Origin of the sequence: Pyxidicoccus trucidator, from assembly GCF_010894435.1 — a bacterium.
GTDB classification, from domain to species: Bacteria; Myxococcota; Myxococcia; order Myxococcales; family Myxococcaceae; genus Myxococcus; species Myxococcus trucidator.
The window spans coordinates 1-88,631 of record NZ_JAAIXZ010000032.1 but is presented as its reverse complement, the minus strand read 5'-3'; the positions used below and the strand labels follow the sequence as shown (position 1 = coordinate 88,631).

General features: G+C 70.0%; 73 protein-coding genes and 1 pseudogene. 31 read left to right on the top strand and 43 right to left on the bottom strand.

All coding sequences use genetic code 11. The features are described from left to right. Window positions 1-362: 362 nt before the first annotated feature. The 6 genes from ccoG to G4D85_RS46835 are packed head-to-tail and all read right to left on the bottom strand — an operon-like array spanning window position 363 to window position 7,476. Window positions 363-1,775: a cytochrome c oxidase accessory protein CcoG gene (ccoG, locus tag G4D85_RS46860; protein WP_164021344.1), complete on the bottom strand. Its 1,413-nt coding sequence runs from the start codon at window positions 1,773-1,775 to the stop codon at window positions 363-365. A gap of 25 nt (window positions 1,776-1,800) precedes the next feature. After that, window positions 1,801-2,349, bottom strand: a complete 549-nt coding sequence (locus G4D85_RS46855; protein ID WP_164021342.1) for a c-type cytochrome — start codon at window positions 2,347-2,349, stop codon at window positions 1,801-1,803. Then, window positions 2,342-2,518, bottom strand: coding sequence for a cbb3-type cytochrome oxidase subunit 3 (locus tag G4D85_RS46850; protein WP_164021341.1), 177 nt, complete (start codon window positions 2,516-2,518; stop codon window positions 2,342-2,344). The genes G4D85_RS46855 and G4D85_RS46850 overlap by 8 nt, the downstream gene beginning before the upstream one ends. Further along, complete coding sequence (gene ccoN / locus G4D85_RS46845) at window positions 2,518-4,872, bottom strand: cytochrome-c oxidase, cbb3-type subunit I (protein WP_164021338.1); 2,355 nt, start codon at window positions 4,870-4,872, stop codon at window positions 2,518-2,520. The genes G4D85_RS46850 and ccoN overlap by 1 nt, the downstream gene beginning before the upstream one ends. Before the next feature lie 4 nt (window positions 4,873-4,876). Further along, window positions 4,877-5,059 (bottom strand): cytochrome oxidase, encoded by a 183-nt coding sequence (locus G4D85_RS46840; RefSeq protein ID WP_164021336.1) that lies wholly within the window; start codon window positions 5,057-5,059, stop codon window positions 4,877-4,879. Continuing rightward, window positions 5,056-7,476 (bottom strand): heavy metal translocating P-type ATPase, encoded by a 2,421-nt coding sequence (locus G4D85_RS46835; protein ID WP_164021334.1) that lies wholly within the window; start codon window positions 7,474-7,476, stop codon window positions 5,056-5,058. The genes G4D85_RS46840 and G4D85_RS46835 overlap by 4 nt, the downstream gene beginning before the upstream one ends. Before the next feature lie 48 nt (window positions 7,477-7,524). Between G4D85_RS46835 and G4D85_RS46830 the strand changes: the two genes are divergently transcribed. The 5 genes from G4D85_RS46830 to G4D85_RS46810 all read left to right on the top strand — a co-directional run bounded on the left by G4D85_RS46830 (window position 7,525) and on the right by G4D85_RS46810 (window position 14,922). After that, window positions 7,525-8,232 carry a sulfite exporter TauE/SafE family protein gene (locus tag G4D85_RS46830; protein WP_164021355.1) on the top strand — a complete coding sequence of 236 codons (708 nt, stop codon included), beginning with the start codon at window positions 7,525-7,527 and terminating at the stop codon, window positions 8,230-8,232. Between the two features lie 47 nt (window positions 8,233-8,279). Then, on the top strand, window positions 8,280-9,308 hold the full coding sequence (locus G4D85_RS46825) for a hypothetical protein (RefSeq protein WP_164021332.1): 1,029 nt from the start codon (window positions 8,280-8,282) through the stop codon (window positions 9,306-9,308). Between the two features lie 186 nt (window positions 9,309-9,494). After that, window positions 9,495-12,602 (top strand): tetratricopeptide repeat protein, encoded by a 3,108-nt coding sequence (locus G4D85_RS46820; RefSeq protein ID WP_164021330.1) that lies wholly within the window; start codon window positions 9,495-9,497, stop codon window positions 12,600-12,602. A gap of 59 nt (window positions 12,603-12,661) precedes the next feature. After that, window positions 12,662-13,543: a sigma-70 family RNA polymerase sigma factor gene (locus tag G4D85_RS46815; RefSeq protein ID WP_164021328.1), complete on the top strand. Its 882-nt coding sequence runs from the start codon at window positions 12,662-12,664 to the stop codon at window positions 13,541-13,543. Window positions 13,544-13,635: 92 nt separating this feature from the next. Then, window positions 13,636-14,922, top strand: a complete 1,287-nt coding sequence (locus tag G4D85_RS46810; RefSeq protein WP_164021326.1) for a matrixin family metalloprotease — start codon at window positions 13,636-13,638, stop codon at window positions 14,920-14,922. 34 nt (window positions 14,923-14,956) lie between these two features. Here the strand turns inward: G4D85_RS46810 and G4D85_RS46805 are convergent, their stop codons facing one another. The 3 genes and pseudogenes from G4D85_RS46805 to G4D85_RS46795 all read right to left on the bottom strand — a co-directional run bounded on the left by G4D85_RS46805 (window position 14,957) and on the right by G4D85_RS46795 (window position 16,472). Further along, window positions 14,957-15,307 (bottom strand): DUF2019 domain-containing protein, encoded by a 351-nt coding sequence (locus G4D85_RS46805; protein WP_164021324.1) that lies wholly within the window; start codon window positions 15,305-15,307, stop codon window positions 14,957-14,959. After that, window positions 15,307-16,263 (bottom strand): annotated as a pseudogene (locus G4D85_RS51035) (hypothetical protein). The gene G4D85_RS46805 and the pseudogene G4D85_RS51035 overlap by 1 nt, the downstream one beginning before the upstream one ends. Before the next feature lie 44 nt (window positions 16,264-16,307). Beyond that, complete coding sequence (locus G4D85_RS46795; protein WP_164021322.1) at window positions 16,308-16,472, bottom strand: hypothetical protein; 165 nt, start codon at window positions 16,470-16,472, stop codon at window positions 16,308-16,310. Between the two features lie 1,103 nt (window positions 16,473-17,575). Between G4D85_RS46795 and G4D85_RS46790 the strand changes: the two genes are divergently transcribed. Genes G4D85_RS46790 through G4D85_RS46780 form a run of 3 tightly spaced genes read left to right on the top strand, consistent with a single transcriptional unit; the run spans window position 17,576 to window position 21,254 of the window. Continuing rightward, entirely contained in the window at window positions 17,576-18,919 is a 1,344-nt protein-coding gene (locus G4D85_RS46790; RefSeq protein WP_164021320.1) for a hypothetical protein, read from the top strand. After that, the gene (locus tag G4D85_RS46785; RefSeq protein WP_275900414.1) at window positions 18,909-20,513 is read left to right on the top strand and encodes a Tox-REase-5 domain-containing protein; all 1,605 of its coding nucleotides are present in this window, start codon (window positions 18,909-18,911) and stop codon (window positions 20,511-20,513) included. The genes G4D85_RS46790 and G4D85_RS46785 overlap by 11 nt, the downstream gene beginning before the upstream one ends. Before the next feature lie 12 nt (window positions 20,514-20,525). Beyond that, a complete protein-coding gene (locus G4D85_RS46780) occupies window positions 20,526-21,254 on the top strand; it encodes an immunity 52 family protein (protein ID WP_164021318.1) in 729 nt (242 codons plus the stop codon). 76 nt (window positions 21,255-21,330) lie between these two features. Here the strand turns inward: G4D85_RS46780 and G4D85_RS46775 are convergent, their stop codons facing one another. Next, complete coding sequence (locus G4D85_RS46775; RefSeq protein WP_164021316.1) at window positions 21,331-22,251, bottom strand: DUF2381 family protein; 921 nt, start codon at window positions 22,249-22,251, stop codon at window positions 21,331-21,333. 107 nt (window positions 22,252-22,358) lie between these two features. Further along, on the bottom strand, window positions 22,359-24,302 hold the full coding sequence (locus tag G4D85_RS46770; protein ID WP_164021314.1) for a serine/threonine protein kinase: 1,944 nt from the start codon (window positions 24,300-24,302) through the stop codon (window positions 22,359-22,361). Window positions 24,303-24,567: 265 nt separating this feature from the next. Here G4D85_RS46770 and G4D85_RS46765 point away from each other — a divergent pair, with 265 nt between their 5' ends. Then, entirely contained in the window at window positions 24,568-26,391 is a 1,824-nt protein-coding gene (locus G4D85_RS46765) for a DUF885 domain-containing protein (protein WP_240359928.1), read from the top strand. Window positions 26,392-26,451: 60 nt separating this feature from the next. Here the strand turns inward: G4D85_RS46765 and G4D85_RS46760 are convergent, their stop codons facing one another. Further along, entirely contained in the window at window positions 26,452-28,038 is a 1,587-nt protein-coding gene (locus G4D85_RS46760; protein ID WP_240359927.1) for a LamG domain-containing protein, read from the bottom strand. Between the two features lie 202 nt (window positions 28,039-28,240). On the opposite strand from G4D85_RS46760, the gene G4D85_RS46755 reads away from it, so the two are divergent. Next, window positions 28,241-29,839 (top strand): sigma 54-interacting transcriptional regulator, encoded by a 1,599-nt coding sequence (locus G4D85_RS46755; protein WP_164021310.1) that lies wholly within the window; start codon window positions 28,241-28,243, stop codon window positions 29,837-29,839. A gap of 218 nt (window positions 29,840-30,057) precedes the next feature. Further along, window positions 30,058-30,639: a hypothetical protein gene (locus tag G4D85_RS46750; protein WP_164021309.1), complete on the top strand. Its 582-nt coding sequence runs from the start codon at window positions 30,058-30,060 to the stop codon at window positions 30,637-30,639. A gap of 7 nt (window positions 30,640-30,646) precedes the next feature. Here G4D85_RS46750 and G4D85_RS46745 read toward each other — a convergent pair whose 3' ends face one another. Next, the gene (locus G4D85_RS46745; RefSeq protein ID WP_164021307.1) at window positions 30,647-34,258 is read right to left on the bottom strand and encodes a serine/threonine-protein kinase; all 3,612 of its coding nucleotides are present in this window, start codon (window positions 34,256-34,258) and stop codon (window positions 30,647-30,649) included. 133 nt (window positions 34,259-34,391) lie between these two features. On the opposite strand from G4D85_RS46745, the gene G4D85_RS46740 reads away from it, so the two are divergent. Together G4D85_RS46740 and G4D85_RS46735 are read left to right on the top strand one after the other, a co-directional pair. Next, on the top strand, window positions 34,392-35,012 hold the full coding sequence (locus G4D85_RS46740; RefSeq protein WP_164021305.1) for a TetR/AcrR family transcriptional regulator: 621 nt from the start codon (window positions 34,392-34,394) through the stop codon (window positions 35,010-35,012). After that, window positions 35,009-35,920 (top strand): alpha/beta hydrolase family protein, encoded by a 912-nt coding sequence (locus tag G4D85_RS46735; RefSeq protein ID WP_164021303.1) that lies wholly within the window; start codon window positions 35,009-35,011, stop codon window positions 35,918-35,920. The genes G4D85_RS46740 and G4D85_RS46735 overlap by 4 nt, the downstream gene beginning before the upstream one ends. A gap of 5 nt (window positions 35,921-35,925) precedes the next feature. Here the strand turns inward: G4D85_RS46735 and G4D85_RS46730 are convergent, their stop codons facing one another. Together G4D85_RS46730 and G4D85_RS46725 are read right to left on the bottom strand one after the other, a co-directional pair. Then, on the bottom strand, window positions 35,926-36,534 hold the full coding sequence (locus G4D85_RS46730; protein ID WP_164021301.1) for a 2-hydroxychromene-2-carboxylate isomerase: 609 nt from the start codon (window positions 36,532-36,534) through the stop codon (window positions 35,926-35,928). 24 nt (window positions 36,535-36,558) lie between these two features. Then, window positions 36,559-36,678, bottom strand: a complete 120-nt coding sequence (locus G4D85_RS46725) for a hypothetical protein (RefSeq protein ID WP_164021299.1) — start codon at window positions 36,676-36,678, stop codon at window positions 36,559-36,561. Between the two features lie 482 nt (window positions 36,679-37,160). Here G4D85_RS46725 and G4D85_RS46720 point away from each other — a divergent pair, with 482 nt between their 5' ends. Then, entirely contained in the window at window positions 37,161-37,541 is a 381-nt protein-coding gene (locus G4D85_RS46720) for a DUSAM domain-containing protein (protein WP_164021297.1), read from the top strand. 3 nt (window positions 37,542-37,544) lie between these two features. Here the strand turns inward: G4D85_RS46720 and G4D85_RS46715 are convergent, their stop codons facing one another. Continuing rightward, a complete protein-coding gene (locus tag G4D85_RS46715) occupies window positions 37,545-38,777 on the bottom strand; it encodes an acetyl-CoA C-acyltransferase (RefSeq protein WP_164021295.1) in 1,233 nt (410 codons plus the stop codon). Window positions 38,778-38,973: 196 nt separating this feature from the next. Here G4D85_RS46715 and G4D85_RS46710 point away from each other — a divergent pair, with 196 nt between their 5' ends. The 3 genes from G4D85_RS46710 (at window position 38,974) to G4D85_RS46700 (ending at window position 42,050) form a co-directional block, all read left to right on the top strand. After that, the gene (locus tag G4D85_RS46710) at window positions 38,974-39,570 is read left to right on the top strand and encodes a TetR/AcrR family transcriptional regulator (RefSeq protein WP_164021293.1); all 597 of its coding nucleotides are present in this window, start codon (window positions 38,974-38,976) and stop codon (window positions 39,568-39,570) included. Window positions 39,571-39,747: 177 nt separating this feature from the next. Further along, complete coding sequence (locus G4D85_RS46705; RefSeq protein WP_164021291.1) at window positions 39,748-40,569, top strand: hypothetical protein; 822 nt, start codon at window positions 39,748-39,750, stop codon at window positions 40,567-40,569. A gap of 89 nt (window positions 40,570-40,658) precedes the next feature. After that, window positions 40,659-42,050, top strand: coding sequence for a di-heme oxidoreductase family protein (locus tag G4D85_RS46700; RefSeq protein WP_164021288.1), 1,392 nt, complete (start codon window positions 40,659-40,661; stop codon window positions 42,048-42,050). Between the two features lie 22 nt (window positions 42,051-42,072). Here G4D85_RS46700 and G4D85_RS46695 read toward each other — a convergent pair whose 3' ends face one another. Continuing rightward, window positions 42,073-43,866 carry an AMP-dependent synthetase/ligase gene (locus G4D85_RS46695; protein ID WP_164021286.1) on the bottom strand — a complete coding sequence of 598 codons (1,794 nt, stop codon included), beginning with the start codon at window positions 43,864-43,866 and terminating at the stop codon, window positions 42,073-42,075. A 94-nt stretch (window positions 43,867-43,960) separates the two neighbouring features. Between G4D85_RS46695 and G4D85_RS46690 the strand changes: the two genes are divergently transcribed. Next, the gene (locus G4D85_RS46690) at window positions 43,961-44,107 is read left to right on the top strand and encodes a hypothetical protein (protein WP_164021284.1); all 147 of its coding nucleotides are present in this window, start codon (window positions 43,961-43,963) and stop codon (window positions 44,105-44,107) included. A gap of 2 nt (window positions 44,108-44,109) precedes the next feature. Here G4D85_RS46690 and G4D85_RS46685 read toward each other — a convergent pair whose 3' ends face one another. The 4 genes from G4D85_RS46685 to G4D85_RS46670 form a co-directional block, all read right to left on the bottom strand. Next, complete coding sequence (locus G4D85_RS46685; RefSeq protein ID WP_164021282.1) at window positions 44,110-45,405, bottom strand: YecA family protein; 1,296 nt, start codon at window positions 45,403-45,405, stop codon at window positions 44,110-44,112. Between the two features lie 134 nt (window positions 45,406-45,539). Next, on the bottom strand, window positions 45,540-46,619 hold the full coding sequence (locus G4D85_RS46680) for an oxidoreductase (protein WP_240359926.1): 1,080 nt from the start codon (window positions 46,617-46,619) through the stop codon (window positions 45,540-45,542). 107 nt (window positions 46,620-46,726) lie between these two features. Then, window positions 46,727-47,035 carry a hypothetical protein gene (locus tag G4D85_RS46675; RefSeq protein ID WP_205526014.1) on the bottom strand — a complete coding sequence of 103 codons (309 nt, stop codon included), beginning with the start codon at window positions 47,033-47,035 and terminating at the stop codon, window positions 46,727-46,729. A 96-nt stretch (window positions 47,036-47,131) separates the two neighbouring features. Further along, window positions 47,132-51,880, bottom strand: coding sequence for a translocation/assembly module TamB domain-containing protein (locus tag G4D85_RS46670; protein WP_164021280.1), 4,749 nt, complete (start codon window positions 51,878-51,880; stop codon window positions 47,132-47,134). A 429-nt stretch (window positions 51,881-52,309) separates the two neighbouring features. Here G4D85_RS46670 and G4D85_RS46665 point away from each other — a divergent pair, with 429 nt between their 5' ends. Next, window positions 52,310-52,699 (top strand): hypothetical protein, encoded by a 390-nt coding sequence (locus G4D85_RS46665; protein WP_164021278.1) that lies wholly within the window; start codon window positions 52,310-52,312, stop codon window positions 52,697-52,699. Between the two features lie 143 nt (window positions 52,700-52,842). Here G4D85_RS46665 and amaB read toward each other — a convergent pair whose 3' ends face one another. Further along, window positions 52,843-54,375 carry an L-piperidine-6-carboxylate dehydrogenase gene (gene amaB / locus G4D85_RS46660; RefSeq protein ID WP_164021347.1) on the bottom strand — a complete coding sequence of 511 codons (1,533 nt, stop codon included), beginning with the start codon at window positions 54,373-54,375 and terminating at the stop codon, window positions 52,843-52,845. Window positions 54,376-54,573: 198 nt separating this feature from the next. Here amaB and G4D85_RS46655 point away from each other — a divergent pair, with 198 nt between their 5' ends. Together G4D85_RS46655 and G4D85_RS46650 are read left to right on the top strand one after the other, a co-directional pair. Continuing rightward, window positions 54,574-56,571, top strand: a complete 1,998-nt coding sequence (locus tag G4D85_RS46655) for a S8 family serine peptidase (protein ID WP_205526013.1) — start codon at window positions 54,574-54,576, stop codon at window positions 56,569-56,571. A 70-nt stretch (window positions 56,572-56,641) separates the two neighbouring features. Further along, entirely contained in the window at window positions 56,642-57,724 is a 1,083-nt protein-coding gene (locus G4D85_RS46650; protein WP_164021276.1) for a hypothetical protein, read from the top strand. Window positions 57,725-57,749: 25 nt separating this feature from the next. Here the strand turns inward: G4D85_RS46650 and G4D85_RS46645 are convergent, their stop codons facing one another. The 15 genes from G4D85_RS46645 to G4D85_RS46575 all read right to left on the bottom strand — a co-directional run bounded on the left by G4D85_RS46645 (window position 57,750) and on the right by G4D85_RS46575 (window position 74,180). After that, entirely contained in the window at window positions 57,750-58,220 is a 471-nt protein-coding gene (locus tag G4D85_RS46645; RefSeq protein WP_164021274.1) for a hypothetical protein, read from the bottom strand. Window positions 58,221-58,400: 180 nt separating this feature from the next. Further along, window positions 58,401-59,594 (bottom strand): LbetaH domain-containing protein, encoded by a 1,194-nt coding sequence (locus G4D85_RS46640; protein ID WP_164021272.1) that lies wholly within the window; start codon window positions 59,592-59,594, stop codon window positions 58,401-58,403. An 820-nt stretch (window positions 59,595-60,414) separates the two neighbouring features. Beyond that, window positions 60,415-61,170 carry a DUF5953 family protein gene (locus tag G4D85_RS46635; protein ID WP_164021270.1) on the bottom strand — a complete coding sequence of 252 codons (756 nt, stop codon included), beginning with the start codon at window positions 61,168-61,170 and terminating at the stop codon, window positions 60,415-60,417. Continuing rightward, entirely contained in the window at window positions 61,167-61,748 is a 582-nt protein-coding gene (locus G4D85_RS46630; protein WP_338052954.1) for a DUF6310 domain-containing protein, read from the bottom strand. Before G4D85_RS46630 ends, G4D85_RS46635 begins: the two co-directional genes overlap by 4 nt. A gap of 700 nt (window positions 61,749-62,448) precedes the next feature. After that, window positions 62,449-63,645: a hypothetical protein gene (locus G4D85_RS46625; protein WP_164021266.1), complete on the bottom strand. Its 1,197-nt coding sequence runs from the start codon at window positions 63,643-63,645 to the stop codon at window positions 62,449-62,451. Continuing rightward, the gene (locus G4D85_RS46620) at window positions 63,642-64,211 is read right to left on the bottom strand and encodes a c-type cytochrome (protein ID WP_164021264.1); all 570 of its coding nucleotides are present in this window, start codon (window positions 64,209-64,211) and stop codon (window positions 63,642-63,644) included. Before G4D85_RS46620 ends, G4D85_RS46625 begins: the two co-directional genes overlap by 4 nt. Continuing rightward, window positions 64,208-64,720 carry a DUF3341 domain-containing protein gene (locus G4D85_RS46615; RefSeq protein ID WP_164021262.1) on the bottom strand — a complete coding sequence of 171 codons (513 nt, stop codon included), beginning with the start codon at window positions 64,718-64,720 and terminating at the stop codon, window positions 64,208-64,210. Before G4D85_RS46615 ends, G4D85_RS46620 begins: the two co-directional genes overlap by 4 nt. Continuing rightward, entirely contained in the window at window positions 64,717-66,189 is a 1,473-nt protein-coding gene (nrfD, locus tag G4D85_RS46610; RefSeq protein ID WP_240359925.1) for an NrfD/PsrC family molybdoenzyme membrane anchor subunit, read from the bottom strand. The genes G4D85_RS46615 and nrfD overlap by 4 nt, the downstream gene beginning before the upstream one ends. Next, the gene (locus G4D85_RS46605) at window positions 66,186-69,161 is read right to left on the bottom strand and encodes a TAT-variant-translocated molybdopterin oxidoreductase (protein ID WP_164021260.1); all 2,976 of its coding nucleotides are present in this window, start codon (window positions 69,159-69,161) and stop codon (window positions 66,186-66,188) included. The genes nrfD and G4D85_RS46605 overlap by 4 nt, the downstream gene beginning before the upstream one ends. Before the next feature lie 11 nt (window positions 69,162-69,172). Further along, window positions 69,173-69,805 carry a cytochrome c3 family protein gene (locus G4D85_RS46600; RefSeq protein ID WP_164021258.1) on the bottom strand — a complete coding sequence of 211 codons (633 nt, stop codon included), beginning with the start codon at window positions 69,803-69,805 and terminating at the stop codon, window positions 69,173-69,175. 17 nt (window positions 69,806-69,822) lie between these two features. Next, window positions 69,823-70,464: a respiratory nitrate reductase subunit gamma gene (locus tag G4D85_RS46595; RefSeq protein ID WP_164021255.1), complete on the bottom strand. Its 642-nt coding sequence runs from the start codon at window positions 70,462-70,464 to the stop codon at window positions 69,823-69,825. Window positions 70,465-70,489: 25 nt separating this feature from the next. Further along, window positions 70,490-71,329, bottom strand: a complete 840-nt coding sequence (locus tag G4D85_RS46590; protein WP_164021253.1) for a c-type cytochrome — start codon at window positions 71,327-71,329, stop codon at window positions 70,490-70,492. Window positions 71,330-71,532: 203 nt separating this feature from the next. After that, window positions 71,533-71,931: a hypothetical protein gene (locus tag G4D85_RS46585; RefSeq protein WP_164021251.1), complete on the bottom strand. Its 399-nt coding sequence runs from the start codon at window positions 71,929-71,931 to the stop codon at window positions 71,533-71,535. A 63-nt stretch (window positions 71,932-71,994) separates the two neighbouring features. Next, window positions 71,995-73,128 carry a cytochrome-c peroxidase gene (locus tag G4D85_RS46580; RefSeq protein ID WP_164021249.1) on the bottom strand — a complete coding sequence of 378 codons (1,134 nt, stop codon included), beginning with the start codon at window positions 73,126-73,128 and terminating at the stop codon, window positions 71,995-71,997. A 251-nt stretch (window positions 73,129-73,379) separates the two neighbouring features. After that, window positions 73,380-74,180 (bottom strand): YfiM family protein, encoded by an 801-nt coding sequence (locus G4D85_RS46575; RefSeq protein WP_164021247.1) that lies wholly within the window; start codon window positions 74,178-74,180, stop codon window positions 73,380-73,382. 119 nt (window positions 74,181-74,299) lie between these two features. Here G4D85_RS46575 and G4D85_RS46570 point away from each other — a divergent pair, with 119 nt between their 5' ends. Further along, on the top strand, window positions 74,300-75,403 hold the full coding sequence (locus G4D85_RS46570) for an acyltransferase family protein (RefSeq protein WP_338052953.1): 1,104 nt from the start codon (window positions 74,300-74,302) through the stop codon (window positions 75,401-75,403). 18 nt (window positions 75,404-75,421) lie between these two features. On the opposite strand, the gene G4D85_RS46565 is transcribed toward G4D85_RS46570, so the two are convergent. Beyond that, on the bottom strand, window positions 75,422-76,054 hold the full coding sequence (locus G4D85_RS46565; protein WP_164021243.1) for a response regulator: 633 nt from the start codon (window positions 76,052-76,054) through the stop codon (window positions 75,422-75,424). Window positions 76,055-76,380: 326 nt separating this feature from the next. Here G4D85_RS46565 and G4D85_RS46560 point away from each other — a divergent pair, with 326 nt between their 5' ends. The 5 genes from G4D85_RS46560 (at window position 76,381) to G4D85_RS46540 (ending at window position 81,008) form a co-directional block, all read left to right on the top strand. Then, on the top strand, window positions 76,381-77,037 hold the full coding sequence (locus G4D85_RS46560; protein ID WP_164021241.1) for a hydrolase: 657 nt from the start codon (window positions 76,381-76,383) through the stop codon (window positions 77,035-77,037). 93 nt (window positions 77,038-77,130) lie between these two features. Then, the gene (locus tag G4D85_RS46555) at window positions 77,131-78,987 is read left to right on the top strand and encodes an amidohydrolase (RefSeq protein WP_164021239.1); all 1,857 of its coding nucleotides are present in this window, start codon (window positions 77,131-77,133) and stop codon (window positions 78,985-78,987) included. Continuing rightward, a complete protein-coding gene (locus G4D85_RS46550) occupies window positions 78,977-80,629 on the top strand; it encodes an MFS transporter (RefSeq protein WP_164021237.1) in 1,653 nt (550 codons plus the stop codon). The genes G4D85_RS46555 and G4D85_RS46550 overlap by 11 nt, the downstream gene beginning before the upstream one ends. Next, entirely contained in the window at window positions 80,626-80,853 is a 228-nt protein-coding gene (locus G4D85_RS46545; protein WP_164021235.1) for a DUF1427 family protein, read from the top strand. Before G4D85_RS46550 ends, G4D85_RS46545 begins: the two co-directional genes overlap by 4 nt. After that, complete coding sequence (locus tag G4D85_RS46540) at window positions 80,850-81,008, top strand: DUF1427 family protein (RefSeq protein WP_164021233.1); 159 nt, start codon at window positions 80,850-80,852, stop codon at window positions 81,006-81,008. Before G4D85_RS46545 ends, G4D85_RS46540 begins: the two co-directional genes overlap by 4 nt. Before the next feature lie 27 nt (window positions 81,009-81,035). On the opposite strand, the gene G4D85_RS46535 is transcribed toward G4D85_RS46540, so the two are convergent. Together G4D85_RS46535 and G4D85_RS46530 are read right to left on the bottom strand one after the other, a co-directional pair. After that, a complete protein-coding gene (locus G4D85_RS46535) occupies window positions 81,036-81,590 on the bottom strand; it encodes an FxsA family protein (protein WP_164021231.1) in 555 nt (184 codons plus the stop codon). Window positions 81,591-81,645: 55 nt separating this feature from the next. Beyond that, complete coding sequence (locus tag G4D85_RS46530; RefSeq protein ID WP_240359924.1) at window positions 81,646-82,164, bottom strand: hypothetical protein; 519 nt, start codon at window positions 82,162-82,164, stop codon at window positions 81,646-81,648. A gap of 41 nt (window positions 82,165-82,205) precedes the next feature. On the opposite strand from G4D85_RS46530, the gene G4D85_RS46525 reads away from it, so the two are divergent. The 4 genes from G4D85_RS46525 (at window position 82,206) to G4D85_RS46510 (ending at window position 85,822) form a co-directional block, all read left to right on the top strand. Beyond that, complete coding sequence (locus G4D85_RS46525) at window positions 82,206-83,534, top strand: class I SAM-dependent rRNA methyltransferase (protein ID WP_164021227.1); 1,329 nt, start codon at window positions 82,206-82,208, stop codon at window positions 83,532-83,534. Window positions 83,535-83,583: 49 nt separating this feature from the next. Further along, the gene (locus G4D85_RS46520; RefSeq protein ID WP_164021224.1) at window positions 83,584-84,078 is read left to right on the top strand and encodes a YkgJ family cysteine cluster protein; all 495 of its coding nucleotides are present in this window, start codon (window positions 83,584-83,586) and stop codon (window positions 84,076-84,078) included. A 242-nt stretch (window positions 84,079-84,320) separates the two neighbouring features. Continuing rightward, window positions 84,321-84,704, top strand: a complete 384-nt coding sequence (locus tag G4D85_RS46515; protein WP_164021223.1) for a hypothetical protein — start codon at window positions 84,321-84,323, stop codon at window positions 84,702-84,704. Beyond that, the gene (locus G4D85_RS46510) at window positions 84,701-85,822 is read left to right on the top strand and encodes a glycerate kinase (RefSeq protein ID WP_164021221.1); all 1,122 of its coding nucleotides are present in this window, start codon (window positions 84,701-84,703) and stop codon (window positions 85,820-85,822) included. Before G4D85_RS46515 ends, G4D85_RS46510 begins: the two co-directional genes overlap by 4 nt. 9 nt (window positions 85,823-85,831) lie before the next feature. On the opposite strand, the gene G4D85_RS46505 is transcribed toward G4D85_RS46510, so the two are convergent. The 3 genes from G4D85_RS46505 to G4D85_RS46495 all read right to left on the bottom strand — a co-directional run. Beyond that, the gene (locus G4D85_RS46505; protein WP_164021219.1) at window positions 85,832-86,158 is read right to left on the bottom strand and encodes a hypothetical protein; all 327 of its coding nucleotides are present in this window, start codon (window positions 86,156-86,158) and stop codon (window positions 85,832-85,834) included. A gap of 338 nt (window positions 86,159-86,496) precedes the next feature. Continuing rightward, entirely contained in the window at window positions 86,497-87,339 is an 843-nt protein-coding gene (locus G4D85_RS46500; RefSeq protein ID WP_164021218.1) for a hypothetical protein, read from the bottom strand. Window positions 87,340-87,450: 111 nt separating this feature from the next. After that, window positions 87,451-88,631 (bottom strand): bacteriophage T4 gp5 trimerisation domain-containing protein (locus G4D85_RS46495; RefSeq protein ID WP_420821758.1); only part of this gene is annotated, 1,181 nt, incomplete at its 5' end.

The window sequence follows — 88,631 nt, the reverse complement described above, 5'->3', positions numbered from 1 at the left end:
ACCCGGAAGAACACCTTCGACCTTCGCAGGCTCTGCGCGCTCCAGAACCTGGAGACCCTCCACCGCCGCATCGACGAGAAGCGGCGGCTTGCGGCCTGAGGTTCCACGAACCTGTTCGGCGCTCTAGCGCGGCGAATCGCCGCGCATGACGCGGTCCGCCATTGTCACTATTCTAGCGACGTGGCGCGCGGTGCAACAACGCTGCGGAGTCAGCTCGGCCGGACGGCTCGCTGGCGGGCCCCGCCCAAAAAGTCCCCCAAAGGCATCATATCCGACTGTTGCGCAGCTCCGGGAAGCGGAGCCTGCATCGAGGAGTGCCCAGACCCGCTGCTCCCGGACTCCATCCAGCACCCGCTCCGTAATCACCCGCCCGCCGGCCCCAGGAAGCGCGCCTCCATCCGCTTCACCTCCCCGGAAGCCGAGTCCGCCACCTCCACGGTAAAGACAAAGGGCCCCGAGCCACGGTCCAACGGAACAGTGATGAACAAGGGCACGCGGAAGCTCTCCAAGGAGGCCAACCGAACCTCCGTCTGAGGCACCACCACCTGCGCGGGCACAGGGCTGTCCACGCGAATGGAGAACGTCGTCTCGCCCGGGTTCTTGTTCACCAGGTGCAGCTCGAACTGATTCCGCACGGTGCCGTTCTCCACGAGGTACGGAGTCCCCTGGAAGCGCAGCAGGTTGGCCTCGAACGGCACCCGCCCCACGAGGCTCAGCACCAGCCCCGCCACGGCCGCCACCATCAGCGCCCCATACAGCACCAACCGGGGCCGAAAGACACGCCGCGTCTCCCCCGCCAATCCATTCAGCGAGTCATAACGAATCAACCCCCGAGGCCGCCCCACCTTGTCCATGACCTCGTCGCACGCGTCCACGCACTGCGCACAAGCCAGACAATCCATCTGCAAGCCATTGCGGATGTCGATACCCGTGGGGCACACCACCACGCACCTGCGACAGTCCACGCAGTCCCCGCGAGGAGGAGCCACCTCGCCACTCTTCACCTTCAGCATCCGCCCCCGAGGCTCTCCCCGCTTCGTGTCGTAGCCGATGATGAGGGAGTTCCGGTCCTGCATGACGGACTGGAGCCGCCCGTAGGGGCACACCACCACGCAGAGCTGCTCGCGGAACCAAGCGAAGTTGAAGTACAGCGCGCCAGTAACAGCCATGGCCCACCCGAAGGCCACGGGCGACACGGTAGGCCCCTCGGCCACCATGGACACCAGCCCGCCCGCGGACACGAACAAGCTCAGCGCCGCATGCGAGATGAGCAGCGACACGACAGCGTACGCCCCGTGCTTCAGCCCCGCCCGCCCCACGCGAGCAAAGGTCCACGGCAAACCCGCCACCTTCAGCCGCCGCTCGCGAGGCCCATCGAAGAACCGCTCAATCGGCCGATAAGCGCCCTCCAGGAACACAGTCTGTGGGCACGCCCAGCCGCACCAGACGCGGCCCAGCCAGGCGGTGAAGAACAGCAGGCTGAAGCCCACGGAGGTGAGCAGGAACAAGACGCGCCAGAAGTCCTGCGCGTTATAGGTGCCGCCGAACAGGTAGAAGCGGCGCGCCGCGACATCCAGATGCACGGCGGGGTGGCCGCCCACCTCCACCAGTGGCAAGGCCACATAGATGGCAATCAGCACCGCGAACACCACGCGCCGCCGGGTGATGAACCGTCCCCGCACGTCCGCCGGGTGGATGGCCAACCGCGAGCCATCCGCGCGGATGGAGCTGAGCTGTTCGATGCGCGGGCTGTCCTGCCCTGGAGCCGTCCCCATATGTCACGCCTCTTCCCGTCCGGACCTACGGCTGCTCGGGCTCACCCTGCGGCTCCTTGCCGCTGGGCGCATTCGTCCCCTTGAGCGTCAGCACATACGCGGTGACGGCCTTGACGCGCTCGGCACCCAGGGTGCGCTCCCACGCGGGCATGCCCTTGGACACCACGCCCTCGGCCACCACCTTGTGAATCGCCACCGGCTTGCCGCCGTGCATCCAGAACGGGTCCGTCAGGTTGGGACCGATGAGCCCCTGCCCCTGCGCACCGTGGCAGGACGCGCAGTTCGTCTGGAACACGGCCTTGCCGCCGCCCACCGTCGTCGGGTCCTGCATCAGCGCGAGCAAGGTCTCATCGGACGCGGGCTTGTTGCTCCCGGCGCGCTTCGCCACCTCCGCGGCCTCGGCGCGGTACTCACCGAGCTGCCCCGGGGACACCTCCGCCACGTGGTACCAGAACCAATATCCCGCGGCGAAGATGAGCGTCGTCCAGAGGAGGAACAACCACCAGTTGGGCAGGTTGTTGTCGTGCTCCTCGATGCCGTCATAGATGTAGTGCAGCGGCGCCTTGTCACTCATGGCCGCCCTCCCGCTCCGCCAGCGGCATGTTCGCGAGCGCGTCGAAGTCCTTGCCGCGCCGCACGCCGAACACCCAGGCGCAGACGCCGAGGAACACCATGATGAACAGGACGAGCGCGAAGAGCGGCAGCTCGGTCAAATCCATCCCCGAATAGAATTGCTTGTACATCAGCGGCTCCCTCCATGGCTGCCATTGACGGCGGCGGTGGGCGGCCCGCCCGGCTCGGCGGGGGCGTCTTGCGGCCCACGGCCCAGGCGCTGCAGGTAGGCAATGAGGGCCACCATCTCCGAGTCCCACGCCACCTTCACCCCCTGCGTGGCCAGGTCAGCGGTGATGGCCTCGGCCTGGACCTTCTGCCGAGCCTCAGCCGCGTCGACGTCCGCGTTGGAGTACGGCACGCCCAGCTTCTGCATCAGCGCCAGCTTCTTCGGCGCCTCCTTCGTCTTGAGCCGGCGCTCCGCCAGCCACGGGTACGGCGGCATGTTGGAGCCGGGGCTGGTGGCGCGCGGGTCCATCATGTGCGTGTAGTGCCAGAGGTTCGGGTACTTGCCGCCCAGCCGGTGCAGGTCCGGGCCGGTGCGCTTGCTCCCCCACTGGAAGGGGTGGTCGTAGATGAACTCCTCCGCGCGGGACACGTCGCCGTAGCGCTGCGTCTCCGCCACGAAGGGGCGAATCATCTGCGAGTGGCACGTGTAGCAGCCCTCGCGCACGTACAGGTCCCGCCCTTGCAGCTCCAGCGCCGAGTACGGCTGCTGTGCCACGCCGTGGGCGGGCACGGCCTGCTTGATCATGATGGTGGGCAGCAGCTCCGCGACGCCGCCGATGAGCACGGCCACCAGCGTCAGCACGGTGAAGGCCAGGGGCCGGCCCTCGATGAGCCCGAACCAGGACGGCTTGCCCGCGGCGCGCTCGCGCCGGGTGACAATCCAGGCGAACTCACCCAGGGCGATGATGGCGCCCATCAGCACCAGCGCGCGCACGGGCTTCGCCCAGCCCAGGAACATCGTCGCGGCCAGAATGGCGATGGCGAACACCAGCGGGCGCCCTGTGACGACCTGCACCCAGCCGGGCACGGGGGCTCCGGCGGGCACGGGGGCGGGCGACTCCACCACCACGGTGGCCTCGCCATTGACGGGCTGGCCGGCGCGGGCCGTCTTCCACAGGTTCCACGCCATCAGGATGAAGCCCACCAGGTACATGGAGCCGCCGACGAAGCGGACGATGTACATGGGGCGGATGGCGAGCAGTGTCTCCACGAAGTTCGGGTAGAGCAGCGTGCCGTCGGGGTTGGTGGCCTGCCACATCAGCCCCTGGGTGACGCCGCTGATCCACATGGAGACCATGTAGAGGAGGATGCCCACCGTCCCGAGCCAGAAGTGGACGTCCGCCGCCTTGGAGGAGTGCAGCTTCGTCCCGTACAGCCTGGGCACGAGCCAGTAGAACATGCCGGCGGCCATGAAGCCGTTCCAGCCGAGCGCCCCGCTGTGCACGTGGCCGACAATCCAGTCGGTGTAGTGGCCCAGCGCGCTCACGGACTTGATGGACAGCAGCGGCCCCTCGAAGGTGGCCATGCCGTAGAAGGTGACGCCGGCGATGAGGAACTTGAGGACGGGGTCCTCGCGCAGCTTGTGCCACGCGCCCTTGAGGGTGAGCAGGCCGTTGAGCATGCCGCCCCACGACGGGGCCCAGAGCATGACGCTGAAAATCATGCCCAGCGACTGCGCCCAGTCGGGCAGCGCGGTGTAGAGCAGGTGGTGCGGGCCGGCCCAGATGTAGATGAAGACGAGGGCCCAGAAGTGGATGATGGAGAGCCGGTACGAGTAGACGGGCCGCTCCGCCGCCTTGGGCAGGAAGTAGTACATGATGCCCAGGATGGGCGTGGTGAGGAAGAAGGCGACGGCGTTGTGGCCGTACCACCACTGCACCAGCGCGTCCTGCACGCCCGCGTAGACGGAGTAGCTCTTCAGCGGAGAGAACGGCAGGGCCAGGCTGTTGACGATGTGGAGCACCGCCACGGTGACGATGGTGGCGATGTAGAACCAGATGGCGACGTAGAGGTTCTTCTCGTTCCGCTTCTTCAGGGTCCAGAAGAAGTTGATGGCGAAGACGACCCAGATGACCGTAATCGCCAAATCAATCGGCCACTCCAGCTCGGCGTACTCCTTGGAGGTGGTGATGCCCAGCGGCAGCGTGACTGCGGCGGCGACGATGATGAGCTGCCAGCCCCAGAAGTGGATTTGGGAGAGCACGTCCGACGCCATGCGAGTCTTCAGCAGGCGCTGGGTGGAGTAGTAGATGCCGGCGAACATCATGTTGCCGACGAAGGCGAAGATGACGGCGTTGGTGTGGAGCGGGCGGAGGCGCGAGTAGGTGGTGTAGGGGATGCCCAGGTTGGCCTGCCACCACGCGAGCTGGCTGGCCACCAGCGCCCCGACGGCCATGCCCACGATGCCGAACACGACTGACGCCATGATGAAGCGGCGGACGGTGGTGTCGTCGTAGATGATTCGCTGCTGTTGCACGGAATCACTCCTGGGAAGCGGAAGGCGGAGGCTCGGCGGGCGACTGCGCGCTGTCGTCCTCGAGCGGGAAGAGGGAGAGCCGGTCGGCGTGCTCGTGGTCTCGGTGGCGCACGCTGTAGGCGAACAGCAGCACCGAGCTGGCGACGAGCATCAGGCTGACGAAGACCTGGAGGACGAGGACATTCATACGGGCACCTCCCGCAACCGCGTGGCTGGAGGCACCGGGCGCTCGCGAGCGGAGGACAGGCTCCACACGGTGAAGAGCACGGTGGCCAGGCTGGTGGCAGGCATGGCCACGGCGGCGCGAAGCGGCGTCATCCACCCGGCCAGGCACACGGTGACGGCGACGACGTTGTAGCCAATGGCAAGCACCAGCAGCCGGCGCACCACGGCACGCAGCCGCAGCGACAACCGGAGCGCCTCGCGGATGGAAGCCAATCCCTCCCCCAGCAGGAAGAAGTCGCTCTTGCCAGGCATCACCGGCCGGTCAATGGCGGGAGTGCCCGCGCACAGCGCCCGCTCGAACGCGAGGCTGTCATTGACGCCGTCGCCCAGGTACAGCGTGTCGGCCGAGTCCAGCGAGGCCACGGTGGCGGCCTTGTCCTCGGGCCGCTGGCCGCCCAGCGCCTGCGAGGTGGGAATCCCCAGCGCCTCGGCCAGCTCCCGGACGCGCGCTGGAGCATCTCCGGAGATGAGCCACACCGCCCGGCCCTCCGCCTGGAGCGCCTGCACCTCACGTCGCGCATCCGAGCGCACCGACTCGCGCAGCGCGAAGGACGCCACGAGCAAGCCCTCCCGCGACAGCACGGGGCCCGACACCGGAGGAGCAACGCCCTGCCCCGCCAAGGCCCACGGAGCGCGCCCCAGTCGCCAGCACACGCCCTCGCGGGTGAGCTCCACGCCCTGCCCCGGGTGCTCCGTCACACGAGCCTCCGGAGCAAACCGCGCCCCCACGCGAGCCAGCGCCGCGCTGAGACACCGGCTCGCCGGGTGGTTGCTCCGGGACGTCAGGTCGAAGGCCACGTCGCGAGCCTCCGGCGCCAGCGCCTCCACGGAAGCGCGGTCCACCAGCTCCAGCCGGCCCAGCGTCAGCGTGCCCGTCTTGTCGAACAGCACCTGCCGCACGCGAGGCAGCCTGTCCATCAGGTCCGGGCTCCGGACGAAGAACCCACCGCGCCGCAGCCGTGCCTGCACCAGCTCATACGCCAGCGACGTGGCAATCCCGATGGCGCAGGGGCACGTCACCACCAGCAGCGCCACCGCCACCTCCAGCGCCTTGTCGGGCCCGGCGGGCCACCACAGCGCGAGCCCCAGCGCTGACACGCCCAGCACGGTGACGACCCAGCGGCGCGACACCTTCTCCCAGAACCGCGTATGAACCGCGGCGCCACCCGCCCCCGGAGGCGCCCGCCGCAGCAGCGCCACCAGCGGCGAGTCCGTGAAGGCCTGCGCCGCCCGCACGCGCACCGCCTCCCGCCCGGCATTGAACGCGCCAGCAGGCAGCTCACCGCCCACGGCCACCGAGCGCTCCCCGGGCTCGCCGGTAATCCAATCGGTGGAGACCCGAGCATCCGAGTCGAGCAGCACCGCGTCCACGGGCACGAGGTCGCCCGGGGCAATCACCAGCACCTCCCCCTCACGTACTTCAGAGGCGCGCACGGTGGCGAGCCGCGCGCCCTCCTCCCGCCGGACGAAGAGTCCATCAGCGCCGTCATCATCCAGGAGGAAGCGGCGGTTGCGCTCCAGCACGCGCTGCTGGAGCCAGCGCCCCACCAGCATCAGGGTGACGAAGGTGTTGAGGGTGTCGAAGTACGCCAGGTCGCCGCGCCCACCCCGGGCCTGAACCAGCGAGGTGCCGAATACGAGAAGGATGCCCAGGGCAATGGGCAGGTCCAGGTGCGGCACGCCGCGCCGCAGTCCCTGCACGGCGGAGCGGAAGAAGGGCCAGCCGCCGACCAGGACGACGCCGGTGGACAGCGCCAGGCTCAGCCGCGTGAACAGGCGGAACACCTCAGCGTCGTCGGGGGTGAGCCCGACATAGAAGCTGATGGAGAACAGCATCACATTCATCGCCAGGGCGGCGCAGATGCCCAGGCGGATGGGCAGGTCCAGGCTGGCGGCCTCGGGGTACTTGCGGCTGGGGCCGAACAGGTAGCCGAAGCCCTCCACCGAGCGCAGGAAGCCGCCCACGTCGAAGGCGCCGCGCCGCCACTGCATGTGCACCTTGCCCAGGGCGGGGTCCACGGTGAGTCCCGCGCCGCCCTGCTGCCTTCGGAACAGCTCGTTCATCAGCCAGACGCAGGCAGCGCAGTGGATGCCCTGCACGTCCAGCTCCAGCGCGCACACCGGGCCCGGAGTGGCCTCGGCGCGAGCCACCAGGGGCTCCAGCCACGCGAAGCCGCGGTCCTTGCGCGGCTCCGGTGCGGGGGCGTCCTTGCCCTGGGTGAGCTGGTAGTAGCGGGTGAGCCCCTGCTCCCGCAGCAGCCCATACACGGCCTCGCAGCCCGCGCAGCAGAAGCCGCGAGCCACGGCGCCCACGGGCACGGAGCTGCCGCAGTGGAGGCAGGAGTCCGGCGCGTGCACCGTATGCGGGGAGGCAGGCATGCACGGTGTCACCTTGCGAACGGCATGCCTGTTGCGAAGCGCGGGGCCATGCCGCTCGAAACGCTCCTCCTCGCCGCGCTTCCGTCCTCACCCGCCGTGGTGGCCGGCGCACTCGGTGCGCTGACGGTGGGGCTGACGGGGAGCGTGCACTGCCTCCTCATGTGCGGGCCGCTCGCCTGCGCGGGGCTGCCCGCCGTGCCGGGCCCCGAGCGGCGACGCGCGGTGCTCGCCTATCAAGGGGCGCGAGTGGCGGCGTACACCCTCATGGGAGGAGCCCTCGGAGCGCTCGGAGGAGGCGTGACGCAGGTGCTGTCGGTCTCCACGCGCCCCTATCTACCCTGGCTGATGGCGGCGGCGCTGGTGGCCTCGGCGCTGGAGGTAGGCAAGCGGCTCCGCCCGCTACCGGGCCTCGCGCACGTCGCGAAGTCTATCGCGCGCTGGGGCGCAAACTTTTCGTGGACGGGCCGAGCGGGCGCAATGGGTGCGGTAACACCGCTGCTGCCCTGCGGCCTGCTGTACGGCGTGTTCGCGGCGGCGCTGGCAAGCGGCTCGTTCGCGGGCGGAGCGCTGCTGCTCGGAGCCTTCGCGCTGGGTGGGCTGCCCGCGCTGCTGGGCGCACAGCTCCAGGCGGGGCTGTGGAAGCACCGGCCGAAAGCCGTGTCCTTCCTGCTTCAACGGGCGGTGCCACTGCTCGCGGCGGCGGTGCTCATCTACCGCGCGGTGGGCACGACGAGCGGCCAGCCGGGCTGCCACTGATAGACTCCCGAGGCAGAGCGTGTCTGTCTGCTTGTCGGAGACTTGCCATGGAGCCAATCCCCGGTGCGCCGTCCTCGGTCAGCAACACGGACGACCTGGCCCGCAAGCTCGAGGAGACGGAGGGGACGGTGAACGCCTTCCTCGCCAATCCCTGGAAGGTGCCGTGGGTCAAGAAGAAGGACCCGGAGCTCGTGAAGGCGTTCTCACGGATCTCCTCGCGCCTCGTCGAGCTCCGGGTGTATCGGGAGCTCGGAGCCGCCGTGACCAGGCCGCCACTGCCAGTCCAGGCGCTCGCCTCCGTCCTCCGACGCATCACCGACAAGCTGGGCCGCGACGCGGCCTGGGATGCCGCCGAGGACTTGAAGATCACCTTGCTCTACTTCGCGCCGGACGCGCACCTGTCCTCGCTGCTCGAAGGGGAAGCGTCGCTGAAGGAGTTCCGAGAGCAGCGCGCGGCGGCCGAAAAGACGGACCAGGCACTCTCAGAGAGCTGGCGTGAGGCGGTCATCGACCGGCTCGCCACGCTCTACCAGCAGAGGATGGACTCCTGGCGACATGACCGCGCGAATGCTCAGCTCCGCGCGAACTACTTCTTCGCGGTGACGGCCGTGCTCGGCGGGGTGCTCGCCCTGGCTGGAGTGATGACACTCTGGGAGGGGAATCCCTTTGTCGGCGCCGTGAACACCTTTCTCCTGACGGCGATGGCGGCCGGAGCCCTGGGGTCGGTCCTGGGAGGCGTCTACACGCTGCGGGACGAAGTCCTGGGCATCCGGCAGCTCCGCGCCTTCTGGCCCGTGCTGACCGCGCAGCCGTTCGTTGGCGCGACCGCCGCGATGCTGCTCTTCGCCGTGCTGACGAGTGGTCTCATCCAGGTGGCGAACCTCGAAGTGGATTCCCTCACGTGGCAGCACCACACCGTCTTCGGCTTCCTCGCGGGCTTCTCCGAGCCGTTCTTCCTCGGCGTCGTGAAGCGGGTCGCCGGGTCGGTGGACGAGAAGAAGGCGCCTCCCGAAGCGCCCCGTCCCCCGAAGGAAACCCCCACGACCGGGAGCCCCGCGGCAAAGCCCGTCCTGTAGACCCTTCGAGGCGTGACCGGACTGTCACCCCACGAACAGTCGTGATTGAAGCCCGAGGTCCGAGGTCTCCCCTGCGGGCTCCTCCACCTGCCGCGCGTGGGCGTAGGGGTCAAGGGCGCCCCGCATATCAGCGAGGTCTTCCGCTGAAGTATCTTCCTCGGACGATGCGCTCCCAGGCTTGTTTCCATGCCCCCGTGTCCTGACGAGAACGAGCTGCTGGAGTGGGAGCAGGGGCACATGTCCGCGGAAGCCGTGGCCCGGCTCGAGGCCCACCTGGACCGGTGCGCGGAGTGCAGCGCGGTGGTGGCGGGACTCAAGGGACAGGGAGCCCTGGCCGAGGAGTCCCTGTCGCCACCCGGGCCGGACGCGCCTCCCCAGGCGGGAGCGCGCGTGGGGCGCTACGTGCTGCTGCGCCGCGTGGGCGAGGGCGGCATGGGGGTGGTCTTCGCCGCGTATGACCCGGACCTGGACCGGGAGGTGGCGCTCAAGCTGCTCAAGCCCGGCGCGGTAACGGACGCGGAGGCGCGCGGGAGGCTGGTGCGTGAGGCCCAGGCGCTGGCCCGGCTCTCCCACCCCAACGTCGTCACCGTCCATGACGTGGGCTTGGACGGCGACACCGTCTTCCTCGCCATGGAGCTGGTGCGGGGGCGGACGCTGCGCCACTGGCTGGCGGAAGCGCCGAGGCCGTGGCGCGAGGTGCTCGCGCGCTTCCTCCAGGCGGGCCAGGGGCTGGCGGCGGCGCACGCGGTGGGGCTGGTGCACCGCGACTTCAAGCCGGACAACGTGCTGCTGGGAGACGACGGCCAGGTGCGAGTCACCGACTTCGGCCTCGCGCGCCTGGCCCCCGCCGAGCCGGGGACGGAGCACGGCCCCACCCCGGAGGCCCCACCAGGGGAAGGCGACACCCTCGCTGGCGTACGGCAGGGAACCCCCGCGTACATGTCCCCGGAGCAGTGGCGGGGCCAGCGCGCGGACGCACGCGGCGACCAGTTCAGCTTCTGCGTCGCGCTGTACGAGGCCCTCTTCGGCCAGCGGCCCTTCGCGGGTGACACGGCGGGAGCGCGCCTCCAGGCCCTGCGCGACGGGCGGGTGACGCCGCCGCCGCGAGGCTCGCGAGTGCCCCGCGCCGTGCGCGACGCCGTGCTGCGCGGCCTGGCCACGGAGCCGGCCGCGCGCCACCCCTCCCTGGACGCACTGCTGTCCCGGCTCGAGTCCGCCCCGCGCGCGCGCCGCTGGCGCCAGGCAGCCGCGGCGCTGGCCCTGGGCGTGTCTGCCAGCGCCGCGGTGGGCTTCGCGCTGGCCCGAGGTAACACCGCGCGGATGTGCACCGGCCTGGAGGCCCGGCTGGAGGGCACCTGGGACGCGGCGCACCGGGCCCGGTTGGAACAGCGCTTCCGGCAGGGCGCGCTGCCGTCGCCCGGGGACGCCTTCGAGTCCACCGCGCGCGCGCTGGACGCCTATGCCCAGGCGCTGGTGGCCCAGGAGCGCCAGTCCTGCGAGGACACGCGCGTGCGGCACGCGCAGTCCGAGCGGCTGATGGACCTGCGCGCCGCGTGCCTGGATGGCCGCCGCCAGGCGCTGCGTGTCCTGGTGGAGCTGCTGGCGACGGGCGAGCAGGAGGCGCTCACCCGGGCGCCCGAGGCCGCGCGGCAGCTCCCCTCCCTGGCCGCGTGCGCGGACCGCGACGCGCTCGCCCGCGTGGAGCCGCTGCCCCAGGCCCCGGAGGCCCGGGGGCGGCTGGCGGCGCTGGGCCAGGAGCTGGACGGCCTGCGCGTGCAGGGTGCCGCCGGCTTCCATGCGCGAGCACTGCCCCCACTGGAGGCGGTGGTGGAGGAACTGCGGGGGCTGGAGCACCGGCCCACGCTGGCGCGAGCGCTGCTGCTGCTGGGCGAGCTGAGAGGCACCGCCGGGAGCTTCGCGTCGGCGCGCGAGGTGCTGGAAGAGGCGGTGCGCGTCGCGGAGGCCGGGCACGACGACGAGACGGCCGCGCACGCGTGGAACCGCCTCCTCTACACGGAAGCCGAGGGCCTGGGCCTGGCGAAGGAGGCCGAGCGCACCGCGCGCATGGCGGAAGCGGCCGTGGAGCGGCTGGGGTCCGAGGCCTCCCTGGAGGTGGCCGCGGAGCTGCACCGCGTCCTCGGCAGCCTCAGCTACCGGCAGGGCGAGTACGCGCGGGCGCTCGCCGAGTCCAGTCAGTCCCTCGCGCTGCTGGAGCAGGCGCGCGGGCCGCGCGACGTGGCGCTCGCCGACGTGCTCATCGGCATGGGCCAGGCGCTCAACGCGCTGGGACGCTACGCCGAGGCGGAGCAGCACCATGCGCGCGCCCTGGCGCTGGTGGAGGCGGTGTACGGCCTCGAGCACCCGCTGCGCGCCGCGCACCTCAACAACGTGGCCACCGCGCTGCGGCTCCAGGGCAAGGTGGCCGAGGCGGTGGCGCGCTACGGCGAAGCCCTCGCGCTGGGCGAGCGCCACCTCGGGGCGGAGCACGCCAGCACCAGCATGATACGGGTGAACCTCGGCGACGCGCTCTCGCGGCAGGGCCAGCTCGCACAGGCGCTGCCCCACTATGAGCGAGCCCTGGCGAGCCTGCGCAGGCAAGGGGACGCGGGGCGGTTGCGGGTGGCCAACGTGCTGCTGAGCCTGGGCAATGCCCGGATGGACCTGGGACAGCTCGTCCAGGCGGAGGCGGCCTACCGCGAGGCGCTCACGCTCCAGGAGGCGCAGCTCGGCCCCCGGCACCCGGACGTGGCCCTGTCGCGCAACAACCTGGGCTGGGTGGCGATGGATGCGGGCCGCCTGAAGGAGGCGCGCGCCCACTTCGAGGCGGCACACGCGCTGTGGGAGACGACGCTCGGCTCCAGCCACCCGAAGGTGGCCAGCGCGCTGTACAGCCTGGGGCACGTGGAGCTGCGCTTGCGCAGGGTGGGCCCGGCGCTCGTCCACCTGCGGCGGGCGCTGGAGGTGCGCGAGCAGGCGCTCGGGCCGGAGCACCCCCGGGTGGCGCAGACGCTCGGGCTGCTGGGCGAGGCGCTGGTGGAGGACGGCCAGTTGCGCGAGGCCCGCGAGCCACTGGAGCGGGCGGTGGCGCTCTCCGCGAAGGTGGAGCTGGCTCCGCCCGAGCGGGCCCGGGCGCTCTTCGCGCTCGCCCGCGTCCTCTGGCCGTCGCGCGGGGAGCGGCCCCGGGCGCTCGCCCTGGCGCGGGAGGCCCTCGAGGCCTATGCCAGCGGCGCGCCCGTCTACGCGCCCCGTGCGCGCGAGGTACAGGCCTGGCTGTCCGCGCACGGCCCCTCCTGAGCCGCAGCGCCGTGTCTCACTCCCGCCAGCGTGGGCGGGCTCATCGGTGGAGGTGCTTCGTGGCGTCCGAGCAGACCGAGTCCTTCCTGTCGCGGGCGCCGCGCGCGCTCGTCCCGACGTTGCGGGCGCATGCGGGCCTGGAGGAAGCACTCGCGGGCCTGGTGCGACAGGCGCGCGAGGCGTGGCCTCGGGTGGACATGGACGCGGGGGCCTTCCTGGCGCACGTGGCCGAGCGGCTTCCCGCCACGGGCGAGGCCGGCGAGGTGCTCGCGAGCCTGCGCGCGGGGGAGCTCTTCCTCGCCTTCGCCTGCGCGCGGGGGGACGCGCGGGCGCTCGAGGCGCTCGACGCGCACGTGCTGTCGCAGGTGGGCACGTGGCTGCCACGCGAGTCACCCTCCCTCGTGGACGAGCTGCGGCAGGTGCTGAGCCAGCGGCTGCTCGTCCCGGTGGACGGGGCGCCGCCGAAGCTGGCCTCGTATTCCGGGCGCGGTCCGCTGGGACAGTGGGTGCGGGCGGTGGCGCTGCGGCTCCACATCGACCAGCAGCGCGCCGCGCCGCGCGAGCAGCCCGTGGGGCAGGCCCCGGCGGAGCTGGCGGAGCGGCTGGGCGCGGACCCCGAGCTGGCCTTCATCCGCGAGCGGCACCAGGAGGACTTCCGCGTGGCCTTCCGCGCCGCGCTGGGCCGGCTGGAGTCCCGCGAGCGCAACCTGCTGCGGCTGCACCACGTGCACGGCCTGTCCATGGACTCGGTGGGCGCCACCTACCAGGCGCCCCGCTCCACCGTCGCGCGCTGGATTGCCCGCGCCCGCGAGCGGCTGCTGGCGCTCACCCGCGAGGAGCTGACGGCGCGGCTGGGCCTCACCCCCGACGAGCTGGACAGCATGCTGCGCCTCGTGTCCAGCCAGCTCGACGTCAGCCTGCGTCAACTCATGACGGACTGACGGACCTCGAAATCGTGCTTCGCCGGGTGGGACGAAATTCCCCATTTCTCGTCCAAGGGGAAGTACCGCGGTGTTCCCCCTCGGAGACATTCATGACGAAGAGCTATGCGCGTTCCTGGGTCGTGCCGTTGGCGCTCCTGGGTGTGGTGGGCTGTGCGAAGACCGGTGGCGACGAAGCGCTCCCCGTCCCCCCGGCGGACGCGGAGGTGACGGCGTGGGTGCCCGGGACGCCGGTGCCCGCCGACGCGCACGCCGAGGGAACGGCCCACACGCTCATGGTCGACTGGATTCTCGAAGAGGACTCCGTCGATGAGCTGACGGACCACTCCGCCCTGGTCATCCACGGCCAGGTGGAGTCCACGCGCTTCGACGTCATCCGCGCCTGGGCGCAGTCCAAGCTGGAGGGGCAACCCTCTGGCGAGGCGAGCGGCGTCTACAACGACCTTCCCGTGACAATCGCAACCGTGAGGATTGGCGACCTCGCGCGCTCCTCGCAGGGGCTCAAGAGCGCCTCGGGCGGCGCGCTCGCGCAGGGCACCACCGTGGACGTGGTGTTCCCCGGCGGCCTGCTCGCCGACGGCTGCACGCTCGCGCCGGAGGACAGCCCGCTGCCGAAGGTGGGCGAGCAGTCGGTCCTCTTCCTCACGCCGCAGGGAGGCACGAAGCCCCTGGCCGCGAGCTCCATGACGGGCCTCTACGCGGTGACTGGCGGCCCGAGGGGTCGAGTCCTGGTGCAGGGCGGCCTCGTCCAGGGCGCGAGCGAGTCGCGTCACGCCACCGCGGTGGGAGCGCACGTGGGCCAGCCGGTCGACTCGCTGCTCGCCCAGGTCGAGGCCCGCGCACGGACTGTCGCGTACGTGAGCCCCGAGTCGCGCCCGGTGCGCAGGGTGGAGCAGGCGCCGCACGGGGGTCCGACGGCCCAGAGTTGGTGCGGGCTTGCCCGCTTCGGCTACAAGTGGTGCCGGAAGCCCACGAACGTCACCTTCACGGACTACACGGGCACGCGCTGGCCCGTCGGTGACGCCATGAACGCGTGGATGTACACGAGCTACTCGAACAGCCTGTATCTCTACTGGCGGGGCAGCGGCGCCTCCGACGTCACGGTCTACGAGGCGTTCTACGGCTACACCGGCTGGTACGGGTACGCTGGGAACAACTGGTCGGGCAGCTGCATGACCCGGAGCACCCTCCAGCTGAACAACACGTACTACTCGGGCGCGCACTACGCGAAGACAGTCGCCATCCACGAAGTCGGGCACAGCCTCGGCTTCTTCCACCACGGCAACTGCAACTCCATCATGTACACGGACCCCACCGTGTGTGCGGCGGCGGTGACGTCCTGCGACGCGCAAGCGGCGTCGGAGCTCTATCCGTACTGAGGAACCTGTCCACGAACCCGGCTCTCCCACAGGGTCATGCCGGGTCCAAGGCCCAGGTACCTTCCTCCCACCGCTTCAATGCCTGCTGTGCCTCGAAGGGGACCAATCCCTTGCCTTTCGCGGCCTCTTCCAGAACTGACCTGGCCTCTTCCGTACGATGGCGGAGCAGGAACGCCGCCGCTGCAACGCGGACATCCATGCGTGGATGTTTGAAAAGAGCGGCTAGCGCATCGCGTCCTGCATCTCCAAGGGCGCGAAGTTCATCGAAGACTGAGAGGTACTGATCGACATGCCTGTTCGCGGCTTGAGCGTCTCCCTGCCAGCCAGCCTCTGTCTCTGCCTGCACGTGCTGGGCGAATTGCTCAACCAGTTCTTCGAGCTTCATCACCAGACTCCGATCTGGATGTTCTCAATGGCCTGTAACCCGAATGCGCGCTGGGCCTCGTAAGACTGTGTGCGCAGCCATTGCCTCACGGTGAGATCTCGCGAGCCGGTGATCCTCAGGATCTTCCGTCTTCCAGGGGGATGACGTTCTCTGTGTTGTGAAGCGCATGGGGCCTGAACCGCTCCACGTTGCCTGGCGTCTGCTCGACGATGTGATGCCACTGCTTCCCCTGGCCCGCTGAGCCCAAGGCACTCTTGAGGCCGCCGAACGAGCCCCAGGACCTGAAGCCGGCAGGACTGACTCCCGCTGCGGCTCCTCTCAAGCCCTGGGCCGTCATGGCGACCGCCGTGGCGGGCAGGGAGATGACGACGGTGCTTCCTTCAACGGCTACCCGCACTCACCTGCCCCACGTTCTCCAGGCGGAGGCCTACCCGTGAGGCCCCGGCCATCGCGGCCTCCGTGAAGCTGGGCAGCATCGGCACGCGTGAGGCCAGCCACGCGGCGCCCCCAGTCATGCCATGACTCACCACCACGGTGACCGCGAGGACGAGGACGCGCGCCACCTCCGGCCCCACCCGGTTGGCGAAGCGCTGGCTGGCCTGCTCCAACTCAATCCACGTCGTGGCTCGGTCGGTGGCCCTCTTCAACTCCCGGCAGAGGCCGCCGAAGCTCTTGCGCATCAGGCGCTGCCATCGGGTGTCAGCACTGTTCCCCGGGTGGGAAGCGCGCACCAGCAAACCTTGTTGAGGCGCACGGAGCGTCAGGGGCGCCTCCAGCACCAGCCGCGCCAGCGCCTCCTCGAATGCCTCCTCGTCCACCTTCACGGACTTGTTCGAGGAGGACGGCCTGTACTCCAGGGGCGAGCCCTGCCCCGTGTCGAGGCGGACGACACGCGGGGAGGCGCACGCATTGAGCAGGGCGAGGAGCAGGACCGCAACGGTCAGACGGGTTGCCATGGGACGCTTTCCGGATCAAGGAGAGCCCCCTGTCTAGAGGAAGGTCACCCCAAGACGATAGCGCTCCAGTTCAACGCGTACACCTTGATGTCCTGCTCGACCTTGAAGACGCGGCCAGGCCCGCCAGCCCCCAGCACATCCAGAATCTTGAAGGGGCCCACGGTGTCGCCGGGGAGCAGGGTGTCCGGATGGAGGATGTCGCTCGTCATGGGGCGTGCCTCGCGCGGTGCGCTCTTGAGGGCGGGGCCACCGGATTGGAGCACTGCGAGTCACATCTCAACCGAGGGCCGTCTCCGGGGCGCAACCTAGCAGGTACGGAGGGAGCCATGGAGGCCCGTGGGTCCTGCCGGGCACGGGGGAACAGGCGAGCCCCGAGCGCGGAAGCCAACGCCTCCAGCGCGGCCCCAGGGAGGTGGCGAGCCCCCTGAGCGCGCTTGTCGGCCCCTGCCCCATGGGCGAGGCTCGCGGGGCTCCATGCGTCCCTTCCCCCGAGGCTTCATGACCGCGCTGCGTCCCACGAGCGTCCTCGCCGCACTTGCGTTTTCCGGGCCAAGGTGAGCGGCGATTCCGGGGATGCCGAGCAGGCATTCCGGGCATGTCGAGCACCGATTCCGGGGATGCCGAGCAGGCATTCCGGGGATGCCGAGCACCCGCGGTGAGGGGTGGTGGTCGACAGGAGCGTTGACGACGCCGGGCAGCACCAGGCCACTCCGCCCTCCCGACTTGGAGGCGGGGACGGGCGCCAGCAGCTGCGCCCCGCTCACCTCGACGAACCCGTCGCACTTCTCCACCGCGCGGGCCTTGCTGCCCCGAGGGGGCGCGGCCAGCGTCCGGGCCTTCAGCGCGGCATGGCCCACGCCCAACGCGCGCGCGACATGGGACACGCCGTAGCGCCGCGCTGCCCAGACCGCCGCCTCCCACAGTTCCTCCGGCATCTGCCCCTGCCGGGGGCGAGTCAGCCGCCACTGCTCAATGCGCCCTCGCAACTCCTCGACCTCTTCAGCCGCTACAGCTCGTCGCGCCACCGTGTCTCTCCGGGTCCAATCAAATGGGCCGAACACGGTACTGGCGGGCGCCAGTGCGGCTCACGCACGCCTGCCGAAAGGACACGGATGACCACGGGCGTCCCCCCGGCCCGTCGGCATCCCGAGCCAGACACTCCGAAGCAAGCCTCCGAGTCGTACGACTCGGGGGCTTCTTTGTTTTCCACAGGCCGCTGCGCACATGCTGCCGTTCCGGCGTATCTGTCGGACTGGGCAGGTATTACCTGGTTCCACTTCCCGCTTGGGAGCACATCCAGGAGGCGCGAGCGATGGGGAGACGCCGGTGGGTGGGGGTTCTGTTGCTGTGGCTCTGGCCGGGGCTGGGAGGAGCCGCCGAGCCTTCCACGGAGGATGGCGCGGCACCTGCTCTGGCTTCTCAGCCCCGGCCGTGGCACGTCCTGACGCGCCTGGAGACGGCGACGCTAGCGCTGCTTCCCCGGGAGGGGGCGGGTGAGGGGGAGGGCTTCGCGCAGGTAGAGCCGACCGTCATTCTCGATGGAGGCCCGGGCTTCGGCGTCAGCGTGGGCGCACCCGTGCGGCTGCGGCTGTGGGGCGGCGGCGGGGGCGCGGGGCTCATGCGGCGCGAGGACTGGGACAGCCTCTCGGACTGGGGCCAGCTCGTGCGCGCCCTCAAGCTGGGCAGTGACGCGTCCTCCGTGGCACTGTGGATGGGGCCTCTGGAGGGCTTCCACCTGCTCTCCGGCCACCTCGTGCGACGCTACTCCAACCGGAGCAATCCCGACTACCACCCGGCGGGCGCGCTCCTCACCGCGAAGCTGGCGCCGCTCTACGTGGAGGCGTTCGCGTCGGATGTGCTGGGGGCTCGCCTCGTGGGCGCGGAAGTCGAGCTGGACGTGCAGCACGTCCTCTTCGGCCCGCCTCGCCAGAAGGGGCGCTACACGTTGGCGCTCTCCGCCGTGCATGACTGGGGCCGGGCTGGAGGACGAGCGCCGTCGATGACGCTGGCGCACCTGGACGCGACGGCGGTGGTGCTGGTGCGGCGCGGCTTCGAACTGCACGTGCTGGCGGGCTGGGGTGGACGGCCGGGCGCGGGCGGAGCATGGGGCGCAGTGGCGGGTCTTGGCGCGGATGCGGTCACCCCCACGCTGGACGTGCTGGCGCGGCTGGAGGTGCGCAGGCAGCACGGCGGCTTCCGGCAGGGGTACTTCGGCCCGGACTACGAGCTGGCGCGCTTCCAGGCCGCGGGCTCCGAGGGTGTGCCGCTCGCTGAGTCGCCCTTCCCAGGTGGCTTCTCTGTCTACGGGGAGGCGGTGGTGGGCTGGGATGAGGTGTGGCTGGGCGACGTACCGCAACGTCACCTGCGGCTCTCGCTGGGCGCGGAGGCATTTGGCTGGGGGCGCGTGGATGTGGACGGACGGCTCGCGGTGCAGCTCGCCCACCGCAACGTCGAGCTGGGCGTGAAGGGGCTCGTGGTGGGCCTGGGCCAGCCCGGTGCGCGCTACCTGGTTTCAGCTGAGGCGCGCTGGCGCTTCACTGGGGGGAGGCTCTACGCCACCGGACAGGGCGGCACGTTGCTGTTCCCCACGGTGGACGGGGCACTGCGGCCGGGGGCCTTCGCATCCGTGGGCTTGGGGGTGGACCATGCGCGCTGAGCTGCTGGGGAGGTGGCTGGCCATGGCGGCCGCCGCGTGGCTTTGCGCCGGGTGCGCCACGCTGGCGCCGCTGCGCGGCTCGGGCGGCCCATTGGAGCCGGCGTCGCATGTGCCCCGCGCCACCACGTTGCAGCGCGGCTCGGGTGGGTTGCAACCGCTGGCAGGTGAAGACGAGCGGCTGCGCCGTCGCCGTTCGGTGCGAATGCCAGCGGGCACGGCGGTGGACGTGGGCGACATGGGCGTGCTCGCGGCGGAAGCCGGCCTGCTGGAGGTGGACTCCTTCGAGAAGCTGCTGGTGTACGCGGGTCTGGACCCCACCGAGGACCTGCCCCCTCGCGTCAACCCGCTCACGCCGGAGGAAGCGGCCCGGGTGCTGGCGCTGCTGCTCCAGAAGCCCGTGACGCTGGGCAACTTCCCCGCGCGCATGGCTGCGGCCCACCTGATGCGCGAGGTGCTGGAGGACGGCGAGGTGTCGCGCGAGGCGCTGCTGCGCCGGGTGGAGCGCTTCGCGCGTGTCGCGGTGCTGCGGCCCGACGGCTACCTGGCGTGGGCGCGCAACGGACGCACGCAGCAGCGGGTGGCCCCGGTGGAGTGGAGGGACGGCGTGTTTCGTGCGGGCCTCTTCGAGCTGGGGCGCTTCTACGTGAGCAACGGCTCCGTCTTCCGGCTCGCGAACGAGCGGCTGGAGCCGGTGGACAGCGCGGTGTTCGTGGAGGTGTACGACGACGCGGATGTCATCAGCCGCACGCTGGACGGAGCGGAGGAGGTGTTCGTCGAGCTGTACCACGCTCTGGGCCAACTCTTGACGCATCCGGTGGACAGCATCACGGCGCTGCGCAACCTCCCGGCGGGAGTGGCGGCCCTCATTGCCTCCTCGCCCGAATACTGGGAGCGCTTCCGGTACATGACGGCAGGTGAGCAGATGAAGACCGTCGCCAGGCTGACGACGAACCTCATCGCGACCTGGGGTGCGGCTTCGGCCACGACGCGAACGCTGCGGGGACTGATGGCCGGTGCCGAAGCCACCGTGCCGGTACTGTCGCTCTCGGCCGAGGGAGCGCTGGTCATTGAACGCATCGCCGTGCCGGTGGGACAGGCCGCCTCGGGGCTCAGCGGCGGCCCCGGAGCGGCAATCATCCTCCACCGCGCCAACATGGCGACGCAGGGACCGGCACCTGCTGACGGGCCGGGGCAGTGGGGATTGGCACAGGAATCGATGTCCCCGCGTGCGCGTCACTACCAGGAACAGATCACGAGACACTCGGCGGACGATGCATATTGGATCGGCGGTGTGGGCAGGAACAGCGGAGGCGTGAAGTTCGATGGATTCGAAAACGGCGTACTGCTGGAGGCGAAGGGGCCGGGCTATGCCAACAAGTTCCTCGACGACCTGCGGCCAAAGGTATGGTTCGAGAAGTCAGGAGCGAAGGCCCTTGTTGAGCAGGCTCGGCGACAGCTCAGGGCTTCTCATGGCACGGGGGCCTCCATCCGGTGGCATATCGCCGAGCAGAAGACGGCCGAGGCAATCAGGGAGTTATTCAGGGCCAACGACATTGAGGGCATTGAGGTTGCTTTTACCCCTCCACTCAATTGAGCAAGGCGGACCATGAACGAGACCTACTACGCGGGGACTTATTGGGGGCCACGGAAAGAGTCGCCGGAGGAGTGCGCCCGACGGATGGAGATTTTTCTTGCCAACCTGCGTGATGTCGATCCGGCATTCGCTAGCTGGTGCCAGCCGGGCAAGTCGCGGAAGGATGCATTGAAGCGTCCTATTGAGCCCAATCGCGCCGGGTTGGCGAAGCTCATGCTCCGAGGCAAGGATCGTGTCTTCGAGGACCTTGGGTTCAGATTCAGTGCCTGGAATGGCGTGGACGACGATTACGATGCAACCGGCTTCGACGTCCATTGCGGTGGTTACACGGACGCGGTGCGTAACACATGCGTATTCACTCTGCCGGGTCGAGGGCCGCTTGCGGACCGGGTGTTGACCGCATCCGTGTTGGCTGGGCTGCTGCGTGCGTCTGCTGTTGCGTGGGAGCCGCACTGGGGCGTTGCTGCATCACACGCTCATGGCAAATTGATAGATGCACGCAGTGTCAAGGGCGCTCCCCGCATCGGATGGGTGATGTATCTTGCAAATCATTGCGGGGCAGTGCCGCCGCTTCCTGCTCCCGTGCGCATTGAGCCAGTCGCGGACAGGGGGACGCTTATCGTTCTGACCTCTGAGCGCTTCACGGCAACCAACCCGGAGCATGCAGCGCTGGCCGAGCGAGTGTGGGAGCTGCTTGACCGAGCCGGGCTGCTGAAGCCGGTCCAGCCCGTTACCTCCTGAACGCCAACGGTGGCCCTGCGAATCACTGCGCGGGGACACCATGTTGCACGTATGTCGCAGGAGGCCCGATGCGCACTCAAGGAAACGTCGCGCCGCGGAGGGTCACGACCCTGGCCCCGCTCGCATCCCAGAGCTTGAGCGTGTAGGGGCCGCTCACCGCGTCCGCTGGGGCTTCCGCTTCGACGAACACGCGTCCGCCCTTCTGCCCCGGCGCGATGGGCTCTGGCGGCCAGAGCTTGAGCACCTTCAGCTCAACCCCCTTCTTGCCTTGGAGCAGCAAGCTCGCGCCCTCGGGCACCCAGGCTGGCGCGTCTTCAGGCACCCTCAACCGCACTTCCACGGCGACGCGCTGGGCAGAGCGGTACACCACGATTTCCTCCACCCTGAGCACGTCCGTCGGGGTCAGGGAGACGCTACTGAAGATGTCGCGGGAAGTGACTCCGCTGGCCTCCATGAGTCCCGCCGCGCGCAGGCCCACGAGGCCGCCCGGCCCATGCTTCTCGCCGCGCAGCCGGGCATTCTCCTCGCGGCACTGGCGGGCCTCCGCCTCCTGCTCCGCCAACTCCTGCTGATAGGACTCCACCGTGCGCGCCTGCCGGTAGACGTTCACCAGCGGGTCTGCCTGGGCCGCCTGCACGGCGAGCACGAACACCGCGCTTCTCGGGGCAGCGCCGTCCTTGAAGCCCACCCTCACCTGCCGCCGCGCACCAGCGTTCAGCTTCTCCGAGGGAATCAGCTTGAGGGTGCTCGGGCCCACTTCGACCAGGGAGAAGTCGTCGCTCCCCTCCAGGCTCAAGGACCCCGCCAGCAGCTCCGCGTCGAAGCTGAACAGCGTGGGCCGGCCTGGGCTGATGCAGGCCATGAGCAGCTCACCCGCGGGCACCGCTGGCAACTCGATGTGCCGCACGCCTTCACGACAGGTGACGGCCTCCGGTACCGCGGCAACAGGCCCGGAGAGAACGAGCGCCAGGAGGACGGCGGGTGGCAAGGCGAGCACGGGAGGAACCCCTCAGGGTGGCGAGCAAGATACAGACCTGCCACGTCGCCTCTATCACGCCTCGCGCCGCTCCTGCGCGGGGTTCACGCCATGTCACCCTGGCTGCCTCACTCGAACCTGCTGACCGCCTTCACCCAGACGCCAAAAAAGACCCTGGCTGTGTCGGGGCCTCCGTCGGGCTCGCGGACGACTCCCCGGACTCTCTCGTCGTAGTCCAACAGCTCCATGCAGATGGGGAAGGTCTCCTTGCCGTCTCGGGTCTGCGCCTGCGTGAGCCGCCCATGGACGCGCTCGCCAAGGATGAGGCGCCCGGTCAGGTCGTAGTCGGGCATGCTCCCCCAGTCTTCGCGAGAGACGGAAAGCGAGGTCGGCCCCTCTTTCACCGTGATGATGCGAATTGAGGGGTTCATTCGACGGCTCGCGGTAAAGACCGCGGAGTGCACATCGCCCACGTTGATGCCCCACTGCTTCATGGCCTCCACCGCTCCGGGCGGGCACTCCTCGGACGGAGGCGCGGGGCGGACCTGGGCACCCGTGCAAGCCAGTCCCGTGCAGGTGAGGGTCAGGGCAAGAGCCTTGCCCACCGTCCCGGCACTCTTGGGCTGCATCTTCAGGGGCGGAGCCTTCTTGGGCATCTTCACGGAAGCATCGTCCTTCTGTGGCATCGCCGGGGTTGCGGCGGCCGCGGGGGTGGAGACCGCCACGGGCGGAGCTGCGGCCCGGTCAGCTTCCGGCGGGTTTTCCGGGGGCGCCACTTCCTGACGTGCCGCTGTCCCGTCCGCCAGCGCGGTGGGGCGAACCGCTACGACAGGCGGTGTGTCGCGGCGAAGGGCGCCCCACCCCACGAGCGCCCCGAGGCCGACGACCAGCGCGCACGACAGCGCCCCTACCAGCGGGCGGCGTACGCGCATCCAGGTGAGGCGTTGCTGCCTGCTCCGCGCGGCGCCAGCTCGCATCGGCGCGAACAGCTCCTCGACCGGGGGAGCCACCTCCACGTACTGCGCTGGCGGCGCCTGCCCCTCTTGCTGAACCCGGTCCTCCGGGGCACCGCGTGCCCGATCCTCGTCCAGCTTGCGCTCCTGCCACTCCTCTTCCGTCATGGGGGCGGGCCCACTCTCGGGCAGGTCCAGCGGCACCTTCCAGGCGCGGGAGGTCCGTTGCTTGTTCGCCTCCCAGAGCGCTTGATACAGCGCGTGCGCGCTCTCGTACCGGTCCTCGGGCCGCTTCGCCAGCAGCCGCATGGCGATGGCGCCGAGGCTCGGTGGCACCTTGGGATTGACCCGGTGTGGAGGACGCGGCATGCGCAACCGGATGGCAGCGGCCAGCCGCTCTGGCGGAAGCTCCATGTTGATGGGATGGCCGTCCGTCAGGGCGCTGTAGAGCAGCACGCCGAGCGCGTAGAGGTCCACCGCGGGTCCACCCTCGAAGCGTGCTTCGTCTCCGTGCTGCATTGCCTGCTCCAGCGCCTCCGGGGGGATGATGGTGAGGTTGATGGGAGGCATGCCCTGCGTGAGCGTCCGGGCTCCGGGCATGGACACGCTGCCCAGGTCCAGCAGGAACGGCCACGAGTCCTCCTTGCGGATGAGGACATTGCCGGCATGCAGGTCGCGGTGGTGCATGCCCCGGCGGTGCATCTCGTCCAGCGTGCGCACCAGGGGCAGCAGCACGTCCACGAGCTGGGCGGCGCTGGGGTGCTTCTCGTAGCGCCACTCGTGGAAGGGCCAGCCGTCCACGTACTCCATGACGACAAAGAGGAAGCCCGCCTCCGGGTCCGGCCACCTGCCCACGTGGAAGACTCGGGGGAAGTGGGGGTCGGGCATGCGTGCCAGCATGGCCGAGGCTTCCCGTTGGCACCGGCCGTCCACGTCCTCCTCGCCAGGAGCCCGCTGGCCCGGCAGGCGCGTGGCCATCTTCAGCGCGTATACCTTGCTGTCCTGCTCGACCTTGAAGACGCGGCCAAGCCCGCCTGCCCCCAGCACGTCCAGAATCTTGAAGGGGCCCACGGTGTCGCCGGGGAGCAGGGTGTCCGGATGGAGGATGTCGCTCGTCATGGGGCGTGCCTCGCGCGGTGCGCTCTTGAGGGCGGGGCCACCGGACTGGCGCACTGCGAGTCACATCTCAACCGAGGGCCGCCTCCAGGGGCGCAACCTAGCAGGTACGGAGGGAACCATGTAGGCCCGCAGGTCCTGCCGGGCACAGAGGAGCAGGCGAGCTCCGAGCGCGGAAGCCCGTGCCTCCAGCGCGGAACCAGGGAGGTAGCGAGCCCCTGAGCGCGCTTGTCGGCCCCTGCCCCATGGGCGAGGCTCGCGGAGCCCCATGCGTCCCTTCCTCCGAGGCTTCATGACCGCGCTGCGTCCCACGAGCGTCCTCGCCGCACTGCTGCTGCTGTCCCCAGGCTGCACCCCCTCGCGCCCGTCGGCCCAGGCGGAGTCCGCCCTCGGCTCCCAGGCCGCGGCCCTCACGCTGTCCCCGGCCCAGGTGGCGCTGCGCGCCTTCGTGGACGCGCACTTCGAGGAGCACTTCCGCCGCTCGCCGATGGCGGCCACGTCGGCGGGTGTGCACACCTACGACGGAGAGCTGCGCAACTTCCGTCCCGAGGAGCGCGCCACGCACCTGGCGTACCTGAAGGACCGGCTCGCGGCGCTGCCGACGGCGGTGGACCGCGCCGCGCTGCCGCCGCTGGACAAGGCGGACTACGACATCCTGGAGAACCACTTCCGCTCGCGCATCCTGGAGCTGGAGGAGGTGCGCTCGTGGGAGCGCAACCCGAACACGTACCTGGGCTTCGCCTCGGGAGCGGTGTTCCAGCTCATCAACCGCGACTTCGCGCCGCTGGAGCAGCGGATGGGCTCGGCGGTGAAGCGCATGGCGGTGGTGCCCGAGGTCTTCGCGGCGGCGCAGGCGAGCCTGAAGAACCCGCCGAAGCTCTGGACGGAAATCGCGCTGGAGCAGGTGAAGGGCACGCGGGCGCTCTACGCGCAGACGCTGCCCCAGGCCTTCGCGCCGGTGAAGGACGCCGCGCTGCAAGCAGCCTTCAAGAAGGAGCAGGCCCGCTGCCTGGAGGCCATCGACGGGTACACGAAGTTCCTGAAGGAAGATTTGCTGCCGCGCTCGCAGGGTGAGTTCGCCATCGGCGAGGAGACGTACCGGAAGAAGCTCCAGTACGAGGAGGGCGTGACGGAGAGCATCGACTCGCTGCTGGCGTGGGGCCGGTCGGAAATCCAATTCACCCAGCAGCAGTTCCGCGAGGTGGCGGGGCGGCTCGGGCCGGGCAAGGCGCCGATGGACGTGTACCGGGAGCTGGGCAAGGACCACCCGGCCCCGGCGGAGCTGGTGGCGACGACGACGGCGACGCTGGAGGAGATCCGCCAGTTCCTCATCGACAAGCGCATCATCACCGTGCCCAGCGAAGTCCGCGCGCGAGTGGCGGAGACGCCGTCCTTCAACCGGGCGCTGTCCTTCGCGAGCATGAGCACGCCGGGCCCGTTCGAGAAGAAGGCGACGGAGGCGTACTACTACGTGACACCGCCGGACCCGGCGTGGAGCGCCGAGCAGACGACGCAGCACATGAGCTTCTACAACCGCTATGCGCTGCACCTCGTCTCCATCCACGAAGCGTACCCGGGCCACTACGTGCAGTTCCTGTGGACGAACCGCGTGGAGTCGAAGGTGCGCAAGCTGATGGGCTCGGGCTCCTTCAGCGAGGGCTGGGGCCTGTACACGGAGCAGATGATGCTGGACGAGGGCTACGGCGGCACGGGGGTGCAGGCGGACCGGCTGCGGCTGAACCAGCTCGCGCTCTACCTCCAGCGGCTGGCGCGCTACGTGGTGGGCCTGTCGCTGCACACGCGGGGCATGACGTACGAGCAGGCGGTGCGCCTCTTCGAGGAGGAGGCGTTCATGACGCGCATCAACGCGGAGCGCGAGGCCCGCCGTGGCACGTCGGACCCCACGTACCTCGTCTACGCGCTGGGCAAGAAGCTGCTGATGGAGCTGCGCGAGGAGGCGAGGGCGAAGTGGGGCAAGGACTTCACCCTGCGGCGCTTCCACGACGAGGTGGTCTCCTACGGCTACCCGCCCGTGCCCATCGTCCGCCGGCTGCTGCTCGGCGAGGACAGCGCGCCCCCGGCCTCTCATTGAGGAGAGGACCGCGGCGTCACCGGGCCGGCGAGGAGCCCCCCGCCGGCCCGGCGTCATCGCCTACTTGCCCTTGGCCATGATGGCCCCAAGGCTGGAGTCGGCCCAGACGACGCGGCTGGGCCCCACGGCCAGGCGGGTGATGCTGCCCCACCGGACGACGACCGCCGGCGCCCACTGGCCCCCCCCTACGGGAAGCTGGAGGATGTCGTAGGGGCTCGTGTTCTCCGCGATGTAGAGGTGCTGCCCATCACTGGCGAGGCCCGTGGTGCTGAGCGACGCGTTCCAGAGTGACGCCGTCGGGCCACCGGTCTTGAGGGCCTTCACGATGTAGCCTCCCGGCGCCATCCAGTAGAGGTGGCCGCCATCGACGGTCATCGGCCCGACCAGCTCCTCGGCGAGAAGCGAGGTGGGCGTGCCGCCCTGCACGGGCATCCGGTAGATCCACCCGTTGATGCCCTGCTGCCAGCGGAGCTGGAAGTAGAGGAAGGCGCCATCCGTGACCAGGCTCTCGGGGGCCGGAAGTCCCGAGGCCATCAGGGTGATGGCCCCGCCGTTGACGGGCAGCTTGAAGATGCTCCCTCCGGCTTCGGCCCAGTAGACGTACAGGCCATCCGTGGCCACGGCAATCGGGTGGGAGCGGCCGGAGGCGAGCACCTGCGCGCTGCCGGTGGAGAGCGAAGCCTTCATCACCAGCCCCGAGGGCCGGTTCTCGACCCAGTACACGCTCGTGGTGTCCGCCGCCACGCCCGCGACATCGAGTCGCCCGTCGGTGACCACGTAGGCCTCACTGGGGGCCATCGCGGCGTCCGGACCGGCGTTGTAGCTGTCGGTGATGCGGGTCGGCGACAGCGCCGCGCCGTAGACGCGGAACTCGGAGAACGTACCCTTGAAGAAGGGGTCGGCCGGATGGAGGGAGCGGCCCAGCCAGCTGTTCACGGGGGTGCCCAGGCTCGCCGGGGTGAGCGTCGTGGACGCCTTCTCCGCCACCAGCCCGCCGTTGACGTACAGGCGGGTGAGCCCCGTCACGCTGTCCAGCGTCACCGCCACGTGCGCGAGCACGCCCACGGGAAACCCGCTCGCGCTCGTGGCCTGTTGCTCTCCGCCCATGGCGGTGGTGGTGATGCTGAAGCGCGGCGTGCCGGTCGCTGGCCCCGAGTCGAAGCGGCCGTTCATCGGGGTGAGGAACAGGGTCTTGTTCCACACGCCATCGTTGAAGTCGAAGATGCGTGCCCACGTCTGTCCCACGGCGGAATCCCACTTCACCCAGGCCTCGAAGGTCGCATCCTGGAGGCTGGCGATCGTCCCGCCGATGGGCAGGCTCACATAGCCACCCCCACCGTTGAGCGTCACCTCGCCATTGACGACGACGGAGGCCCCTCCCAGCAGCGCTCCGTTCGCCCCGCTCACCGAGTCGCGCCCGTCGGTGTCGAAGCTGTAGCGATGGAGCAGCCCCGAGCCGCTCTGCGTGAGTCCCAGGCTGGCGCCGCGCGCCGTCTCCGGCTCGGCCTCGACTGCCTGCTCGGGTGAGCACCCCACCAGGCCCAGGACTCCGGCCAGCACGGCGGAGACCTTCGTGGCCCGGCGGAGCGCGCCCCACCCTTCGTGCTGCCTGGAAGCTCGCGAGCTGAAATCAGACATCGTCTTCATTGCTTTCACCTGAGTAGGTTTTCGGGGTTTGACGTCCAGCCCCGGCGGCGCCACCGGGCTGGACGTCTGCGATTGCATCCACCGTGCCCAATCGAAAAGACACTTCCTGGCCGGGTCGGCTCACACCCGGCGACGTGGTGGGCGGCCGCAACGTCGGTCGAAGTAGAGTCGCCGCCATTCACGCGGTCCCCGCTGGAGCCTCATGCGCGAGCCCCCCCTTGAGGACTTCTCCACGGCCAACGTTCGCGAGTCGGGCGAGGAGCCTCATCCTCACGACGCGCCCCTGCTCCCGGCGCTGACCGTCGTCTCGCATCCCCTGCCCCACCGCGTGGGAGACCGCCTGCTGCTGGAGGGGCTCGCCGCGGGCCGCGACGTGGCGCTCTCGCGCAATGCCCCGGCCTTCGTCCCTCCCGGGGGCGCCCTGGGCACGCACCTGGCCGACCCGTTCATCAGTCGCAAGCCGCTGGTCCTCGCGCCCGGCCCGGATGGCAGCCTCCGCCTGACGCCCGCCGCGGACACCCGGGTCTCCCTCGGTGGCGAGCCACTCCAGGGCCCCTGGGAGCTGTCCTCCCAGGAGGTGGCCGCCGGAGTGCCTCTGGTGCTGGCCGGCCGCGTGGTGCTGCTGCTCCACCTGGCGGACCCCGCGCCGCTACGGGCCGGGGACCCGCTGGGCATGGTGGGCGCCAGCGCGGGCATCCAGCGGGTCCGCCGCCACGTCGAGCAGGTGGCGGACCTGGGGGTGCCCGTGCTCATCCGGGGCGAGACGGGCTCCGGCAAGGAGCTCATCGCCCGCGCCATCCACCAGCGCAGCCCCCGGAGGGTGCGGCCCTTCGTCAGCGTCAACCTGGGCGCCATCCCCCGGGAGCTGGCCGCCTCCGAGCTGTTCGGCGCGCGCAAGGGGGCCTTCACCGGCGCGGTGAAGGACCAGGACGGCTTCTTCCAGGCGGCCCACGGCGGGACGCTCTTCCTCGACGAGGTGGGCGAGGCGCCCCCCGAGGTCCAGGTCATGCTGCTGCGCGTGCTGGAGACGGGGGAGCTGTACCCGGTCGGCTCGCGCACGCCCATCGCCGTGGACGTGCGGCTGGTGGCCGCCACGGACGCTCACCTGGAAGAGCGGATTCGCGACGGCCGCTTCAAGGCGCCGCTGCTGCACCGGCTGGCCGGCTACTCCATCCGAGTCCCCGCCCTGCGCGAGCGGCCCGAGGACGTGGGCCCGCTCTTCCACCACTTCGCCCGCGAGGAGCTGGAGGCGCTGGGCGAGGCGCACCGGCTGAGCCCCGAGGACCCCTTCACCGAGCCTTGGCTCCCGGCGCCGCTGGCGGTGCGACTGGTGCGTCACGGCTGGCCGGGCAACATCCGGCAGCTCCGCAACGTGGCGCGGCAGCTCGTCATCGGCAACCGCGGCCAGCCGCGCCTGAGGCTCGACGCCCAGCTCGAACAGGAGCTCTCGGCGGACGGGGCCCCGTCGCCTGGCCGCCCCGCCACCACCGCCGTGCCCGGCCCCGCGCCCGCCGTGCCCCGCCGCAAGCCCTCGGACATCTCCCCGGAGGCGCTGCTCACCGCGCTACGAGAGGGAGGCTGGGACTTCCAGGCCGCCGCGGACCGGCTCGGCATCCACCGCACCTCCGTCTACGACCTCATCGAGCGCATTCCCTCCCTGCGCACCGCTGGGGATTTGAGCGTGGAGGAGCTCACCCGCTGCTTCCACGCCTGCCAGGGTGATTTGGACGCCATGGTGCGCCAGCTCGAGGTCTCCCGGCGCGCGCTGGGCCGCCGCCTCAAGGAGCTGGGGCTGGGCTGAAGCGCTCGCAGCGTGGCACCGACGCACGGCGCCACGCGTGGAAGCCCACGGCTCCACGCGTGGAAGGGGTGTCCCGCCCCCGCCCCACGCCGGCGGCCCCCGTGCCATGCGCTGGTACGTTCATTGCGAGTGCATCGCCACGGGAGGATTGGACAGACATGAGCAGAAACGAGTCGAGGATGTCGGACGGTTCGAGGGCGCGGAGTACTCCTTGGGCGATGGCGGTGCTGCTGCTGGGGCTGGTGGGGTGTGCCTCCACACAGCACTCCGCGCCCCCAGCGAAGCACCCGGGCACGGTCGGAACCACCAGGAATGACCTGGTCAATTCGACCCTGCGGTGCAAGAGCAGCCAGGGTTCCACTATCAGCGTCCAGTCTATCCTCGAACTGGATGACACCCCGTTGAAGCCCAAAGGTGAAACCGGTTGCGTCGCCCCTGGCGGGACGGTGCGTTTCGCCTCGAAATGCACCCACGGTCCCGTTGTCTACATTGTCAAGACCGATGGAGCGTTCTTCTCCTCTGCCCAGAAGCCTCATTGCGGCCCCGAACACGCGTCTCACGACAGCTGGGTAACGTTCAGTGAAAAGACAAAAACCTATGCCATCATCCTCCGAGCGAAGGATGACTATTGCGATCTGCCCATCGCCTCTCAGGCCGGTAGCAAGACAACCGACTATTCGATGTTCAGCGCCTGCAGTCTCCCCCGTGTCCCCAAGGAGGGCGACGCCATCGAGGAGGTCCTCACCGGCAAGCTGGAGGTGGCCACGACAGTAGGGGGAGATCCCCCAGCGGTCAGGTAGACCCACCTCAAGGCGCTGCCAGGCCCCCCGAGGCCTCCTGCCGCGCCCACACGTGCATCAGGTGGGGGTTTCGCGCGAGCGCCGCATCCGCGTCCTTCCGCATGCGGTGCCCGCCGACCCCCAACGCACCGGAAGCGGGCGCCCCTAGGTCCTTCACCCTCAGCAGGCTCGCACGCAGCAGCAGCGCCTCCGCCCACTCCGGGCGCGCGGCGAGCAGCGTGTCCGCCACGCCCAGCCCCCGCTCCAGCCATGGCCCTGGAGCCTCCGCCGAGGCCTCCGCCCAGAGGGCGCGTTCACGGCAGAACTGACCGAAGGCGACCTGGTAGTCCTGGCGCCCGGGCTTGAGCTGGAGCGCCTTCTCGAAGGCCCGTGCCGCCTCCTCGAAGGCGTCGCCCGCGCGCGCCTGCTGTCCGCGTGAGGCCAGCCAGCGGGCACGCACCTCGTGGACCCGGCCCTGGAACAGCCAGGCCTGGGCCTCCTCGGGATTGCGGGCGAAGACCTCACGAAGGGCCGCGTCGGCCTTCGCCAGCGCCGGAGCCGTGTCGCGCCCATGCTCCAGTGCGAAGGCGGCGCGCAGGTGGTGCACCTTCGCCAGGTTGGCCCAGGGGTGGGCCATGCCGGGCAACAGCGCGACCGCCTCGCGGTAGGCCGCCTCGGCCGCGCGGACGTCGGACTCCGGGTCCTCGCCCAGCCTCCAGCGGTACAGCGCGCGCGCGGCATGCACCTCGCCCAGGTTGTTCTGTCCATAGCCCTGCCTGGGGGCCACGGCGATGGCCTGCACGCACATGGCCCGGGCCCGCTCCAGCAGGGAGAACGGGTCCCCTCCCCGGTCCCAGGCCTCGCGCGCCAGGTCCAGCAACACCGCGCTCCCCCCATGGTGGAACTGGGGAATGCGCGCGTTGATGGCGATGCCACGCTGGTACAGGTCCAGGGCCGTCTCCAGGTCCGGCCGGGCGTCTCCCCCCTGGCGCATGCGACGCCCGGCCAGCTCCTGGTGGAGTTGGCCTCCCAGGAAGTACGTCACGAAGTTCCCCGGGTTGAGCGCCCGCGCCTTCTCCAGCGCGACGCGGGCCCCTTCCAGGTCCCCCTCGGCGTCCGGCGCGCTCGGGAGTGTGGCCCGCGACAGATGGTTCGTCCCCAGGTTGAGCCAGGCGTCCGGCAGCTGCTCGTTCAGGCGGATGGCCTCGCGGTAGGCGTTGATGGCCCGCCCGCGAGCGGGCAGCGGGTCTCCTCCCGTGGCCTCGGCGCGGTCGGCCTGGATGCTGAAGACCAGGCCGAGCGTGGCGTGCAGCTCGTAGTCCCGCGCCTTCTCGGGGACTCCCTCCAGCGCTTCAATCGCCAGCCGCAGCGGCTCGCTGGGGTCCAGCCCCCGGGCCTCCAGGGCGCGGGCCTGGCGCCGCAGGCTCTGCCCCAGCTCCTTGCGCGCCTTGACGGGCTCGGAACGCAGGGCCAGCGCCTCCCTCGCGGCGGCCATCGCCTTCTGGAGGAGCGCCTCGACATCCTCGCCCCGCATCATCCCGTGCTCCGCCAGCCGGTTGTGGAAGCGCGCCTCCAGCACCTTCGCCCACGCGGAGCCGGCATCGACCGCGAGCGCCCGCGCCACCGCCTCCAGGCCCCGCGTGTAGGGCGGAAGGACGTCCCCCCGGCCATACAGCTCCATCACCAGCGCCGTGTACTCCAGCCTCGCCAGCGCGAAGTGGACCTCGGGCACGCTCTCGGCAGTGGCGGCGGCGTCCGCGCAGGCCCGGCGGCCGGCCTCCAGGTCCGCCAGCGCCCCGTCCCGGTCCCCCGTGTTCCAGCGCCGCGCGGCCCGCGTCTGGAGGATGTCGCCGCGCAGCAGGTGCGCCTCGTGGAACCACGCCCGCCGCTGCCCCGCGGTCTCCAGCCGTGCCAGCGCCTCGTCCAGCCGGTCTTCATAGAAGGCGAGCAGCGCCGCGACATAGTCCGGGGAGGGCACCTCCGCGCCCTCGCTCGCGCGCAGCCAGGTCAGGGCCGGCTCGCGGTAGTCGCGCGCCAGGGCCTCGCGGCGCGCCGTGCGCTGGGTGGCGTCCGACAGGCGCTCCACGTCCAGCAGCGCCTCCTGGTACAGGTGGCCCACCACCAGCGCCAGCGCCCAGGCGACGCGAGGCTCGCGGTAGCCCTCGCGCCACGCGGCCTCCAGGTGTCCGCGCGCCGTGGCCTCGTCGCCCAGGGCCAGGAAGCCGCGCCCCAGCGCGTACTGCCCCGGCCCGGCGCCCAGGGCACCCGCCTCGCGCACCTCCCCCGCAAGCGCCTCCAGGCGCGCGCGCAGCTCCTCGCGGTCCTCGCGCGTGTCATGCAGCCGGGACAGGCCGGAGTAGCGGGCCAGCGCCTCGACTCGCTCCACCTGCTCGGTGAAGCGTCGGGCCAGGCGCTCGCGCCGGGCGGCCTCCTGGCGGGTGTACGCGGCCTGTCCCAGCGCGGCGCCGGTCAGCACCAGCGCCACGGTGACGACGCTGGCGAGCACCCGGTGCTTGCGCAGCCGCTTGCGCAAGCGGTAACCCGGCCCGGCGGAGCGCGCGCGCACGGGCGCTCCCGAAACGAAGCGCTCCAGCTCCTCGGCCAGCTCCCGCGCCGAGCCGTAGCGGGCGCCGCGCTCCTTCTCCAGGCACTTGAGGACGATGGCCTCCAGGTCCACGGGAATGTCCGCGTCCAGCGCGCGCGGCGGCCGGGGCTCCACGGTGGCCACGTTGGCGAGCACCTCCAGGGCATTGGCTCCAGAGATGGGGGCCTGGTTCGTCAGCAGGTGGTACAGCGTGGCGCCCAGGCTGTAGACGTCCGCGCGCCTGTCCAACCGGGACACCTCGCCCCGGGCCTGCTCGGGGGCCATGTAGTGCGGCGTGCCCAGCACGGAGCCGGTGGCGGTGACGCCCTCCTTCCAGTCCCGCGCCAGGCCGAAGTCCATGACGTAGGGCCGGAGCCGGCCGTCCTCGGCGCGCTCCACCAGGATGTTGGAGGGCTTGATGTCCCGGTGGATGAGCCCGGCCCGGTGGGCGGCATGAACGCCCTCGGTGACGTCGCGCATCACCAGTGCCTTCTGCTCCACGGTGAGCTCGGGCGCGAGCAGATGGAGCGGCTGGCCGTCCACGTACTGCATGGCGATGTAGGGGTGGCCCTGGACCTCGCCCACCTCGTACACCTTGCACACGCGCTCATGCTCCACGCGCGCCTGCGCGGAGGCCTCGCCCAGCAGGCGGCGCACCAGCTCGGGTGCGGAGCCGATGACGAACTTCAGGGCGACCTGGCGGCGCAGGCGTGGGTCATACGCGAGGAAGACCTTGCCCATGCCGCCCTGGCCCAGGAAGCGCACGGGCTGGTAGCGCTCCCACCCGGGCACCGGGAAGGCGGGCCCGGCGTCGGGGCGCTCCGCGAGAGGGGGGCTTCCCGCGAGCGACATCGTCGCGGCGGCATCCTGTGCCGGAGCAGGAGGCACCCCGCCCAGCAACGGAGCGACCACCGCCTCGGACACGCGGCCCCGCTCCACGAGCAACTCCAGCAGCCCCCGCCCCCGCCGGCGAGCCTCCTCCAGCAACGCGTCCGCCTCTTCGCGCGAGACGAACCCCTCCGCCAGCGCGATGCGGAGCTCGGCTTCCAGGTCCATGTGAAGGATTTCCCCCGTGGAGGCAAAACCCTACCACGCCTCCGCGACCGGCTCGCCGGCAGCCCTGCAAGGGCAGCAGGCGAGCGGCGGCCGGCATTTGACTAGAACGGGATTCTAGAACCATATTCTAGTCATGGAGAAGGAACGTCGAAGCGCGGTGGGGGAGCGAAGCCGCCGCGCCATCCTGGATGCGGCGCTCGAGTGCTTCACCCGGCTGGGGTGGGCGGCGACGACCATCGAGGACATCCGCAAGGTGAGCGGGGCCAGCGTGGGCAGTGTCTACCACCACTTCGGAGCGAAGGAGGGCATCGCGGTGGCGCTGTACATCGACTGCCTGCGCCAGCATCAGGAGGCGCTGCGCGCGCGCCTGGAGCGTGAGCACGACGCGGAGGGCTTCGTGCGAGCAGTCGTCACCCACCACATCGCCTGGTCGCGAGCGAACCCGGAGGCCGCGCGCTATCTCATCCAGATGCGCCGGGACGAAGCTGTCTCCGCGGCGGAGCCGGAGGTCCAGGAAGCCACGGGAGGCTTCGTGCGCGACGGCTACGCGAGGCTGAAGGAATACGCGAAGGAGGGACACCTCCTCCGCCTCCCGACGACGGCGTATCTGCCCCTGCTGATCGGGCCCGCGCAGGAGCTGCTCCGCTACTGGGCCAGCGGTCGGGGCGAGCTGAAGGCCGGCATTGAGAAGGTCCTGGCCGACGCCGCCTGGAAGAGCCTGCGCCCCGAGTCACCCGCCGGGAGGTCGTCATGATGCTCGGAAGCGAAGCCCCCTCCCCCGCCCCGGTGCGAGTCGAGGAGGTCCAGGTCCTCGCGAGAGACGGCCAGCCGCTGGCGGCGACGATGTACCAGGGAAACTGGAGCAACGGAGTCGCCCTTCAAATCAACCCGGGAACGGCGGTGCCGCGCCGGTACTACGACGCCTTCGCGCGCTACCTCGCGGACCGGGGCTTCGGAGTCCTCACCTACGACTACCGGGGTATGGGGGGCTCACGGATGGAGGAGGAGGCGCTCCGTGAAGCGCGCTTCCAGGACTGGGGCGAGCGGGACGCACCCGGCGTCACGGACTGGCTCGCCACGCGCTTTCCGCGGCACCGGCTCGCGGTGGTGGGCCACTCGGCGGGAGGTCAGATGCTGGGGCTCGCGGACACGGTGTCTCGCTTCCGTGCCGTGCTGCTGATTGGCTCGTCGCACGGCTGGTGGAGGAACTGGCGGGGCCGCGACGCGCTACAGCTTGCGCTGACCTGGTACGTGGTGACGCCCCTCTCGCTGGCGACGCTGGGCTACTTCCCGGGAAAACTCTTCGGCATGGGGAACCTGCCGGCGGGAATCGCAAAGCAGTGGGCTCGTTGGTGCCGCAGCCCCCACTACGTGTCCGACGACAGCGGCGAACCGCTGAGGCCCTACAACGAGCAACTCCGAGTGCCGCTGAGGCTCTACAGCTTCACGGACGACGAGTACGCGCCGGAGGCCGCGGTCCGGGGCCTGCTCGACTACTACCCCCGAGCCCACCGCGAGCATGTGCGCCGCACCCCGGCAGAGCTTGGAATGGAGCGCATCGGCCACTTCGGCTGGTTCCGCTCCACGATGCCGAGAGCCGCCTGGGACGAAGCGGCGGACTGGCTCGAAAGGATGGCGCTGCGGGAAGCCACCTCGGGATAGCCCGCCTACGCCCGGCCGTCGTCCAGGGCCCAGGCGATGGCGTCAGCGATGCGGTCCTGTCCGAAGAACAGCTCGCCCCGGGTGACGCAGTTCGGAGCACCGAAGATGCCCAGCGCAGCGGCCTGGTCGGTGCTCGCGCGAAGCCGCGCCTTGCTCTCCTCGGTGACGGCCGCCGCCAGCACGGGCTCGGCCTCGACACCGAGCCCCCGCAGCAACTCAGCAATGACAACCGACTGCGAGATATCGCGATCCTCTGCGAAGTTGGCGCGGAACACGGCGCGGATGAAGTCCCCGAGCCACGGCTGATGCTCGCCAGCGCAGGCCACACGGGAGGCGAGCACGGTGCCACGAGGGAACACGCTCGGCCGGCGCCAGGGCAGGCCATGCTTCGCGCACAGCCGCTCCAGGTCGCGCCACATGTACCGACCGCGAACAGGATTCGCATTGAACGGCGAGTCCTTGATACCGAGCTGCGCGGTGAAGAGAGGCCCCAGGAGGAACGGCTTCCACACGAGCGGGACGCCGGCGGCCCGGCACTCCTCTTCGATGCGCAGGGCACCCACGTACGAGTAGGTGCTCCCGAACTCGAACCAGAACTCCAGCGGCGCGACCATGTAGAGACCTCCTGGAGCGGAGGTCTACACGCGCTCCAGCACCGCCGCCACCGCCTGACCGCCACTGGTGCACAGCGCCGCCACGGCCACCGTCCCGCCGCGCCGCTCCAGCTCATCCACGGCCGTGCCCACCAGCAGGCTCAAGCCATTTCTCCCTGGCTACGCCACGGGCGCTTCCATACGTTGCGCCGACATGAAGCGCATGCTTCTTTTCGCCGCAGTCATCCCATGGGGGCTCGTTGCGTCGGGCTGCGCGACGGCGGCCTCGGCGGCATGCCGTCCCGGAGACTCAACGATAGCCTGTTGCGTCAAGAAGTTCCCCCTGACACCTGCGGAGAGCTGTGCCGCATCTCAGGATGAAATCTTGCTCGCCTTGGTGGCCATGGAGGCCGCCTTCGCAGCTGCGCAGCCGTCCGATGAGGCGGATGAGGCCCCCTCCGAGGACGACTTCGCCAACAACGCCCCGCTACCGGAGTGGAAGCAGGACTGCATCCGCAACTTCGTACGCTGCAAGACGAAGCCGGACTGGGTAGGTCCCTGCTACGCCTGCCTGCGACGGTGTGAGGGCCAGCAACAATGGCCGTTCTCTATGTGCGAACCTCGCGGGAAGGCAAAGAGGTGAAGCGGTGCGGGACTTCGACGCGGACTGGAATCAAATCTGGACTCTCGACAACCAGGTTCAGCGGGGTCTGCCGCTGGCCCTCACCGACGAGCTGTGCGACCTGTTGCGGCGCACCGCGCCTACGGTAGCCATCAGCTCGGCCGAGGTAGACGCGGCCCTCGCGAGCGCGAAGCTCACCACCGCACTGCTCCAGGACATCGCGGCACGCATCCGCGAGGGCTCTCACCGGCTCTCACGAGCCCTGGACCGGATGTACACCCGTGAAGAAAAGGGGGACCTCGACGGAGCACGGCAGCAGATGCAAGACCTGCTCGCCATCGAAAAGGTCCCCCATTACCGGAGCATCGCCGAAGGCCAACTGGAGCGGCTGGACGACCTGACGTAGCGACTACACGCGCTCCAGCACCGCCGCCACCGCCTGACCGCCGCTGGTGCACAGCGCCACCACTGCCACCGTCCCGCCGCGCCGCTCCAGCTCATCCACGGCCGTGCCCACCAGCATGCTCCCGGTGGCACCCAGCGGGTGTCCCAGGGCAATGGCGCCACCGTTGACGTTGACGCGCTCCAGGTCCACCTCCAGCGCCCGCGCCGTCTGCAGGACCACGGCCGCGAAGGCCTCGTTGATTTCCCACAGGTCCACGTCACGCGCCGTCATGCCCGCGGCCTTGAGCGCCTTGAGCGCGGCGGGAGCCGGCCCGGTGAGCATCAGCACGGGGTCACTCCCCACGGCGGAGAAGGCCCGCACCCGAGCGCGAGGCTTCAGCCCATGCGCCCGCACATACTCACCGGAGGCCACCAGCATCGCCCCCGCGCCATCCACGATGCCGCTGGACGTACCCGCCGTGTGCACGTGCCGCACCTCGCGAGCCCGAGGCCACGCGCGCACCGCCAGCGCATCCAGCGTCTCCCCGCCGGGCCCCGCCACCTGCGCCCCCAGCTGCATGAAGGAAGCAGAGAGCGCCGCCAGCTTCTCGCGAGTGGTGTCCGCGCGAGGAGAGTCATCCGCGGCCAGCAGCACGTCACCGGAGTCCGGGTCCTTCACCGGGAACAGGCTCCGGCCGAATCGCCCCTCCGCCTGAGCCCGGACGGCGAGCTGCTGCGAGCGCAGACCAAACGCATCCAGCTCCTCGCGAGAGAACCCCTCCAGGGTGGCGATGAGGTCGGCGGAGATGCCCTGGGGCACCTGGAACAGCTTCTCCCGAAGCCGGGTATTCCCCCCATCCGTCCCGCCGCCATCGGCGTTGAGTCCCAGCCGGCTCATCTGCTCGACGCCACCGGCCACGACGAGCCGCTGCGCGCCCGAGGCCACGCCCATGGCGGCCAGCGACAGCGCCTGAAGGCCCGAGCCGCAGAAACGGTTGAGAGTGAAAGCCGGCACGGAGATGGGCCAACCGGCGGCCAGCACGGCCTGACGGGCGATGTTGGCGCCCTGGGCCTCCACCTGGGACACGCAGCCAATCACCACGTCGTCGATGTCCGACACGTCCACGGCCGTGCGAGCCGGAAGCTGTCGCAGCGTCTGGGCCAGCAGCTCCTGCGGATGCAGCCCGCTGAGCGCGCCCTTCCCCGGCTTCGCCCGGGCCCTCGGAGTCCGGACCGCATCCAGAATGTACGCATCCATCGGCAAACCCCTCCCACGCGCGGCGAGGCCTCGTGCCCCGGCCGTCGCACCTTACCATATTGTGACCATAATATGGTCTCAACCCCAAGGAGCTGCCGGGCGCCAGGACAGCACGCTTCCCAGCAATGTCCCGTCCCGGGTGCTACATCCACACACCGAAGGATGCATATAATGTGGAGCAGCGAGGAGACATCGGATGGGACATCCCCCGGAGCAGAAGCAGGCCACGCACGAGCGAATCCTGGAGGCGGCGGGGGTGCTCATCCGCCGGCAGGGGTTCTCGGGGACGAGCGTGGAGCACGTGATGCGCGCCGCCGGGCTGACGGTGGGCGGCTTCTATGCGCACTTCGGCTCGAAGCAGGCGCTGCTCATCGAAACACTCACGCGCCTCATGGGAAGGCGGCGGGAAGAGTGGTTCCAGGGGCTGGAGGACCTGCGAGGCGCGGAGTGGCTGAGCCACATCGTGAGGCGCTACCTCTCCCGGGCGCACCGTGACGCGGAGGTTCCCGCGTGTGTGATGCCGGCGGCGCTCTCGGACGTGGTTCGCGGAGAGCCGGCGCTGAAGGAGACACTCTCCCAGCAGGTGGAATTGATGGTGGAGGGCATCGCCGCGAACCTCTCCGGAGACGCCCGAGCGAGCGCACGGGAGCGAGCCTTGGCGACCTACGCGCTCTGCATCGGAACGCTGAGCCTCGCGAGGGCGACGGCGGGGACGCCCCTCTCCGACGAGCTACTCATGGCGGCCCGCCGTGCCTCCGTGCTGCTGGCTGAAACAACCGAGCCCCAGTCCTGACGCGCTCACTGCGCGCCCTGCCCTCCGCTGTAGCCAGTCCCGTTACAAAGCCACGCGAGACTGTGGCCATTCACGTCACTCGCGCCGCTCCGTCCGCCAGTGGGCGCGCATGGCATGACACTTGAAGCAGCAAATACCTGCATCCAGGGATTCCCCTTGGAACATCAGGAGTCGTCCATGCGTCTGTCACTGAATCTCCGCGCCGCGCTCAGCGCCGCACTGCTCGCCCTTCTCGTCCCGATCAGCCAGGCCCAGGCGCAGGACTGCGTGAAGTTCCAGGACCTGAATCACTGCGGCATTGGCGCGGCCAAGGTGAGCGCCACGGAGAAGGGCGTTCGCATCGACGTTCCCCAGGCCACCGGCAAGGATGGCGTTGCCATCCACCTGCCGTCGGCCGCGGCCTGGACGGCGGAGATTGTCTCCGACGGCGCCCAGCGCAACCTGTTCACCGCCGTGGCTGAGGGCGAGCCCGTCAGCACCACCACCGTGGACTCGCAGGCGGACCGGACCACCTACTCCGCGACCTTCACCGGCTCGGGCGAGAACACCACCTACTCCGTCATCGCGTACTACAACGGCCGGCTCCAGGCCGCCGTCGGCGGCGTCCGGAGCGGCGAGCAGGGCGCGGTGGGCATGATGATTCCCGGTGGGAACTGGACGCCGAGCTGCCGTCCCCGCACGCAGACGTACGACGCGTGTCTCAGCAGCTGCTACGCGAACGGCTACTCCAACTGCAATTACTGCAGCACCCCGTGCCGCCCCTACGTGGGCTTCGGCAACGCGGCGGCCAACAGCGCCTGCTTCTGGACGCTCGCCGTCGCCGAGCCGGCGGTGCGACTGCCGAACGGCCAGATTGTCCGCGCCGACCGGATCGTCCTGCACGAGGAGGTCTCGGGCCCGTCCAACTACCCGTACCTGAGCTTCAACCGTATCGACCTGCAGACCACGGCGCGCTCGACGGTCATCACCGCCGAGTCCGTCACGCCGGCTGGCAAGTAGTCATGCTGTAGCGGTCCGGGGAGGGAGCAGGTCGCTCCCTCCCTGGCCGTTGACACCGGTTCGAGCCAATCCCTCCGATGCGAGCCCCCATGAAGGCAATCTGGTGTCTATCGGCCCTGCTGCTCACCGCGGGGGCTCCCCGGCAGGAAGCGCCGGTGCCGGACTCGCGCTCGACGGAGGCCCCCGGGCGCGCGGAGGACACGGCGCTCTCCGGCGGAAGCACGACGGTGTTCGACACCTCCCACAACGCCTTTGGCCGCGCGCTGGGGAATCTGGATCCCGCGCGCTGGTACCAGATGCGCGACGGCAAGCAGCTGTTCACGAGGGACTGGGCGGCTCATGGGGAGGGCCGGGTGGGAGCGCTGACGAACGCCACGGGGTGCGGCTCCTGCCACTTCAAGGACGGCCGCGGCCGGCCTGCTCCGGACGTGGGCACGGAGGCGCCGCTGCTCGTCCGGCTGAGCGTACCGTCGCCGGACGCGCCCGCGGGGCACCCCGAGCCCGTGTATGGCGGTCAGCTCAATGACCGGGGCGTCCCGGGAGTCCCGGCCGAGGGCGCGGTCCAGGTCTCCTATACGGAGCTGAAGGGCCGCTACGCCGATGGGACGCCGTACACCCTGCGCAAGCCCCGCTATCGCATCACCCGGCTGGGCTACGGCCGGCTGTTGCCGAACGCCATGATGTCTCCCCGCATCCCCGCCCAGGTCTTCGGGCTCGGCCTGCTCGAGGCCATACCCGAGGAGGCCATCCTCGCCCTGGCGGATGCCGAGGACCGCGACGGCGACGGCGTCTCCGGCCGACCGAACCGGGTCATCAGCGCGCGCACGGGAAAGGCCGAGCTGGGCCGCTTCGGCTGGAAGGCCAATCAACCCTCGCTGGAGCAGCAGGTGGCGAGCGCCTTCTCCGAGGACCTCGGGCTGACGTCGCCGCTGAAGCCTGGCAGCAACTGCACGGCGAAGCAGGCGTCCTGTCTGGCCCAGGCGCCCGCGCAATCGCCCGCGGTGTCCGAGCACGAGCTCGAGAGGACGACGCTGTACCTCCGGCTCCTCGCCGTCCCGGCGCGCAGAGGTGTGGCGGAGCCCGCGGTGGTGAAGGGGGAAGCGCTCTTCCAGCAGGCGGGCTGCGCCACCTGCCACCACGCCAGCTTCAAGACGGGAGACGTCACCGACGTCCCGGAGCTGGGGAATCAGACGGTCCGCCCCTACACGGACCTGCTGCTACATGACCTGGGGCCGGAGCTGGCCGACAGCCGCCCGGACTCGGAGGCGAGCGGCTCCGAGTGGAGGACGCCTCCGCTGTGGGGCCTGGGGTTGCTGGAGGTGGTCAGCAAGCAGGTCCGCCTGCTCCATGACGGCCGCGCGCGAGGCTTCGAGGAGGCCATCCTCTGGCACGGCGGCGAGGCCGCCGCTTCGCGCGAGCGCTTCAAGGCGCTCGACAAGTCCGAGCGGGAAGCACTCGTCGCGTTCCTGCGCTCACTCTGACGAGGGCGGAGCTCGAGGGCCCTCACGGCTGCGCGTACATCGCCGAGATGACGGACGCGTAGCGCTGGGTGACGAGCCCGCGCTTCACCTTCAGCGAGGGTGTCAGCTCGTCGCTCTCCACGGTGAAGTCGTTCGGCAGGATGGCGAACTCGCGGATGGCCTCGGCGCGCGACACGGGCCGGTTCGCATCCTCGATGGCGTGCTGGAGCTCCGCACGCAGCTCCGGCGTGCCCACGAGCTGCTCCACGGTTTGCCCGCTCCTGCCATGCTCGCCCGCCCAGTCGCGGAGGCGCTCTGCGTCCAGCGTCACCAGGGCGGCCACGAAGGGCAGGCCGTCGCCGACGACGACGGCCTGGCTCACCAGCGGGTGGGCCCGGAGGCGCTCTTCCAGGGGCGCCGGGGCCACGTTCTTGCCTCCCGCCGTGACGAGCAGCTCCTTCTTGCGCCCGGTGATGCGCAGGTAGCCGTCCTCGTCCAGCGAGCCGAGGTCCCCCGTGCGCAGCCACCCGTCCGGGGTGAGGGTGTCACGCGTGGCGGCCTCATTGTGCCAGTAGCCCTCGAACACCTGGGGCCCGCGCGCCAGGACTTCGCCGTCGTCCGCGATGCGCAGGGTGGTGCCAGGCAGGGGCCGTCCCACCGAGCCGGGCTTCCATGCGCTGTGGACGTTGAGGGTCAGCACCGGGCTCGACTCCGTGAGGCCGTAGCCCTCGAGCACCTCCACGCCCACGCCATCGAAGAAGCGCGTCAGCCGCTCACTCAGCGGACCTCCCCCGGACACGGCGAAGCGCAGCCGCCCGCCGAACGCCGCGCGCAGCCGCCGGTAGACGAGCCGGTCCAGGACCGCGTGCAGCACCCGCGTGCGCAGCGCGAGGTGCCCCCCGGCGCGCTCGCGCGAGGTCCGGATGGCCACCTCCTCCGCCAGGGAGAACGCCTTCTCCTTGCCCGCGCTCCAGGCGCGGCGCTGTGCCCCGTGGAAGATCTTCTCGAAGACGCGTGGCACCGCCACCATCCAGTCGGGGCGCACCAGCAGCAGCTCCTCGTTCAGCTGGGAGATGCCGCTGGAGAAGGCCACCTCCGCCCCGAGTTCCAGGGACAGCAGGAAGAGGATTTTCGCCAGGGAATGGGCCAGCGGGAGGAACAGCAGCGTGCGGTCCTCCGGGCGAAGCATGCCCTGACCCAGCTGGAGGACCTGCCGCACGTTGGCGCGCAGGTTGCCATGGCTCAGCATGCAGCCCTTGGGGCGGCCCGTCGTCCCCGAGGTGTAGATGATGGTGGCGAGTGAGCTGGCTCGCAGGCCCGCCAGCCGCTCCTCCACGCGCCCGGCGTCCACGCCCTCCCCGAGGCGCATCAGGTGCTCGAACGCCCCCTCGTCGATGACGAACGTCTGGCGGCACCGGGGCAGCCGCTCCGCCACGGACTGGAAGACGGCGTGCATCTTGTGGTGCTCGAAGAAGGCGACCTCCGCTTCACTGTCTTGGACAATCCATTCCACCTGGTCGGCGGAGGAGGTGTCGTAGATGGGGACGGTGACGCCTCCAGCCATCAGGATGGCGAAGTCGAGCAGTGCCCACTCCAGGCGGGTGCGCGACATCAGCGCCACGCGCTGGCCCGGCTCGACGCCAATCGCCAGCAGCCCGCGGGCGAGCCGGCGCACGGTCTGCTCCACCTCGCGGGCGGTATGCGTCACGAACCGCGCACCGGACCGGGAGGCCAGGAGTGCTCGCTCCGGAGTGAGCCGGGCATGGTCCAGGAGTGGCCGCAGCAGGTGGGCATCCTCCGCGAGCACCGCGTCTCCCGTCCCCGTCGTCTCCTTCATGATGGCTTCCCCCTTCGTCACAATGCACACCCCGGCGCGTCGGCGCGTCCCCGGGAGGCGGACTGCCAGGGGCTCGCTCCGTGCCCTACCGCGCGTGCCCACCCTCTTCGCGGGAGGCCCGCTGGACGAGCTCCAGGTGGGCACGGACGTCACGGTGGTCTACGACGCCGCGGACTCACGCAAGCACACGCTCGACGTGGACCACGTGAGGCGGGCGGACGCCGCGCTCCGCCGCCTCTGACTTCAGACGGTCTCGGTCCGCAGCGTCACGGGGTGCTCGCGCAGCCACTCCTGGCAGCGCTGGATGCGAGCGGCGGCAGCGGGCATGCCCATGCTGTTGAGCAGCTCGCGGTAGGGCTCGAAGCTCTCCGGAGTCCAGGTGGTGAGGGCCTTGAGGTCGGCGAGCATGACCATCTCCTCGGCCGAGCGGCCCACGGCCTCCTGCCGTGAGGTGAGCAGCGCGGCGAGCGTCATGCGAGCAGGCTCGGCCTCGAAGGCGATGGCGGTATCCATGAAGGCGGCGCGAGCGGCCTCATCGGCGGAAGCCTCCTTGGCCTTCTCGCGCAGGCGTCCCAGCAGGCCCGAGAGGAAGTCCGGGTCGAGGGCACCCTTCACCGCGCGCATCAGCGTGGTCACCGCTTCGCGCCGTGTCTCCGGCCCCGCGTCCTGCGGGAGGGACTTCAGCGCCTGCATCGGCTCCCAGAGGACACAGGTGAGCCACAGCTCCTCCTCCGGGGCGAAGACGGGAGGCGACGAGGGCTCTCGCAAGCGGGCCTCGACGCGGGCGGCGCGCTCCTTGGCCTCGCGGGCGATGCGCTCGGCGATGCCGGGGTCCGACTGCACGTACCGCAGCAGCGCGTCCACATCGCCGTCGCGAGCCTGCTGAAGGGCCTCGCGAGCCTCGGGAGGGAGGGTCTCCTCTGCGAAGCCGCCGGCGAGAGCCTCGTACTTCTTCACCAGCTCGGCGTGCTTGGCGCTCCACTCGCGGAACTGGACGTCGAAGACGACGTCGAGCACGGGGATGTCCTCCGGGCGGGCGCGGCCGAGCCGCTTGGACGCGGAGGCGAACAGGACGCCGACGCACAGTGCCTGCCTGTCGCTGGCGGAGCGACCGGGCTCGGAGGCGCGGGCAATGAGGGCGGTGCCGAGCTGCTCCAGGAACGCGGGAGTCCCGAGCTTGCGCACGGTGCCCACGAGCAGCTCGCGTCGGGCGCTGGCGGCGTCCTGGCCTTCCTTCTCGGACAGCAGGGCCAACTCGGGGCCGACGTGGTCGGCGAAGGCCTTGGCGTCGAAGCGCAGGCCGGGAGCGGGGCCCCACTCGGCGAGCAGCGCGCCCAGGCGCACGAGGCAGCCGGACAGGCGGGAGGTGTCGGAGTCCCCGAGCACCTCCATGGCGGCCTTGAGGTCCTCGGCGAGGGGGTGTGCGGCGGGGGGCGGCGGCGCGGCCTTCGCCCGGTCCTCGGCGGCGTGGCAGGCCTTGTATTTCAGGCCGCTCCCACAGGGGCACGGGTCATTGCGGCCGGGCTTCTTCGAGCTCAAGGGTTCCTCACATGCACAGCGGCGGTGGAGTCGATGGATACCGTAGCAGCTGGCCTCCAGCTGCACGCGAGAAGCGTGAGCCGACTGTCCAGCGTCCTCCAGCCGGACTCAGCGTCCAGCAACAGGCCAGCGGCTCACTCCAAGCGGACGGAGTCGGCCGCGAACGAGGCCCGCTCCTCCTCGGTAAGGTCCGGCCGCTGCGCACAACCAGACTCGGAGGCCCGGACCGCGGCCTCCATCACCGCGACCACGGCCAGCGCTTGCGCGGGAGTCACGGGGTTCGCCCCCCTCCCCTCCACCGCATCCCGAAGCGCACGGTAGTACTGGCGATAGTCGCCAGGGGGCGAGACCGAGGAACGCTCCACCCCCGTCGCACCGTCCACCAACCGCCCTGGTGATGGGTCCACGCCCCACCCCGGAGCGCCGGGAGCCTCATCCGCGCGCAACCGGTCCTCCTGGGCATCCATCCCATACTTGAGCCAGGAGCCCCGGGTGCCATGCACCGCGAACCGGGGCATGCCGCCCGCCACGAGCATGGAAGCCTGAAGCACGACCTTCCGCTCCGGGTACACGAGGGTGACCTGGCACCAGTCATCCACCTGAGCCCCATCGCGGTGCCGCGCCAGGGCCCCCATCACGGAGTCCGGCAGCCCAAAGAGCTGCAGCGCCTGGTCGACCAGGTGCGGCCCCAGGTCGAACCAGACGCCAGCGCCCGGAAGCACCTGCTCGCGCCAGCGCTGGCGAACCTCCGGACGGAAGCGGTCGAACCGCGACTCCACATGCGTCACCCGCCCCAGGACGCCCTCGGCAAGCACTGCCCGAAGCGCGAGGAAGTCACTGTCCCACCGCCGGTTGTGAAACACGGAGAGCACCCGCCCCCGCTCCCGAGCCAGCGCACACAGCGAGCGAGCCTCTGCCAGTGTGACGGTGAACGGCTTGTCGACCACGACCTGCTTCCCGGCCCGGAGCGCGGCCTCGGCAAGCGGAGCATGGCTCGCATTGGGCGTGGCGATGACGACGAGGTCCACCTCCGGATGCGTGGCGGCCTCCAGCGCGGAGGCCACCACCGACACCTCCGGCAGTCGAGCCAGCACATTCTCACGCTGACTTGACGCCACGACGCGCAGCTCCAGCCCCTCCACGGCGCGAATCAGCGGAGCATGGAACGTCCGCCCCGCGAAGCCATGACCCAGCAGTGCGACCCGGATACTCATGTTCTGGGTTCCTACCATCACCGCAAGGAGGCGCTCCATGCGTCTGCCCTACGTGGTCAACCCGTCCCGCCGCACATGAGCTCGCGGCGAGGTGATTCAAGCCCGTCTCATGGCGCTGGCAGGCGGGCTCCTCGCCACCGCTCGTAGATTGCGCGGACCTCCGCCGGCGAGACGGAGATGTACTCGTGCCATGCCGTGTCCGGCGCCTTGGATGGGTACCAGAGCAGATTGACCAGGGCGTTATTGACCGCAAGCCGCTGCGTCTTGACGTCGTGAAACTCCGGCCAGGAGGCCAGCACGACAGCGACTTCCTTCCGTTCCAGTCCAAAAAGAGCGTGGAACTCCCAGTCTGGAAAGAATGGGCCCTCGACTGCGGCACGGAGGCACTCCCCAATGACCTTCTCGTCGTTCGTCACGCCACCCAGATTACAGGACGACGCGGGCAGCTACCGCCAGCCCACGCGCCGGTCTGGTCTGCGTACGGGGCCTGGACCCATCTCTCACAATGGGTATCAACGTCGCGCGGCGTCGGGCGACTCAGGAGTGGGCGGCACCTTCGCCGCGTGGACCCAGAGCGCCATCATCAGCTCACGGGGCCCACCCGCCGGAGGCTTGACGCCCAGGGAGGTGAGCACATCCTTCAGTTGCTTTTCGAGCTCCCGGGTCGCCTGGGCCACGGCCTTCTTCCCCTCCGGCGTCTGGGCGAACTTCGTCAGCGCGGGTTCCGAGCGGAACGCGAGCAGCCTGCGCATGCCGTGCTCCTTGTCTCCGAGGACCCGGCTGAGGACCTTGTCCGCCTCCGAGCCGGGCCGGGAGTTCTGGAGCGCCTGCAGCGTCCGGTCGATGTACTTCGAGGCGTCAACGGCTTCCTTGGGTGAGGCGTCGCCCAGATGCTCCCCCGCGAACCAGGCGTTCTCCTGGGCGGAAATCCGGTACTGCCCGGGAGACAGCTCGCGTTGGCTACCTCCCTGCCGGTTGTCCACGATGTCCACGATGGTGGACGGCGTCGTGTAGTCCTCCGTCGCGAACAACCGTGCCCACATGTGGTTCTCGTGGAGGGAGACGTTCAGCGCGTTGAGTTTCCGAGCCTGCTCATCATCCAGGTCGTGCACGCCAGTCTTCGGGTCATAGTGCTTCCCCTCGGCCTGGAACTGCTGGAGGAGCGCATCGCGGTCCGCGGCCAGCTTGTCCACGCTCTGGAGGAACCCCTGGTAGATGTTGTTGCCGGCCTCCTTCCGCAGCTCCTCTTCCGTGAGCTCGGGGCGCTGGGTCCGCAGCGTCTCGACGCCCTCCTCCAGCATCGCCTTCGCCTTCTTCGCGAGCGCTTCGGCCTCGGGGTCCAGCTTCAACCCACCGGCGTCCGCCAGGCGCCGCAGCGTCTCCCTGTGTTCGTCCGACATGAGCGCCGCCGCCTGGACGAACCTCCGCTCCGACGCGTTGAGCACCTCCGAGATGGCCTTCCAGCTCTCTCCCTTCGGCACCTCGGTCTTGTCCAGGATGTTCGCGTCGAGAAGCGTGTTGGGGTCCACCCCCGTCTCCTCGTTGAGGAGCTGATTGAAGTCCATCATCAACGATGCGACGGGAGTCGAGTCCGGACCGGTGATGGAGACATCCAGGTCGGACGTCGCATTGGTGCTACCGGACGCCTTGAAGTGGACACCTCCGGGGCTCGTCCAGCCCTCCTTGGACATCAGTGCCTCCGGAGTGCACTTCTCCGCGGGCTCGGCACCCTCCTGCCGCTTCACCGCCTCGTTGATGGCCTCCGACACGATGGTGGCCCGGTACTTGTGAAGCAGGTTGCGGGCGACCTCGTTCTCCTTGCCCTCGTACTGGGAGAGGAGGTTCTTCCACCGGTTCGGCCCCTCCGCCTTGTGGAGCAGGTCGAGCGCCTTCTTCCGGTCCTCGGGACTCAGCGGCGCGGTGTCCTCGCGCGCCACGTAGCCGCGGCCCTTGGCGAGGGAGTCGACCTGGGCCTCATGGAGGCGCAGCTGCGCGCTCACCTGCGCGAGCTCCATCTGCAGCCGCTCGCGCTCCGCCCCGGTCGCGGGAGTGCCACCCTTCGCGACGCCCGCGGCGCGGGTGTCGAGCTGCTGCTGCGTGGCCTCCAGGCCCTTGAGGATGTTGTTGAGCTTCTGGACCTCCAGCCGCGACTCGAAGCCCTGGCTGCCGTAGCCCGGCATGCCGGTAATGGCCTGCTTCACCTTGTCGATGAGCTGGCGGACCTTGCCCACAGCCCCCTCGTAGCGCTGGAGGAAGCGGGCCGTCTCCATGTGCGCCTGGATGTCCTCGGGCGTGGCCTGCGGCCCCGCTTCGATGCGGACGCCTCCCTTGTCGTACCGCACATGGGTGGTCCGTCCCGGCAGCGCGGGGTTGGTGATGACAGGGACAGGGGGCTTCTTCTCCGAAGGGCTCGACGGCGGGGCCTTCGCCTCGGTGGGAGGGACGGGGACCAGCTTGCCCGTCGCGGGATTCACCCGGTAGTTCGTGGGCGGCGGCGGGCTCGCCGTCGTGCCGCCGGGCTGCTTCGAGGGCTTCTGCGTTCCGCCCGGAGAGGTGTCGCCCGTCGGAGTGCTTGCTCCCGTAGGAGTGCTGCCTCCCGTCGGCTTGCTGCCTCCCGTCGGCTTGCTGCCTCCCGTCGGCTTGCTGCCTCCTGAGGTGCCGTCGCTCCCTCCGCGATTCCCCCTGCCGAGGCTGACGGTGGTGCCGCCATTGCCATCTCCGCCCTCGGCTGTCACGTCGCGGTGCCGCGCGTTGACGTTGAAGTCCACCACGGCGAGCTTCAGGTCGATTCCAACCTCCCGATCCTTGAAGCTCCCCGTCGTCATCTTCGCGTCCACCTTCACGTCGTCGAAGGCCGTCTCGTACTGCCCGTCCATCAGCCTGTTCGCGATGGACTGCACCTCCTCGCCGCCCAGCCCGCTCACCTCGGCCGTGAAGAAGTGGCCCTCGGTGCCCGTGTCGATGGAGCCCTCGACGCTGATGGTCGTCTCGGCGGGCCCCGCGAAGGGGGCCGTCGCCGGGCTGGCCATGAAGGCCAGCACGTCCTTCCCGTCCAACTTGCTGGCATCCAGCGGAATCTTCGTCTCGAAGCTCACCGAGCCCGTGACTTCGCCGCCCATGTTCAGCCCAGCCTTGCCCTTCAGGCCCGAGGCCAGACTGGCCGCGCCGGAGCCCTCGACCTCCGTCGTCCTCACCAGGTGCGTGGGCTTGCCCTTCTCGAACTCCACCCGGAAACCCGTGGTGGCCCCGATGCTCGCCGAGAGCTCCGCGCCGCCCGGCCCCAGCTTCGCGCTCAGCCCGGCCTCCAGCTCGCCGCCGACGTTCACCTCCACCGCGGACAGGTGGTCGAGCATGAACTTCTGGTCCTCGCCACCCGAGGCAATCGAGGCGGGCCCCTTGCCCATGATGATGGCGGCCCTGGCGGCCTCCTCGGGCGTGTCGAACGTGAGCTCCATCCGTCCGCCCGCGTTCACGGAGGCCGAGCCCAGCACGCCCACGCCGAAGTCCGCCGTCACCTCGGCCGACAGCTGGTACTTGCCGTCCGCCGTGCGCTCGATTTCGGCCTCGCCCTCGAGGCCGCCCTTCAACCCCACCTTGACGTCCAGCCCTCCGCTCAGCGTGAGGGTGTCGCCCGGGCTGTTGAGCTTCTTCACCTCGTCGGTGAGCTTCTCCTCCAGCGGCTGGGTGACCTGGTCGATGGCGCCGTCGAGCGGCGCGAGCACCGCGTCCTTCGCGAACTCCAGGGCGTTGGAGGCCGCGTTGCCCGCCAGCTCCGCCAGGTCCTGGAGCTGCGAGGCGGCGAAGTCCTGCACATCCTGGTACCAGGGGAGCTGCCGCTCGCGGTCCAGCTCCTTCGGCTTCTGCCCCGCGACGGGCTTGCCGTCCGCCCCCACCTGGAGGCTGACATGGTCATACGTCCAGCGATTGTCTCCGCCTTCCTGGAGGCTCTTCACCTCGGTGGGCTCGTGCTTCAGCTGCGGAGTGCCGTTGGCGTCCACGGTGCCCGAGGAGCGGGACACCGACTGCGTCCGGCTGGCGTGGCCCTTGTCGAACCGGGAGCCATCCGGGTCATAGCCAGTCACAGTGGTGGTGTTGCTGACCGTCGCGGAAGAGCGCGGGGGAAGCGCCGGAAGCCCCTCGGCCGAAGTCGCATCCGCCGGTCCGCGGCTCACCTGCTGCTGGCTGCGCACCACCTGCACGCCATTGCCATTCGTGTCTCCCGGGAGGGGCTTGAGGGCGACGGAGTCCGCCTTCTGCTTGGAGACGGCCGGCTCGCCCTTGGAGTTGAAGAGCGTCTCCTCGGTGAGGGTGACGCTGGACTCGCCCGCCTTGAGGTTCGTGGGCGCGTTGTTCGCACGGTGGTGGTCCGCGCCCTTGGCCGCGTTCTGGAAGGCCCCATTGCTGCCGTCCTCGAAGGCCTTCACGTCATTCGCATTGAAGCCCGGCGTGCGGGCCTCGGTGGTCTTCACCTGCTTCGCCGGCAGGCCTTCCGCGTTGAAGCGCGTCTCCGTCTTCACCGTCACCGGGCCCTGGGGGAAGCCCTGCCGCTGCGCGAGCGCCGCTGGCGGCCGCTCCATCTGCACCTGCTCGGTGCGCGACTGGGGCACCGGCGGCGACCTGCTGAGGTTGTACTCGGTGGACGTGGTGGTGGTGGTCGCCCCCGTCTCAGGGTGCTGCCCGGTGCCGCGCTGCTCGGACTTCAGGCCCGTGGGCCGGCCCTGGGCGTCCGACGACTTCGTCCACGTGGTGTCGCGCGAGCCGCCGTCCTTCGCCGGCTCCTTCACCGTCGCCGTGGACGTATACGAGCCGTCCGGCTTGAGGGTCACCGTGGAGCCGGAGGCCGGATCGGACAGCACCGTCTCGCCCGTGGTGGCGTTCTGGCGCACCTGGTACTTCGTGCCGGAGGACGGGTCCGTGAAGGTCTGCCCGTCAGGCACCTTGCGGGCCGCCTGCGCGTCCTGGGCATCCACCGCGTCGAGTGACGCGGGCGGCTGCTCCCCGCCCTGGGCGGACTGGGAGGGCGGCGGGGCCGTTGTGCCCAGCAACTTCTCCAGCTCTGGCTTCCGATTGCTGCCCTCGAAGGCCGAGACAATCTCATTGGCCTTGGGTCTGGCGCCTTCGAGGTCCTTCTGGCTGAAGGGAGGTGTCTTCTTCTCCTGCGTCGCGACAGTGGCCTTGCGCGCGGCCTCCGCGGCCTGACGGGCCGCTTCCGCGCGTTGGCGGGCTTCTTCCGCGCGACGCGCGGCCTCCGCCGGATTCACCCCGGCGCTTCCTGCACTGCCGCTAACGGATTGTGGCCCACCCATGGTGCGTCCCCTTCGAAGGTCAGGAGTCTTCAACGCCTTCCAGAACGACGCGCGTGGGACTCCATACTCAGAGGCCTCTTCTGTAGTGGCGTCCCAACTCTTTTCAATTCGTCATGACAGAGCAGATGCAACCGGAAGTCGTTAATGGCCCGTTTGCCTTGGTCGTAATCCCGCAGCGCGGCTGCACAATCAGGCCCGACGTCGTGCGAGGTGCGCCGGTGAGCGTGTTGCGGGAAGACCTGCCCACCCGAGGGCTACAAAGCCGTGGAGGGCCTCGGCAGGTCCGAAGTGGGCCCGCGTCCTTCTTGCCATGGGATTGCTGCCGTGACTCGAACTTGATTGAGTTCCGGCGCCTCAAGACACCCGCTGTCCTTGGAGTCACCCATGCGATTCATCGCATCCGCCCTGCTGCTGTTCACCCTGACCGCCTGCAACCTTCCCGAAGAGACGCAGACGGAGACGAGCGCCGCTCCGGAGTCGGCCACCCTCGAAGAGGCAGCCTCCACCGACGAGGTTTCCGCGCAGGCCTGTGTGAAGCGCTGCTCGGGCGGCCTCTACAGCGGCTTGACCTGTAGCAGTGACTCCACCTGCGGCTCGACGTGCTCGGGCGGCCTCTACAACGGCCAGGCCTGTAGCAGCAGCGCGTCCTGTGGCAAGACGTGCTCGGGCGGCACCAGCGCCGGTCTGGCTTGCAGCTCCGACGCCAATTGTGGCGGCGGGCGCTGCATCACCCACAACTGTGCGGGCCACCGCTGTGTGACGTACTGCAGCTGAACGTCCTCTGACACCTGAGCCCTGGAGCAGAGGGCTCGAGGTGCACGGGCCGCCCCGGACCTGAACAGGGTCAATGGGCGGCCCGTGCCGATTCCGGCGGCGCAGTGAAGTCAGCGCCGCTCACACCTTGAAAGGGGTGGGCCTCAGAAGTCGAAGCGGATGCCCTGTGCCAGCGGCAGCGCGTCCGAGTAGTTGAGGGTGTTGGTCTGCCGGCGCATGTACGCCTTCCACGCGTCGGAGCCGGACTCGCGGCCTCCGCCCGTCTCCTTCTCGCCACCGAAGGCGCCGCCAATCTCCGCGCCCGAGGTGCCGATGTTGACGTTGGCGATGCCGCAGTCGGAGCCGGCGGACGACAGGAAGTGCTCGGACACCTTGAGGTCCTGGGTGAACACGGCCGAGGAGAGCCCCTGCGGCACGCCGTTCTGGATGGCGATGGCCTCCTCGAGCGTCCGGTAGGGCAGCACGTAGAGGATGGGCGCGAAGGTCTCCGTCTGCACCACGTCGTCGTCGGGGCTGACTCCGGTGATGAGGGTGGGCAGCACGAAGTGTCCGGGACCGCCGCGCGCGCGACCTCCACTCACCACCCTCCCTCCCGACGCGCGGGCCTTCTCCACCGCCGACTCGAAGCGCCGCACGGCCGCCGCGTCGATGAGCGGCCCCATGAGGGTGCCCGGCGCGAGCGGGTCGCCCATGCGGGCCTCGACCTGCACGTACGCGGCGGTGAGCCGGGCCACCACGTCGTCCACGAGGGACTCGTGCACGATGAGCCGGCGCGTGGTGGTGCAGCGCTGGCCGGCGGTGCCCACCGCGCCGAACACGATGGCGGGAATCGCCAGCTTCAGGTCGGCGGTGCGGTCCACGATGATGGCGTTGTTGCCACCCAGCTCCAGGAGGCTTCGGCCCATGCGCTGGGCCACGCGCACTCCGACCTGACGGCCGACCGCGGAGGAGCCGGTGAAGCTCACCAGCGCGACGCGCTTGTCGTCCACCAGCCGCTGCGCCAGCTCGGTGCCGCTGTCATTGAGCAGGAAGAACACCTCCGGGAAGCCCCCGGCCTTCAGCGCCTCGTTGCAGAGGCGGGTGGCGGCGATGGCCGACAGCGGCGTCTTCGGAGAGGGCTTCCAGATGGAGATGTTGCCGCACACGGCGGCGATGAACGCGTTCCACGCCCACACGGCGACCGGGAAGTTGAAGGCGCTGATGATGCCGACCAGGCCCAGCGGGTGCCACTGCTCGTACATGCGGTGGCCGGGGCGCTCGGAGTGCATGGACAGGCCGTAGAGCATGCGCGACTGGCCGACAGCGAAATCGGCGATGTCCACCATCTCCTGCACCTCGCCGTCCCCCTCGGGCTTTATCTTCCCCATCTCCAGCGACACCAGCGAGCCGAGCGCATCCTTGTTCCGGCGCAGCGCCTCGCCGCACAGGCGGATGGCCTCACCCCGCCGGGGCGCGGGTGTCGCCCGCCATGCCGCGAAGGACTGCGCTGCCCTGCGCATCAGCGTCTCGTAGTCCTCGGCGCTGGCAGGAGACACGCGGGCCAGGCACTGGCCGTTGCTCGGGTTGTAGACCTCGAGGTCGGCGTCCGTGCCCATGCCGGACCACTCGCCGTTGCCAAGGTAGGTGCCGGGGTTCCGCTCGGACAGGCCGAGCGCTTCGAGGATGGCGTGGGTCATGGAGGTCTCGCTCACGAGTGGGGCACGCGGGGTGCTCCCGGGTCAGGCCCCCGTACCACAAGGGGCGCCTCGCGGCCCAGGACGGGCAGTGGCAGTCGCTCCGTGTCGCCGCACCTGGCGCTCCGTCAGGCGTGAAAGGCGCGTCCACTTTCTTCACCCCTCCGAGACCGTCGGAAATCACTCGGGGGTCAGGAGGGCATGAAGAAACACTTCCTGAAGTTCCTGTGGGCCACGCTGTCTGGACTGGCGTTGCTGGGCTGCGCCGAACCCGTGAAATCCTCCGGGGCGCGCCGGGTCCCCGGCCGGTACATCGTCATGTTGAAGCCGGGCTCGGCGGAAGCGCGCGTCCAGGCGGCGGGCGTGCGGCGGCAGGCGCTGGACGTCGCCCGCAAGCATGAAGCGCGGGTGACCCGCACCTACGAGCACGTGCTGCATGGCTTCGTGGCCGACCTCTCCGAGGAGCGCGTGGCCGCCCTGCGCGCGGACCCCGCCGTGGCGCTCGTCGAGCAGGACGCGTACGTCCGACTGTCGTCGGTCCAGGCGAGCGCCCCCTGGGGACTGGACCGCATCGACCAGGAGGACCTGCCACTGGATGGCGTCTACCGCTCCGCGCTGACGGGGGCGGGAGTCCACGCGTACGTCATCGACACCGGCATCCGTCGGACACACACCGAGTTCCGCGGACGCCTCGGTGACGGGTTCGACGCGGTGGAGCCGGGCGGCACGGCGGAGGACTGTGATGGCCACGGCACCCACGTGGCGGGCACGCTGGGTGGCAGTACCTGGGGCGTGGCGCGGGGCGTGACGCTGCACCCCGTGCGCGTCCTGGACTGCGAAGGCGAGGGCACCGTGTCGAACGTCATCGCGGGCCTGGACTGGGTGGCCGCCCACCACGTCGCGCCCGCGGTGGCCAACCTGAGCCTGGGCTTCGAGCCCTCGGAGGCGATGGACCAGGCCGTCCGAGACCTCATCGCCTCGGGCGTCACCACGGTGGTCGCCGCCGGCAACGAGAACGTCGATGCCTGCAACGAGTCCCCCGCGCGCACCGCCGAGGCCCTCACCGTGGGCGCCATTCGGGACACGGATGAGCGGGCGGGCTTCTCCAACTACGGGCGCTGCGTGGACCTCTTCGCGCCCGGGCAGGACATCACCTCGGCGTGGATTTCCGATGACACCGCGACCGAGGTCCTCGAGGGGACCTCCATGGCCGCGCCCCACGTGGCCGGCGCGGCGGCGCTCTACCTGGAGACCCATCCCGCCGCGACGCCCGAGCAGGTGGCGGCGTCGCTCACGGGCTCGGCCACGCCGGGCCGCCTGTCCTTCGCCGGACGGGGCTCCCCCAACCTGCTGCTGCACACGGGTACGCCACCCGCCTCCGGTGACACGCGGTCTCCGTGGCTGTGGCTCATCGTCCCGGGCGACCCTGCGAGACTGCGCGGCACCGTGCGCGTGTTCGCCGCCGCGTACGATGATGTCGCCATCCACCGCGTGGACTTCTGGGTCAACGGCGAGCTGCGCGGCACTGACTCGTCGGCGCCCTACGAATTCACCTGGGACACCACACGGGAGCTGAACGGACCGCTCTTGCTGGAGGCCCGTGCGTACGACACTGCCTACAACCTCCGCCGGAGTCCCGCTGTCTCCGCCGTGGTGAGGAACCCTGGCATCGCCGACCCGGACCCGGTGCTCCTGGCCCCGCGGTGCGACACCGTGGGCGCGTCCTGCGACACCGGGGTGCTGGTGCGGGGCTCCGGGCTCATGGGCCCCGAGCTCCACGCGCCCAACACGCTGGCCTCGAGCTGCCCGGACGGTGACTCCGGTTCCTATCTGGTGACTGAGTCCCTGGAGGGGCTGCGCATCGCCACCACGGATGGACGGCCGCTCGCGCCTGGACGGCAAGTCACAGTCACCGCCAGCGTCCTGGCACTCATGCCCGACCTGGACGCGCTGGACCTCTTCCACGCGCCGGATGCGCACCAGCCCGTCTGGATGCACCTCGGGAGGCTGACGGCGACGGCGCCAGGAGCGCAGGAACTCTCCGCCACCTTCACCCTTCCCGCCGGTGGCGTGCAGGCCATCCGGGGCGTCTTCGGCTTTCTCTATTTCCAGGGCGTGGCGAGCTGCTCGCCGGGCGGGTCCGTCGACCACGATGACCTGGTCTTCGCCGTGGGTAGGAACCCCTCCGCTCCCTGGTGAGCACATGCGCCACCTGACCACGAACTGGAGACGGCGTAGACTGGGAGGCTCAACCCATGGAAGGGGTGTGATGCGGCTCCAGGCAATCGCGTGGTTCGGACTCTGCGTCATCGCCTCGACGGGCTGTCTCATGGCTCCACGGGAAGCCGAGTTCACCCTGGAGCCCGGCGCCGAGCGCGTCGAGGTCCGGGTCGAGCTCCGGGACATCCGGCTCGTCACGGACGACCTGGTGGAGGGACCGAAGCTCCTCGTGGACTTCATCGACCTCGAGTCCGCGAAGAAGGTCTTCGACAAGAGCGCCATGGCGGGCTGGGGCGTCGTCCTCACCGGAGTGACGTGGCGGGCCCGCGAGCAGACGCTGGATGTCGAGGTGCGGGGCTTCCTGCCCCGAAGCGCGTTCGACGCCTGCGCCTCCGCGCGATGTGACGACGCCTCGGCCCCAGCGGCCGGGCAATGCGCGGCCTTCCCCATCACGAAGTGCAATGGGGAGTACAGCGCCCACCTCCCGGGCTCGGAGCTGGAGCGGGAGTACCGATTCGCCTCACCGAGCCGGTGGCCCGGAGACTCACGGCAGCTCACGGGTCGGCTGGCCATGAACCCGGACCACACGCTGGCGAAGTACCCGTCGGCACTCGGTGTCTTCACCCACCTCACCCGAGCCCCCGAGGCCGCGCGAGTGACGCTCCAGCGCATGGAGCGGTTCGGCAAGGTCTATACGAGAGACCAGGTGGCGGAGGCCGCGAAGCTCTTCGAGGAGGCGCGTGCTGCCGGGGACCTGCTCGCCGTCGAGCACGCGAACCGGGAGCGGATGCACCTGCTGTATCAGTTCCTCGCCAGCCACCGGGCGCGCCTGCTCTCTCGACCGCCAGGGGTGTTGGCCGGGCTGAGGTACATCGGCTGGCAGTCGGTGCCCCCCGAAGTTCCCATGCCTGAGCTCCTCCGCCTGCGCCTGCAGATTGCCTACGAGGCGGCGCTGCGAGGGTTCACGGAATCAGGGGCGCTCACCCGGGTCGACACGGAGCTCGCGGAGGTCTGTGTGGAACCCGCCGTGCAACGCGTGGCCGCGAGCCGGCAGTGGTGTGACCTGCTCATGTTGCGGGGACCTGAGGGATGGGTGCTGGAGACCGCGTCTACGCCCCGGCGGAAGCGCTGAGCGCCGAACGAGCCTGTCCGACTCTTCAAGGGGCGTCGGCGCGGCGCACATCGCCCGGTCTGAACAGCAACGCGAACGCGACGACGGTGAGCGCGGTGCGCAGGGGGCTCAGGATCACCCAGGTCTGCACCTGCTCGGGGCTGACCGAGGTCGCCGACTCGAAGCGCAGGGCCGCGGGGATGAAGTAGGCGAAGGACCCGAGGCGCATCACCCCATGCAGTCCCAGCGCCCAGGCGACGCGCTTGCGGAGCGTGGCGTCGCGCCAGGTGGCCCAGAGCGCCCCCAGCAAGGCGAAGAGGAGGCTGGTGTGGACGAGAATCCAGAACGGAGCGCGATGGACTCCCCCATGTTCGGGACGAATCAGCGAGAGGTTCGACGGCCAGGCCCGGTCCAGCACCAGGTGCTCGTAGATGCCGCCTCCGACTTCGCCTGCCAGCAGCAGGGCGGACAGCCAGACGAGGTAGGGCGCCACCCGGTTTCGGAGCGTGAAGGTCACGGCGGGTTTCTCCGGAGCGTGCGCGGCAGGGGTTCATCCCCTGCCTGGTGCTCCCAGGGGAACCCTGCTCCTCACGCGCCGGGCCTTCTTTCCGCCCCTTGATGCCTTTTGCTGAATCTTGCGGTTTTCGCCAGGCGAGGCGGCTGCACTCCAAGCAGGCCAGCTTCGGGGAGGCTCCGCTCAGCCCTTCACCCGTCTCGCGAGCGGGGCCGGGCTGCCGTCATCCATCGCCTGGACAGGCCGGAGCGAATCCCGTTCCTCGCTGTCCATGAGCTCGAGCGCGCCTGTCACGGCGGCAAGCTCCTCGCGCACACGCCCCAGACCGCGTTCGAGTTCGGGTGAGCGGCCGGTGCTTCCAAGGTTCTTGACCTGGACGAGCTGGGCAATCACCGAATCCATGCTCCACCGAAGCCGGGTCAACTCCGCATCGAGGCGGTCCGCGTTTCGTCCGAGCCGCTCGCGTTGGACGCGCTGCTCGTCGATGGCGGCGACTGCGTCCTTGAGGCTCGCTCGCACCTGCTCATCGGAGGCTGCCGCAATCCGCCCCTCGAGCGCGGTGCGTTCGCGCTCGAGCCGGGCCATCAACTCGGGGGCGACTTCACGCCGGAGCCCCCGCTCCCGCGCCACGAGGTCTCGGCACCCGGTCCGCAGCTCCGCGACGGAGCCTGCATCCGTGCCGAGAAACTCACGGAGTGCCGGAGAACCCTTGCCGAGCTCTGCTTCGAGCCGATCACAGAGCGCCTCGAGCTCCGCGGCGCGCGGGTCTTCGACGGCGGGTACTGGCTCCGGGGGCGCATCCAGGGTGGCTCGGGGGGATTCAGGCCCCTTCGAAGCGACCAGGGAGCCCCCTGCCCCGAGGTGCCCTCCCGCGCTCAGTACGGCGTTACGCCCCACCGTTGCTCCCGCGCCTACGCTCGCCGCGCGCCGCACCGTTGCCCCCTGCCGCACCGTGGCGCCCCAGCCAATCACCGCACCGCTCTCAACTGTTGCCCCGCTCTCCACCGTAGCGCCCATGCGAACGACGCTGCCCTGCTGCACCTTCGCGCCTGCGCCAATCGTCGCGCCCATCTCGATGACCGCACCCGGCTCGACCGTGGCTGAGGCGTGCACCTCGGCACCGAGCCCGATGTGGGCGTGGTGCGAGGCGGGCGCGAGCCCCGCGTGCTCGGCCAGTGCCCCTCGCACGATGAAGATGACACCGGAGGCGACCGAGAGCACACCCGCTGGAATGAAGAGCCAGGGGGTCGCGAGCATGGCCGCGACGCCAAAGGAGGCGCCGCCCAGGAGGAGTCCCTTGCCCACCGCTCCGAGCACCGTCTGGGCGACCACTCCTCGCGGCCGGGCAAGCTCGTGGTTCGGCACCTCCTGCTTCATGAGCGCTCCTCGCTAGAGTCCCAGCGGGAGTTGTCTCTCTTTCCCTGCACGGGTGCAAGGTCGCGGGAGACACTCCCCGGGACGGCACGAAGCGGCTACTCGTACGTCGGCTGGCAGTTGTAGTTCCAGACGCAGGCGCGGGTCGCGTTGCACGTGGCCGCCGTCCTGTACTGAGCGCAGAAGCACTCCCGGGGCGGGAGAAGCCCACAGCTACCAGGGCCTGGCGTCCCGGACGCGGCGCCCACCTCGTCCGCCGCGGCGCTCCCGGAGGTCTGCGCCTCATCGGGTGCGGCAGGTTCGGAGGAGGTCGGGTCGGTAGGCGGGCCACCGCACGCGGTCAAGAACACCAGTGAAGCCATGACGAAGAATCGACGCATATCCTGAAGCCTCCTGCGCCTGTCACCTGAAGGCGCCTCCGCTACGGTGCGCCAGGTCGCATCCGGAAGTCCAGAGACGGGGCTGAGCATCCCGTTGCTTCATGCCCGTCAGCGTCATGTCGAAGGTGCCGGCAAGCAGGGTGATGGAAGCGGCGCCACGCCCGAGCCGCTGGAGGACGCCCCGGCAGGTGGCGTCCGGCAGTGCGCCAATGTCTGGGCTTCTGAATGTGGAGGCGGCGGGAATCGAAGCCGCGCGGGCGGATTGGGTCCCTGCGGGGCCTCAACCCGGCCGGAGCGGAGCGCTGGATAAGGGCCCCGGGCTCCCGCCCCCTGAGGCCGTGGCGCCCGCCCGCTGCGCGGTGGAAGCCCAGTGCCGAATATCACCTCAAGCCGTAGCACCCAACCATCGCCGGCATGCGCGCAGGGACGCCCGAGCTGAGGGGTCAAGGCGCCGAGCGACCGCCGATCTCCGGGAAGCGCTCATAGGCCCGCTTCAGCGCGTCCAGGTGGGCGGGGTTGTCGAGATCGAGCGGCGCGTCCGTGAGTCGCACGACCCAGCCGCCCGTCGCCGTGCGCCGCGCCCGTGAGAGCAGCTCGGTGTCGCGAGCAGGATCCGGGAACCCGATGGCCTTCGCGGCAGCATCCGACCAGTAGTTCAGCCACCCCAGGTGACGCGGAGTCTCGGGTGAGCGGATGTTCCATGGCATCTTCAGCGCTGGCAGCCCCAGCGGCGGCTTACCTGGTCCGTATAGTTTCGGGCCTGTTTGGTCCGCAATGACCTCCATCACGCCCCCCGGCGCCACGAGGCCCCACAGCGCGCGGATGCCCTCCGCTACTTGCTCCAGCACATCCGCTGCTACCGCGACAGCGGCCGTGTCCTGCGGCAGCTTCGCATGAACCTGAAGCTGCGGCTGGCCCCCCGGACTCTCACTGGCGAGTTGGTGCCGCCCTACAATCGTCACCGGGTAGCTCTCGTCACCATTGCAAACAAGAGGAAACTCCCCGAGCGCAACTGCCTCAGCAAGCCATGAGTCGCGCTTTGGTAGCGCGATGAGCTGGCCATCTTTTGAAACCTTCCACGCCATGCTCAGGCCGGGTACCGCCCGCTCCAAGCCGTGGACGGCAGCGAGCGGACGGCCATCGTTCCCAATGAGCTCAGATGCGTAGACGTTCAGAACGAGGCGGTTTCGAGTGGTCATCGCTCGCACCCCGTGACGACAATATCAAATGTGTCGTCTGCCCTCTTCAGCGCGGCTTTGTGTGCCTCGGTGCTAACCCCAACGACGAAGCCATATCCACAGGCCCGCGTTATACTGCGCGCCTCCTTGAACTCCTTTATCTGGTCTTCGATCACCCGATCCCGGAGGAAGTCACTGTACGTGTCAAATTGATAGGTCTTGATCTCCCACAGCACACGCGCGCCGACTTGCAGCGCATCAAAGCGCTTGCCGCCCACGAGCACGTCCATTCCAGGATAACGGTTGGGCGGAAATTTATCGGCGCACTCGTTATGCGGGGCATCCTCGCCCGCGTGCGGCACCGGGACGGGCCTGCACTCCGGACGGCGCTCGCGCTCCAATGGCGCGGTAGGCACCGGAGGGAACCAATCCTGCCCTGATGGCTCCGGCTTGGGCTTTCGATTCGCTGAGAGTTCCTGCGGGTCGGGCTTCGTTTGGGGCGCTGTCTCATACCCATCCAGCGCTTCCTTGATGACGACTCCCACCACCACCACGCCAATGACTATCACCGCACCCACAACGATCTCGGGAGCAGCCAAGACGCAGAGGCCGATTCCAAGCGCCGCCGCGTCCGTTGAAGCAACAGCGCACCTTCCCGTCCGGTCGTTGAGCCGGACCCTGTCATGGTCGAGGGCGTGAAAGCAGCGCTCCGCGAGCACGGGCCAGGGCTGGGAAGCCTCACGAACGACGCACCGCCCCCCGTCCCTCCAAGGCAGCTCTGCCGCCCGCTGGAGGTTGGCGACCCTCGGGTTCCGGGGCACGCCTTCTCTTGGGCTCGGTGCCGACGTAGCGCAAGCCGAGAGGAAGAGTAGAAGTGCGGCGCAGGCGCGGAGTCGCATGGTCACGTCCTTTCAGTCGAGCCAGCGAGCTAGGAGGCAAGACCGGCCGCCTGGGGAGTATGCCAGCAGCCGCTAACGTCGGGGATACCCGGAACTTGCCGAGGCGCGGCGGCTCGGGGTGCGTGTTCCGGGGCAAGCCGAGCGCCGATTTCGGGCCAAGGTGAGCAGCCGTTACAGGGATGCCGAGCAGGCATTCCGGGCATGTCGAGCACCGATTCCGGGGATGCCGCGCACCCGCGGTGAGGGGTGGGGCTGAAGGGCTTCAACCCCGAGAGCACACCCGGGACAAAAAAGCGACGCCGCCCGCCGAGGAGGTCGGGCGGCGTCACCGCCGTGGCCACGGTGTCCAGTCACCTGGGCGGTGGAAGCCGCCCGGCAAGCTGTGGCCTCGGACATTCCCTTACGTATGGTGGTGCAGACTCTCCACGAGGTACGGGTCGCCCGCCGGAACCATGGGAGTCACCCGCACCGCCCGGGTCACCGCCAGCGTGAACAGCGCCCCCACGCCGACCAGACCCGCCAATTCATACACGCCGAACCCCGCCCCCTCCGGCATGTTCGCCGGAGCCACCATCAGGTGCAGGTCCAACCAGCGTCCCGCCAGGAGCACCGCGGCCACCCGCAGCAGATGCGAGGCACTCCGCTTCGCCGGGCGCGGCAGCAGCAGGACGAACGGCAGCGCCCAGTTGAGCACCAGGTTCAGATAGAACGGCACCTCCCACCCGCCATGCATCCGGGCGATGAAGTACACGGTCTCCTCCGGGATGTTCGCGTACCAGATGAGCAGGAACTGCGAGAACCACAGATAGGCCCAAAGGGTGGCGAAGCCAAACATCAGCTTGCCCAGGTCATGCAGGTGGCTGGAGTTGAGCTGAGGCAACGCACCCGCGCGGTGCAACAGAATCGCGGCCACGGTAATCGCACACACGCTGGAACTGAGCAGCCCCGCGACGTTGTAGAGCGCGTAGATGGTGCTGAACCAGTGCGGCTCCAGGCTCATCAACCAGTCGAACGCGGCCAGACAGAACGTCAAACCAAACACCACGAGGAACACCGCCGACACCGCGACATTGCGCGAAGTCAGGGCCTCCGTCCGCTCCGAGTCCTGCCGCAGCGAGTTGCGCCGCAGCATCCACGTGAAGCCCGTCCACAGCGCGAGCATCAGCACCATGCGTACGCCAAAGAACGGCACGTTGAGGAAGGCCACCTTCTTGTGCAGCAGGTGGTCCGTCTCCATCACGCCCGGCCGGGCCCACAGGTAGAGCTTCGGAGCGAACGGCACCAGCGCCAGCAGCGGCACCGCGCCCCACTGCACGTACGAAGCAAACGCCTCGGGAATCCGCTTGAACACGGTGAACCAGCCGGCGTTGGCCACGTACATCAACGCCAGGAACACCGCCCCGCCCAATCCCAGGCACAGGAACAGGAAGCCACTGGTGAGCAGACTGGACAGCGCCCGAGCCGGATGGAGCGCCACCCCCACCCCCAGCGTCCCCAGGCCCACCACGGCAGCCACCAGGGCCGCACGGCGAACACCCTGTCCCACCTCGAAGCCTCCGCTCGAAGCCGGAGGCACGTCATGCATGGGAGCGCTCATGGCACGTCCTTCCGCGCCGTCCGCGCGGGGTGCTGCAACGTCCGCAGGTAGTGGACAATCTTCCACCGGTCCTCCGGAGCCACCTGCGAGCCATGGGCCGGCATCAGCCCCTGTCCGTGGGTGATGATGTGGAACACCTGTCCATCCGGCAGCGCCTTCGCATGCTCCGCCAGCAGCGAGGGAGGCATGGGAAACCGCGCCGTCACCAGTCCGTCCCCCAGCCCACCGGCGCCATGGCACGGGGTGCAATAGCGCTGGAACGCCGTCTCCCCGCGAGCCAGCACCTCCGCCGAAGCCGGGTACGGGTTCTTGAAGTCCCGCCCTGCCCGGGCAGCCTCCTCCGGGCCCGAGGCCAGGTGCAGCGGCAGGTGCCCGCGAGGCACCGTGCCCTTCGCCGGCCCCAGCAGCGTCTTGCCATCCGGAGTGTTGGGATTGGGAGCGAAGCTGTCGTACGGCACAGAGGACACCATGTCCGGCGCGTACTCGTAGTTGGGCCGCGTCTCGTCCTGCTCGCAGCCCGCCAGGGCCAGCGCCAGCACGACCGCGCCAGGGAGTGCCTTCCTCATGACGCCACCTCCATCCGCGCCGTCTCCACGGCACCGTGCTGGCGCAACAACTCCTCCGCGGCGGCAGCCTCCGCGGGCGGCTCCAGCGCAATCGCGAACCGGTCATCCGTCACCCGAGGCAGTGCCACGCGGCGGTTGCCCGGGAAGAGCTTCACGCGCGCCAGGAACGAGCCCACGGTGATGAGCGCCGCGAACAGCACCGTCAACTCAAACGCCACGGGGACGAAGGCGGGGAACGAGTTGAACGGCTTGCCGCCCACGTTGAGGGGCCAGCTCACCACGCTGGTGTACAGCTCCAGCGCCAGAGCCAGCGAGCCACCCAGCAGCCCCGCGCCAAAGCACACCCAGGTGAGACGGCTGGAGCGCAGGCCCATGGCCTCATCCAGCCCGTGGACCGCGTAGGGCGTGTACACATCGTGCAGGGCGTAGCCAGCCTCGCGCAGGGCGCGGGTGGCGTGGACGACCTTCTCCTCGCTGTCGAAGTAGCCGACGAGAACGGGCGCGCTCATACGGTGACATCCTTTCGGGTGGCCAGGACCCGCGCCGGCTCCGCCGTGGGGAGTGACTCGGGCCCCGTCTCCACGGGCTTCCGGGCCCCGGCCGTGGGTGCCTCACCGTGTCCGCCTCGGGCGAACCCGAGCACGCTCTTCACCTCACCAATGGAGATGATGGGCAGCACGCGCACGAAGAGGAGGAACAGGGTGAAGAACAGGCCGAACGTGCCGATGAAGGTGCCCACCTCCACCATCGTCGGCGTGTACATGGACCAGCTGCTGGGCAGGAAGTCTCGGTGCAGGCTGGTGACGATGATGACGAAGCGCTCGAACCACATGCCCACGTTGATGACCAACGAGAGCACGAAGATTGCGGCGGGCGAGGTGCGAATCCGCTTGAACCAGAACAGGTGCGGCGACACGACGTTGCACGTCACCATGATCCAGTAGGCCCAGGCGTACGGCCCGAAGGCGCGGTTCATGAAGGCAAAGCGCTCGTAGGAGTTGCCCGAATACCAGGCGATGAAGACCTCCGTCCCGTACGCCAGCGACACGATTCCGCCGGTGACGATGATGACCTTCGTCATGTTCTCCAGGTGGCGGATGGTAATCAGGTGCTCGTAGCCCAGGACCACGCGGGTGATGATCATCAGCGTCAGCACCATGGCGAAGCCGCTGAACACCGCGCCCGCGACGAAGTACGGCGGGAAGATGGTGGTGTGCCAGCCGGGGATGACGGACGTGGCGAAGTCCATGGAGACGATGGTGTGGACGCTGAGCACCAACGGCGTGGCCAGGCCGGCGAGCAGCAGGTACACCGTCTCGTAGCGGCTCCACGTCCGGTGCGAGCCCGTCCACCCCAGTGACAGCACCTTGAAGACAGCCTTGCGCAGGCCGGCCTTCGCCCTGTCTCGCACGGTGGCTAGGTCGGGGATGAGGCCCACGTACCAGAACACCGCGGACACGGTGAAGTACGTGGAGATGGCGAACACGTCCCACAGCAGCGGCGAGCGGAAGTTCACCCACAGGCTGCCGCGGTCATTCGGATAGGGCAGCACCCAGAAGGCCAGCCAGGGGCGGCCCATGTGGATGACGGGAAAGAGGGCCGCGCAGAGGACCGCGAACAGCGTCATGGCCTCGGCGGCGCGGTTGATGCTGGTGCGCCACTTCTGCCGGAAGAGGAAGAGGATGGCGGAGATGAGCGTGCCGGCGTGGCCGATGCCCACCCAGAATACGAAGTTCGTGATGTCGAAGGCCCAGCCCACCGTCTTGTTGAGGCCCCACACGCCAATGCCGGTGCCCACCTGGTAGGCGACGATTCCGGCGCCGGTGCCCAGAATCGACACCGCCACCGCGAAGGCCGCCCACCACCTCCAGGTGGCCGGGCGCTCCATGGGCGCACAGATTTCCTCGGTGAGCTGGCCCAGGCTGCGCGCCTCGCTGACGAGCGGCACGCGCAGCGGAGACAGGTGCTGGTGGCTCATGTTTCGCTTCCCGACCCGGTGTTGCGGATCTTCGTGAGGTAGGTGATGGACGGCCCGATGTTCAGCTCCTCCAGCAGCCGGAAGGCGCGGCCGTCCTTCGAGAGCTTCGCCACCGCGCTGCCGGGGTCATTGATGTCCCCGAAGTGGAGGGCCTTCGCGGGGCAGCTCTGCTGGCAGGCCGTCTGGACGTCTCCGTCGCGCAGCGGACGGCCCTCACGGTGGGCGGTGGCCTTGGCCTCGGTGACGCGCTGCACGCACAGGGAGCACTTCTCCATGACGCCACGGCTGCGCACGACGACGTCCGGGTTGAGCACCATGCGCTCCAGCGGCTCGTCGTGCTTGTAGTCGAACCAGTTGAAGCGGCGGACCTTGGTGGGGCAGTTGTTGGCGCAGTACCGGGTGCCCACGCAGCGGTTGTAGACCTGCTGGTTGAGCCCCTCGCTGGAGTGCACCGTGGCGAGCACCGGGCACACCGTCTCGCACGGCGCATTCTCGCAGTGCTGGCACATCATCGGCTGGTGGACGACCTGGGGGTTGGCCTCGTCGCCCTCGTAGTAGCGGTCGATGCGCATCCAGTGCATCTCGCGCGAGCGCAGCACCTCGTCGCGCCCCACGCTGGGGATGTTGTTCTCCGCCTGGCAGGACACCACACAGGCCGAGCAGCCCGTGCAGGCGCTCAGGTCCACCGCCATGGCCCAGCGGTGGCCCTTGTACTCATGGCCGGACCAGATGGAGAGCGGGTGCGAGCCATTTCCGCCATGCGCCCCCTCCACCTCGTTGCCGGCGCGCGGGTTGGCCAGGAAGGCGGCCAGCTCGGCCTCACGCACGTGGGGGCGTCCTTCCAGCCGGTGGTACGTCTGGGTGAGCGCCAGCGGCTGCTGCTCGCCGGTGGCCTCCACCGTGACGCCCGGCACCGAGCGCCGCGCCTGTCCGTCCACCACCGCCGCCAGCGGGTAGCCGTTGACGCCGATGCCGTCGGCCACGCGGCCCGCCTTCGTGCGGCCATAGCCCACCGCCACGGCGATGACGGAGGGGTGCGTGCCCGCCTGGATGAGCACCGGTAGCGCCACCGTCTTCCCGCCCGCGCGCACCCGCACCACGTCGCCGTCGGAGAGGCCCAGCGCCTTCGCTCGAGCCGGAGCGATGCAGGCGGGGTTGCCCCACGTCGCCTTGGTGATGGGGTCCGGCACCTCCTGCAACCAGCCGTTGTTGGCGGGGGCGCCGTCGCGCACCGCCACGGAGGGGTACAGCACCAGCTCCCACTCCACGGAGGGCCGGGCCACACCGGCCAGCGCCTTCGCCAGCCCATCCTCGCGGAAGGCCGGAGCCGCCACGGCAGTCGCGGGCAGCCTCACCACGCCCCGGCGCACGGCCTCATCCCAGAAGGCGCCGAAGTCCACCGACACCGCACCAGCGAGGGGAAACACCTCCGCCTCCCAGCGAGCGCGCAGGAAGTCATGGTGCGAGGCAGGCCCCCCCGCCCACGCCAGCAGCGACTCCACCACCGCGCGAGTCTCATGCAGCGGAGCCACCGCTGGCTGACGCAGTGACAGCACGCCACGCCGAGGCTCCGAGTCTCCCCACGACTCCAGCGCCGTGGAGTCCGGCGCATGGAAACGCACCAGGGACGCCGTCTCGTCCAGCCTGTCGCTGGTGGCCACGGTGAGCGGCACGGCCTTGAGCAGCGCCTCCAGTTCCTCAACGCGAGGGTCCGCATAGGCAGGGTTGACGCCCAGGAAGAGCACCGCGCCCACCGCCCCGGCCCCCAGCTCCGCCAGCAGCGCACCGTACGTCAGCGCATCCGCATCCAGCGTCACGCCGTCCGCCACGGACACCGTGGTGCCCTCGTTGCCGAGCAGCGCGTTGGCCGTGCTGGCCAGCACCTGCGCGGCCACCTCGTCCCCGCCCGCCACCACGAGCGCCCTGCCCCGCTGCGCCCACAGCGCGTCCGCCAACTCCTCCAGCGCGGCCTCCTCCAGCGCCGGAGCGGGCAGCGACGCCACCGTCGGCACCGTGCGGCCCGCCTTCACCGCCAGCCGCCGCACCAGGTCCGCCAGGGCGGGCGTCACATCGGACGGAGCCACCAGGAAGCGTCGGTCCGCGGCGGCGCCGGTGAGCGTCAGCGCCGGCTCCACCTGGAAGTGCCGCGCCATCTCCCGCTTGCCGGCCGCGTCGCGCGCCTCGGTGTACTGGCGGGTGAAGGCCACGGGAGACACCCAGGTGCCCAGGAAGTCCGCGCCGAAGCTGGCGATGACCTTCGCCTGGTCGAAGCGGTAGTCCGGCACCACGCGCACGCCGTGGGTGACGAGGTGGGCGTCGCCAATCGCCGACAGCTCGCCCAGCGGCTCGTAGCGCACCGTGCGCGCCGTGGGGTACGCGGAGAGGAAGCGCTTCACCGCGGCCTCGGCGGTGGGGCCCATCACCCAGGGCAGCACCACGCGGATGGCCCTGCCCGTCTCGGCGGCCTCACGCAGCCCCGCCGTCACCACGCCGTCCAGCGTCGCCCACGCGGTGCGCTGGCGGGCCGAGGTGGGGAAGCGGGCGCGACTGGCGTCATAGAGGGACAGGACGGACGCCTGGCCCACCGAGCACACACCGCCGCGCGAGACGGGGTGCTCGTCGTTGCCCTCCACCTTGATGGGGCGGCCGTCGCGCGTCTTCAGCAGCAGGCCGCACTGGGCGCTGCACCCGTTGCAGGTGGACGCGTACCAGAGCGCCGTACCCGGAGTGACTTCGTCCGGCCGGGCCACGTAGGGGATGACCTTCTGCACGGGCGCGCGCTGGCAGGCCACCATCGCGGCGGCGGCGCTCAGGCCCATCACCTTGAAGAAGTCGCGGCGGCTGCTCGCATCGGGAGGCGAGGCGGCCACGCCCACCGGCAGCTCGTCGGCGAACTCGTTCCGCGTCTGCTCGGGCAGCTCGCCCGCGCGCTCGGCCAGGCTCTGCCAGTACTTGGGAAGGGAGTCGGACATGGAAGAGGTCCTCAGCGGTGACAGCTGGAGCAGTCCGTGGGGGGCTGCAGGATTCGGGGAGCCTTCAGCGGCTCGGGCGGGGGCGCCCGGGTTGACATGGCGAGCAGCTCGCCGGAGCGGGGAGCGGAAGGCGGCGGCGAGGACACCTGCTCCGCCGCCGTCTTGCGGTGGCAGTCCAGGCACCAGCCCATCGTCATCGGCTGCGTCTGCTCCACGCGCACCATCTCCTGCACCGGGCCGTGGCACGTCTGGCACTTCAGCCCCGCGGTGACGTGGCTGGCGTGGTTGAAGTACGCGTGGTCCGGCAGACGGTGGATGCGCACCCACTCAATCGGCCGATTCGCCGCGACGGCCTCGACGACCTTCTGCACTTCGGGCGAGTCCTTCTTCACCTGCGTGTGGCAGTTCAGGCACACGCTGGAGGAGGGCACGCCGGCATGGCGGCTCTTCTCCGCGCCCACGTGGCAGTACTGGCAGTCCAGCTCGTACTGGCCGGCGTGGACCGCGTGGGAGAAGGCCACGGGCTGCTCGGGCATGTAGCCCTGCTGGGTGTTCACCGGGCCGCTGCACCCGGCCAGGGCGAGGGCCAGCAGCGTCCCTGCTGCGAAGGTGCGGCGGGGCAACTGAATCGAAGCGTCGTTCATGGCAGTCAGGCCGCGCGTCAGCGGGCGGTCTCCTCCCGGGGCGTGGAGAGGAGCGTCGACTCGGAGGCCGGTGGCACCAGAGCCAGGGCGGCGCCCTTGCGAGCGCGGACGAAGGGCGCCACCGTCAGCAGCGCGAAGGCGGACAGCGTGTGCGCCTGGATGACGAGGGGCGCCCGGGCCATCAGCGTCGCGTCCGGCTGGAAGGCCAGCACCGAGCGCAGGTACGGCACCGTGAGGTGGAGGTACCAGGCCGAGCCCCAGCGCAGCGCCACGGCGATGTGCAGGCCGGTGAGCACCTGCGCCAGCAGCAGGCCGAGGAAGCCAGCCAGCACCCACTGCCCTTCCCGCGCGCGGCGCAGGGTGAGGCTCAGCAGGCCCCAGCCCAGCAGCATGCCGCCGATGAGGCTCACCGCCTCCAGGGTGAAGAGGCGCGCCGGGGACGCGTTGAAGGCCTGCATCACCCGGGGCGCGGCCAGCCCCAGCAGGTGGTTGAGGGCCACGGTGGCGCCGCCCGCCAGCACGGCGCGGCCCGCGGGCGTCCAGGGCTCGCGGTGGGCCCGGGCCGGCTCGCGCGCCGTCGTCACGCGGCGCACGGTGCCCGCGAAGGCCACGACGGCCGCCGCATAGGGAACGAAGGAGAAGAAGAAGGAGTCGCTCACGGAAGTCCTCGCACGCGCGGCGTCGTCAGGAGTCGTGCGGGTCCTTCCCGCGCGGTCCCCAGACGAGTCCGATGAAGCCCAGCGCCGTGAGCAGCCCGACGACGCCGAGGAAGAAGAAGTCCCTGTCCTGGCGCGGCCTGCTGCCGTCGCGGGACACGTCCGCGAGGTAGGCCTTCACGGCGTACTGCTCCTCCTCCGTGAGGGGCGCCTTCGCGTACAGCTCGCGCATCAGCGGCGTGTCCAGCTTCGCCAGGAAGGGCGTCATGTGGCGGTCGCCCAGGCGCGCGAAGGAGAAGGTGAGGTTGGGGCCCAGCGTGCCGCCACCGGCCACGCCCAGCCCGCGCACGTCGTGGCAGCCGAAGCACGCGGGGCCACCCTGGGCGAGGGCCTCGGTGCCCTCGAAGAGCTGGCGTCCCCGGGCAATCTCCTCCGGCGTGGCGTCCGTCCCCGGCTTCGCCGTCGGAGAGGGCTTGCAGCTCCCCTTCCCCTTCGCGGTGCATTCGCGGAAGAAGGCGTAGAGGCCGGCGCGCTCCTCCTCGGAGAGCGCCTGGTCTGGCATCCGGACGCCGTTGAACTGCTTCAGCAGCGCGGCGGCGACGGGGTCTCCCGCGTCGATGACCGCGCCCGGGCTCTGGAGGAAGCGGGTGACCCAGGCCTCGTCACGGCGCTCCAGCACGCCGTGCAGGTCCGGGCCCACGCGGTCGCCCTCGCCCACGGAGTGGCAGGACGCGCAGCGCTGGGTGAAGAGCTTCGCGCCGTGCGAGGCGCCTTGAGCCAGCGCGGCCGGCGCCACCAGCACGGCCAGGAGCTGAATGACGGGAGCGAGCCCGCGCGAGCAGCGACCACCCAGGGCTTGAGTCCGCATTGCTGCGTGCCCCTCCTCGAAGGGAGGCCGGGCTCATTGCCCGGCACGAGGAGCGCGACTGCAATGAGGGGGCCAGGATGCTCGCTTGCCAACATGCGAGCGGACACCCCGACAGCACGGTGAGGCCAGCGCAGCTTTTGCGCCGTGAGGCCCGCGCGAGCGCAGCATTTTCCCGGGTGGGAGTGCGCTCGCGCGAAGCCGGGCTACAGCGCGGTGGTGGTGAAGACGCCTCGGCCGATGGCCATGATGCCGCCGATGATGAAGACGATGGCCAGGCCCACGCCCACCAGGGGCAGCACGAAGTTCGGCTGGGGGCGGCGGCGGTTGACGGACATCGACACCTGCGCGGTGACGGCCGCGAGCACCATCATCACGATGTGGCCGATGAGCGCGGGGTAGTAGAAGCGCGTCACCAGCACGAGGATGCCCAGCAGCACCTGCAGGTGCAGCAGCCCCGCGAAGGAGGCGCCGAGGATGCGCCCGCCCTTGTCGAAGGGCCGCTTCGTGACGAGCCCGAAGGCGAAATAGGCGAGGGCCAGCACCCCGGCGAGCAGCACCAGGTAGCGCAGCCCGGAGTGGGCGTAGAAGAACATTCGGTCCATGGCCTCGCTGCTTAGCAACGCGCGGGGCGCCACGCACGTTTCACGCGCGTTTCATGGAACGGCTCAGGACGGGTCCGGCTTGGGCGTCTTCTTCGTGCTGGGCGGCAGCGGCGGCGCGGTGATGAGCTCCGGGGCGGGCAGCTCGCCGGTGAGGCTCTTGAGGAAGGCGACCAGGTCGTCCACCTCGGGGTCCGTCAGCGTCCGCGCCAACTGGTGCTTCGCCATCAGCCGCACCATGGTGGGCAACTCCGTCACGCTGCCGTCGTGGAGGTACGGGCCCGTCTTGTCGACGTTGAGGAGGGTGGGCACGCGGAACTTGCCCCGGTCGTCCTCGTTCTTCGTGGCGTCGAAGCGGCCGTTGTCCTTGAGGCCCGGGAAGTCCTCCACGAGGCCCAGCTTCTGGAAGGACGTGCCGCCCACGGCCGGGCCGTTGTGGCACGTGGTGCAGCCGGTGCTGGCGAAGAGCTGGAGGCCGCGCTGCTCCTGCGCGGAGAGCGCGTCGTGCTGGCCGGACACGTACTGGCTGAAGCGCGAGGGGGTGGTGAGCTTGCGCTCGAAGGCGGCGATGGCGCGCGCGGCGTTGGCCAGCGACACCGGCTTCTTCTCGCCGGGGAAGGCCTCGCGGAAGCGGGTGGTGTACTCGGGGATGGAGGCCAGCGTGGCCACGACGCGCTTCTCGTCGGGCATGGCCATCTCCACGGGGTTGAGGATGGGGCCCTCGGCCTGCGCCTCCAGCGTGTCCGCGCGCCCGTCCCAGAACTGCGCGATGTGGCCGGCGGCGTTGTACACGGTGGGCGAGTTGCGGCTGCCCTTCTGCCCCTTGTGCCCGTCGGACAGCGCCTTGTTGTCCACACCGAACGTGTCCAGGCCGTGGCAGGTGTTGCAGGACACGTCGTGGTTCTTCGACAGGCGCGGCTCGAAGTAGAGCATGCGCCCCAGCGCGACCTGGGCCTCGGTGTCCTTCGGCGCGGGCTTCGCGTCCTTCGCCGGGGGGAGCGGCAGGAAGAAGTGGCCGAGCTGCTCGGGCGTCAGCGGCTTCCGCGCGGTCGGCTTCACCTCGGCGGGGGCGACGGCGACGGGAGCCGGCGCGGACACGGGAGCGGGCTCCACGGGCTTCGGCGAACGCTCACACGCGGGCAGCGCGGTGGCGCCCAGGGCGGTGAGGGAGAGGAGCGAGAGCAACCGGGTTCGGAGCATGGGGAGGGCCCTCCGCGGAGTCCAGAGCAGGGACGGGCCTGCACGGTAACAGCAGTGATGCAGGAGGCGTTCCGCGTCATGTGGACGCACCCTCATGCCGACTTTCCGCACCCATCAGCACACCCGTCCCTCTGGGCGCTCCCCTGCCCGCCCGGCACACGAACGTGTGGGCAGGGCCTGCGAGCGCGCGGGCGCGCGGCTACCTCCCACTGCCAGGCGCCTTGCCCGGCCCGACGGTGCTGCAGCCGCCCTCAGCGGGTGCGCAGCGGGGCATCACTCGGGAGGGGCGGCACGAGCGACTCCCAGACGGAGGAGGATGGATGCGGGACGAAGGCAGCAGTGGACAGGCGGAGGAGGTGGAGGTGCTCGTCTGCCGCAAGTGCCTCATGCGCGGAGGCGCGCGAGGCGGAGGGATGGACCTGCCCCGCTGGCTCCAGGGTGCGTTCGCCGAGCGGGGCCTGTCCGAGCAGGTCCGCGTCCTGCCCACCGGCTGCATGAACCAGTGCCCGCGAGGCCAGGTCACCGTGCTCGTCACCAGCGGCGACGGCCGGGGCGGCGCCATGGTGACGGTGGACCCGCGCCTCCAGCGGGAGAAGCTGGTGCAGCTCGTCGAGCGCAAGGCGCGAGGCACCGCTGCTCCGCCCGCCGAGGACGACCGGGGCCACGGCCCGTAGCTCCACGGCCGGAGAGGCGGGCGCCTCACGCCCGAAGATGAAGTGGTCCACCAGGAACGCCAGGCCCAGCCCGGTCGCCGTCCCCGCCGCGTCCCACACCAGGTCCTTCGTGGAGAAGCCCGTCCCGCCGCTCCGCGAGTCATACAGCTCCTTGCCCAGCCCGGCGCCCATGGCGAGCCCCGCGCCCGTGAGCCACCGCGCCGCGGGCGCCTCGAAGACGAGCGCGCCCGCGCCATAGCCGCCCGCCGCCAGGACGGTGCAGGCGGCGAAGTGCTTCGCCTTGTCCTCCCCCAGCCACTCATCCCCGGACGCGCCCAGGGAGGGAAAGCCAGACAGGATGAGCAGGAGCACCAGGACGCGGCGAGGGAGCAGACGCATACCCAGACATGTAGCACCCCACGACCCGTCTGGGAGGCCCGCCTCGGAGTGAAGCCACTCCCCCTCGTTTTGTGCGTTTTCGAGACGCCGCCCGCACATCGTCCTATGCTCCGGGTCGCGTGAAACGACTCGGCCCCTCGTTCACCTTCGAGAAGCAACCCACCCGCCACCCCGGACTCGATGGGGCGCGCGGGCTGGCCGTTCTTGCCATGGTGATGGGGCACACGCTGGACGCGCTGCTGACGCCCGCGGCGCGCGCGCTACCCTGGGTGCAGCACTACTGGGCCTTCCGGGGAGTCACCGCGCCGCTGTTCCTGCTGGTGAGCGGCTGGGCGGTGGTGGCGGCGCTGGGGACGAAGCCCACGGCGGCCCGGGACACGTATGGCCGCCGGGTGCGCCGGGCGCTGCTGCTGATCTTCCTGGGCTACCTGCTGCACTGGCCGGGCTGGGGCGCGGTGCGAGACCTGGGGTGGACGGAGCGGATGCTGACGCACGTCTTCGCCTTCGACGCGCTCCAGTGCATCGGCTTCGCGCTGCTGCTGGGCTCCACGCTGCTGGCGCTGGCGCCGGTCCGCTGGGGCCGAGCGGGCGTGCTGGTGGCGCTGGCGGTGGGCATCCCCCTGGCGAGCGCGGCCCTGTGGCGCCTGGGCAGCGGGCTGCCGGGCCCCCTCCAGCAATTCATCGGAAGCGCCGAGGGCAGCCGCTTCCCCTTCTTCCCGTGGGCGGGCTTCTTCTTCGCGGGCGCGCTGGCCGCGCATGCGCTGCACCTGCTGCGTCCGGGCTGGCCTCAGGGCCTGGCGCTGCTGGCGCTGGGGGCCGGGCTGCTCGCGCTGACGCGGACCGTGCCGTCCGACTGGAGCCCCACCAGCCCATGGATGGTGGCGTACCGCGTGGGCCAGGGGCTCATGGTGCTGGGCGCGGTGAGCCTGGCGCCGAGGCGACTGAGCGGGCTGCTGGCGCCCTTCGGCCGTCTGTCGTTGTGGGTCTACGTGCTGCACCTGCCGGTCGTCTATGGCTGGGCTGACATCGCGGGCCTGGCGAGCCGCGTCGGTCCCACGCTGAGCGTCCCCGCCGCGGTGGGCGTGGGCGTGGCCCTGCTGGTGACCTGCTCGCTGGTGGCCAAGGTGGGTCAGTGGCTCAGCGCGCAGGCGCGTCCCTGGCGCGCGGGCTCCACCACGCTGGCCGCCAGCGTGGGCAGCGCGCGCGTCGGCACCCGCGTCTGAGCGCGCGGCCCCCCCGCCTCAGATGTCGATGATGCCCCGCTTCAGCGCGACCACCACCGCGTGCGTCCTGTCCCTGGCGCCGAGCTTGGTCAGGACGTTCTTCATGTGCGTCTTCACCGTCTCCTCGGAGATGCCCATCCGGACGGCGACCTCCTTGTTGGCGTTACCGGCGGCGACGAGACTCAGCACGGCGCACTCCCGAGCCGTCAGCTCCCCGTCCGCCACGTGCTCGGCCAGCTCGCTGGCGACGTCCGCGGCGATGCGGCGGCGCCCCGCGTGCACGCCGCGAATCGTCTCCACCAGTTCCTTGCGCAGCATGCTCTTGAGCAGATAGCCGGACGCGCCGGCCTTGATGGCGCGCAGCGCCTGCGCGTCGCCCCGGTAGGTCGTCAGGACGATGATTCGCGCGGTGGGGAACTCCGCGCGGATGGCGGCAATCGCGTCGATGCCTCCCATCGTCGGCATCCGCACGTCCATCAGCGTGACGTCGGGCCGCAGCTCACGGAAGGCCTGGACGGCCTGGATGCCGTTCTCCGCCTCGGCGACCACTGCCAGGTCCGCGTGGCAGCCAATCATGGCCGCGAGCCCCTCGCGCACCATCGGATGGTCGTCGGCCACCAGGATGCGAATGGGTGAGTCCGTGGAACGCATCGCTCAGCGACCTCCTCCAGCGTCCAGGAAGCCTGCTGGAGACGCGGCCCCGCCGGCATCCCCCGAACAGGTGAGAAGGGCTCCCCAACCGGGTGCTCTTCCCCTGCACCAGTCGCTGGCCTGTTCGGGCGCAACAGCTCTTCTCCCTGTTCCCCGGCCAGGTCCTCCCCCATTTGGGGGAGGGATTCCTCGCGCTTCCGAGGGTTTTTTCGCCAGGCCCCACGGCCGTACTGTGCTTGCGGTGGACGGAACGCCTGGGCCGCGAACACGGCCCTCCCCTCTGCTGGAGGCGTCCACCACACCCTCCTCACGAAAGAGAGACCACGATGCCCAAGGCAAGCCCGACCCCGGGAAAGGGACTCCTGTCGCCCGGCGACCACGCGCTCATCCTCATCGACCACCAGTCGCAGATGGCGTTCGCCACGAAGTCCATCGACCTCGCGCTGCTGCGCAACAACACCGCGCTGGTCGCCAAGGGCGCCGCCGGCTTCGGCGTTTCCACCCTGCTGACCACGGTCGCCGAGAAGAGCTTCTCGGGGCCGCTGTTCCCTGAGCTCACCGCGGTGTTCCCCAACGCGAAGGTCCGCGACCGCACGACGATGAATGCCTGGGAGGACTCGCTGGTCATCGAGGAGGTCAACGCCTTCGGGAAGGACAAGATTGTCCTCGCCGGGCTCTGGACGGGCGTTTGCATCGTCGGTCCCGCGCTGTCGGCCCTCGACCAGGGCTTCAAGGTGTACGTCATCACCGACGCCTGCGGCGACGTGTCCGACGAGGCGCACGAGCGCGCGGTGCAGCGCATGGTCCAGGCCGGCGCGGTGCCGATGACCAGCGTGCAGTACCTGCTCGAGCTGCAGCGCGACTGGGCCCGGAGCGCCACGTACGCCCTGACGACCGGCATCGCCGCCACCCACGCTGGCGGCTACGGCCTTGGCATCCAGTACGCCAAGACGATGTTCGGCGGCTCCGAAGGCGGTCACTGACGTCCCGCTGGGAAGCCATGGCCTCGGGTCCGCGTCACCGGGCCCGAGGCCCCTGTCGCGAAGCAAGGCAGCACCGATGAACGGAGAGCACCGATGGCCGACCTGATTGTACGCAATGCCCACATCACCACGCTGGACCGGGACCACCCGGAGGCCCGGGCCCTGGCCGTCGCGAACGGCGCCCTGGTCGCGGTGGGTGACGAGGCCTCGGTGATGCAGCACGCCACGCCGGGCACGCGCATCATCGATGCCGGTGGCCGGCGGCTCGTCCCCGGCCTCAACGACAGCCACATCCACCTGATTCGCGGGGGCCTGAACTACAACCTGGAGCTGCGCTGGGACGGGGTGCGCACGCTGGCGGACGCCATGGCGCTGCTGAAGGCGCAGGTGGCGAGGACGCCGGCGCCGCAGTGGGTCCGCGTGGTGGGAGGCTTCACCGAGCACCAGTTCGCCGAGAAGCGCCTGCCCACGCTCCAGGAGCTCAACGAGGCCGCGCCGGAGACGCCCGTCTTCATCCTGCACCTGTATGACCGTGCGCTCCTGAACCGCGCCGCGCTGCGCGCCGTCGGCTATGGCAAGGACACTCCGGACCCGCCGGGTGGGCAGCTGGAGCGGGACAAGGCGGGCAACCCCACCGGCCTGCTGCTGGCCCGGCCGAACGCGCTCATCCTGTACGCGACGCTGGCGATGGGGCCCAAGCTGCCGCCGGAGTACCAGCTCAACTCCACCCGCCACTTCATGCGCGAGCTGAACCGGCTGGGCGTCACCTCGGTCATCGACGCGGGGGGTGGCTTCCAGAACTACCCGGAGGACTACGACATCATCCAGAAGCTGCATGCCGCCGGGGAGCTGACGGTGCGCATCGCCTACAACCTCTTCACCCAGAAGAAGGGCGGAGAGCTCGCGGACTTCGAGCGCTGGTCCCGGCTGCTGACGCCGCGCCAGGGTGACGACATGCTCCGCCACAACGGCGCGGGCGAGATGCTGGTCTTCTCCGCGGCGGACTTCGAGGACTTCCGCGAGCCCCGCCCTGAGCTGCCCAAGGGGATGGAGGGTGAGCTGGAGGACGTGGTGCGCCTGCTCGCGAGCAACCGCTGGCCTTTCCGCATCCACGCCACCTACGACGAGAGCATCAGCCGCGTGCTGGACGTCTACGAGAAGGTGAACCGCGAGGTGCCCTTCGACGGGCTGCACTGGCTCATCGACCACGCGGAGACCATCTCCGCGCGCAACATCGACCGCATTCGCGCCCTGCAGGGCGGCATCGCCATCCAGCACCGCATGGCGTACCAGGGTGAATACTTCGCGGAGCGCTACGGCGCGAAGGCGCTCGCGCACACGCCGCCGGTGCGCCGGATGCTGGACGCGGGCGTGCCCGTGGGTGCCGGCACCGACGCGACGCGGGTGGCCAGCTACAACCCCTGGGTGTCGCTGTACTGGCTCGTCAGCGGCCGGACGGTGGGCGGACTGCCGATGTACGGCGACGACAACCGCCTGGAGCGTGAAGAGGCGCTGCGGCTGTGGACGCACGGCAGCGCCTGGTTCTCGCATGAGCAGGACCGCAAGGGCCTGCTGAAGCCGGGCCACCACGCAGACTTCGCGCTGCTGTCCTCGGACTTCTTCAGCGTGCCCGAGGAAGCCATCAAGGACATCACCAGCGTGCTGACGGTGGTGGGCGGACGGGTGGTGCACGGCACCGGAGACTTCGGCCCGCTCGCCCCCGTGTTGCCCGGGCCCATGCCGGACTGGTCTCCGGTGAGCCACTTCGGAGGCTACCAGGGCGGCACCCTTGCCCAGGCCAGTCGCGAGCTCGCCAGCACGCCGGGACACACCCACAAGGCGTCCTGTCGCGTGCCCGGCCATGGCCACGCGGCGCCGCGCGCCAGGCCCGACGGCGGCGGCCTGTTCAGCTTCTGGGGCGAGCTGGGATGTGCGTGCCATGCCTTCTGACGGCTCCGTGGGCACGCTCGCCCCCCCTGCTCCGGCGACGAGCGCCTGGGCACCGCTGGGTCATCCCACCTTCCGAGCGCTCTGGCTGGCCGTCCTCGCCAGCAACATCGGCACGTGGGTCCAGGACGTCGCCGCCGCCTGGTACATGTCGGAGCAGACCGGCTCACCGCTGATGGTCGCCGCGGCGCAGGCCGCGACGACGCTCCCCGTCGTGGCCTTCGCCCTCGTGGCGGGCACGCTGGCGGACATCGTCGACCGTCGGCGCTACTTGATTGGCGTGCAGCTCTGGATGCTCGCCGTGGCCACGGTGCTCACCGTCCTGGCCCACACCGGCCGGCTCGAGGCGGGCTCGCTGCTGGTGCTCACCTTCGCGCTCGGCGCGGGCGCGGCGATGGGAATGCCGGCGCAGGCGGCCATCACCGCGGACCTCGTCCCCCGCCCGATGCTGGCCCCGGCGGTGGCGCTGCACTCCATCGGCATGAACATCGCGCGCTCCATCGGCCCCGCGCTGGGCGGACTCATCGTCGCGAACTTCGGCGCGCCCTGGGCGTTCTCCGTGAATGCGCTGTCGTTCCTCGGCCTGGTGGTCGTCCTGTGGCGCTGGCGCCAGCAGAAGGCCGTCGCCACCCTTCCCTCCGAGTCCTTCGGCGGCGCGCTCCGCGCCGGGCTGCGCTATGCGGCGGCCGCCAGCGACTTCCGCTCGGTGCTGCTCAAGGCGGCCTGCTTCTTCATCTTCGCCAGCGCCCTGCCCGCGCTGCTGGCCATCGTCGTCCGTCAGCAGCTCTCCGCGGGGGCGGGGGCCTATGGCCTCCTGCTGGCCTTCATCGGCTCGGGGGCCGTCGCGGGCGCCATCGCCCTGCCGGGGCTGCGCAAGCGGCTGGACGTCGACAAGCTGGTGCTGGGCGCGACGCTCCTCTACGCCCTGACGATGCTGACGGTGGCGACGGTCCGCGACCTGCGCATCCTGTGTCCGGCGATGCTGGCCAACGGGGTGTCGTGGATTGTCGTGCTGTCCTCCCTGCAGACAGCGGCCCAGGTCTCGGTGCCCGCGTGGGTGCGGGCCCGCGCGCTGTCGCTCTACATCGTCGTCTTCTCGGCGGGCATGGCGGGCGGCAGCCTGCTCTGGGGCGCGCTCGCGCAGCAGGCGGGCACGAGCTTCGCGCTGACGGTGGCGGCGGCGTCAGCGGTGCTCGCGGGACTCTTCTCGCTGCGCTTCCGGCTGAGCGCGGCCATGGGGCGGGACACCACTCCGTCCGGACACTGGCAGCGCCCCGACGTGGCCGGCGACGTCGCCCCGGACGGGGGCCCCGTGCTGGTGACGGTGGAGTACCTCATCGACCCGGCGGCTCGCGGCGACTTCCTCCACCACGTGCACCTGCTCGGAAGCACCCGCCGTCGCGACGGCGCGGTGCAGTGGGGAGTGATGGAGGACGCGGCCACCCCGGGACGCTTCCTCGAGTACTTCCTCGTCGACTCCTGGCTGGAGCATCTCCGCCAGCACGAGCGCGTCACGAACGAGGAGAAGCGGCTTCAGGAAGCGCTGCGGGCCCTGCACCGTGACGCGCAGCCGCCGTCCGTCCGCCACTTCGTCACTGCCGAGCCCTCAACACCTCGCATCGTCACCCTGGAGGAGCCTTCTTGAACCTGAAACTGTTGATTGGCCTGTTGCTCGGTCTGGGCATCGGCTTTGGCTGCCGCTGGCTGGGCATTCCCGCGCCCGCGCCGCCGCTGCTCGTGGGTGCGCTCCTCGTGGTCGCGATGACGAGCGGCTACGTGGTCGCCGACCAGGTGCTGGCGAAGCGTCCTGCCCACAGCCGCGCCGACTGTGGCGGCCCCACCGGAGAGACCCGGGAGACGCGCGCATGATGATGGCCATGGTAGGACTCGTCCTGGCACTGGGCATCGGCGCTGGCTGCCGCCTGCTCGACATCCCCTTGCCGGCGCCGCCGAAGCTGCAGGGCGCGCTGCTCGTCCTGGCGATGACCGTCGGCTTCGTGGCTGGCGACTATCTGCTGCGCTGAAGTCCGGAAGACGGCCGCGAGCACGCCTCAATGCCGCGGCTTGTCCTCGGTGAACTCCGCGTCCACCTCGGCCTGCGTGCGGCCCTCGCGCGAAGGCGTCCCGGGCCCCGCGTCGAAGGTGCCTCCAGCGAACGGGCCACCGAACGGCCCGTCTCCGCGCGTCCCCTGGAACCCACCGAACCCGCCGAAGCCCACGGTGGTGACGCGCACGGAGCCCTCCCGCACCTTGCGCTCCAGCGAGCGCCGCAGCCGCGCGGCCACGAAGCGGCGCGTGGGGGGAATCAACAGCAGCAGCCCCACCACGTCCGTGAAGACGCCGGGCGCGACGAGCAGCGCGCCGCCCACCAGCACCAGCGCCCCGCTGAGGATGCCGTCCTCGGGCACCTGCCCCCGGGCCATGGACTCGCGCCAGCTCCGCATCACCCGCGCGCCCTCTCGCCGGGCAAGCGAGGCACCGACCAGCCCCGTCAGCAGCACCATGGCGAGGGTGGGCATGAATCCCACCTCCCGGCCAATGGCCAGGAGCAGGTACAGCTCGATGAAGGGCACCACGGTGAAGGCGAGCAGGAGGTACTTGAACACGCCTCCAACCTAACGCGGCGGGGGGTACCCGTGCCGGACAACCGGCCCGGGGCGCCTACTCGCCGTTCAGCTGCCCCATCAGCGAGTCCACCAGGAGATACAGGAAGAAGAAGGCGGCGATGGCGATGAGGACGAAGCGCCCCGACGGCTGGAACGCCTTCGGCTCCTGGGACAGCGCCCCGTAGCTCCCCGCGCTCATCGCCTCGGGCATGCCGGCCACGTCGGCCGCGTAGCGCACGGTGCGCAGGTACTGCTCCACCACCACGCCGTCATCCCTGGCGCTCAGCGAGCGGCCGAGCTGCGGGTCCACCAGTCGCGCCCCGGCCGCCTCGGCCAGGGTCGCCGCGGCCTCCACCACCTCGCGCATCAGGTCCGGCCGGTCCGACAGCGGCACGCGCAGCTCGGTGGCCACCACCTTGCCGCCTTCGCGCAAGTCGCCCACCTCCACGTCGCCGTTCAGGAGGTGCCACACGCGCACCCCGTCCGGACGGGCGGCCACCCGCCGCTCGGCCAGGAGGGCATCCACCCGCGCCGCCTCGTAGGGCGTGCCCGGAGTCATTGTCTGGAGGAGCAACTCGTATCTCACGCGGGTTGCGAGTATACGCCGCGAACGCCATGCCCACCTCCCCCAAGCCCCCGAATCCCCACCGCGGTGGGAGGCCCTCCTCCCCTTCCCAGGGCGGTGGTAGGCCCTCCTCCCCGTCCCAGGGCCGCGGCCGCCCTCACGGCCGTCCGGAGAAGGTCGCCCCGGACCGCACCACGCCGGACATCGCCCCCGACGGCCTCCCCCAGGTGTCCCTGGTCCGCCGCGGTGTCGAGCGCTGGCAGGCCGGCCACCCGTGGATCTACCGCGCGGACCTCAACGGCGACCCGGGCCTCGCGGGTGGCGAGGTGGTGCGCGTCACCGACAGCCGTGGCTGGTTCCTCGGCAAGGCCTTCTATTCGAAGCAGTCCAAGATTTCGCTGCGCTGGCTCACCTTCGAGGACGTGGCGGTGGACGAGGACTTCTTCCGCCAGCGCCTCCTGGCCGCGGACGAGCTCCGCCGCCGCGCGCTGCCAGGGGAGAAGACGTACCGCCTCGTCCACGGCGAGGCGGACGGGATTCCGGGCCTCGTGGTGGACCGCTACGGCGACTACCTCAGCATCCAGTTCCTCGTGCCCGCCACGGAGCAGCGCAAGGCGCTCTTCGTGGACCTGCTGGAGGCGCAGTTCCACCCGAAGGGCATCATCAACCGCTCGGACGTGAACGTGCGCAACCTGGAGGGGCTCACCCCCGAGAAGGGCCTGCTGCGCGGCGAGCTGCCCGGCCCGGTGTCCTTCGACGAGGGCCTCGTGCGCATGCGCGCGGACCTGCTCGAGGGCCAGAAGACGGGCGCCTTCCTGGACCAGCGGGAGAACCACGTCATGGCGGCGCACTACGCCCATGGCGAGGCGCTGGACTGCTTCGCCTACGTGGGCGGCTTCGCGCTCCAGCTCGCCACGCGCGCGAAGACGGTGACGGCGATTGAAATCTCCGAGTCCGCGGCCGCCCAGCTGCGGGAGAACGCCGCCTCCAACAAGCTCTCCAACCTGGACGTGGTGGTGGCCAACGCCTTCGACTTCCTCCGCGACGCGGTGGACGACGGCAAGCACTTCGACACCATCGTCCTGGACCCGCCGTCCTTCGCGAAGAACAAGGACGCCATCGCCGCCGCGCTGCGCGGATACAAGGAAATCAACCTCCGGGCCCTGCAGCTGTTGCGGCCCGGCGGCATCCTCATCAGCGCGAGCTGCACGTACCACGTGGACGAGCAGGCCTTCGAGGACATGCTCGCCTCGGCGGCGGCGGACGCGAAGCGGCGGGTGCAGATCATCGAGCGGCGCGGCGCGGGCAGGGACCACCCGGTGCTGCTGAACCTCCGCGAGACGCGCTACCTCAAGTGCTTCGTGCTCCGCGTGCTCTGAGGCAGCCGCCCCGGCCCCCTGGCACAGGAAACGAGAGAGCCGAGCTGACATGCCGACGCGGGACTGGGACGAGCAGGACGACGACGCGCCAGCGGGAGGCACCCGGGAGCGGGAGCGCGCGCTGAAGGAGGTGCGCACCGTCTACCGCCAGGCCGACGCGGCGTACGCGCCCTACTCGTGTCCCGCCAGCGGCGAGTGCTGCCAGCTCGCCACCACGGGCCGCCAGCCCTGGCTGTGGCAGCCGGAGTGGGAGCTGCTGGCCCGGGGCCGCCCGCTGCCTCCACCGCGCGAGGACGGGGGCTGCCCCTACCTGGACGCGGCGGGCAAGCGCTGCACGGTGTACGCGGACCGGCCCTTCGGCTGCCGCACCTTCTTCTGCGAGCGCATCCGCGGCCCCGCGCGCCAGCCGGCGGAGACGGTGGGCTCGCTGCTGGAGCGCCTGGAGCGCATCTCCCAGCGCGTGGCCCCCGCCCTGAAGGCACCCCGTCCCCTGCTCGAGTGGCACGCCGAGGCCCGCGCCTCCACGCCGCCGGAAGAGGAGTGACGAGGCCTCGGCGGTGCGCCTGCCCGCACCGCCAGCGCATGAACGAGCAGTGTGTGAGCAGGACGCGCGGGGAGCGCAATCGCGAGCGTCGGACGCGGGCGCGAATGACCCATGCCTCGGTCGAACTCCAGGCAATACAGCAAACCCGGAATACCTGTATCAGGAGTGTGTCGAACCGCGGATCAGGATGCTGGGGGGAGTGATACACCGGAGTCCGTACCTCGGCAGGAGAACGAAGGACGATGAGGGCGGCAGGGAAGCGTCGGTGGCTCATCGTGGCGGTGGCGGTGGCCGGCGTCCTCGGCGGTTGCCGGGGCGCGAATGGGGCCGTCGTCAACGCGCTCATCAACACCAGCCTCGCCATGGGCAGCGCCGCCGCGCAGCGCGCCGCGGGAGGCTGCTACGCCGTCTGTCCGGTGGGCACCGCGTGTGATGAGGCGACGGGCTACTGCCTGCCCCTGCCCTGTCGAGACCGCTGCCGCTCGGACGAGCGCTGCGTGCAGCTCGGGCGGGAAGAGCGGTGCGAGGCCCTGGCCCTTCCCGAAGGTGGACTGGACGTGAACCCCGCCTCGCCTCCCGCCCCGTCGTCGGACGCCCCCAGGAAGGCCCCGGTACCCTCGCCGTGATTTCCCCCCGCTGGCTCGTCGCACCCCAGGAATTCAAGGGCACGCTGACCTCCGCCCAGGCCGCCGAGGCCATGGCGAAGGGCATTCGCGAGTCCTCACCGGAAGTGGTGCTGGACGTCGCGCCGCTGGCGGACGGCGGCCCCGGCACGGTGGACGCGCTGCTGTCAGGCACTCGCGGCGAGCGCCGCAAGCAGGTGGTGCGCGGGCCGCTGGGCGCGCCCGTGGAGGCCAGCTGGGCGCTGCTGGACGACGGGCGCACCGCGGTGGTGGAGATGGCCGCCGCCTCCGGCCTGTCGCTGCTTCCCCCCGAGGCGCGCGACGCGCGCCTGGCCACCACGTACGGCACGGGCGAGCTGATGCGCGCGGCGCTGGACTCGGGCTGCGAGCGCCTCATCGTCGGCCTGGGTGGCAGCGCGACGACGGACGCCGGCACCGGCGCGCTGGCCGCGCTGGGCTACCGCTTCCTGGACGCGCGGGGCCAGCCGCTGCCCCCGGGAGGCGCGGCGCTCGCCGGGCTCGTCCAGGTGGACGCGAGCAGCCGCCACCCCCGGCTGGGCACGGTGGAGCTGCTGGGCGCCACGGACGTCACCTCGCCCCTGCTGGGAGCGGATGGCGCCGCGCGCCTCTTCGGCCCGCAGAAGGGCGCGGACGCGGCGGTGGTGGCGGAGCTGGAAGCGGCGCTGGCACATGCGGCGACGGTGATGGGCGCGCAGTCGGCGGGCTGGCCCGGCACGGGCGCGGCGGGAGGCTTCGGCTTCGGGCTGGTGTCGCTCGCGGGCGCCAGGCTCGTGCCCGGCTACGAGGTGGTGTCGCGGGCGCTGGGCCTGGAGCGGCGCGTGCTCATGGCGGACGTGGTGCTCACGGGCGAGGGCCGCTTCGACCGGCAGACGTCCATGGGCAAGGGTCCCGGCGGGCTGGCGCGGCTGGCCCGCGAGCACGGCACGCCGGTGGTGCTCTTCGCCGGCTGCGTGGACCGCCGGGACGGGCTGGAGCTGGACCTCTTCACCGAGGTGGTGGAGCTGGCCGCCTCGCAGGCCCGGCCGGAGGACCCGCCCTCGAAGCTGCTCTGCGAGGCCGCGGCGCGCTGGGCTGCGGCGCGACTCAAGGGCGGACGGTAGCGCGGGCCGTCACGGCGACCCGGCAGCCTGCTGCCGCGCGGCGCGCCGCTTCGTCCCCATCATCCACCCGAGGAAGAAGCCGAGCGCGGCGTAGAGGAACCAGTTGAGGAACAGCAGGGCCATGTTCACGTCCGTGGACAGCGTGCCTATGCTTCCCGAGGGCACCGGCGCGCCGTTGTGCTTCAACTGGGTGAGCACACTCACGCCAATGGCCCACGGCGCGTAGAAGAAGAACTTGAACAGCGGGTTGTCCCCGGACCACAGCATGAACGGGAGGGCCATCACGTCGACGGCGAGCGCGAGCAGCGCCCCCACCACTCCCAGCACCCACCTCACAGCTCTCGCGCCTTGGGTTCGAAGCCCATGCTCAAGGTGACGCGCACTCCGGCAGGTCCCGGTGCGCCTGACTGTCGGTCGTCGGCTACACGAAATAGCCATCGCTGATCCACTTTAGGTGCCTCCAAACTGCCGAACTCCCGCTCCCAGAGGCACCACTCGGAACTGCGCAGGAACGGCCTCTCGCATAGCAAACCAGGAAGAACGCTGAAGCACTGAGCAGGTGGAGCAGGCGGCTGCCGACGAGGCATCCTTCAGGGACGGCGCGTACGGCGTGACGGCTCAGCCATGGCCGACATTTCAATCCTCGTTCAGCACCCGGACATTCCGGCCGTCCCCTATTTCTTCCACATGCCGTACTTTGCCAGAGAATCATCTCCGACAGGGTTCTTGAGCTTATCTGTGTTTACAAACTTGTACTGAACCACATTCTTTTTATACGGCATCTTCACGTGGGTCACCATTACCTGATGCACCGTATGGTTCTCTGCGGCCCAGAGCGCCCCCCTCAAGACCATGAAGTTGTCATAACTTGCGGAATTGTCTGTACTGCCAAAGACAGGAATCCCGTCTCCATACTTCATGCCAGTTACGACCGTCTGCGAGATAGCCGCATTCACGACTCCTATCGACTCAAGCTTGGACTTGTACGTATCTACAGAGAAGGGAATCTGTCCGACAGCATCGGTCCAATAGGGAGTCCCCTCCATGTTGACAAGCAAATATCCATCCCCCCCCTTGGAGTGAGCCTTCCAATCCCCTGTTCCGCCGGGAACAAAACTTATCGGCCATCGGTCTTCGATAGCGAAGGAAACTATCTCCTTCCAGGAGAAATGCTTGTAGGCGTGGAATGGCTCCGTCCCTTGCTTCTGGCCGTCTGGATGTCTCCAGAGCAGTTTCCGGTAGCCATTTGCAAGAGGCTCAAACCACTGAACCTTCTCTTGATAGAGCTGTTGCGTCGTGATGATTCGGAAGGACGTTTCGTTAGTGACTGGACGCACCGCAAACAAGGGAATTTTCTTCTCCTTGGTGGTGATGAGCCAAACCCGTGGCGTCTGGATTTTCTTGGGTTCATCCGTTGGCTTCGCTTTGAGCGTTGCCCCCAGGTCAAGCACCGTCTTATTCTTATCCGTTTTAAAGACATAGTCTGTTCCATCAATCTTGATGATTGTTTCAATCATGGGGCCCTCCCAACCAGAATGTGGAACAAGCCCTGTTGTTGAAACAGGGCAAGACACTGAAAAAAGACTTGCTGCGCAAACCAGCCTGCAGTCCCGAAAAGTGCCGATTGCTCACAGAAGCCTCAATGAAACCTCTTTGTCCTCATCCACCTGAATAGGTATTGTCTTGCCGTCTTTGTCGGTAAGGCCGCGAGCGAGGACCTCTCCGTCCTTGCTGACAATTTCGTACGGACAGAAAGCCAGGGGCGCACCAGAGTCCTCCACTGCCAAGCTCAGACTGGCCCCGGAAGAATAGATGGGATCTACCTCGGAGAGTTTCGCGGCTTCCTCGACCTTGATGGACTTGCCCGGTACCGATCCAGCCGCGAGTTTCTGGACCTTTGCGCCCTTGAACTTGATGTCAGAGCCATCCAGCGTGAGCTTCTTCGCATTGAGTTGGACCTTACCGGACTTCTCGACACGAAGAATCAGTTGGTCGTTGACAACCAGCGACAGCGCGTCCGCTTTGAGCTCGAACTTATTGGCGAGCCATGCAGCGCCCTCCTTGACGCCCAAGTGCGTCTTACTGCCAACGTCTTCCTTCAGGTCCTTGCCTATGGTGATGGACACGCCCGCGCCCACATCCGCCTGCCAGTCCCCGTTCACCTTGGCCTGCTTGTCCTTAGCAACCGTCTCCTGACGCGACATGCCGACCCACTCGCTGTGCAAAGCACCGATTTCAAGACCCCTCGCCCCGCCCGTGGCCTCGTTCAAGGCCAGCGCCACGTTGACGCTGTAGGCCCCGCCAATGGTGGTGGCCTTCGCCAGCGTCACGTTCTCCATCGCCCCCTGGGAGATGAAGCTGGTGATGTTCTTGCTCACCGTCATCGACTGGTTGCCCTCGACGGCCTCGTCGTGGCTGCCCTTCGTCGTGGTGTCCCGGTTCTTCTGCACCAGCAGCGTCTGGTTCCCCTCCACCACGCCCACGTCGTCCATCTCGACGCGCAGCTCCTGGTTCCCCTCCACCGTGCGCTTGCGGTCCTTCTTCACCAGCAGGTCCTCGTACGCGCGCACCAGCTGGTCCTTGTCATTCTCCGTGAGCAGATCCTCGTCCTTCTGCGCGTGGGTGAAGACCTCCTCCTCGCCCGCAGAGTCCTCAATCCGCACCTCGTTGAAGCCGTTGCTACCCAGGCTGGAGGCGCTCTTGCGCGTGGACTTCGTCTTCTCGTCCGGCAGCGCGTACGGCACCGTATTCGTGCCGTTGTAGACGGCCCCCGCCACCAGCGGCCGGTCCGGGTCTCCCTCCAGGAAGC

Excerpts from the sequence above, each read along its gene's own strand:
- G4D85_RS46745 (WP_164021307.1), bottom strand. The coding sequence starts at position 34,258 with ATGGACCTGGAAGCCGAGCTCCGCATCGCGCTGGCGGAGGGGTTCGTC.
- G4D85_RS46805 (WP_164021324.1), bottom strand. The coding sequence starts at position 15,307 with ATGAAGCTCGAAGAACTGGTTGAGCAATTCGCCCAGCACGTGCAGGCA.
- G4D85_RS46795 (WP_164021322.1), bottom strand. The coding sequence starts at position 16,472 with ATGACGAGCGACATCCTCCATCCGGACACCCTGCTCCCCGGCGACACC.
- G4D85_RS46780 (WP_164021318.1), top strand. The coding sequence starts at position 20,526 with ATGAACGAGACCTACTACGCGGGGACTTATTGGGGGCCACGGAAAGAG.
- G4D85_RS46555 (WP_164021239.1), top strand. The coding sequence starts at position 77,131 with ATGGCCGACCTGATTGTACGCAATGCCCACATCACCACGCTGGACCGG.
- G4D85_RS46565 (WP_164021243.1), bottom strand. The coding sequence starts at position 76,054 with ATGCGTTCCACGGACTCACCCATTCGCATCCTGGTGGCCGACGACCAT.
- G4D85_RS46730 (WP_164021301.1), bottom strand. The coding sequence starts at position 36,534 with ATGGTCGCGCCGCTGGAGTTCTGGTTCGAGTTCGGGAGCACCTACTCG.
- G4D85_RS46770 (WP_164021314.1), bottom strand. The coding sequence starts at position 24,302 with ATGACGAGCGACATCCTCCATCCGGACACCCTGCTCCCCGGCGACACC.
- G4D85_RS46560 (WP_164021241.1), top strand. The coding sequence starts at position 76,381 with ATGCCCAAGGCAAGCCCGACCCCGGGAAAGGGACTCCTGTCGCCCGGC.
- G4D85_RS46810 (WP_164021326.1), top strand. The coding sequence starts at position 13,636 with ATGACGAAGAGCTATGCGCGTTCCTGGGTCGTGCCGTTGGCGCTCCTG.
- ccoG (WP_164021344.1), bottom strand. The coding sequence starts at position 1,775 with ATGGGGACGGCTCCAGGGCAGGACAGCCCGCGCATCGAACAGCTCAGC.
- G4D85_RS46740 (WP_164021305.1), top strand. The coding sequence starts at position 34,392 with ATGGAGAAGGAACGTCGAAGCGCGGTGGGGGAGCGAAGCCGCCGCGCC.
- G4D85_RS46585 (WP_164021251.1), bottom strand. The coding sequence starts at position 71,931 with ATGGACCGAATGTTCTTCTACGCCCACTCCGGGCTGCGCTACCTGGTG.
- G4D85_RS46540 (WP_164021233.1), top strand. The coding sequence starts at position 80,850 with ATGATGATGGCCATGGTAGGACTCGTCCTGGCACTGGGCATCGGCGCT.
- G4D85_RS46620 (WP_164021264.1), bottom strand. The coding sequence starts at position 64,211 with ATGAGGAAGGCACTCCCTGGCGCGGTCGTGCTGGCGCTGGCCCTGGCG.
- G4D85_RS46855 (WP_164021342.1), bottom strand. The coding sequence starts at position 2,349 with ATGAGTGACAAGGCGCCGCTGCACTACATCTATGACGGCATCGAGGAG.
- G4D85_RS46750 (WP_164021309.1), top strand. The coding sequence starts at position 30,058 with ATGGCGGTGCTGCTGCTGGGGCTGGTGGGGTGTGCCTCCACACAGCAC.
- G4D85_RS46695 (WP_164021286.1), bottom strand. The coding sequence starts at position 43,866 with ATGAAGGAGACGACGGGGACGGGAGACGCGGTGCTCGCGGAGGATGCC.
- G4D85_RS46580 (WP_164021249.1), bottom strand. The coding sequence starts at position 73,128 with ATGCTCCGAACCCGGTTGCTCTCGCTCCTCTCCCTCACCGCCCTGGGC.
- G4D85_RS46650 (WP_164021276.1), top strand. The coding sequence starts at position 56,642 with ATGCGGCTCCAGGCAATCGCGTGGTTCGGACTCTGCGTCATCGCCTCG.
- G4D85_RS46655 (WP_205526013.1), top strand. The coding sequence starts at position 54,574 with ATGAAGAAACACTTCCTGAAGTTCCTGTGGGCCACGCTGTCTGGACTG.
- G4D85_RS46835 (WP_164021334.1), bottom strand. The coding sequence starts at position 7,476 with ATGCCTGCCTCCCCGCATACGGTGCACGCGCCGGACTCCTGCCTCCAC.
- G4D85_RS46760 (WP_240359927.1), bottom strand. The coding sequence starts at position 28,038 with ATGAAGACGATGTCTGATTTCAGCTCGCGAGCTTCCAGGCAGCACGAA.
- G4D85_RS46825 (WP_164021332.1), top strand. The coding sequence starts at position 8,280 with ATGGAGCCAATCCCCGGTGCGCCGTCCTCGGTCAGCAACACGGACGAC.
- G4D85_RS46680 (WP_240359926.1), bottom strand. The coding sequence starts at position 46,619 with ATGAGTATCCGGGTCGCACTGCTGGGTCATGGCTTCGCGGGGCGGACG.
- G4D85_RS46850 (WP_164021341.1), bottom strand. The coding sequence starts at position 2,518 with ATGTACAAGCAATTCTATTCGGGGATGGATTTGACCGAGCTGCCGCTC.
- G4D85_RS46525 (WP_164021227.1), top strand. The coding sequence starts at position 82,206 with ATGCCCACCTCCCCCAAGCCCCCGAATCCCCACCGCGGTGGGAGGCCC.
- G4D85_RS46550 (WP_164021237.1), top strand. The coding sequence starts at position 78,977 with ATGCCTTCTGACGGCTCCGTGGGCACGCTCGCCCCCCCTGCTCCGGCG.
- G4D85_RS46715 (WP_164021295.1), bottom strand. The coding sequence starts at position 38,777 with ATGGATGCGTACATTCTGGATGCGGTCCGGACTCCGAGGGCCCGGGCG.
- G4D85_RS46840 (WP_164021336.1), bottom strand. The coding sequence starts at position 5,059 with ATGAATGTCCTCGTCCTCCAGGTCTTCGTCAGCCTGATGCTCGTCGCC.
- G4D85_RS46615 (WP_164021262.1), bottom strand. The coding sequence starts at position 64,720 with ATGAGCGCGCCCGTTCTCGTCGGCTACTTCGACAGCGAGGAGAAGGTC.
- G4D85_RS46520 (WP_164021224.1), top strand. The coding sequence starts at position 83,584 with ATGCCGACGCGGGACTGGGACGAGCAGGACGACGACGCGCCAGCGGGA.
- G4D85_RS46600 (WP_164021258.1), bottom strand. The coding sequence starts at position 69,805 with ATGAACGACGCTTCGATTCAGTTGCCCCGCCGCACCTTCGCAGCAGGG.
- G4D85_RS46515 (WP_164021223.1), top strand. The coding sequence starts at position 84,321 with ATGAGGGCGGCAGGGAAGCGTCGGTGGCTCATCGTGGCGGTGGCGGTG.
- G4D85_RS46700 (WP_164021288.1), top strand. The coding sequence starts at position 40,659 with ATGAAGGCAATCTGGTGTCTATCGGCCCTGCTGCTCACCGCGGGGGCT.
- G4D85_RS46820 (WP_164021330.1), top strand. The coding sequence starts at position 9,495 with ATGCCCCCGTGTCCTGACGAGAACGAGCTGCTGGAGTGGGAGCAGGGG.
- G4D85_RS46735 (WP_164021303.1), top strand. The coding sequence starts at position 35,009 with ATGATGCTCGGAAGCGAAGCCCCCTCCCCCGCCCCGGTGCGAGTCGAG.
- G4D85_RS46830 (WP_164021355.1), top strand. The coding sequence starts at position 7,525 with ATGCCGCTCGAAACGCTCCTCCTCGCCGCGCTTCCGTCCTCACCCGCC.
- G4D85_RS46640 (WP_164021272.1), bottom strand. The coding sequence starts at position 59,594 with ATGAAGCAGGAGGTGCCGAACCACGAGCTTGCCCGGCCGCGAGGAGTG.
- G4D85_RS46705 (WP_164021291.1), top strand. The coding sequence starts at position 39,748 with ATGCGTCTGTCACTGAATCTCCGCGCCGCGCTCAGCGCCGCACTGCTC.
- nrfD (WP_240359925.1), bottom strand. The coding sequence starts at position 66,189 with ATGAGCCACCAGCACCTGTCTCCGCTGCGCGTGCCGCTCGTCAGCGAG.
- G4D85_RS46500 (WP_164021218.1), bottom strand. The coding sequence starts at position 87,339 with ATGATTGAAACAATCATCAAGATTGATGGAACAGACTATGTCTTTAAA.
- G4D85_RS46710 (WP_164021293.1), top strand. The coding sequence starts at position 38,974 with ATGGGACATCCCCCGGAGCAGAAGCAGGCCACGCACGAGCGAATCCTG.
- G4D85_RS46590 (WP_164021253.1), bottom strand. The coding sequence starts at position 71,329 with ATGCGGACTCAAGCCCTGGGTGGTCGCTGCTCGCGCGGGCTCGCTCCC.
- G4D85_RS46575 (WP_164021247.1), bottom strand. The coding sequence starts at position 74,180 with ATGCGTCTGCTCCCTCGCCGCGTCCTGGTGCTCCTGCTCATCCTGTCT.
- G4D85_RS46625 (WP_164021266.1), bottom strand. The coding sequence starts at position 63,645 with ATGAGCGCTCCCATGCATGACGTGCCTCCGGCTTCGAGCGGAGGCTTC.
- amaB (WP_164021347.1), bottom strand. The coding sequence starts at position 54,375 with ATGACCCACGCCATCCTCGAAGCGCTCGGCCTGTCCGAGCGGAACCCC.
- G4D85_RS46755 (WP_164021310.1), top strand. The coding sequence starts at position 28,241 with ATGCGCGAGCCCCCCCTTGAGGACTTCTCCACGGCCAACGTTCGCGAG.
- G4D85_RS46605 (WP_164021260.1), bottom strand. The coding sequence starts at position 69,161 with ATGTCCGACTCCCTTCCCAAGTACTGGCAGAGCCTGGCCGAGCGCGCG.
- G4D85_RS46665 (WP_164021278.1), top strand. The coding sequence starts at position 52,310 with ATGCGATTCATCGCATCCGCCCTGCTGCTGTTCACCCTGACCGCCTGC.
- G4D85_RS46790 (WP_164021320.1), top strand. The coding sequence starts at position 17,576 with ATGGGGAGACGCCGGTGGGTGGGGGTTCTGTTGCTGTGGCTCTGGCCG.
- G4D85_RS46785 (WP_275900414.1), top strand. The coding sequence starts at position 18,909 with ATGCGCGCTGAGCTGCTGGGGAGGTGGCTGGCCATGGCGGCCGCCGCG.
- G4D85_RS46765 (WP_240359928.1), top strand. The coding sequence starts at position 24,568 with ATGCGTCCCTTCCTCCGAGGCTTCATGACCGCGCTGCGTCCCACGAGC.
- G4D85_RS46635 (WP_164021270.1), bottom strand. The coding sequence starts at position 61,170 with ATGACCACTCGAAACCGCCTCGTTCTGAACGTCTACGCATCTGAGCTC.